Raw genomic sequence first — 113060 nt, 5'->3', positions numbered from 1 at the left:
GGCGGCTTCCCGACTCATGGTGGTGGCGGTGCAGCTGCTTCGAAGAGCAACGACCCATTTGCCAATTCACCTGATTTCGGTGATGTGCCAATCGACGATGATATACCATTTTAATTTGGAACTCTTAGCTTTTGTAAGCTAATACTCAACCTGGATAGAACTTATGCCCCTGTTATTCAGGGGCTTTTTTTATATATACTGAATTTTTACTCTATTTATGTGTAAAGGTGTGAGAAGCTTTTTTAGATTCTAAATATTTTTAATTTTGCTGAGTAAGAAAGAAAACCGCCTTGATGAGTGCATTCAGAATGGCATAAAACCTGCTTGTTTTTTGCAATGCAGGATACGAACCAAACAGCTTTGGATAAACAGCATCGAACGGATAATTCGCATGGGACTTTCCGCTATTTCCTCATGACCTTTCTGCCGCTTGCCGTTTTGATTGTAACGATTTCCTATACCATCTATGCCATAGAATATAAGAATAGGATTAAACTTAAGCTCGAGCAGAATCAGAGTATGATCAACTTGCAAGGAGAGGTGATCATGCAGGATTTTACCTCAATTATCTCCGATGTTCTGTTTCTGGCGTCTGACAGTGACTTGAAAGAGGCCTTTGAAGATAAAAATAGTGAACATCTAGTTCAGGCTGCTAACGAGATGAGGAATTTCTCCAACGCAAAAAAAACATATGATCAGATGCGCTTTATCGACAAAACTGGCATGGAACGCATCCGCATCAATTTTGATGGATCACAAGCTGACATCGTACCAAAGAATCAACTGCAATCGAAACGTGATCGTTACTATTTTACGGAATCTAAGAGACTCAAGTTAGGACAAGTTTACATCTCGCCGATGGATCTAAATCTTGAACATGGTGAAGTTGAGTTGCCATACAAGCCGACAATCCGAATTGCCACCCCAGTGGAGAGCAGCAGGGGTGAATTCATGGGCATTCTAATAGTTAACTATTTAGGGCAATTGATGCTGGATCATTTTATCTCGATCCATGCAGAAAATCCTACCCTTTCCCATCTAGTTAACAGTGATGGATTCTGGTTGCACAGCTACCCTCACGGGCAAGAATGGGGTTTTATGCTGGATGATCGAAAAGAACAACGTTTCCAGCGTTATCATGCCCAGCTTGGCAAATTATTAGCAGTAAAGAAAAGGGGTGCATCGAACTGGATCAGGGGATTTATTGCTTTATCTCAGTAGATTTATCGGAGAGAACTTTGCCTGAATACCAATCCTCTGTGCAGCGCTCTAATGTCTGGAAAATTATTTCCTTCGATTCTCGAGCTGAGCTCGATGCTATGCTGGCCAACACTAGAGGTATTATTATCCTCTGGAGTCTTATTTCACTACTTCTCGCGATGATTATAGGCTGGCTTCTTGTAAGAGCTGTCAGCAATAAAAGGAGAGCTGAAGCAGATGCTCAAAGAGCTGAAGCTCGAATGAAGGAATCAGTTAGCATGGCTCTGGACAGTATCATCACCATTGATCATGAAGAACATATTGTTTCATTTAATATCGCTGCTGAAAATACTTTCGGGTTCAATGCCCAAGAAGTCATTGGTAAAAGACTCTCTGAAACTATTATACCTGAAAGGTTTCGTGAGAAGCACTGCAAAGGTATAGTGCATTACCTTCAAAGCGGCAAAGCTCCCTTGCTGGGAAAGAGAATTGAAACAACCGCATTGCACAAGGATGGCCGTGAATTTCCTATTGAGCTATCCCTTATTGTAATCGAAACGGATGAGTATCCGCAGTTTACTGCTTTTATTCGTGATTTGAGTGAACAGAAAAAAGCCAATGAGAAGATTCGTAAACTATCCCAGGCTATTGAGCAGGCAGGCGAATCGATCATTATCACTGACTGTGAAGGCATTATCGAATATGTGAACCCAGCCTTTTGTACTATCACCGGCTATACAGTAGATGAGGTGATTGGCGTCAATCCGAGAATACTTAACAGCGGTGAACAGAATCGCCGCTTCTATCGTGAGATGTGGACAACCATCAAAAAGGGTGAAACCTGGCAAGGAAGGATTGTGGACAAACGCAAAGATGGCTCTGTATTTCCCGCTATCCTAAATATCTCACCGATCTTCGATGAGGATGGAAGAATCAGTCACTTTATAGGCTTGCAACAGAACCTTCAGGAATATGAAGAGTTAGAGGAACGGTTACAGCAATCACAAAAAATGGAGGCAATCGGTACTCTGGTTGGTGGTATCGCACATGATTTTAATAACACACTGGCAGGTATTATCGGCAACCTTTACCTGATTAAAAAAAGAGCCTCAGATCAACCCAACATCTTTGCTAAGGCTGAGGTCATTGAAACCCTTGCTACAAGGGCATCCGAGATGATTAAGCAGTTGATGGCTTTTTCACGGAAAAATATTACCACTAAACAGCAGCTGTATTTACCTTCATTTATCAAGGAAACAGTGAAATTACATGAAGTATCCATTCCTGAAAACATCACACTAAACTATTCAGTCAGCGAAGAAGCAATGTATGTGTATGCAGATGCCAATCAATTGCAACAGATGTTATTCAATCTGGTTAATAACGCACGTGATGCACTTGTAGGCAAAGAAAAGCCGATCATTTCAATAACGTTAAAGAAATATGTCGCTGACAAACTATTTCAAGATAGAAACCCGGAAGCTGAACACACTGAATTTGCATTGATTACCATTGCTGATAATGGCCCTGGTATTGATGCCGATAACCTAGAACGCGTCTTCGAACCATTCTTTACCACCAAAGAAGTGGGAAAAGGAACCGGACTTGGTCTCTCAATGGTATATGGGACTGTTCAATCTCATAAGGGGATTATTGAGCTGCAGTCCAGTCGAAGTGATGGGACCAGCTTTGAGATCTATCTTCCGCTGATTACTGAGGGCACAGATGAAACCGTAACTCCAATTCACATCACAGAGGATATCCATGAGGGTAAAGGAGAAACTATTTTGCTGGTTGATGATGATAATGATCTCATCAATACCGTACGCGAGATACTGGAAAGTCTGAAATACAATATCATTGTTGCAAGCAATGGACGCGAGGCAATCACAGCCTTTTTAACCCATCAGTATAAAATCAAACTTTTGATTCTCGATGTAGTGATGCCTGAACTGGGCGGGGTTGAAACGTTATTGGAGATTCGGAAGATTAGCCCGGAAATAAAATGTATTTTCACCACAGGGTATGACAAATCCAAAGTGCTAGAGTCACATGGCATGGCTGATATCGAAACGGTATTAACCAAACCATATGAGGTTTATGACCTGGCAAGATTGATTAGTGATAAATTGGACTGAAATTAAGCTAATTTGGTTAGCCACGAAGTGTACTGTTAACCCAAGCAAACTATCCTGCCTCTCTAAAGAGATATCTTGAATTTTCTAAATAATCCTGTTGCTCGGTCTCTCTCTATTCAAAGGCATATTGAATAAATACAGCATAGCTAATGGCGAAGTACATACTACGCGATTCAGGTTTGACTATATAATCCTCAAAGCAAATAAAATGGGCTTTCAGTAGGGGATAATGAGGCAAAAAACCGGAGGTGCACAAGGCTTCAGTGGCCTAGGATACTTTGTGGAGACTATACAATGATACTAGCGAAACTGAATGAATCCGTAGTCAGGGTGGGCGGCAATGTTGCCACCTTGCTGATGATTGGTCTGATTGTTTAAGTGGAAATCTCTGTAAGCCAGTTGCTGACCATCTGCCTGCAGAATTGCTGCATGGTTTCCAGATATAGTGCCGTATCCTTGTGCAGCAGTTGGATACCTCCGATACCAAGATGATTGCGCTCGCTCTCACCATGTGCAATCCATGTTTCTATAATGGCTTCAGTCACCTCGACATGGAATTGAAGCCCGTATTGGGCTTTGTTCAGACGAAATGCCTGAGCTGGCACTTCGGGATGGGTAACTACAGGTGTCATCTCATCGGTAAATGAGAAGGTTTCACCATGCCACTGGAATACAGCCATGCCATCCGGCATCTCTTTGAACAGAGGGTCATTTTCTCCTTCGTTCGTGTGATAGACCGGAAACCAGCCCAGTTCACGAACCGGTGAATCGACCACTTCTGCACCGGCAGCTTTGGCGATGATCTGGGCACCGAGGCAAATGCCTAACAGCGGGGTGCCCTTGCTGATCGCCGTGTTGATCCAGTTCAGTTCCGCACGGATATAGTCGGAATTGTCATTGGCCGATTGTGGACCGCCCATAATAATCAAACCGTCATAATCACTATCAGATGCTGGCAAAGCATCACCCTGATCCAGATTGAGTGTAGTCAGATGGTGGCCAACTGCTTCGATGGACTCGCCGATCAGGGCGGGCGGTTCGATGTCCAGGTGTTGAAGGATCAGGAAGTTCATGTGACTAGCATAGCGGACATACAATGTGGTACAAGTCGGCCATGGATATTTCACCCCTGATTAAACGCGTTGCGCGCGGCAAACACGGTTCAGAAAACCTGAGCCGGGATGAAGCCAGGCTGGTGTTTGAACAGCTTCTTTCTCCTGATGCCGATGAGCTGCAGTTGGGTGCATTTCTGATTGCCCAGCGCATGAAGGGTGAAACCAGCGGTGAATTGGCCGGTTTTGTCGAAGCGGCTCGTGCGACGATTGCCGGATACGGTAAAGTAGATGTGCTGAAAGGTGCAGTTGATCTGCCCTGTTATGCAGGCAAACGCAGGGCTGGACATGCTTATTTGGCAGCAGCACTGAAAGCACGTGATGCGGGTATTCCGGTGTTTGTTCACGGGGTAGATCAGATTGAAGGGCGGGTAACTGCCTGGCAGGTGCTGCAGCGGGCAGGGATAAACAGGGCGGGCAACCTTGTTGAAGCTGCTCAGCTGATACAGCGCGATGGTATTGTTTATGCCGACCTGTCCGATCTTAGTCCTGATCTGTTTCGTATTTACAGCTTAAGGTCCAGACTGGGAGTACGCTCTTTCGTGAACACCGTGACTCGCCTGCTCAATCCGATGGGCTGTGAAGGGCAGCTCAATGGTTTTTTTCATACCCCCTATGCCGATTATATGGCTGAGGCTAACGGACTTCTGGGGCAGCTTCGTGCGTTGATATTCATGGGGGCAGAAGGTGAGCCGGAACTGTATGCAGATCGTCAGAAAGTGATAGTGAAACAACAGGGTAAATTGGTGACCCGGCTGACATTTCCTGCATCAGGTTTAGATTACTATCCGCGATTGCCCATGGATGTTCAGACACTTACTGAACAGTCCGTGAGCATGTTGAATGACGTACTCAGCGACAGGGAGTGTGCCGTAGTGCAGCGTATGGATGAAGCATTCTCCTGGGCTGCAACGGGTGTTATGCCAGCCGACTGGAGAGAAGAGGAGATGAAACATGAGTAGAGTTCTGGTTCCATTTACCACCGGAGTAGAAGAGATCGAATTTGTTGCTGTGGTAGATCTGCTCAGACGTGCCGATATTGAGGTCACCACAGCAAGCCTTGATGGCAGCACGGTCACCGGGCGATCGAATATTGTCATCGCCGCCGATGCTATACTGGCTGATGTGATGCATCAGGAGTGGGATATGGTGGTATTACCGGGAGGTTTACCGAACGCGCACCTGCTGCGTGATGATGCCAATGTGCAGGCAGTGGTAGAACGCTTGAGAGCTGAATCCAGATCGATTGCAGCCATATGCGCTGCACCCACAGCGCTGGCGGCTTACGGTATTACCGAGGGAAAACGGGTGACCTCATATCCGGCATGCAGAGGCGAGATGGAACAGTTGCAGCCCTCTTCGGTTTATGTCGATGATGCAGTGGTGGAGGATGATTTCCTGATCACCAGCCGGGGGGCTGGTACCGCAGTGGAATTTGGCCTGCGGCTGATTGCCCGGTTATGTGGTGAGGGTAAGACATTCGAAATCCGCGACTCCATCGTCGCCTGAGTTAAGAGGGGATGCTTCCCCTCCTAGCCTAGGGTTACTGCGGTGCCGCTGACACTGACCATCATCATACTGCCGTCTTTACCGATCACTTCGTAATCAATATCAATGCCGACGATGGCATTGGCTCCCAGTTCGCTTGCACTCTCCTGCATTTCACCAAAAGCGATTTCACGGGCTTTAGCGAGTTCCTTTTCGTATGCGCCCGAGCGGCCACCAACGATATCGCGAATACCTGCAAACATATCGCGAAAAATATTGGCACCGAGAATCGCTTCACCGACAACTACACCTTTGTAATTGCTGATAGTATTGCCTTCAATAGTAGGGGTTGTACTTAATAACATCTGATTCCTCCTGTTTTACTACTTAACGTCCATTCTGCATCCCGGATTTCCACATGTCACAAGCCTGTCACTCTGTTGTATTAGATTAGCCGTAGCTAATAATAACCGAGGTGAATCATGCAGAGAACATGGTTTGAACGTATGCAGATTATCATAGGGTTACTGATCATGGTTGCTCTGATGTTTTTGATGGAACTGGTGTCCCATTAAGAAGCTGTTAGTGATCAGAACAGGCTTTTGCTCTTTTGATTGATTGCAGCTTTTACACCTTCCCTTGTGCAAGAGAGTGTCACAGTGGTGAAGTCCAGCGGCAGCGAAAGTGTTTTGCTCAGGTTCAGGGAGCCACTGAGTGATTTAACGCCATCGGCAATCACCTCATAAGGGATGGCAGCGCAGTTGCCTGAGCCAACCAGAACAAGACGCGCCATTTTACTTTCACTGGCAATCACACCCGGAGTGCCGTGGTCAATTGTGTAAACATATTCACCTGCCATGGCCTGCCCGGTCAGTGGCAGTAGTGCCAGCAGTGATGCGAAAATGGTTTTACGTAACATATAATCTCCTGAATACAGCTGTTTCTGATGGTTGATGAGAGCATGTTAACCAGCTCTCGACAAAGTAACAGTGACAGTTTTCTGTTGGCTATCGACTTTTATCTCGTAGCATTGCCATATGCGATTATCCAAAGAGTTCCGTGATCAGTTTATTCAACATGAGATGCGCACGCACGGGCGCAAAAATGGTTTTGTGACCGACGGTCAGGAGGCGCGCCTGCTCAAGTGGCTGCCTTTGATCGGATTGCCTAAAGATAAAACACTGGCTGAAGCAGATCTGAAGGAAGGCGCTCCGGTTGTAATGGAGATCGGTTTTGGCAATGGTGATTTTCTCGTACACCTGGCTAAAAACCATCCGGACTGGATGCTCATCGGTGTGGAAATTTATCTGCCGGGTGTTGCCAAGGCCGTGGCCCGACTCGAAGATGCAGGTGAGATAGAGCGTTGCCGTATTACCCAGTTGCCGGCCCAGTTTGTACTCACCAATCAGGTGGCTGGAGAACAGCTCGATGGTATTTTTATCAATCATCCTGATCCGTGGCCGAAAGCACGCCATCACAAGCGTCGCATCATTCAGAAGGATTTTGCCGAGCTGATGGTAACACGCCTGAAACCGGGCGGGTTTATCAAACTTGCTTCTGACAAGGCCGATCTGGCTGAGTGGATGCGCGATATTCTCGATGCCACTCCGGGGCTGACCAATGTCGCTGGTGTGGGTGGCTATATCGAGCGCGATGCCGATCGTCCTGAAACCAAGTTTGAACAGCGCGGCATCAAAGCCGGACGCATCAGCCAGTTCTTACACTATGTTAAGGATTGAACTGTATAGCTTTTGAATGGCAGACAACCGCGATCAAAATCCGCGAAACAGTTTCTGAGCCAATTTCTGCTTTGGGAACTAACGCCTTAATAACCGGCGCAGCTTTGCCGCGTCCGGCGTCGTAGGCGCAAAGTTAATTAACTTGGTAGCACTTGGAATCCTGCGCCAATTCATGACCGCAAAATCTTTTCCATAGCTTTTCCCTTGGCAAGCTCATCAATCAACTTGTCGAGGTATCGAATTTTGCGCATCAGAGGGTCTTCGACCTCTTCAACACGAACTCCACAAACAACGCCCTTAATAAGAGATGCGTTGGGATTCATTGCCGGCGCCTCGGCAAAGAATGTGGCTAAGTCATTCTCGCTGCCAACCTGATTCGCCAGGCCATCAGAGTTATAACCAGTGAGCCAACAAATGATTTGGATGACTTCCTCTTCTGTTCTGCTCTTCTTCTCAGCTTTTTGAACATAGAGAGAATATATTTTTGAAAATGCCATAGAGAAAATTTTGTGATCGGACATCTCTTCAGCTCCTGAGTGTGCTAACGCTTGTGCTCACTTGCCGCAAAGGAGCGCAGCGTCAGAGTGGTCAAATGGAACACTTTGTTAGACGACATGGACGGGTTTCTCCGATACTGTGTAACGAATCGGGAATCCCAACTTGACAGCAGGTATATCTTTCAGGATTTGCATGCCGCCTTGAATGAGATGTGGCACAATTGTAACTGGATGGCAGCCATGACTCAGAAAGCGAAACCGAGCAAAAGTCCATTCCCAACCGCGCTCCCGGTATCCGGACGGAGGAGCCATGTACACTGCAAATAGAACCCCGCCAGGCTCAAGTACGCGCCAAATCTCCTGGATAATCGAATTGAAATCCACATCAACACAAAAGTCGAAGAAACAATTCGCGTACACGACGGACACAGTATTATCGGCAGCCGGAATCTTAAAGAATGGCTTCACTTGCGTAGTAAGCGCATCCATTCTCTTTTTCTTGCTATAGTTTCTTGCTTTTCGTTCGTTCCTGTCTGAGAAGCATAGAAGCTCCGTCGTGCCTTGGGCATTCGCCTGCACGAGCAGCGGTATGCCGGCATCGGTGGGCGGGGAGATAATAAGTCTTCTCGGTCCGAGGCGCGCAGAATCCAAGACCTCCTTCTTTCTGGTGTGGTACTCCATCAACCTTACCCAAGCTGAAAAGAACCACGAAATGGAGAAGAAGGATTCCTCAATATTCATAGTGCTTGCGCCCATCGTATTGCGACTCGCCTAACGCTCAAGCTGTGGGGCGCGAGCCGCATCGCGGTGAAGCGTTCCACACGAGCGATTTGTTATGCGTTTTTCTCATTTTTGAGTCGGAAATGGGTGGTATTTAATCAACCCCCATTTGCCGTCTGCTTTTTCAGAACCTCGAGCATCTATTCCAACCAAAAGCCGCTTTGTTTCTTCTTTGCTTGCCCCGATTACTGCAGAAAGTGTATTGATATTTCTCCATTTTTCGGGGAACCGATCATCTTCTAGCATCATCTTCAAAGTGATTTTTCTTTTTTCATCCAGTTCTTTTTGGGGTTTCTCTTTTAATTTGTGAAGAAAGATATTCCCTAACAAAGTGAGTAATGAACCAACAATACCACCGACAATACCGATGATGGCTATCCAGAATTTTGTATCGGATACCACCTGCGATGCTATTTTTGTAGCTAGGGATGATTCATCCATGTTTTTTCCTCACATAACTTATTAATATACGCACGTATCTTTTTGTCGGGTTATTTGCATGATTCCCCTCCATTTCGCGGCAATTCCGGACGGATGTTAATTCAGACTTTCGTAACAGGCTGAATTTAATGGTCTTCTCAAGTGGTATATTGGTCCACCCTTGTTAAGGATCGGTATATTTAATTCGGGAAATCAATATACCTTCAGTCATCCCGCCATCCCAAGGGTAGTGTAGACGAAGATTGCATTTTTTGCGAAAGAGGTTCTGCCTGCCTGATGTTCGACCAGCGAACTGGAAGCTGGTATCTCGTTCAGTCGGAATTATGGTTTCGCGATCTGTTTTGAACTTGCCGGAGATTTCGGGCTACGGAGCCAGTTCCTGCGTTACGTGAAGGCGTAACCATTGCACCAGCGGTGGGATTTGAGGTGTTGCCGTATTCAAATATATGATGAGTATCACGGCTATCAAAGATGGAATTGCCACGATGGCTGCTGTTTTTAATTGAACACGAAGGAGGAGATACAATGAAACTATTTTCAATAGCCTTGGCTATGTTTTTTGCACTGTCGTTGAATGCGGCACCGGCCATGGCTGATTCAAAGAGTAATGACAGCAAGAGCAGCGACAGTCGCAGTAAAGATGACAAAAGCAGTGATGATCGTAGTGATGCCCGCAGTGAATACAAGGGTGACAGGGGTGCCTATGAGCGTAATGGAGTAGATACCAGAGATGTGCGTCGTCCTGAAAACAGGAACCATCCCCCGGTAGATAATAACCAGCCCAGATGGTGGCCATTTTATTAAAATTTGTGAGAGGCTCTGCATTGCAAGGCCTCTTTTTTTGATGATGTAAAACTGACACTGGCATCCTCTATCTTCGGGGTTACAATTGCCTGATGCGTTTTGAACTTAGCGGAGACTTCGAACCACGTGGTGATCAGCCGCAGGCAATTACTGAATTGGTACAGGGTGTGCAGCAGGGAATGCGTCATCAGACGCTGTTGGGTGTTACCGGTTCAGGTAAGACGTATTCCATGGCCTGTGTGATTCAACGCACCCAGAAACCCACACTGATAATGGCACCGAATAAAACACTGGCAGCGCAGTTGTACGGTGAGTTCAAGCAGTTTTTTCCAGACAATGCAGTGGAATATTTCGTATCGTATTACGACTATTATCAGCCTGAAGCCTATGTACCTTCGAGTGATACATTTATCGAGAAGGATTCATCGATCAATGAGCATATCGACCGTATGCGGCATTCGGCAACACGTGCCATGCTGGAGCGCGAAGATGTCATCATTGTTGCCTCTGTTTCATGTATTTACGGCCTTGGAAGTCCTGAAGCCTATGCAGGTATGCTGCTCTATTTCGAAGTGGGCAGGGAGGTGGATCAGCGCGCTGCGGTAAATAAACTCGTTGAGCTGCAATATCAACGCAATGAGATGGACTTTCATCGCGGCACATTCCGTCTGCGCGGTGATGTGCTGGAAGTGTATCCGGCCCATGCTGAAGATTTTGCCATTCGTATAGAGTTTTTTGGCGATGAAATTGATGCGATTTCCCGCTTTGATCCCTTAACCGGAAAGTCCATTGAAAGTCTGCATAAGTATACGGTGTTCCCGAAAAGCCATTTTGTGATGTCACGTGATTCAATGGTGTCCGCCATGGATACAATCAAGGCTGAATTGGCAGAGAGACTGGCCGAGCTGCATGTGCAGAATAAACTGGTGGAAGCGCAAAGACTGGAACAACGTACGATCTATGATCTGGAAATGATTCAGGAAGTAGGATACTGCACTGGTGTGGAGAACTATTCCCGGCATCTTACCGGCAGAGAAGCGGGAGAAGCACCACCGACGCTGCTGGATTACCTGCCCAATAACGCGCTGGTGATGATGGACGAGTCGCATGTCACGGTTCCCCAGATCGGGGGCATGTTCAAAGGTGACCGCTCACGCAAACAGACGCTGGTTGATTTCGGGTTTCGCCTGCCATCGGCGCTGGATAACAGGCCACTGCAATTCCACGAGTTTGAAGCGGTAGTGCCGCAGGCGATTTATGTTTCGGCGACACCGGGCAGTTATGAGATGGAGAAATGCGAAGGGTTGTTTGTTGAACAGATTATTCGCCCGACAGGTCTGGTAGATCCGCTGGTTGAGGTGCGTCCTGCAACCACGCAGGTGGATGATTTTGTTTCGGAAGCCAATGCGGTTATCGGGCGCGGCTTCAGAGTGCTGGCGACCTGCCTGACCAAACGTATGGCAGAAGATTTGAGCGAATACCTGAACAATCTCGATATGAAGGTGCGTTATCTGCATTCGGATATCGATACGGTTGAGCGCATGGAGATTCTGCGTGATCTGCGACTCGGGGTGTTTGATGTACTCATTGGCATTAATCTGCTGCGAGAGGGTCTTGATCTGCCGGAAGTTGCACTGGTGGCTATTTTTGATGCAGATAAAGAGGGCTTTTTACGTTCAGAGCGTTCACTCACCCAGACCATAGGCCGGGCAGCACGCAATGCTGAGGGTTATGTCATTCTGTATGCCGATAAGATGACCAGGTCGATGCAGCTTGCCATGGGTGAGACTGAACGCAGACGTGTTAAACAATTGGCGTATAATGCCGAGCACGGTATTACGCCGGAAACTGTGAAGTCCGAAATCAAGGATATTCTTGGTTCGGTCTATGAGATGGATTACGGACATATTCCTGAGGTTGCAGAGCCTGAGCCGGTTAGTTGGGCTGAGCGAGCACGCAGGCTGTCCGAGCTTGAACGCTTGATGGTGGAAGCAGCGGCCGATCTGCGTTTTGAAGATGCTGCGCAACATCGTGATGAAATATTGAAATTAAAGGAGCAGTCGATTGATGACTGAAATACCCGAGTTAAGCGATAGCCAGATTGAAGCATGGCTTGATGGGCCTGTGGCGGATAAAGGACATGAACTGTTTGAGCAGGGTAGAGTCAATGATCTCGATTTTGATCAATCTCAGGGTTTGTTGTCTGCCAGTGTTCGCGGTGAAGATCGGGTTCCACTGCAGGTGGAGGTTAAATTCGAAGCGGAAGAGTATGCTTCCGGTTCCTGCACCTGCCCGATGGCCTCGGATTGCAAACATGTTGCGGCCACGCTTTATGCCTGGATGGAAGAGCAGGATGAAGATGAAGAGGAAGCAGCAGCAGTTGCCCCGGCTGCGGGCATGTTTGCATTTGGTCAATGGCTGGGCGCGCTGGAAAATGTCAAAGATGGCTCTACCCCGGTTAATGAATACCCGGACAGTGTGAAACAACGTTTACTGTTTATGCTTGAGCCAGATGGCGACCAGGATGTGCGCCTGAATTTGCTCTCTGCCCGCATCCTGAAATCAGGCGGTTATGGTAAGGCTGTTTCCTATGATCCTTCCAATATCCTCAATTATCCGGTGCCACAATATGTTCTGTCTGCCGACGAAAAAATCCTCAGGGATGTGGCGACTGATCGTTCCCTTTCCTCACTGCACGGCTATCGCATCAAGGGGCCGGAAGGTTTAAGTGTTCTCAAACGCATCGTAGCCAGCGGCCGCTGCCACTGGCAAAGCAAGGATAATCCACCGCTTAAGCGCAGTGATAAACGCAGCGGCAACTGGCAGTGGCAGTTGAACAGTCGCGGTGATCAGCATTTAAGCCTGCTCATGCAGCAGGATGAGAAAATCGTACCCACGTCGCCACCATGGTATATCGATACCGCTCAGGCGATGGCTGGCGTGGTTGAGACGGGTCAGCCATCCGATGTTGCGGAAATCCTGCTCAATATTCCTGCTGTTGAACTGGATTGCTCCGATGCGGTAGTAGAAGCTGTCAATAAACAGCTTCCTGATGATGTGCCGGGGCCAGTGCGGCTGAAACATGATTATCGTGATGTGAAACCGATCGTACTGATCAAGCTGAGTTCCAAGAAACTGTCACATCGATGGGGTTATCGTACACCTGATCAGTGTCATCTGGTCGAGTTATGGTTCGATTATGATGGCAGACAGGTGCCGTACAGGCCGGATGCCACATCAACGCGGGTGATTCGTGGTGACAAGGTAATTGATTATAAACGTGACCATGTCACTGAATCAGCAGCTATTGAAGCACTGGGGCGTGCCGGTCTCTATCCGATGCTGGAAGATAAACTGGCTGAACTGTTCGATTTCGAGCAACAGATGTTTACCCTTGAAGATGAAAGCTATTGGCCGGACTGGGTATTGTATGAGGTGCCGCTGTTAAAAGAGGCCGGTTTTATTGTCGATATAAACGATAACTTCTCTTTCAAAGTGGCACAGGCGGCAGCCTGGCAATTGGATCTGGATGAAAGTCCTTCGTCCGGAGGTTCTGGCTTGATGGGGCAGGCCAGTTTCATGGTGACTCTGGAAGACGGGGAAGAGGTGGACCTCATTGCAGCACTTGCCGGTTGGGTTGGCTCTCATCCTGATCTGCTCAAGAAAGAGTCACTGGCGGCTATCAAGGAGAAGCAGAATATTCCTCTACCGCTGGCGGATGGACGTTTGCTTTCAGCGCCGGGCGAAATGATTGCCAGTATTCTGCATTTTATGCTTGATGTATTTGCCGGTGGTGCTGCGGAAACCCCTGTGCTCAGTGCTCCGCAGATGCTGGCGCTGGAAGAGAGCATCAGCCAGTCTGATACACATGTTCAGATCAGCAGTAGCGCCTGGTTGCAACATATGCGCGCTCTGGCCGACATCACTTCAGTGCCGGAATCCGAGCCTCCAAAAGGACTGAAGGCTGAACTGCGCGATTATCAGCGTGAAGGTTTGAGTTGGATGCAGTTTCTGTTGCAGATGAAACTTGCAGGTATCCTGGCTGATGACATGGGACTCGGTAAAACGGTGCAGGCGCTGGCCCATGTTCTGACTGAGAAAGAGCAGGGCAGGCTGGTTCATCCGGCTCTGGTGATTGCACCGACAAGTCTGATGCATAACTGGCGTCGCGAGGCTGAAAAGTTTACACCGGATCTGAAAGTGCTGGTGGTACACGGTCCGACACGTGCTCAGCATTTCAAGAAGCTGGCAGATTTTGATCTGGTATTGACCACCTATCCATTGCTGGCACGCGATTTCGAGGTTTTGGTTGAACAGCCGTGGTATATGTTGATTCTCGATGAAGCGCAGTATATCAAGAATCCGCGCGCCAAAGCTTCGCAACTGGTGAGGAAACTGCAGGCTGAGCACAAGCTTTGTATGACCGGTACACCGATGGAAAATCATCTGGGAGAATTGTGGGCTCAGTTTGATTTTCTTATGCCGGGTTATCTGTTTGATCAACGCGGCTTCACTCGCATGTTCCGCAAACCCATTGAGATTGAAGCGGATGTGGCACGTCAGGAGACACTCAATACACGCATCAGGCCATTCCTGCTCAGGCGCTCCAAAGAACAGGTGGCACTCGAATTGCCAGCCAAGACAGAGATTATCCGTAGTACTGAGCTTGAGGATAAGCAGCGGGAATTGTATGAAAGTGTTCGTCTTGCCATGCAGAAACGGGTGCGCGATGCTGTGACCTCAATGGGGCTGGCACAGAGCCAGATCGTTGTGCTTGATGCGCTGTTGAAGATGCGTCAGGTCTGTTGTGATCCAAGATTGGTGAATGGCTTGCAAGGGGAGCCACCGGCATCAGCCAAGCTGGAGATGCTGCTCGATATGTTGCCGGAAATGATTGAGGAGGGGCGTCGTGTTCTGCTGTTCTCTCAGTTTACCTCCATGCTGGCGCTGATCGAGGCTGAGATGCAGCAACGAAATATCGATTATGTGAAGCTGACGGGTCAAACCAAGGATCGTGAAACACCGATAGAGCGCTTCCAGAATGAAGAAGTGCCGCTATTTCTCATCAGCCTGAAAGCCGGCGGTGTAGGATTGAATCTGACAGCTGCCGATACCGTCATTCATTTTGATCCATGGTGGAATCCGGCTGCTGAAGCACAGGCGACAGACCGTGCGCATCGTATCGGGCAGGATAAGGCTGTGTTTGTGTATAAGCTGATCACGGAAGGTACGGTTGAAGAGAAGATACTTGAACTTCAGGATCGCAAACGGGATCTGGCCAATGGTATTCAAAATAGCGGTGCTACGAGAGCACCGTTATGGACCGCAGAGGATATTGATGGACTATTCAAGCCACTGGCGTGATGAAACAGCCTCGACTTTGTACAAGCAATTACGTACCCTGCGGCGCGTTATAACTGTGAGGTGGTCGTAGTATGGCGAAAGCGATTTTGGCACTGGCGGATGGCCGTATTTTCAGAGGCGAGGCATTGGGCGCCATCGGCAATACCGTCGGTGAAGTTTGCTTTAATACTTCGCTGACCGGTTATCAGGAAATTCTTACTGATCCATCCTATACAGATCAGATTATCACTTTCACTTATCCGCATATTGGCAATGTTGGCGTCAATGAGACCGATATGGAATCTGATGCGATTTCAGTGCGCGGTTGTATTGTGCGCGCTCCAGCCCGCATCACATCGAATTATCGCGCTGAAAAAGATCTGGCAGCGTGGTTGAGCGATAACAGTGTGGTTGGTATCGCAGATATTGATACACGCGCGCTGGTTCGTCATCTGCGTGATCATGGCGCTCAGAATGGTGTCATTGCATCCGATGGTATGAGCGAAGCAGATGCTGTGGCCATGGCGAAAGCCTGGGATGGCCTGGAAGGGCGCGATCTGGTTGGTCAGGTAAGCTGCAAGCAGAAAGGTGAATGGCAGCAGGGCACATATAATCTTGATGCCGCATCTTTCAACTCACCTGCATCCGACAAACATGTCGTTGCCTTCGATTTCGGCTGTAAACGCAACATCTTCCGTAAACTTGCTGATCGTGGTTTGAATGTGACGGTTGTTCCTGCACAAACACCGGCCACTGCCGTGCTGGCTTTGAATCCCGATGGTATCTTCCTGTCCAATGGACCGGGTGATCCGGCTGCTGTTGCTTATGCCGTGGAGACCATTCGTGAACTGCTCGATTCCAACGTGCCGATCTTCGGTATTTGCATGGGGCATCAGCTGCTTTCACAGGCACTGGGTTTGTCCACCTTTAAACTGAAATTCGGTCATCGCGGTGGGAACCATCCGGTGAAAGATCTGACCACAGGCAAGATTGAAATCACCAGTCAGAACCACGGCTTTGCCGTTGCCGATGATAACATTCCTGAAAATGTTGAGATTACACATCGATCCCTGTTTGACGAGACAGTTGAAGGTTTATGCGTGAAGGAAAAAGCGATCTTTTCTGTTCAGTATCATCCGGAAGCCAGTCCGGGCCCACAGGATGCAGACTATCTGTTTGATCGATTTGCCGAGATCATCAAGAGCTGACTATCGAGACTGAAGCCATGCATGCTTCAGTTACTACCGTATAACTTTTGAAACTGGGGTTCCGGCATCAGCACCGGCATAATGACGCCTGTGGCGTGCAGTTTTTCCCATAAAATATCAGCCTTTTCTTTGCTGCCCGGTGCAAAAGTGAAGCGCCAGCTTGGGATTGGTACGATACGTTTCTGATAACGGTATTTTCGCCCCGTATGCTCAAGCCTTTGCTGCATCGCTTCAGCATATTTAGCTTGAAAGAAACGGCCAAGGCCGACCAGAAATACACCCGCTTCATCTGCTTTGATGACAGTAGACTCAATATCGTGTGACTTCCAGATGCGGCTGGCTTCCCATGCCTGTGCTCTGGTTTTGAACAGGATGGCATCGTCAAAGGCGTGCATGGTAACATCTTCCTCTTTTTCAATGCTGATTGGCTCCAGCTTCATGCCTTGCAGGCGGCGGCTAAGCGAATAGACGGCGGCTTTGGATACAACTCTGCGCGTTACAACACGCCACAGGTCTGTCTTAATTTCCGAACCTTGTGAGCCAACGGGTCTGTCAGGAATGGCTGCGCGGATCATGCGGGGATCAGGCGCACTGGCAGGTGCCTGCCAGGCTAGCCAGGCCAGTGCAGTCAACAGGGTAAAGGTAATGATACGTGCCAGTGATTTCATGATTATCCGTTGCAGAAAAGCCTGATCAACTCTGTGGCAGTAGTAAAGTCAAACGGGGTGCATGGAGTGATGTTTTTTTAATCATCTTGTGATAACAGTCTGCTGACCTGCTGACTGAGTTCCGGCACATCCAGCGGTTTGGTCAGAATCAGAGCATTTTCCATAACCTGATCGGGTAATACCTGCTCTTTATCGTAACCGGTTGTATATATAATGGGTGTGTTTGCCTTGATCTGGAGAATTTCTTCCGCCATGGCTACGCCGCCCATGCCGGGCATCACGACATCCGTAAGAACGAGTTGAATCTCATGCTTATGCTGTTTAAACAGGTGGATGGCATCTCTGCCATTACTGGCAGTAAGAACCTTGTAACCCAGGGTTTCAAGAACCTCTTTGTTGGTTTCCAGGACCTGCGCTTCATCATCAGCCAGAAGCAGTAACTCACCATGTCCGGCTGTTTCTATTGCCTGTTCATGTTCAGTGGTGATTTCTGTCATATCCCGGGCCGGAAAATAGAGATGAAAGGTGGTGCCGGTGCCCGGTGTGCTTTCCACTTCGATCGTGCCGCCATGAGTATGCATGGCACCGAACACCATCGACAGGCCAAGCCCACTACCTTTGCCAATATCTTTGGTCGTGAAAAAGGGTTCAAAAATATTATTCAGATTATCTTCCGAGATTCCCATGCCGTTATCGCTAATGCTGATTCGGGCATACGTCTCGGCGCTGAGTTCATGATGCTGCTGCAGAAACTGTTGTGTTGCATGGAATGGTTGCACGGACACAGTAATTGCAGGGTTTTCAGTATTTTCAACCGCATCACGGGCATTGTTCAGTAGATTCATCAGAATCTGTTGTAACTGCGTTGCATCACCGAGAATAGCCAGAGGTTCTTCCGTAATCCGGGTTGTGAGTGAAATGTTTTCGGAGATGCTTGAGCTTGAAAGGCTTAGTGAGTCCCTGATGAAAGAGGTCAGTGAAATGGTATCCATCTGTACAGATGCCTGGCGGGAAAATGCGAGCAGCTGTGAAATCATATTGGCCGCTGAGAAGGCCAGTGACTCCAGCTTCTCCACTTTATCAGTAATCATCTCATTATCAGCAGCCCGTTTTTTGATCAGGTACATATTCCCGGTCATAGCCCCGAGGATATTATTGAAATCATGGGCTATGCCGCCAACGAGAGTGCCGAGTGACTCCATTTTCTGGGATTGGCGCAACTGCTCTTCCAGTTGATTCTGTTCACTCATATCCTGTTGAATAGCGACAAAGTGGGTGATTTCATCACCAGCATAAATGGCTGCAATATTCATCATGACTGGATAGAGAGAGCCATCTTTTTTGCGATCTGTGAGCATACCTTCCCAGCTTTCCCCTGAGAGAATGGATTCCCACATCTGCGTATAGAATGCTTTGTTCTGTCTGCCACTACTCAGGATGCCGGGCGATTTGCCTATGATTTCATCACGACTGAATCCAGTCATATGTGAGAAAGCCGGATTTACATATTCGATAATGCCATCGCGGTTGGTAATGATGATGGATTCACCAGCCTGTTCAATGGCCTGGGAGAGCTTCCTGAGCGAATTTTCCCGATTCTCAATCTCGTGAATCATGGTATTAAACGAAGTACTCAGGTCATCAATTTCACGATAAGCGGAAGTATGGACTTCGTGTCTGTAGTCCCCCTGCGTGGCGCGTTTAACTACTTGGGCCAGATCTGAGATCGGACTGAGCAAACGTTTGGTAAACAGCAGGCTGATCAGGCCAAATATTACGTGCAATAGTACAACGATAAGGGTTAGTGCTGTGAGTGAAGATATGATTGGTGAGATGATGGTGCTGGATGGAATCTCGGAAATAAGCCCCCAATGCAGTCCCCGCACCAGGGTTGCAATGCCAAACACATTATTACCTTCAAATCCCTCGTAAACCTCAGGTTTATGCCAGTCTTTGCCTGCCAGAAGAGAGCGCACTATTGCTTTATCTGAGAGCAGGTCACCTTGCTGATGCCGGGTTTCAGATAGATGTGTGAGCAGGGAGCCGCGGCCATCAACAAGGTAAACCATGGAATTATGATCAGCTACTTTGGAACGAATGTGATGCCAGAAGTCATTAATATTGATGGTGCTGATCATTACCCCGCTAACATCGCTGCCGGTGACAATCGGCACAGCAATCATGAACTCATAATGGTTGTCTGATAAAAGTCCAGGTGAACCGATATAAGTCCGGTTAAACATTGGAATGGCAAACGCAGGCGAGTCCTTGTCAATATGTGCCGGAGTGTGTTTACCCCGATGGCTGGAAATGATGATGTTGGCATGCCGGTCATAGAGTGTGGTTGTATTTATCATCGATTCACGCCGGATGATTTTTTGAATCAGTTTCCGGGTGAGATCAAGCTTGTCGCCATCACGCATGAAGTAGGAGATTGGATCGGACTTATTGAGCAGTACGGAGACAAGACGTTCCGTTTCAAGACGAAGGTGTATTTCCATCTCTTTGTGGAACAACTCCTCTTCCAACATCGCACGATCAAGCAGCAGGCTATGGGCCTGCTGGGATAACCATGGCGAAAGCGCCAGGGCAGGCAGCAGGGAGGCCAGGAAAATAAGGCCGTACCAGGCTGCCTTTAGCGGTAATTTTTTGGCAGAAAACAAGTCAGCTCACTTCGTCGCAGAAAAAGGTTTTACGCATGCCCATCCAGCTATTGCCCTGAAGCCTTCAGAATGAATCGCTGCTCGGTGTAATCAGAAAGGTTTTCCGGGATATCCGGCCACAGGCCCATTTCAACCATTACATCGGCCATGGCTCGAACGCGCTCATCGCTTGGGATCATATCGGTATAATCGATCCAGTCGGGTGGATCGGTTAAAACCTGTTCAAACACTGCAGCACTGGAGCCAGTATAATCTTCGCCCATGACTGCCGCTTCGTGCGGATTGTTTTCAATATACATGCCGCCTTTCTTCAATGCATGAATCAGCTCCTGTGCCTGATCCGGGTGGTCGTGGATGAAGGTGTCGGATGCGAGGAATACATGGTCCAGATGGTCTTTCCATATCTTTGGTGAGATAGAAGCCATCCAGCCCACACCGAGCGAAATCGATTTGTTACCTTCCGGTTCACCGACGACAAACCCGTCAATTTCTCCGCGCTGGAGTGAGGTGATCATGTCACGTGGTGGCATACCAACCACTTTTATCTTTTTACAATCAACACCGTGCTGCTTGAGTGCAAGATAGAGCAGCACATGGTGCTGAGAGTAAAGATGGGGAACAGCCAGTATCGCTTGCTGGTTTTTCAATTCAGCAATGCTTTTATACTTATTGGCAAGTACAAAGCCATTGCCATTACGATCTGCCATCAGAACAATTTTTGCAGGCAGGCCTTCACGGATCATGTTCATGGCCAGAGGAGATAAAATGAATGTGCCGGCTAACTTGCCGCTTTTCATATCATTAATGACATCGTTCCAGTCATGGTTTTGAATGGTTTTTAAACGAAATGATTTCAAATCATCCTGATACAGGTTTTCAACAACTGCCAGGGAGAGGTGTCCACCGCAGATCAGCCGCCCGATTTTCACTTCGGGTTTGCCGGTATCGGTTTCTTCCGGCTCATTGCTGCAGCCTGTAAGAAACAGACCAATCAAAATGAGAAGCAGCGATGGGACTGATTTTTTCATGGTTCCTCCATGCAGAGTGATGAATGTTATCCATGCCTAGTGCACGGGTCTCGAACTGCCATTGATGCGACAGAAAGGGATTGAAATATTAAGCATAATCCATGCCGTATTTGGAAATAGCTTGTTTGCTATGTGTCAGAGTATCGTTATTGGCTGTTCTAACGCATTTACCGATAGACTAAGCTGTAATAGTCGGCATGATTCCATTCCGCACTAGTGTTACAGTGTTGCTTTATTTGCAGACTGATTGAAGGGGTTGCCAAGTGGATATTGCTGATATCATGCAGAAGATAAGCATCTGGGCGCTGCCGGTATTGCTTGCCATTGTCCTGCATGAGGTTGCCCATGGTTGGGTTGCCGACAAACTGGGTGATAATACCGCCCGCTTTATGGGGCGTTTGACCCTCAATCCGATCAAACATATTGATCCAATTGGTACTATTGCGATTCCTCTGGTGCTGGTTGTGCTGGGCTCACCATTTCTGTTCGGTTACGCTAAACCGGTCCCCGTTGATTTCAGGAAATTGGGTAACCCCAAAAGGGATATGATCTGGGTGGCTCTGGCTGGACCTGCTACCAATCTGGTTCTGGCCGTAGTATCTGCTCTGGTATTGATGGTGGTAGTCAATATGCCGGCATCCATGATGTGGGCTGCTGAGCCATTGGCACTGATGTGTCAGGCATCCATTATTTTCAATATGGTTCTGTGCATCTTTAATCTTCTTCCTCTGCCGCCTCTGGATGGTGGACGTATTGCCGTGGGCGTATTGCCTGGTCCAATGGCCTGGCAGTTATCGCGTCTTGAGCCTTACGGCATGATCATCGTCATTGCACTGTTGATGCTTGGTTTTTTTCAGGCCGTGATTGGCCCGATGGTTTCAGCCAGTGCGGGGTTCCTGATTAATATGGCTCTGCCTTACTAGCATCCTGAGAAAGCCGCTTCACTGACCCGATACAGAACGCAGGCTGTATGCCTCAAAAGCAACTGCTGACTGAGGTATATGATACAGGCTGCCTACAGTGCCGTCATCACAGGTGCATGCTGGAAGGCCCTGAGCAACTTCATGTTCACTTTCCACTTCGGCTTCATCTCCCGGACATGGTCCGAGCATATCGCCATGATTCAAATGCGCATGAATGGCGGGGTCTCCGACGCGAATAGTATGCATGTTCTGATGGTTACCCGGCGGGATATGACAAATCACATTATTTGATGCTTCTCCAGCAGTACTGCAGTCACAGAAACCTGAAGCTTCATCAGCATAAACAGCATTGCTGATCAGCACAGTGACAGCAAACCAGATAAGCGTAACAGCCAGACTCAGTATCAAATTGTGTTTGCGAATAAACGCTTTCATCACAACCTCCATGGTTCATCGGTTTTATGCGCTTCATAATGATAAGGCTTTATGCCAAAAGGGTCTGTGGCATATATCACTTATTCTTTCGTGCCTGTTCATTCGTGTTAACCAGGCATCGAAGAAACAGAGATGTGACAGATTTTCAGGTGAAAGACGACCAAACCAGACTTGCGTATGAGTTCAGTGTAAGCTACATATTGGTATAGGTAGCAAAGGAGTGCGTATGGTCAGAAAAAGCACGAAACAGCATGAACCCATCGAGGTTGTCATTGTTGCCGGGATTCGTTCACCATTGGGTAAAGCCAGCGGAGCATTTGATCAGTTGTCAGCTGTTGACCTTGGAGCGCTGACTGTGCGCGAAGTGCTGGCCCGTTCTCCTGTTTCCAGTACCGAGATCAATCAGGTCATTATCGGTAATGTGATTCAACCTATTGATGCAGTCAATATCTCACGCGTGATTGCACTGAATGCCGGTATTCCCCGCAATGTGCCTGCGCATACGGTACATCGAAACTGTGCATCGGGCATGCAGGCCATTACAGATGCCGCTGAAAAGATCCAGGCCGGGCGCGCGGATGTGGTGCTGGCCGGAGGCGTGGAATCGATGACACATGCGCCATTGCTGTTTCATGATCGATTTCGTGAGGCGATGGCCAAGCTACCCAGAGCCCGAACACTGCAGCAGAAGTTGCCTGTGTTGCTTGAAATTGCCAAAGCACCATGGAAACCACGCATTGCCTTGATGGAGGGGCTGACCGACCCGACAGTAGCCATGAATATGGGCCAGACCGCTGAGGTGCTGGCACGCGATTTCTCCATTTCACGTCAGGAACAGGATGAATTCGCTCTGCAGAGTCATCAGCGGGCAGCAGCCTCCTGGAATGAGGGCTGGTTTGATGATGAGGTGATGCATGTGTTTGCGCAACCGTCTTTTGCAGCCATTCATCGTGATGAGGGGATTCGGGAAAGTCAGACCATGCAGGCACTGGCAAAGCTTAAACCTGTATTTGAAAAACCGCTGGGTACAGTTACGGCGGGTAATAGCTCCCAGATTACCGACGGAGCAGCCATGCTGATTCTAAGCAGTCGTGCCAAGGCTGAAGCTGAGGGCTGGCCGATTATGGGTTACCTGCACGACTGGACTTATGCCGGATGCGATCCGGCCCGCATGGGACTTGGTCCGGTCTATGCCACACATCAGTTATTATCTCGCTACGGGATGACTATTCGCGATCTGGTACGTATGGAGATTAACGAAGCATTTTCTGTGCAGGTGCTGGCTTGCCTGAAAGCAATGGAATCCAACTCGTTTGCCGAGAAAAAACTGGGCTTGTCCAAAGCAATGGGAGCCCCGGATATGGACAGGCTAAATGTGCATGGCGGTGCAGTGGCTATGGGCCATCCAGTGGGAATGAGCGGGGCTCGTCTGGTTCTGACTACACTTGGCCAGCTTGAGAAAGACACCAGTGGCGGTCTGGCTGTGGCTTCAATATGCATAGGAGGAGGACAGGGTGGATCAGTCCTGATCGGGAGTGAATCATGGAAGTAGTCCAGCTGATTCGTGACGGTGATGTGGCACGTTTACACTTTGAACGTAGCGACAAATCAGTAAATGTACTTGATGAGCTCTGCATTACCCAGCTTGAGGCACACCTTCTGGCACTGGAGGCCGAGCCACCGAAAACGCTGGTGTTAGAGAGCGGTATGGCAGGTTGTTTCATTGCCGGAGCCGACCTTGAAATTATTGCTTCAGTGACCGATGTGAACAAGGCAACAAAACTTGCTGAACGGGGGCAGTCGATTTGTCGGAGGATTGAGGTGCTGCCCGCAGCTTCTGTCGCACTGGTTAACGGTGCATGCATGGGCGGAGGTCTGGAAGTTGCACTGGGCTGTGATTATATCGTAGCGGTTGAACACAAACGAACCCGACTGGCATTGCCAGAGATTAAAATCGGTATTCATCCGGGTTTTGGTGGATGCATACGTTTGCCACAACGCGTGGGCTGGATGAAAGCTGTGGAGATGATTTTAAGCGGTTCTGCAGTGGATGCACGGCGTGCCAAACGCATCGGGCTTGCGGCACTTGTTTGTAAGCCTGAGCAACAGGAAGAAAGCATCCATTACCTTGCAGCCAGAGGGAAAGTGAAGCAGCGCAAATTTAATCCATGGTGGTTAAAGCTTTGGCCAGCAAAAGTACTGTTTTTTCAACAAGTTGAAAAACGAACATACGCCCGCCTCAAACACCTGGATGTGGAACAGGCTTATCCGGCAATTCCGGCAGTTTTAAATCTGCTGAAAGAGATTGTCGATATGCCTGATGGCCAGGCACTGGCACGTGAGGCGGAATCTCTGGGTAAACTGGCTGTGACTCCTACGTGTAAAAATCTGATTCGCGTATTCTATCTGGGTGAAGCCCTGAAAAAACAGGAGGCTGCAAAACGGGGGCGAGAGGCCGTCGCAGGTTTCAGGAAAACAGCGGTTTATGGTGCAGGTGTGATGGGTGGAGGCATTGCCTGGGTGGCTGCTAAAACAATGGATGTGGATCTGCATGAGGTGGCTGCCGAACCATTGTCGCGAGGCATGAAAGGCATAGGCCGACTGGCCAACCGGCGCGGGCGTACTGATCATAAACGCTTATCTCGTATTCGTCCCGTATTGGATGGGAGCGGTTTAAGTGATGCGGATGTGGTTATTGAAGCCGTACTCGAAGATATCAAGATTAAACGGCAACTATGGGCCGATGTTGGTAAGCAGGTGCCTAAAGATGCGCTACTGCTTTCCAATACCTCATCATTGTCAGTTTCGGATATGCAGAACAGACGTGCCAATGCCGGCCGTATTGCCGGACTGCACTTTTTCAATCCTGCACCAAAGATGCCGCTGGTCGAAGTGATTGCTGGCGAAAAAACAAGTGAAGAAACAATCGATAAAACCTGTGCACTGGCCGCATCGTGGGGTAAATACCCGGTCATTGTTGCTGATCGACCCGGTTTTCTGGTTAATCGCTGTCTGATGCCATTTATGGTCGCAGCATTGAAACTGCTTGAGAACGGGCAAAAACCCGAGCATGTGGATGGCGCATTGAAGAATTTCGGCATGCCGATGGGGGCGATTGAGCTGGCGGATCGAGTCGGCCTGGATATCTGTCTGCACGTGGGAAACCATCTTGGCAATACACTGGGTGAATCCAGACATCATCAATTTGCCATGCCGGACTGGTTTCAACAGATGGTTGCCGATGGTCTGTTGGGAGAAAAATCCGGACAAGGTTTTTTTGTTTACGAGAAGGGTAAGCAGGGCGCGCTTAATGGCAAGCTATCGACCTACCTTTCGGGCATTAAAACGGTCGAGCACGAGGCCAATGCGGATCTGAGTGATTCAAGTCGGGTGATGAACAACCGGAGTATCATAGAAGTATGCCTGATACCGATGCTTGTTGAAGCACTTGCATGTCTGTCCGAACAGGTGGTTGAGGATGCAGGACATCTTGATGCCGCCTTTATTTACGGCATCGGATTTCCCCCTTTCAGAGGTGGCCTGTTGCGCTATTTTTCAGGTTACGACAGGACTGAACTGTGGAGCAGGATTGAGAATATGGGGTTTGATGTGCCGGGGAATCTGGAGGTTTTAGATGACTTCCGATAAACAGTTCTGTAGCGGTTTCCAGCAAGCCCGGCAGGCAGGTTGTTTGTCTGATCTGTTGCTGGCATCTCCTGCCGAATGGCTGGATAAACCACTGCTTCGTTACCGTAGCAGTGATGGTGAATGGAACAGCTGGTCTCGCATCAAGGTGCAGCAAGCTGTTTTGCGTTTGGCAGCCTGGCTGGAATTCAAGGGTGTCAGGCCGGGAGATCGGGTCGGTATTCTGGGGCATAACTGTCCGGAATGGTTCATAGCCGACTTTGCGATTTTGAGGCTGGGTGCAGTGACCGTACCAGCCTATTTCACCGACCCACCTGAAGCCGTGCAATATGTACTCGATGATGCCGGTGTTTCATTGGTTTTTGTCGAGGAAGGAGATCAGCTGCATAAGCTTGACGGCGTGGATGTTGAACGGCTGCCATTTCACGGTGATGCGGAGAGTATCAGCACGATCACCTGTGATGAACAATGGGATAATGCATTAAAGGCCTCATGTCCTGATCGAAGCCAGCTGGCCACTCTGATTTATACTTCCGGAACTACCGGTTTCCCCAAGGGTGTGATGCTCACGCATGACAATATTTTGTCCGATGTCGCAGCAGGTATAGGTGGCGTACCTGTCTTTGAAGATGACCTGTTTCTATCTTTTCTGCCTGCTTCACATGCCTTTGAACGTACAGTGGGGCACTTTCTTCCTGCTGCGTGTGGTTCTCAAATTGCTTATGCGGAAGCGATCACAACATTGTTGCGGGATATGCCTGAAGTCTCTCCGACCATCATGATTTCAGTGCCAAGGTTATATGAAAAGATCTATGCCGGCGTGCAGGCAAAGCTTGCAGCCGGTCCCGGTTTGAAACGTAAGCTGTTCAATCTGGCTCAAAAGCTGGGCATGGAACGTTTTGAACTCAGGCAACAGGGCAGTGATTTGGCTGGTGGAAAGGCTCTGTTATGGAAGATTCTGGATGGCGTGGTCAATGCCAAATTACGCGAGAAGATGGGTGGAAATATCCGGGGTTTTATCTCAGGGGGAGCAGCACTGCACCCGGATATTGCCAGATTTCTATTGGCTGCTGATATCATGGTTTTACCCGGTTACGGACTCACTGAAACCTCGCCTGTGCTGTCGGTGAATCGTATGGAGAACATTAAACCTGCTACGGTGGGGGCAGCATTACCGGGTGTGGAATTCAAGCTGGCCAGAGACGGTGAGTTGCTGGTTAAAGGTCCGATGGTGATGCAGGGCTACTGGAAGAGGCCTGAAGAAACTGCAGAGGTATTCGATGCCGACGGCTGGCTCTGCACAGGCGATATTGTGGAAATGGATGATGACGGTTTCATTACCATTGTAGATCGCAAGAAGGAGATCATGGTGCTCTCCAATGGTGAGAATGTGCCGCCCGCAACAGTTGAGCAACATCTGAATCAGGATCCATGTTTTCTGCAGAGCATGGTGATTGCCGATAACCGTCCGTATGTGTCAGCACTGATTGTCCCGGATGGGGCTGGTTTGGCAGCAGTCTGGCAGCAGGAGAAGTTTGCCGTACTGCCTGATGACTGGCGGCAAAATAGTGAAGTCACTGCCTGGGTTCTGCAGCGCATGCGCCACGATGAACATGATCTTTCAAGCTTTATGCAGGTTAAACGATTTGCTTTTGTCGATGAGGAATGGACGCAGGACAGTGGTCTGTTGACGCCGACACTGAAATTAAAGCGGCGCAAGATATGTGAAGTTCACCATGCCTTGATTGAATCACTCTATCCGGAGGCTGTTGAGGAATAAAAAAACGGAGGGCCTGGCCCTCCGTTATTATTTAATAAGCAACACCTGAGTGGACTTGATTTGTTATTTATTCTCTGTTTTATACATTGATTTAAAAAGTATAGCTGCCAGGAACAGTATGCCAATACTACCTATTTCCATTAACGGTAAACCTTCCATGATTTCACCTTCCCACAAGTTTATTAATTGATCTGAAAATTCCGTTTTCAACTGCTGCCATTGCTAACAGGCTTTAAGTCTCTGTGTCTATCCCCCAAATGGGGGACATGTGACAAAATCGAGCACTGCCGGAATGATTCTGTTGGTAAGGCGAGATATCATAAAATGCATATACAGCTGCTCATGTCTTTGTAATATGCATCAATGAATTCTATGGAATATCAGTGGCTGGCTGTGCAGCCGTATGAGCCGGTATGGCAAATGTTGCATGCCAGAGCCGATGCTGTGGCGGCTGCATTGCAAAATGAGATCATTTACTGTTGTGAGCATGAACCAGTGTATACGACCGGCCGTCGCGGTGTTGATAACCGGCTTGGTGCAGTGCTTCATGCCCCCGTTGTACACTCTGATCGCGGCGGAGAGATGACCTTTCACGGTACGGGTCAGATCATGCTCTATCCCGTCATTCATTTGCGAAATCGGGAAATCGGAGTCAAACGTTATGTGCACTTGCTGGAGCAATCCTGTATCGAATTACTCAAAGAGTCGGGCATTGATGCAAAGCGTAACTGCGGTTTTCCCGGTGTATGGACAGAAAAAGGAAAAATTGCCGCTCTGGGCGTGCGCATCACCAAAGGCGTGGCGTATCACGGCATGGCACTGAATGTGGACGTGGATCCGAAATGGTTTGCCGCTATCAACCCCTGCGGCCTCTGCTCAGCTGCGGTCAGTATTTCTGATTTCACCGAGCCGCAAGCACTATCCGATTTGGCAAATCGCTGGCAGAACAGTTTTCAGACGCTGTTATAGCTGTTCATTTTTACCGACGTCTTGAATTAGTCCGCTCTGCGAACATCATTTATTTTGTGTAGCGATTAATCCAGGCATCTTTATAGGCACTCTTTTCCTTGAACGCGGCAGCAGCCTGTTTGCTGGCAAGATTGGGAACACGGATGCGGTAGTATTTGCGCCCTTTCACCTGTATCTCAACAACCTCGGTTTCTGTTCCATCCGCTTTCAGTTTCTCGCTGATTTTCAGGGCGGCAGGCTGAGAAGTGACCGAGACGAGGTTCACCGCCCAGGCAAAGGCCGGTTTGAGAACTTTTGCTGAGTTCGCTACAGCAGCGACAGGTTCAGAGGCAACAGGTTCAGAGGCAACAGGTTCAGCAGCAACGGGCTCAGCAGCAACGGGCTCAGCAGCAACGGGCTCAGCAGCAACGGGCTCAGCAGCAACGGGCTCAGCAGCAACGGGCTCAGCAGCAACGGGCTCAGCAGCAACGGGCTCAGCAGCAACAGGCTCAGCAGCAACAGGCTCAGCAGCAACAGGCTCAGCAGCAACAGGCTCAGCAGCAACAGGCTCAGAAGCAACAGGTTCAGAAGCAACAGGTTCAGAAGCAACAGGCTCAGCAGCGAATTGAGCCGGGTTTACGGGAACCAGTTCGACCGGTGCAACGGTAGCTGGTGTGGTGATTGTCGGAGTTTTCTTGACGGCGACACCTTTCTTCAACGTGGATTCCGCAGGATTCAATACCAGATATCCGGCAACTCCGGCCAAAAGAACCAGGATGCCAACAAGCAGGATGAAGTCTCCTTTGCGGTCCTCTTCCGGGTCTGTTTGATCAAGACCGGTATCTGTTCTCCTTATGTCAGAAAAAAGCTCACTCATCGTATTTACTCCTTCATCGAGAGTTGTCAGACCGGGAGGCGTTTTCTCAAACGGAGCTTCTGAAATCCAATGCCACCAGGCGGGCAGATTTCATTGGTACAAGCTCAAGCTTCAGTTAAGCGGGAGAGTAAGGGTCATAAAGATTTGCCTATCCATAGCAAACAGGCAGGTGCTGTTCATACGCTGCCTGCATTTTTCAATCTCCCCCCCCAGACACTAATCCCCCCGTCTGAATTATTGTTATAGATCATAAGATCAAATTTCACAACTTAAGGGGTGAAAGCATTTCTAAAAACAGTCAGCCGGTCACAGACGTAATTTCAATCCATTCCGGGGAGCTGCTGCCACTATGTTCAGGTTTGTGTATACAAATGTTGAATGAAGTTTCAGGCAGACTTTTTGCCCAGAGTTTTACGGCTTCAGTCTCTTCGCGACCACCGGGATGGCCGGGGTAGGCGAGAATGGAGATGTAGCCAGCATCGGAAAGCAGCCTTAGTGCGCAATTCAGTGCTTGCAGTGTTGTGGATGTATGGGTGATCACACTCTTGTCAGCTTTGGGCAGGTAACCAAGATTGAACAGGACCATATCCACATTACCATGCAGTGGGGCAGGAATGTGCTCAGCCATGTTTTCATGTCCGTCACAAATCAGCATGGTGCGGTCCAGTAAACCGGCTTCATCCAGGCGTTTGCGGGTGGTCTCAATGGCCTGCTGTTGAATATCAAAGGCAAATACCGAACCGCTCTCACTGGTGCGCGAAGCAAGAAACAGCGTGTCAAAACCGTTGCCTGCAGTGGCATCAATGGCAATGGATCCGGACCTGAAACGGGGCAGAAGGCTTTGATGAACTTTTTCAGTGAGTGAAATTCTGCTCATTGAATCCTCGCAATATCGACCCGGGCAGGTATTTCTGCTGAGTCTGTCAGATGCTGTGCAAACAGATCTGCATAGTATGGGATAAGCATGGAACCCTTGGAGCCGAAGCCGTTGAAAATGCCTAGCTGATGATGCTCTGGGTGGAAGCCGATAAAGGGATTCTTATCCAGAGTGTTGGGCCGCACACCGCATTGCTGCGCTATGATTTCATAGTCAGGCATATCAATCAGCAACTGCTGCATCGCTCCAAGTAATCCATGTTCAGCCTTCTCAGTGGGGCGTGTGGTAGACAGGTCATGGTCATAGGTAGCACCGACTTTATGGTTGCCATCATGCACCGGAAGCAACCAGCGTCCGCCATTGATAATTTGATCGGGTAGTTCTGCCGTTGATTTCAGGGTCAGTATTTCACCTTTGGCTGGCTGGAAGGGCAACCAGCTAAACCAGGGATTGTTTCTGCCCATATATCCTTCGCAGAAGATGATCTGATTGGCCTTGATGCCATTCCAGCAGATACCAGCAGCCGTGGTTTCGAGATCATCATGGATAAACTGATTTGAGATAAAACTGTGATTTTCGATGAAATAGCTCTTCAGGCAATCAAGCAGGGCATTGGTATCGAGGTAACCTGTCTGGAATTGTTCAACGACGCCAAGTGGTGCATTGAGCGACGGATGTGTGGTAATTTCACCAAGATAAGCAGAGTAGACAGGGTCAGTTTTGCGTTTATAAAGCGTGCTCAGTTCCTTCTCATTTTTGATAATGCGCAGCATTGGCATCTCATAAAAGAATGGTTGCTCGAACTGTTGCTCCATGTGTGTGTAAAGCTCTCGTGCCGCCGGAATCAAAACCTCTGCATCAGATTGCAGAACAAAGCGCTGGCCAGTAACCGGATTAAACAGACCTGCAGCCACACGCGAAGCTGATGAAGCATGCTCATCATGGGTGACTAGCACCGACTTGCCGCATTGTATTAATTGCCAGGCGAGAATGGAGCCAGCCAGACCCTGTCCTACAATCAGCATGTCGATTTCTCTGTTTACACTGTTCATGTGCGTATAATAAGCTGAAATGGGTCGCATGTCTGGTAAAGCTAAGGGTACTCTGAATAAGTCAGAGTATCCGCACAGGCCATGGACGGCCTTATTCAGAGCAAGCCTGACAAGCAGATGTTCTTGTCGTTTTCAGAGTATTGTTATGTTATAATCCATTAGGAAATGGGCTTTATTTACACCCTTCGCAAGAATCGCTAAGGTTCGCGCCCTTTTTACAGATTCATTTTGAATTTGTCCCTTTGTTGGAGGATAATTATGGCACTGACCAAGAAACAACTCGAAGAGTTTGATACGCAATTGACCGACTGGAAAGCTGAGCTGGAAGTTGGCCAGAGCGAGAACGTTCAGGCCATGACTGAGCAGGAACAGACCTCTTTTCCTGACCCTACCGATCAGGCCAGTATGGAAACCGACCGCAACTTTGATCTGCGCATCAAAGATCGTGAGCGTCGTTTGATCAAAAAGATTGATCAGGCACTGCAACGCATTAAAGACGGTGAGTTCGGTGAGTGTGATTCATGTGGCGGTGATATCAGCGTGAAACGTCTTCAGGCTCGCCCTGTAACAACACTTTGCATCGAATGCAAAACCGCACAGGAGCAGGAAGAGCGTACACGTTCCGACGACTGATAATAAATCGAAACCCGATGATTGAAAAAGCCTGCGTATAACGCGGGCTTTTTTGTGCCCGTGATCCTGCGTGAAGGGCATTGCACCGAATGAGTCAAACCGTAGAGTGGTCGGCATGTCATATCTGGTATTGGCGCGCCGCTGGCGTCCGCAGAAGTTTTCCGATCTCGTCGGCCAGGATGTGGTTGTGCGAACGCTCAAAAATGCACTATCCGGCGGTAATCTGGCACATGCCTATCTGCTTTGTGGTATTCGCGGCGTAGGTAAGACCACGATTGCCCGCCTGATGGCCATGGCGGTGAATTGCCAGCAAGCTGTTGATGGCGAACCCTGTGGTGCTTGTTCTGCATGTCAGGGCATTGCTTCAGGTTCCAACCTTGATGTGCAGGAGATGGATGCTGCCAGTCATACCGGTGTAGATGATGTGCGTGAAATTCTCGATGGCGTGCGTTATCTGCCAAGTACTCTGAAAACCAAGGTTTATATTATTGATGAAGCGCACATGCTCTCCAAGAGTGCTTTTAATGCCTTATTGAAAACACTGGAAGAACCGCCTGAGCGGGTGCTGTTTATTCTGGCAACGACTGAATCGGATAAATTGCCGATTACCGTGCGGTCACGTTGCCAACGTTTTGATCTGAGAAGCTTAAGCCAGCAAGAGATCAGTGATTATCTGGCGCATGTGTTCAGCTCTGAATCTATTGTTGCCGATAGCGATGCCGTTGCAGCCATTGCCCGGGCAGCAGACGGCAGTGTGCGCGATGCATTGTCACTGGCTGAACGCGTACTGGCATTTTCTGATAAACATTTAACACTGATGAATGTGCATGCTGCTCTTGGCATGGTGGGTTCAGAATTGACCTGTTCACTCTCCAGTGCCCTGTTTTCTTCGGATGCAGCCCGTGCGGTAGAATTGCTCAGGGGTGCAACCGGCCGTGGTTTTGTGCCACGTACTCTGTTGATGGAACTATCCAGGCTCTGGCATCAGCTGGCCTGTCTGCAGGTGGATGAAACGCTGTTAGGTGATGATGTTGAGGCTGACCATAAACAATGGCTTGAAATCCATGCTTCAGCCCTGTCATCACAGGCGCTTGATTTGCGCTATCAGGTGTTGATCAGCGGTATTCGTGATCTGGCTGTGGTGGATGAGCGCATGGGTGCTGAAATGTTGCTCATGCGTTTGTGTGGATTGAACGCGATTTCAACAGTGAAATCAGATGCTATTGCAGCGCCGGAAAAAAAACCGCTTGAACAGGTCACGCCCGTAACATCGATGGCTGAGGAAAAAACTACGCCCTCCGCCCCGTCTTCCATTGATTCAATGCCTGTAGATAATGAAGTGAGACAGGAAGAACCGGATCTGCCACTGCATGATCAGGGCGGTGCTGCGGGTAAGCACTATTCAAACTGGCAGGATGCAGTTGAAGCTTTTGGAACAATTAAACCCGGTGTTTCCGCCATGCTTGAACATGTCATCTGTGTCGAGTTCGGCGGCAGAGTGCGTCTGGCACTGGATAAACATCAGGAACGTGCGATTGCAGCCAATGATCGTCTGGCTTTTGCCGAATGGCTGGGCAGGGAAGTATTCTGGGAGTCTCAGAAGGATCATGAGGGGGAATCCCTTTCTCAGGAGCGTGCCCGTCAATCCAGAGCCGAGATTTTGCGATTGCGTCAAGGTGCAGAAAATGATCCACATGTCAGTGCGCTGATGCAGGAGATGGATGCACAGCTGGTGAAAGTATTACCTGCAGGCGTGGAATCAGAAGATTGAATCAATAGATTAAACCGTAGTTTGGAGAATAAGGTATGAATATCGCAAAAATGATGCAGCAGGCCAAAAAAATGCAGGAAAATATGGCCAAAATGCAGGAAGAGCTGGCTGCCATGGAGATTCATGGTGAGGCAGGCGGTGGTATGGTGAAAGTGACCATGTGTGGTGACCGCTCGGTGCGCCGTATCGCTATCGATGACTCGCTTTGGCAGGAACAGGATAAAGGTCTGGTCGAGGATCTGGTTACTGCTGCGATCAATCATGCTTCCCAGAAAGTGGAAGAGGTAGCCAAACAGAAACAGCAGGGCATGATGGCCGGTATGCCATTGCCACCCGGTTTTTCTCTTTGATTTACGATTTCGGTATGCCTGCACCTCTGGCCCGTGTGGTGGAGATGCTGGCCAGCCTGCCGGGAGTAGGCCCGAAAACGGCTCTGCGCCTGGGTTTAAATCTGCTTTCACGTCCTGCTGCTGATACAGTCGCATTAGCTGAAGCGCTGGCGAGATTGCATGAACAGGTAGGTTTTTGTGAAAACTGCGGCTGTTTTGCCGAGCAGACGGTGTGCCATTTCTGCAATGATGTCAGGCGTGATGCACAGACTGTGTGTCTGGTTGAGCAACCTGTAGATGTGCTGATGATGGAGCGCGGACACGGGTTTAGAGGCCATTACCATGTGTTGCACGGACGTTTGAGTCCCGTAGATGGTCTTGGTCCTGAACAGTTGAATCTGGCTGCGCTCGACAAACGTGTGGCCAGTGGTTTGAAAGAACTGATTCTGGCGACCAGTGCGACGGTTGATGGTGAAGCAACAGCCCATTATCTGGCCCGGCGGTTTACCTCCTCAGGTGTTAAAATAACCCGTATTGCCCGTGGTGTGCCGGAAGGCGGCGAGCTGGAATATCTGGATGAGCATACCTTGAGTCGCGCTCTGGATCAGCGCGTTTCCTGGGATGCCACATCCATCTGAACTGATGTCAGACAAACTACAATTGATACAGCGCTGGCAAACTATTGCCGGAGAATTGCAGGCTTCTGATGTGAAGCTGTTGGTGGTCAGCAAATATGCACCGGATGAGGCAGTAGAGACGCTGATGCAGGCGGGTCAAATCCACTTTGCAGAATCCCGCCCGCAGAACTTGCGTGATCGGGCCACGCGCTGGCCCGAGTGCCAGTGGCATATGATCGGTCCTTTGCAGAAGAATAAAGCCAAGTACATCGGTCGCTTCGCGGCTATGTGGCACAGTTGTGACGATATTGATACTGCCAGAGCAGTAGCCGCTCATGTGTCAGACCGGACGCTGCCGGTTCTTATTCAGGTGAATATTGCCGACAATCCTGAGCAGCGGGGTATCAACCCGGAGATTCTGACCACGTTTGCAGAAGAGCTGTCACAGGTTGATGGTTTACAGTTGGCGGGTTTGATGGCTATGGCACCGAAAGATGGCGATGTACGGGCTGCATTCAGACATTTACGAAACTTGCGGGATCAGTTGTTCGATGGGAGATTTGCCATTCTGTGTATGGGGATGAGCAATGATTATCGGATTGCCGTGCAAGAGGGCTCAACAATGGTGCGTCTGGGGTCAACAGTGTTTGGCACAGGGCGCAGCGTTTAAATGATAAATAAGGACGGACCATGCAACAATTAACCATTTCATTTATCGGCGGCGGCAATATGGCTGAGGCGTTAATCGCAGGGCTACGGAATGCCGGGCATGAGGGTGCAAAAATTTGGGTGTCCGAGCCACAGCAGGCACGCCGTGATTTTTTGATGCAAACCTATGCTGTGAAAGTAAGCGCGGATAATGCCGAGGTGGCAAAAGCGGCTGATGTTCTGGTGCTGGCCGTAAAACCACAACAGATGAAACCGGCCCTGAACGGCCTGTCAGCTGAGCTGAAAGCGGATGTCACGGTTGTCAGCATTGCTGCGGGTATCAGCAGTTCGGTGTTGCATGAATGGTTGGGAGATCGGGTCAGTATTGTGCGTGTGATGCCCAATACCCCGGCACTGGTAGGTGCTGGCATGTCAGCGCTGTATAGTGATGCCGACGAGCTGCATAAACAACGCGCTGAGTACGTATTGAAAGCCTGTGGAGAATCAGTTCGCGTGGAGCGAGAAAGTCAGATGCATGCTGTTACGGCACTTTCAGGCTCAGGCCCGGCCTACTTTTTTCTCATGGCAGAAATCATGAAAGCCACGGGAGTGAAGCTGGGATTATCCGAAGAACTGGCCAGCCAGTTGGCAGCACAGACAGCACTCGGTGCTGGCAAGATGCTGACCGAGAGTGACCGTACCGCTGAGCAATTGCGTCATCAGGTGACCAGTCCGGGTGGCACCACACAGGCTGCACTCGATGAGATGTACGAGATGGGATTGCCGGCGGCAGTGCGCAAGGGTGTCATAGCAGCCAGTAAGCGAAGCGAGGAGTTGGCGGGATAATGTATATACTGGGTTATTTTTTGCAGGCGCTTTCAGGCGTGATTCATGTGGTGTTGATGACAGCCATGATCGTGGTGATTGCCCGTGCGGTACTCTCCTGGGTGTCACCTGATCCGTACAACCCAATCGTGCGCATCATCAATCAGTTTTCCGAACCGCTGCTGTTTCCTGTGCGTAAACGCGTGCCGTATATGGGCGGCATCGATTTTTCTCCATTGATTGTATTGCTTGTCATCATGTTTCTGGACAACTTCCTTGTGCCGACACTGCAGACGATGGCATACAGCCTGATTCAGGGCGCCTGATCGTTTTGATCGATCAGCCCTTTTTTGATGCCTGACCTTAATACATTGCTGAAATACCCGGCCACCTGGCTGCTGCTGATCTGTGCGGTCAATTTCTTTGCGGCGCTTGGCGGGCACACCTTGTGGGATGTCGATGAACCCAATAATGCTGTCTGTGCAAAAGAGATGCTGCTGGCAGGCAACTGGTGGGTACCGATGTTCAACGGTGACTACCGCTTTGATAAACCTATCCTGATTTACTGGTTAATGATGCCGATTGATGCCATGTTCGGTTTCAATGAATGGTCAGCTCGTCTGCCATCGGCACTGGCCATGACGGCTCTCGTACTGGTGGTGTGGGGCATGATGCGGCGCCTGCTGGTCGGCGAAGTAAAGGAGCAGCGGGACAGGGCTGCATTGTTGGCGGCAACCCTGTTTGCCACGGCCCTGCATATGGCCGTCATCGCACGCGCTGCGGTTCCCGACCCCCTATTGATGCTCGCATTGGGCATCGCACTGCCTGCATTGTTGATTGTCTATCTGGAAGGCAAGGATTCTCCGCCACGGAAAATGCCGACTATGCTGGTTGTGGCTTATGTAGCCATTGGTTTTGGCACGCTGGCCAAGGGGCCCATTGCGGGTCTGATGCCGCTGTTGATTGTTTCAGCCTTTCTGACAGTCAATCGCGACTGGAAAAACTGGCGCCTGTTCATGCCGTTCAAGGGTGCGGTGATAGCACTGGGGGTGGCTTTGCCATGGTATATCGCCGTGGGTGTACTCACCGATGGCGTCTGGCTGGAAGGTTTTCTGTTTCGCCATAATCTGGAGCGTTTTACCGACCCGCTGCAGGGCCATCGCGGATTTCCCGGACTCTATCTGGTCAGTATCTTTGCCGGCTGGTTTCCGTGGTCGGGACTACTGGCTGCGATGCTGGTATTCGGAGCCTGGCGTCTGAAAGCTTTGAGGGAGCAGCCGATTCGTCTGTTTATGCTCTGCTGGCTTGGTGTTTATATTCTCTTTTTCAGTATTGCCAGTACCAAGTTGCCGAATTATGTACTGCCGGTATTTCCGGCTGTGGCCATGCTTATGGCTACCGGCTGGATACAGGCAAGCGAGTCTGAGAAAAACCGCGCCATGAACTGGTTGGCCTGGACTGCATTGATCCTGTCCATCGGTTTGATTATCGGAGGCGGCATTGCACTGCATAAAATGTGGCCGGGTGAAGGGTATTATTCGCTGGCGATGTTGCCGGTGACGCTGATTTCACTCTGGTGGTTGAAGAGGCGCGGGGAGAAGAATGAGGCGTTATGGGTACCATTATCGCTGGCCATGATGACCTCTATTCTGTTGCTTACAGCATGGTCGGTGCCCGGCATTGACCATCATAAGGTGAGTAAACCCCTGGCAGAAAAAGCTACAGCAGCCGGTTTTGATGGTAGTGAACTTGCGACATTCCAATATTTCCAGCCCTCACTACTATTTTACCATGGCGGGCGTTTGCCAACACTTGCCGACGTGGAAGAGGTAGGACAGTGGCTGGTCGATGGCAAGGCCGTTGTACTCAGCCAGCAGTCGCTGGAACTGTTGCCAAAAGAGATTATTCCCTATCTTATTGTGCATGAGCGTGTTTTCGGTATGTATGCGCGCAGATGGTTGATGCTGATAAGTCTGCAACCACTGGATGAGGAAACGGGAGAGGAGACAACATGGCCGAAGCATTGATTTCTATCGTCGTTCCGCTGTATGAAGAAGAGGAAAATGTTCCACTGCTGGTAGCTGAAATGGCCGATAAGCTTGCGGATATTGCCTATGAATTGATTCTGGTGGATGACGGTTCTGATGACGGCACAGTTGAAGCTGTGAAAAAAGCACGTGAAAGCGATGATCGTGTGGTGCTGATCCAGCTGCGTCGCAACTTTGGTCAAACCGCTGCGATGAGTGCCGGTTTTGATCGTGCACAGGGCAAGTATGTCGTTTATATGGATGGTGATCTGCAGACTGATCCTGCCGATATTCCCAAACTTCTTGAACGCCTTAAGAAGGACAATCTCGATATGGTCAACGGTTGGCGCAAGGACAGGCAGGATGCCAGTGTATCACGCAATTTGCCGTCCAAGATTGCCAATGCCCTGATCCGCAGTTCGACCAATGTACGTATGCACGATTACGGCTGTCCCATGAAACTGATGCGCGCGGACGTGGCGAAAAACCTGCGTATTTATGGTGAACAGCATCGTTTTCTGCCTGCACTGGCCAGTCTGTACGGGGCCAAACTGGGTGAAGAGGTCGTCACCCACAGAGCACGCCAGTTCGGCGAGAGTAAATATGGTATCGGGCGCACAGTACGCGTCGTGGTGGATCTGCTGCTGGTATTATTCTTCCAGCGTTTTACAGATCGACCATTGCAGTTGTTCGGACCTGCGGGTTTGATCGCACTGGCCTCAGGCCTGTTCATTGATCTCTGGCTGACTATGGACAAGCTGATCTTCGGTGCCGACCTGGCAGCAAGGCCGATGCTGCAATTGGGTTCGCTGCTGATTGTGACCGGTATTTTGCTGTTCGGTATCGGTCTGATGCTGGAGATGCAGGCTCGCACCTATTACGAAGCTACAGGCCGCCGCCACTATAGTGTCAGGGACGAAGACGAATAACTGCTTCAGCATAGAGGAAACAGAAAGCGCGGAGGGAGATAACTGTGAAGGTCAGAGAGTCGTTCTGCAGCTACCCCTTTATGCAAGCAGGCCTGTGGTGAGAGTCGCTATTCGATGATGATGTGGATTAAGCTGCTGCTCTCAGCCCTGATTCTGGGCTATCTTGTTTGGGCGCTCGACCTGAGTGCTATTTTCGATCTATTAAAAGAAGCCGACTGGCTGCTGGTTATTGCAGCCTGCCTTTGCCTGATCATCGGACAGGTTTTCTCCGCTATCCGTTGGGCATGGCTGGCACGAGGTCTCGGGCTTGCTGTGAAAACAGGCAGGAAGATCCAACTCTACTTTCTGGGTATGTTCTTAAGCCTGTTTCTGCCATCCATTATCGGCGGTGATCTAGCACGTGGTTACCTGCTGGCCAAAGGTCGCGAGCACGCAGGCTGGCCTGCAGCTGCGAGTGTAATTCTTGAGCGCCTGAACGGTGTTGTTGGGCTGGCGATGGTGATTTCATTCTGCATGTTCTTTCTTGATGTGCCTTCGATGTGGGTCTGGCTTTGGAACACAGGCCTGGTTGTCGGTTTTATCGTGTTATTCACAGCCGGATGGTGGTGGCCCAAGCTTCAGGACTCGGCCTGGCAGGGAAAGCTGTCCGGCTGGAAAATATTACCGCTAACTTCTCCTGAGTTCGCCGCTGCATGGTGGAAGAGCCTTCCGGTTTCACTGCTGTTTCAGGCTCTGGTGGTGCAGTCACACGTTTTTCTGGGTATGGCCGTAGGTATGGAGCTTTCCTGGTTTGTTTACGGTTTCATGGTTTGCCTGATTGCACTGGCTTCTGCACTTCCATTGTCATTTAACGGTTTTGGTATTCGAGAGGCTGGATATGTAGGTATTGCTGTCTGGTTCGGTGCATCGAGCGAAGCAGCAGGTGCTATGGCAGCGCTCTGGGTATTTGTTCTTCTGATCGCTGCCATCCCCGGCGGCATTGTGCTCTGGCGCATGGGCGGTACAAAAATCCTGCAAAAGCAAAAATCATCTAACGCTGACTGACTCAACCCGGCCAACTTCAGTCATTCAGCATAAAATAGATGTGAATGATTTATCAATTGTATATATTTCTGCTATGCCAATGTCTTCTCATTATGACGATGATTTGAATATCATTTTTGCCTCATCAATAGGTGAGGTAAGCCTAGATGATCTCATGTCTTATTATTCAATGATTTCATCCTATGATTTAAAAGAAGGTTATCGGGTTTTTGTCGATTACTCTGATATTAGCCTTAAGCTAGCTGAGCGTGATATTCCTAAAATGGCTGAAGCAAGAAACGAATTAGTTTTGAGCCCTGATAGAACTAAGATTGCAGTATATTGCAATAAAGACCTTGTTTTTGGATTAGCTAGAATGTATCAAATGCTTCTAGACCAAGAACACTACGACCTGAGGGTTTTTCGTGATAAGGATGAGGCTAGAAAGTGGCTTGGAATTTAAGAGCCCAATAACCTTAATGGCCAACACGGTCATTCATTCAAGTCCCCTTTGGCTTTCGACTAACTTTGGTCATTCAGGGTTCAACCTTAATAAATAATATTCTTGACCCTTGACCATACTTCATGGTTTAGAGTTGCACCATGAAGATTGGTGAACTATCAAAACTAACGAAGGTAAATATTGATACCATTCGTTATTATGAGCGCAGACAACTGTTGCCCTTGCCTAAACGCACTATGTCGGGGTATCGCGACTACTCTGAGAGTGATGTTAAACGACTTCTATTTGTTATCCATGCGAAAGAACTTGGTTTTACCCTTGAGGAAATTCGAGAGTTACTTTCATTGCGTGCAGGCCAAGCAGACTGTTCACAGGTAAAAATGATTGCAGAAATAAAGGCAAGTAAAATTGCTTCTCGAATAGAAAGTCTCACCCGAATCCAAAGCGTATTAGTTGAACTGGCTGAAAAATGTGAACAGGAAGGTACGAGTGAAGAGTGTCCTATTTTGAAGTCACTGGAAGAAGCTGATGACTGACTCATTTTCAAAAAAGGTCACCCCTTCGTTGTTGGGTGCGATGATGGCTGGGTTCTTAGCTTCTGCGTGTTGCCTTGGCCCCCTTGTGCTTCTTTTACTTGGCTTTGGTTCCGCAAGTGCCTTTATTGCGCTTGAGCCATACCGCCCTTTATTTGCAGTAATAACCTTTGGATTGCTTGGGTGGGCAGTATGGCAATACCGGAGAAATAGCAGAAAGTGTTTAGAAAAAAACTGTAACTCAGTAATCAGACCGATGGGTATGTGGTTATTCGGTGTTCTTGCGTTATTGATGCTATTTTCGCCCTCGATTATACCGCTGTTCACTCAATAGGGAGAGCTAACATGAAATCATCCACATTATTGAAAACAGGAATTACAGGAGCAGTCCTTTCTGCGCTATGCTGTTTCACACCTGTTTTGGTAATGCTTTTAGGAATAGTTGGGGTGTCTGCATGGGTCGGTTATCTCGACTATGTGCTTATGCCAGCACTACTATTCTTTTTAGCCCTTACTGTTTTTGCCTTAAAGAAAAAAGACAGTGAGAGTAAAACCAATGACTGATAATATTATTGCCGAATCCACGATTACCTGCCCTGAATGTGAACACAGTAAAAAAGAGACTATGCCGACTGATGCATGTCAGTGGTTTTATGAATGTGAGTCATGTCATGCTCTTCTTAAACCTAAATCCGGTGACTGTTGTGTATACTGCTCATACGGTGACGTTCCATGTCCACCAATTCAGCAAAATAAGTCTTGTTGTGGATAATATTAACACACCCTGAATGACCGGTTGTGGCCGGTTTAAGCCGTTGGATAAATATGTTTGGTTCGTGTTCAGCTATATTTAATCAATCTCAAGTTTGCGTTTGTGTCTGGTGAGGTTGTCGCAACCGTGATCGCGGACGACGACCATATCTTCGATGCGAACACCGCCCAGACCCGGATAGTAGAGGCCCGGCTCAACAGTAACGACCTGTCCGGTCTTTAATGTACCGGGGCGAGGGGAGATGCCGGGCGCTTCGTGAATCTGCAGGCCTACACCATGGCCGGTGCCGTGGAAGAAACCGGTCTGTTTGCCACGCACCATTCTGGTCGGGAAACCGCGGTTATCAAAGTGGGCCGTGATGGCCTGATGAATCGATGGTCCATCGACACCATCTTTGACCATCGAAAGGCCAATGTCCTGGCCTTCGCGAACAGTATTATAGATTTTTTTGATTTCAGGCGTGGCTTTGCCTTTCACATAGGTGCGTGTCATATCACCCCAGTAGCCGGTTGCCAGAATACGTGGAAAAATATCGATAATGATCGGTTGGTGGGCGCGAATATAACCGCTGCCGATATTATGCGGATCAGCACCTTCACGCCCGCAGGCTACAATCGTGTGAGCAGGCATGGCACCGTTTCCGATCAGGAATGTTTCAATGGCACGTCGTACATCAGCAGCTTTTACTTTTTTGCCGGATTGGCTATCACGAAGGATATTGTCATCGCCGATACTGCATGCAGCCAGATAGGTTTCTGCCTGCTGCATGGATTGTCGGGTTAGTTTCTCCGCATGGGCGAGATAACGGATCTCCTGCTCGCTTTTAATTGCACGCGAAGGGAAGAACGCACCTTCGCTGGCTTTAACTTTAAAACCCCATGATTTTAGTGCATCTGCATAGGCGAGAGGAAAATGTCCGGGAACTTCCACACGGGTAATGGCGTGCTCACTCAGGAATGCGGCAGCAACAGATGCCAGTCCGCTGCGGTTTAAATTCTCGGCAACTGTTCTTAATGGAGTATCGAGATGCACATGCGAAAATCTGGAGTTTTTACGGGCCCGATCCACTTCAAGTGGTGAAAACAGACCATGCCATTCTGCATCGATTTCAATTGCGATAAAGGCATCGGGAACAAAAATGCCGCTGGCATAGAGCATATCCGCATCGTGTTCTGAGTCTGAAATAATGAGTCGGGCTGAGTCTGTTGATTTAGTCATGCAGCGTATTGTTTAGAACTTCCTCACGTGCGTCATCCTTTTCGTGCTCGCGTTCCATGATGTCATGAATATTCATGCTTTTCAGAATGCCTGATCGTTCACGCCCCAAACGGAAGTAGAGTCCTGCCAGTTGTCTGCCTACTGAGCTCTCCTGCCACTCATCAGGTACTTCCATCGGCGTTTCATTCAGACGATGGAAAATCTCATGCAGGCTCATCTGTTCCGAATCAAAGCCCGGTAGCCAGCCCGGTGTTTCATCGCTGGGCTCGGTATAGCGTAAAAGTTTGATAGTGCAGAGTTTATCAAGCCACTCCTGCAAAATATTGCTCGGCAGGTCAGTCTCTTCGATCAGATCATCCATATTCAGGGTTTTGCCTTCGCGATGAGCTTGTGAAGCGCGCAGCAGAATCAGGTGTGAGTAAAATTGACGGATGCCCGGTTGCTGGAAGCTGCTGGTTTGACGGTGAGACTGCTCCGGATGTTGCAGACAGAAGGCTATCTCAGAGCCGAGCAGCACCACCACCCAGATCAGATAAATCCAGATCAGAAAGATGGGCAGGGTGGAGAGGGCACCGTACAGTCGTTCATAGTTGGCGACTTCGGTGACATAAAAGGCAAAGCCGCTCTTGGTCCATTCAAACAAGGCACCGGCAACGAGACCACCGACAGCCGCATAACGGAACGGAACGGATGTGTTGGGCAACACAGAGTACATTACGGCCATGGCCAGCGAAGACATCAGCCAGGGCACGATAAACGGAGCTTTGCTGATATAGGATGCACCTTCGGCAACATCAGAGACGACCGGCAGGGCGACGATATACGAGGTGATGGAGATAGAGGCACCGATCAGGATCGGGGCAAGTGTCAGGGTTGCCCAGAAGGTGATGAATTTGGATAACCAGGCGCGTGCACGGGTAATGCGCCAGATATCATTAAAGGCTTCTTCAATGGTGTTCAGCAGTGCCGTAGCCGTAAACAGCAGGCCGATCACACCGAATACAGAGATCGCTGTGGTTTTGTCGGCAACTGTACCCAGATAGTCCTGTACAGCTTTCTGGCTGGTCGGCAGCAGATAATTAAGCAGGGAATCACTAACGCTGCCTGCCATAGCATCAAAGGCCTGAAAACTGGTGAATACCGAGAAGCCGAGGGCGACCATCGGCACGATGGCTAACAGTGATGCGTAGGCGAGAGCTGAAGCACGCTGAATACATTTATCTGTAATGAAACGTTCAAGTACGCGGTAGGCAAAGCGCAGCAGATGTGTGGTATGACGATAAAGTGCCGGCAGGCTGGCCACATCGGCCACATCCATATCCAGCATTCTGGATACCTGATGGGTTACTGAGGCTTTGGAGGGTTTCGTCATCGTATCTCCTTATTGCCTATCTTAGAACGAATCGGGGAGAAGGAAAAGCGAATGACTACACAGGTGTGCTGTTAGTCGCTGGTTTCAGGCTGTGGCATCCAGTTATAACGGATATCCGTCAGTTCTATATCAGGGCGGATACATTGCAGCCCCAGCCGTGCTTCCAGGTTCAAGGCAATCGGGGCCTTCAGATTGGCCGTGACCCACTGTTTATCAACAAATGGATTGAGGACCAGCATCCACATGAGATCTTTCTCATCTTTAATCTGCATGCATTCATGCTGGTCTTTTGGTAATGATGGTGCCGGACCGAGTCGTTTTTCATCCCAGGGAGTCAGTAAAAATGAAGCCTCGGGCTGATCAATAGACTGAATACAGACAATGTCACCATGTCCCTGATAGATAAAACCAAACTCTTTGGCATCCGTAAAGCCGGCAATGCCCTGCGGGAAGTGAAAGGATTCATCGCTTTGTGTTTCAGGTTTCATCACTGTTTCCGTCGCTGTCGCTGCCATTTGACGCTCCTTTTAACCAGTCTAGTGCTCCTGCGCCACCGGCAGACTTGTTTTCTTCCTGAATCAAGTTGTAAATTTCCAGTCTATGCACCGGAATTTCAGCAGGTGCTTCAATACCAATGCGTACTATATGTTCATTCTGTACGTCCTGAATAACGATACGTATATCATCATTGATCTGGATGGCTTGCCCGATTTTCCTTCGTAAGACCAGCATACAAAGCTATCCGAGGAAGTTGATCAAAGAGAGATTCTGTAGCTTGGAGATCTGGCTGTATGAAGCTTGCAGTGCAATTTCAGATAGTTTCATTTCTGTGACCACAGAAGCGATATCCACACCCTCATGGGTACTCAGCCTGATTGCAAAGTGGGACTTCATATCCTCATAAGAAGTTTTTGTAATCTGCAGGGCATCGATGCGTGCACCGACGTCGGCAGTAATATCAATCAATGCTTCACCGGCTGCAGTTAAGGCGCCAATTGATGCTGTCACGCCTTGTATATTATTGGTCTGCAGCGCTGTTTTGAAGTCCTGCAGTGCCTGGAATGCCGCGGTAAATGCCGGGTCATCACCTCTGATGTTGCTTGTGATCTGCAGGGAAGGGTTGACGGTAACTACACGGTCCTGATCACTGCCAGCGTAAGATACACTGCCCGCCGCTGTTGCTCCGGATACGGTCAGCGAACCACCAGCCTGATTCACAGTGTCAGGCGTGCCGTTGTAAGTGATGCTCAGTTCCGCACTATTGCTGAGTGTGACTGCGTTGGCACCGGCAACAAGAGGCACGGGAGCAGCCAGCAGGTTGGTTCCCAAGCTGTTGGTGATACTGGCGATGCTGGTACCAGCTGCATCGAGTGTGACGGCATATGTATCATTAACTGCAGAAGGGTTTGCGGTTTGCGAAATATTGGTGATGGAAGTGTTAGCGCCGGCTGCAAAAACTGCCGTGCCAGCATTAAATGCATTGGTGACAAAAGGTACTTTATCGACGGCTGTGCCGGAGAAGAGTGCCTGTCCCTGCCATTTCTGATTGGCGTTATTGAGCATGGTTGTCGTTAAATGCGTGATTTCTGAAATGGCGGCCTGTCTGTCTATGGAAGAAATCTGTCCGGAGGCCTGCTGAACCGCCAGGGTCTGTGCGCGCGAAAAAATATTACCCATGTTATTCAGATGATTCTGGCTGACAGCCAGCCTTGATTCTGCAATGGCAATGGCTTCAATGCCGCCATCCACAGATTTTTGTGCATGCCGGATGTCGAGAGAGGTGCGGTAGTCGAGCGCTGCTTCTGCAGGCGTCTGGAAGCGGGTGCCTGAAGTAATCTGGGCATTTCCCTTGTTCTGGATATTCAGTTGCTGCTGAACACCCTGCAACAGGTTGTCATATAACTGTGAAGTAGTAATTCTCATCGGATCAGCCCCAGCAGTGAATCAAGCATCTGATTGGAAGTGGTAATGATCTTGGCCGACGCTTCATATGCGCGCTGGAATTTGATCATGGTGACCAGTTCATCGTCAATATTCACACCGGAAATGGACTCTCTCTGACTATTCAGGGAGACAGCTTCTGAGGTCCGGTACTGCAACTGCTGGCTGGAGATATTCACATCCGTGCCATATGTCGATGAAATCAGTGTTGTACGGTCATGCAGGCTTGAAGATACGGTGCCATCAAAGGTAATGGCCTGATCCTGCAGTGCCAGAATAGAAACCGCTGTTGTACTGTCGCCAACCAGAATGGCCGAAGTGGCAGAGACCACCTGACCTGTATTGATGTTGTTGGCACTTGCCTGAATATTTGCCGAGATTTCCATCGTTCCTGCAGTCGAGCCATGGAAGAAATTATTAATCTCATAAGCTGCAAGCACGTTACTGGTGTCGTCAGACAGGGCAAAGCTGGATCCGGCTGCCGCTGCAATGGTGAGCTGTCCATTACCACCTATGCTGGCCGTGACACCGGGAATAGCTGAAATGCTGGTAGCAACATCATTCATGGTGGTTACACCAGCGGTGATATTAATCAGCGTACCTCCGGCGGGTGTTGGGAGGCCTGCAGCATCGTAAGTGTGGACCTTAAAGCTGCCGGTCTGAATCTGGGATGCAAAGGGAGCTACTTGCAGCGGATCATTCAAAGCGAGGCCCGCATTGACGATCTCCTGAGAAGTAATCGAGGTCATGGCTGCACCATTGCTGCCATTGGCATGGATTTGATTCACGGCAAAAATCATATTACTGGCAATGCTGTTAATCTGATTCAGGTAACTACCCAGTTTATTGTCTCTGAGTTCAACCAGACCACCAATACTACCGCTATTCAAGGTTCCGCTGAGGGGTGCTCCAGTTTCCTGAATCACAATCGGTGCGTAGGCATTGGCACCAACAGTACCACGTGCCAGATGACGCGCTGTATTATCCTGAACCAGCAAATCACCGTTAGTCGACTGTACAAGCGTACCATTCTCATGGCTGTTCACTACCTGAATGGGGATAATCTGGGCCAGATCCCTGAGGGCAGTGTCCCGCTGATCACGCAGATCATTGGCTGCTCCGACAACACCCTGCTGAATGTTCTCCTGGCGGGTGATCTGGGCATTGAGTGAAGCCACTTTATCCAGCAACAGATTAGCTTGTGTAAGCGAATCGGAGATCTGGTTATCAGCACTGTTCTGGGCATTGCTCAGCTGTGTACTCATGGTGGAAATATTATTGATGACGGTATTTGTCTTGGCCGCCACATTAAATTTCTGGCCACCATCCTGAGGGTTATTGGACATCTGCTGCCATGCCAGGAAAAATTCATCCAGTGATGCTGCAAGCCCGGTGCTGGAGAGGCTGCCGAATACATTTTCCACGGCATTCAGGCCCTTATTCAGGGAGTCCCAGTAGCTCTGCTGCGAGCTGTTATTGGTCAGGGCATCGTTAATGATCGGGTCGATAATGCGCTGAACATTCTGAATCTGAACACCACGACCAAAGGACATTCCGCCGATTTTTTCAGGTGAAAGCGTACCGATATCGGCAACCTGCCGCGAATAACCGGGCGTATTTGCATTGGCGATATTATGCGCTACCACATCAATGGCCGACTGCTGAGCCTGCAGGGCCGAGGCCGCGATATTCAGGCTGGGGAAGATCATTTTACTGTGCTCCTGCTGTAAGTGCTCTCATTTTGAGAGAGTCCCAACTGTTGAAGTATTGTTGATGTCACATTGTACGCTGCAAGCAGGTGTAAGCGGTTATCCTGGGTACATTTATCCACATGTATGATGCGCTCATACAGCTTGCGCCTGAGGGCTTGAAAATCAGCAGCGTTGCTGCCGCAATACATATCAATCACTACTGCCAATGTCATATCATCTGCAATGCCCTGACTTCTGAGCAGGCCATGGCATTCAGCTTCCAGTGCTGCAAGCTGCTGGTGCAGGGCAACGCGCCTGTCACTCAACTGCATGATGCGATCGGAATCGAGAACATGGATTGCGTCCTGCTCCTGTTTGCTGACCTCTTCCAGTGCCACAGCATAGTTGTTCATCTGCTCGAGAATGTTGCGTAGCTGCTGCATGGTTTCGGCGGATAATTGATTTATGACCATGGGTGCTCCGCCAGCGCATTGCACACGATCTGGGTGGCAACTTTGCGGCTGTCTGATTTGAATGTTCCTTTCTCCAGCGCATCACGGATCTCTTCGATGCGTTCCATACGTACAGCGTCCATGTCGGCCAGCATCACTTGAGCCTTTTCACGCAGAGATGCGGAGTCAGTGACATGCACCGAATCGCTTGAACCACTGGATGGGGCACGCTTGCCTTTGGCTTTACCAGCACTTGTGCCACCCTGAACCCCGCCGGGACCACTATTACGTTCAATGCGCATGTTTACGTGCCTCCAGGCTTAAATCATTTGCCATCTTCAATTTATCGGCAGTTTGTGAAATTTCTTGAGTAGAAATTTCGCCGTTCACCTGTCCTTGAGATGATTCCAGCTGTTTGTAAATCGATTCGGCAAGACCGAATTTACTCTGTCTGCTACTGACCTGAGCAATGGCCTGATCCATCATGGAGCCATGTACATCTTCTGCAAAACCGCTGGGCAGAAATTCGGACTTGTTCACCGTTTTACGCATCTCGGTCATCATCTGCTGTACAAAGATTGCCTCAAGCTCCAGGCTGGTTTTCCACAATGCCGGATCTTTGGTTTTGTTATCAGTCGGTAATTGTGAGCCTGGCACTCGATGCATGGCTGCATGATCCGGCAGTTTTGCCATAACCTGTTTGAATTTCTTGCCCGATTCATCACGCTGCTGAGCCGTTGCCGGCTTCTGCATACGCTCCTGCTGTAGCAGTTTGTCGATGGTGAATTCGACGAGATCTTTCATTACATGGTCCTTAAGTCAGCGTGCAGCGCACCTGCAGCTTTAATAGCCTGCAGCACTGCGATCAGATCACTCGGAGTGGCACCGACAGCGTTAAGTGCACTCACCAGCTCTGAGAGTGAAACCTGTTTGGGTAGCACTACCAGCTTGGCTTCATCTTCACTGACATCGACATTGGTACGATCAACCGTTGCGGTCTGTCCGCCAGCGAAAGCATTCGGCTGAGAAACTTCCGGATTTTCCGAGACACTGACTGTAATGTTACCGTGAGCCACAGCCACTTTATCAATGCGCACTTCCTGACCCATCACAATTGTGCCGGTACGTTCATCCACGACAACAACAGCCCTGTGGTCAATGTCCAAATCGATCTGTTCCAGATCAGCAATCAGATCAATGGCATTTCCCTTGGGGTTCCATACCTTGATGGTGCCGGAGTCTGTAGCACGTGCCATGCCTTCACCGAGTTTGGCATTAATTGCATTCTGCATGGTGCGGGCAGTTGTGAAGTCGGGACGGCGCAGACTCAGGACAACCTGCTCCTGATCGGCATACAGCCCGTGAGGCGCAGCTCTTTCGACGCGGGCTCCATTGGGTATACGGCCTGCAGTAGGGTGGTTCTTGGTGGTGTTGCCACCTTTGCCTGCAGCAGCAAAACCACCGATAGAGAGCCCGCCCTGTGCAACAGCGTAAGGTTTGCCATCACCGCCAAGCAAGGGTGTCACCAGCAGGGTGCCGCCTCTCAGGCTCTTGGAATCGCCGATGCTTGATACAGTGATATCCAGTTGCTGACCCGGACGGGCAAAAGCAGGCAGTTCAGTTGTGACCATGACTGCAGCAATGTTTTTAGGTTTCATTTTACTGATATCAGCTCGAACATTCACACCCAGCCTTTCCAGCAGCGCGGTGATACTGTTAACAGTAAAAGGCGAAGAGGTGCCGGAATCACCTGTGCCGTTCAGGCCGACAACCAGACCGTAACCAATCAGGGCATTGCCGCGTACACCTTCGATATCGGCAAGGTCTTTGATACGTTCAGCCTGCAACTGGGCCGGCATGAGCAGCATGCAGGCTGCCAGCAGTGCGAAGAGTGAACGGGGTAGGTTAAGTTTCATTAGAATGGCCATATCTGATCCAGAGTCTGTGATGCCCATCCTTCATGCGCAGTGTTGGCGATGGCACCTGTGCCGCCGTAGCTGATATTGGCCTGTGCCACTTTTGCTGAAGGGATGGAGTTATCCGATGCAATATCGATCGGGCGGATTACACCTGTGAAGGTGATCTCCTGAGGTTCGTGGTTGATTGTCAGTTGACGTTTACCAACGATGTACATGTTTCCGTTGGGGTATACTTTCGTAACTACCGATGTGACACTGGCAGTCAGTGTGTCGGAGTTATTGGTGGAGCCGGAGCCATCAAAGGTTTTGCCGTTGCTCATACCGATACTGCCGGATGGGCTGACATTGGCATTCTGTAATGCATTTCCATAAGCAATATTGGCATTCATACTTGTAGAGCGATCTGAAGACTTGCTCTGTTTGGAGCCCAGTGATCGTGTCGCTTTGGCATTTTCGGAAACCAGTACTGTCACCAGGTCGCCCACGCGGGTCGCTTTAGGATCGGTCAGGAAACCGGCACCGCCATTAGCCCATAGTGAGCCTGTGGCACTGTTGTCGGTTTCAGGGGTGCTCAGTGCTGTATTGACGTCTTTTTCGATCTCTGCATCGAGTGCTTTGTTGGCGCGTGGCATGCAGCCTGCCAGTAGCAGTGATGCGGCGCTGATCAGTATCAAGAGTGTCGAGGTTTTCATCCTTGTCTCCCATTATTAAAACGGACTCGAACTGTATCCCTGTTCTCAATGGTGGCCTGAAGTACCTCTTTACTGCGCAGGTTTTGCACCAGCAGGCGGTCACCTTTGCCGCCTGAGCGCAAAGCTTTCCCTTCTGCACGCACATGCAGGTGACCAAGGTCGAGGATGATCTGTACGATGTCACCGCGTTTGATCATAGGCTGAACATTGACGTAACTGCTTAATACTACTGCATCTTTATTGAGTGGACGATTCAGGCGCATGCCCTCAAGGGCAGATTTTTCTTCCCACCAGTGGCCACTGTGGCCTGCAATATCGGTACGTTTTACGATCATCATATCTCTAGAGAGCAAGCTGCGTGCCGGAACGGGCTGTTTCATCACAATGGCCCTGGTCCACCAGTGAACACGAACAGGAACATACCAGCGTTTTTTACCCTGCTGGGCGATCATTGAGAAGCGTTTGGGATGGCCATGCAGGCGATTGGGCAAGGACCAGGAGACAGCACCGGTGGTCTGAGGCCAGCTCTCTACCCGAATCAACTCTGCGGTTGCGCCACGCAGCGCCACGCCATTGTCGAAGAACTTTTTGAGCGATTGCTGCATGGTTGCATCCGGCGCTGCCAAAGTAATCGTAGGCAGGATTAAGGCAGGTAGCAGCACGGCCAGCAACAAAGCAACAGGGCTCAAGGTTCGGGACAATGGGTGGCGAAGCATGGAATTATCTCCTCACGTTATTCGCAGTCTGCAGCATTTCATCAGCAGCCTGGATCGCTTTGGAGTTCATTTCATAGGCCCTTTGACCGGCAATCAGATTTACCATCTCTTCAACCATGCTGACATTGGACATCTCCAGCATGCCCTGGCCGATTGAGCCAAGACCATTTTCGGTGGGATTACCGATCACAGCTTCGCCGGAGGCGTTGCTGGTTTGAAAGAGGTTGGAGCCCAGATGAGTCAGACCTGCCGGATTAATGAAATCGGCAATCTGAAACTGACCAATAATACTCTGAACTGCGCCGGGTTGAACCACGGAGACCGTACCATCCTGAGAGATCTGAATGGACTGAGCATCGGCCGGAACTGTGATACCCGGTAATACAATATCACCATTCTGGGTAACAATTTGTCCGGTTGAATCAACACTGAATTTACCGTCGCGGGTATAGGTGTATCACCATTCGGTGTCTGGATCTGGAAGAAACCCCGACCCTGAATGGTCAGATCCAGCGGATTATCTGTCTGCTGGAAACTGCCTTCAGAGAAGATGCTGTCGACACTGGCGGCGCGTACACCGAGGCCGACCTGAATGCCTGTTGGCAGCTGTGTGCCGGCAGAACTTGCTTCTGAACCCGGCGCTTTCACCTGTTGGTACATCAGATCCTGAAAGTTTGCACGACCGCGTTTAAAACCTGTCGTATTCACATTGGAAATATTATTGGATATCACATCCACGTTGAGACTTTGTGCTGCCATGCCTGTAGCGGCAGTCCATAATGAGCGCATCATAATACTACTCCCTTATCCCTGAACCAGACCGACTCTGTCATTGAGCAGAGAGGCCTGTTGATTATAGTTTTCTAAAGTTTTCATCATTGATTCGTATTCGCGCGTGGTGGCGATCATCTCTGTCATGGTCAGAACTGAATTCACGTTCGACTCTTCAAGTGAATGGTGATGCACAGAAACGGAATTGTCCGCCGGAGCGACATTCTCTTTCGGCGTATGAATCAGCACACCTTCGCTCTTCTGGATTTTACGCGGATCAACAAGCATGGAGAGCCCCAGTTCAGTGACCGGGTCTCCGTTGACAAAGATTGTACCATTTTTCGTTGCGCTGACTTCGCCGCGTGGTAGTTGAATGGCTGAACCATTATTGTCCAGAACCGGATGACCATTCTGAGTCTTCAGGTTGCCTTCAGCATCAATCTGAAAGTTACCGGCACGAGTCAGTGCTTCAGTACCATTCTGCATCTGTACGCGGAAAAATGCTTTGCCGTGAATAGCGAAATCAAACTCGCCACCGGTGCTACGGATCGAGCCCGGTTCGATGCTGGTATATTGTGTGTTCATGGATAGGTGAGCTGCGGAAGTGTTGTCCGGGATGCCTTCACGGCCCATCTTGCTGGAAAACATGGATGAGAACGCTGTGCGATCCTCCATGTAACCTACGGTGCTCGCATTCGCCAGGTTGTTACTGATGCTATCAAGACGATTTTGCATCATCTGGCCTGCGCCACCCGAAATAAAGAAACCAAGTTGCATTGTTATCTCCTGCCTTATTAATCTTGCCTGCCTATCTATTGCAAGATTGCGGCCAGCCAAAGGATTTAAAAAAGTTATTTAATTACAGCTATTTATGGTGTTATGAAAATGCTTCCGGTTTCTATGTGGGAACTTTTTTCCGCTTTTCAGGGAACTTTTTTTCCTCTATGCAAATAACTCATGTGCAAATAAATAATAGCAGTGAATGCTTACTTCGATGTTACGAAGGACTTAAGCAGATCAATCTCGAATGGTTGCCAGCATCTACCTGTCCGAGCCCAGTTTGGGGTGGCTGGAAGGTCTCTAACGAGGGTCGCCTATCAGCCAGTTTGAGTCAGTTAGGAGTTGAGATGTAGCTCTTCATGTCAATGGTGCCCAGATTTGTCATTCAGGTTATCCATGACCTTCATCCCTTTGGGCGTAATACGTGCAAATCATCTGTCCTGATGATTTGTCTGGGAGGGAGAATTAGGTCGGATACGATTAAGCTGCGGACTTGCTGGATGGGGCGTACATCTTCAGTACCAGTTTGACCTGGGCCAGCGGGAGGTCCAGACGATCGGCAATCGCTTCAGGGGTTTCACCTTCACGTTTCATGCGCAGGATCATTGTGGCCTGAGAACTGTTTTCGGGCGGTGCATTTTTTGTCGCTTCAGCCTGTTTTTTGACAGGTGGCTCAGGCCGGGTCGTTTCGACTGCACGCGGTTTTGCTTGCACAGGTTCAGCCTTGGACTCCAGCCGTTGCTCCTCTTTCTGCTGCACCTGGGAGATCAGTTGCGTGGCCTGATTCAAATGCTGAGTGGCTTCGTCGAGCTGTTGCGCAGTACTGGCAAGCAGTTGTTCAAGATATTGCTGGCGGCGGCCATTGCGATACCAGGTCAGCCAGAGAAAAAAGACACCGATAATCAGCACAACATCGATGACCAGACTCAGCCACTGGTCGAGGAACAGAGTTAAGGCTTCCATGTTTAAGCCAGCCCCATGAGTGAGCGCATGCGCAGTACCATCTGCGAATGCAATTGGGATACACGTGATTCAGTCAGTCCCAGAATCAGGGCAATCTCTTTCATGGTCAGTTCTTCATAATAATAGAGGGTAATCAATACATTTTCGCGCGCAGGCAGCTTGCTGATCGCATCGGCCAGCTGTGTGACAAACTGAGCCATTGTATTCTGATGTTCAGGGCCCAGTTCCGGATCGCCTTCCAGTGTTTCAAGAATGCTCAGATCTTCATCCTGATTGCCTGCAATGGGCAGATCATCAAAATGCACGACAGACATGGTACGTACCTGATTCAGCCGTTGGCGATATTCATCGATGTTTATCTCCAGATGTTTGGCTATCTCTTCCTCACTGGCAGGGCGGCCATAGCGCTGTTCGAGTTCGGCAAATGCACCCTGCATCTCCTTGGCATGATCGCGTAAGCCGCGTGGCATCCAGTCGAATGCACGCAGATAATCAATCATGGCACCACGCACTCGGTAGGATACAAAGGTTTTAAACTGTACTTCGCGGGTTTGATCAAATCGCTGGGAGCCATCCAGCAGGCCGATGACACCGGCATTGATCAGATCATCGAGTTCAATCGAGTCCGGTGTGCGTCGCATTAACTGATCTGCGTGGTAGCGAACCAATGGCAGGTACTCCTCCAGCAGTTCATCCGGAGTAGGGGCCGGAGTGGAGCTATATTGTGGCATTGCAGTCACAGCCTTGTATCCAGATGATGACCGTCTTGCTGATCATGCTGATTCTTTTTGTCCGGTAAAATCTGATTCAGCCAGGCGAGCAGTATGCCCATCCAGGCTCCGGCAAAGGCCAGAATAGAAATGCGGAACAGCGATTCCACAACAGGGATATTCTGGATCAGACAGATCGCACTGCCCAGTAACAACCCTGTCAGAGCGCCAGCCGTGGCTGCATGTGCCGGTGTCATGAAGAAACTCCTTGCGTCTGCATGGCATCCGCTGCGAGTTCATCGGGGCTGGCATCCAGCGTGGAGGCCAGTGAATGCTCCCAGAAAAATTGCAGGCCGCCAGCACGTGAGTGATCACGGGGACGGGCAAGCAGGGTTTCGAACAACTTGTTCAGATGCGGGCCGACAGCACTGTCGGACTCGGTGATCAGGCGCTGTTGCTGGATGGCTTGACGCACGGACGGGTGTTGCGGAATATGACCGATATAATCGAGATAGACATCCAGATAGCGGTCGGCCACGGATAGCAGTCGCTTGAATGTGATCTGGCCATCGATTTCGTCAGTCTGATTAATAATCACCATAAACCGATGCACATCACGCTGCTGTGACATCACCTTGATCAATGCATAAGCATCGGTGAGTGAAGTCGGATCGGGAGTTAAAACGATCACTGCAGTCTCGGCTGCCGAGGCAAAATAGAGCACGTTGTCACCAATGCCTGCAGCGGTATCAATCAGAATAAGATCATAATCGCGGCCGGCTTCACGCAGTGAATCGAGAATGGTTTGCTGTTCGCCCACATTGAGATTGGTCAGTTCATAGATGCCGCTTCCACCGGGCAGAACGTCAAAGCCACGGTCACAATGAATAATCAGATCCTCAAGCGCAGCGTCATCGGCCAGCAGATTACGAATAGAGCCGCCTGTGTGCAGACCCAGCATGACATCAACATTGGCCAGTCCCAGGTCGGCATCAATGAGCAGCACTTTTTTTCCGGATCGCGCAGCCTGTGCCGCCAGATGTACCGATACAAAAGTTTTACCGACACCACCCTTGCCGCTGCTGATGGATATTACGCGTGGCGAAGTGTCACTCATGCTGTTGCAGCCCCGCTGTGTTTGCTCAGTAGTGTGGTGAGTGTCTGTGCCGTCAACCAGCCCATTTGCTCCGGCACTTCCGGTCCAAAACTGCAGTAACTCATTGGCAGCTTGGCAGAAATTGACCAGTTGACAATTTTTCCGGGTTTCTGTGTTTCATCCAGTTTGGAAAATGCGATATCGGTCATGTCAGATGCCGTATGGTGGCTTAACTGTTGCATTGCATCCTCCTCATCCATATTGGCTGGAATCACCATGATTTTGCGTGTGCAGTCCATCGCATCCCATAAACCTGTCTGACGTTTCAGACAGGTATCGCGGCGAGGACTCCAGCCTTCAGTGTCTATTAGCAGGAGTTGTGCCGAATGTGTGTCGCTGTGGATTTTTTTTGCCTCAGCCGTTTTTTTCAGTGGATAAAACGGAATTCCCAGTGTGCTACAGTATGCTTTCAAGGCATCCAGGCCACCCATACGTTCGGTGTCTGTGGAGATCACTGCTACACGTATGCCTTTCAGGCTGTAGTGGGCTGCCAGTTTGGCGATCAGAGTGGTTTTTCCACTGCCGGACGGGCCGGAAAACAGGATGGTGTTGCGCCCGTTATCAGGATTGATGCGACGGCTCCATTGCAGTGTTTTACTGCCCATCGGTTTGCGTACAGCATAATCGCCGGCCATATCAAAGGCATAGGTCGCGGCAACACCAAGCCGCATCAGATGGTCAAATGATTCCTGTTCACGACCCGAAGCCAGAGCATTGCGCAGGCTGGCAGACTCTTTATTGCTCAAGCCAACGACAAGCCGCTCTAGACGATCGATCGTGGCATCGCTTGTAGCTTCAGGGGCGGGTTCATTTTTTGTGTTCAGAACAGGTTTAGCCAGTTGTGTGGTGGCCCTCTCATCACTCTTCTCAGGCGAGGCAGAGTGATTGTCCAGTGCTGCATGCACATGCCACATGCCACCATTGGCATCTTTGACCTGCTGACGATCAAGAATTAATGCTTCGGGCCCCATATCCTGACGTACCTTGGCCAGAGCTTCATGCAGGTGAGGCGCGGTATAGACTTTAATTCGCATCGTACAGACTCACACGTGCCAGAGATTGCACATTGGTTTGTGGCGGCATTTCGTTGATCGATAAGACAACAATTCGATTCATGATTTTACGCAGAGCTTGAGACAGCGGTCCGCGCAGTTGCGGTGTGGTCAACAGTACAGGCATGTCGACATCATATTGTGATGCAACCTCATTGAGCCTTGCCATGAAACGCTGCCATTCTGCCATCTCCAGAGGCAGTCCCCAGCCGGCTTGTTGAACCATGCGTTCTGTCATGCGTTGTTCGAGTTCACCATCCAGCATGAATACGGCTAACTCACCCTGTTGATTCAGATAACGCTGGGTAATGGTGCGTCCCAGACGGGATCGGACATGCTCCACCAGATCATCGATGCTGAGATTCTCTCCGGCATGGTCGGAGAGTGCTTCGAGAATCAGCATCAGATCACGGATCGGTACCCATTCGGAGAGCAGGCGCTGCAATACATTCTGCAGGGTGCCAACGGAAACCTGAGCAGGGACAATTTCATCAACAACTTTCGGATGGCGCTGTGAGAATTTATCCAGTAATTCGTGCACCTGAGTGCGATCCAGCATTTCGGATGCCTGTGCACGCAATACTTCGGTCAGATGGGTGATAATAACAGTCGTGGGTTCAACCACAGTGTAACCGGAGAGCTCCGCCTGCTGGCGTTTATCTTCAGAAATCCACAAGGCAGGCAGTCCAAATGCCGGTTCCTGGGTAGGGATGCCTTCAATGGCAGGCCCGGTCATCTGACTCTCCAGAGCCAACAGGTTGCGCGGACGAATTTCACCGCTGCCGACCACGGCACCGCGAATGAGAATCTGATAATCGGAGACGCCAAGCTGCAGGTTATCCTTGATATGCACCGGCGGCAGCACAAAACCGATCTCCTGGGTGATCTGTCGACGTACTTTTTTCATCCGATCCAGCAGGTTTCCTTCACGGCTGTTCTCAACCATATCGATCAGGCCGTAACCGATCTCCAGACGTATCGGATCTTCAACCAGCAGATCATCCAGTGCTGCTTCCGGAGATACTTCAGGCTGTGGTGTTACATCTTCCGCATCCGAGACCAGTGCGGTTTCTTGTTGTCCAAGTTGCAGGTAGTAACCACTTGCGGCCAGACCGAGAGAGAGGATCAGGAAGGGAACGAAAGGCAGACCCGGTACCAGACTCATCAGAATCAAGGCACCTGATGCGACAAAATGAACCTTGGGATGTTTGGTGAACTGTTCTTTTAATTCGAGTGGCAGGGCAGTATTGCTGCTGGCACGGGTAATAATGATACCTGCCGCGATAGAGATGACCAGGGCAGGGATTTGTGACACCAGACCATCACCTACCGTCAAAAGACTGAATACCGCCATGGCATCTGAAGCCGGCATGCCGTGCTGCATCACACCGATGATGAGACCTGCGATCAGGTTGATCACCGTGATAATCAGGCCGGCAACCGCGTCTCCGCGTACGAATTTTGATGCACCGTCCATGGCTCCGTAAAACTCGGCTTCACGAGCTACATTCTCACGCCGTTTGCGTGCTTCAGCTTCATCAATCAGGCCTGCATTCATATCGGCATCAATAGCCATCTGTTTGCCCGGCATGGCATCCAGGGTAAAACGCGCTGCTACTTCGGCGATTCGGGTAGAACCCTTGGTGATTACAACAAAGTTGATCAGCACGAGAATGATGAAAATAATCAGTCCGACGACTGTATTACCGCCGACAACAAATTCACCAAAGCCTTCAATGACATGGCCTGCTGCTGCAGGACCTTCCTGTCCGTGTAACAGGATCAGGCGTGTTGTAGCAACGTTTAGCGATAACCTGAATAGCGTGGTGAGTAGCAATAGGGAAGGGAATACTGAAAACTCAAGCGGTTTAAGTACATAGATTGAGGTCAGCAGAATCAGTATGCCAATGGTGATGTTCGCAGCCAGCAGTACATCCATCAGCCATGGTGGCAATGGCACGATCATGACCATCAGAATGCCGAGCACACCGACTGCAAGCATGACGTCAGGTTGTCTGCCTATGCGCTGCAATGTCATCGCTGCTGATTGCATGCTTTACTGCTCCTTCATATTCGCAAAAGGCGTTTGATAGCGGTTTTGCGTTACTATCAGGCCATTTTTTTGACGCATGGTCTGCTTACTCTTTCTGTACTCAGTCGTTGTTGTTCGGGCCACTATCGCGCCTTTAATCTGAATATTTCAGCCAAAATAATGGCAACGGCTTCAAACAGTTCTTCCGGTATTTCATCGCCGACCTTGACCTGCTTAAACAAGGATCTTGCCAAAGGTTTGTTTTCGCGCATCGGGATGTTGTTTTCTTTGGCGATTTCACGAATTTTGGCGGCAATATGGCCTTTGCCCATGGCCAGCACGCGCGGCGCACTCAAGGATCCCGGCTTATAGGCCAGAGCAACCGAGATATGGGTTGGGTTGGTGATGACCACATCGGCATCGGGTACATCGGACATCATGCGATTGTGCGCCTGCTGCATCTGAATCTGACGAATTTTTGCTTTCAGTTGAGGGTCACCCTCAGACTCTTTGTGTTCATCGCGCTGCTCTTTTTTCGACATGCGCATTGATTTCATATGTTCCCAGCGTTGGTAGATCACATCAGCCAGTGCAATGAAGGCAAAAATAATTGTCGCCAGTGTGACAATCTTGACGCCGCCATTGACGGCCAGAGCGGCGATGTCATTCGGGTCACGCAGGGCTGAGTACATGATCTCTTCAAAAAGGCTCATTACAACTGTTGAACAGGCAAAGCCGATCACCAGCATCTTCAGAACGGATTTAATGAATTCCGCCAGAGATTTGGTGGAGAAAAGTCGTTTGAAACCTTTCATGGGGCTGATCTTTTCCAGCTTGGGTTTCAGTGTTTCGAAGGTGAAGACCGGGCCGCTGACCATAAATGTGACAAACACGCCGAGCAATACAATGGGAATGGCTATAGGAAGAAGTACCATGGCAATATCAGCGCCAGTGCTGATCAGCAGCGACTGTATACCCTCACCTGTGGCTTCCAGTTTCGATTTTCCCGAGAGGTGGAATTCCATCATGCCCATCAGCACTTCACCGATCCAGGCACCGAGGCCGGTAATTACAATAAGGCTGAGTACCATGAATGTAATGGCTGTCGAAGGCTCTTTGCTGCTTGGCACCTGCCCCTTTTTGCGTCCATCCTCAAGACGCTTGTCAGATGCATCTTCGGTTTGTTGGCTTTTGTCCTGTTCTTCAGACATCAATCATACTCCGCTCAAGTGCCTCAGGAACAACGGCACCTGGCCTGAAAGCGCGGTGAATGCATCACTCATCAAGTAAATGAATGCAGGCATGCCGAGCCCGAAGGTGAGCAGACCGAGACCGACCGTGAGAGGGAAGCTGACAAAGAAGACCTGAATTTGCGGTACTGCGCGTGAGACAAGGCCAAGGGCGATATACACGAAGAACAGCAATAACATGATAGGTGCTGCAATTTTCAGTGACAGGACAAACATATTGGCTGCAGCATCGGTTAAAGCCATCAAACCCGGGAAGTGCCAGGGCTGGTCAATCGGGAACAGCGTGAATGAGTCAATCATGGCATAAAGAAAAATATGGTGAGCACCGGCAGAAACCCAGAGCAGCATGGCTAGTGTAATCGATAGCTGGGAGATAACGGATTGCTGACTGCGTGTTACAGGATCGAAAACATTGGCGACGGTCATACCCATCTGAAAGCTCATGATCTGGCCGGCAAACTGAGCGGCTGTAAAGGTGAGTTGGGCAAACATCGCCAGCGCTCCGGCAATGAGGATTTCCTGTAAAGCGATGGCGGCAAATGCAATCGGTTCCAGCGGAATGAGCGTGACTTTGTCCTGAACAAGAGGATAAATAAGCAGTGTCAGTAACACGATCAGACCGACTTTCACTTGTGCAGGGACAAGTTGATGTCCCAACACAGGTAGTAAAAACAACATGGCACTGATGCGCAAGAAAACAAGCAAAGCGACAGTAATCTGTTGAATATCCGGCCATGGGAATTCCATATCTGTCAGCTACTGTGTCAGGGTGGGAATCATCGAGAACAGATTCTTGGTAAAGGAGACCATGCGCTCGGTCATCCACGGAGCTGCTACTATCATCGCTACGAATACGGCAATGATTTTCGGTACAAAGGTCAGGGTCATCTCCTGAATCTGGGTAACGGCCTGAAACAGTGAGATGGCGATACCGACAACCAGCGCCACGAGCAGCATTGGCAATGAAATCATCAGCACCATTTTAATGGCTTCAGTGCCGATTTGAATAACTGAGTCAGGTCCCATGATGCTTACTGAGCAAGCCGGATGCCAATTGTTTTTTTGGGGATATATATGGATTTTGACAGTTGTTAATTTCCGGTTGTTCATCTATTCTCAGTTATAAACGAGATATTTCCTTATGGGCGCAAACGGGAGGGGGAGATGCAGGTTTACGATGGTTATTCGAAACATGCCGATGCAGTTGAGGCTATTTCCGAAGCAACATCCAACTGGCCTGATGTTGTCATGTTCAAGCCCGATGTTATTTTTGTATTTCACTCAACAGCACAGGATCCCCATACAGTTGCTGCAGAATTATCAAAGCGTTTCCCGAAAGCTTTGATCGCGGGAAGTACCAGTGCCGGAGAATGGACTTCCGGTAGCTATCAAAATGGTACACTGGTATTACTGGCTATTACATCGGATAAAATTCGCTGGACATATAGCGTAGTTGAATCTTTATCTGACTTTTCTGAAGAAGGCGCTCAAGAAGTTTATAATCAGCTGTTAGAAGGAATGCAGATTGATCGTAGTGATTTGCGTTCAGACCAACACTTCTGCATCGGTTTTGTTGATGGCATGGCCGGAGTAGATGGCAGGGCGGTAGCCGCCATTTCCAGCCAGCTTGGGAATATTCCTTTTTTAGGTGGGTGTGCCGGAGATGATCTGAAATTTGAGAAGACGCACGTCATTGCAAATGGAAAGGCCTATTCCGGTGGCGCAGTTTTTTTACTGGCGGAGTCAGAATTGCCTTTCAGGCGTATCAAACATCAGCACTTTGTACCCGGAACGAAAGATGTGGTTATTACAAAAGCGAATGAATCAGAGCGTAAGGTCTTGCGCCTGGATGGCATGCCTGCTGCTGATTATTATGCAGAACTTTTAGGCAAACAGGTGGGGGAGCTCGACTTCCAGGTTTTCTCAGATCATCCGGTGATGTATCGCTACGCTGGTGAAAACTATGTTCGCTCGATTACGAGCGCCAACGATGATGGTTCACTGACGTTTTATTGTGCGATTGAGGAGGGCATGGTGCTTAACCTGTGTCAGCATCAGGATATGGTAGAAGAGTTAGATTCTTCTATGAATGAACTTGTTGATGAGATTGGTCAGGCTGAAGTCCTTTTTATGTGTAATTGTGTTTTCAGAAGTCTTGAGGCTGAGGGAAAAAAACAGAGTCAGGCGTTGGCAGAACATGCCAGCATTGCAGCGAAGCACGTTATCGGTTTTGATACATATGGGGAGTTATGGGACGGACTGCATATTAACCAGACACTGGTTGGTTTGGCATTGGGTCATGAATGAATGATGATTTAGAGCAGAAGCTGCTGGCGGCAAATGAGACGATTGGTGCTTTGCGTAAACGTCTGATGTCGCTGGAAGGAGGAGGTGATCGCACTCCTTTTCAACAGCAACTTAAAGCTTATCAGGATCGTATCGAAGAAGAGCAGCATAAACTCAGGTTAAGTCAGGCATGGGCTCACTTGTTGGTTGAAAACTCAATGGATGCCATTGTTGGAATGAATGATCAGGGGATAATTACGCACTGGAATCCACGTGCAGCATCCATGTTTGGTTGGTTAGCAGATGAAGCTACAGGGCGGCCTTTTTCCGAAGTAGTGATTCATAAAATGCCTCAGGGTGGAGCTTTACCGGACTCGACTCATTATTCTGGCGATGAATCTTCAGATGGGAATCTTGTGGGGCAACTTGTTGAAGTGAACGGATCACACCGGGATGGCTCACCCATTCCGCTGGAATTACTTCTATCGGTCATGAAAAGTCAGGGTCAGAAGCAGTTTGTGGCTATCTTGCGTGATATCAGCGAACGAAAGAAAACTGAGGCTGCACTTCAGGTCTCACATGAAAATCTGGAGCGGCAGGTTCAGGAGCGAACTCAGGAGCTGTTGGACAGTAACGCCCTGCTTACTGACGCACAGAAAGCGGGTAAAATCGGTACCTTTACCTTTGACCTCAAAAGAGCCTGTTGGACAAGCAGTGAGATGCTTGATGCTATTCTCGGTATCGAAACAGGCTACAACAGAGATATCAAGGGCTGGCTGGATATCGTACACCCCGGATTTCGGCATAAAATATGGAAATACCTCAAGCGGGAAGCGCTCAAGGGTAGTCAGACATTAAAAATCGAAGTGAAGATTCGAAGGCGGAATGACGGCCAACAGCGCTGGATTCAGGGGTATGGCCGGGTGATGAAGGATGCAGCGGGCAGGCCTGAACGTTTGATTGGCACTGTGCAGGACATTACAGAGAGCAAACAGTTCGAAGAACATTTTTTACAGACGCAGAAAATGGAAGCGGTCGGCACACTGGTTGGCGGTGTTGCGCACGAGTTCAACAATATGCTGGCCGGTATGACCGGACGGTTGTATCTGGCGAAGCTGGCAGTGCAGAATAATAACGAGGCACTGGATCATCTGGGTAAAATAGAGGGGCTCAGTTTCAAGGCGGCGGAGATGATTCAGCAGTTGCTGACCTTTTCCAGAAAAGGTCAGGTGACCAAGAAAACCTTCGATCTGGTGATGTTTATCAAGGAGGCTTTTAAACTGCATCGTTTCAGTATTCCTGAAAACATTCGTATGAACACTTCATTTAGCCAATATGCGCTGCCAGTTGATGGTGATGAAGTGCAGATGCAGCAGATTCTGGTGAACCTTCTCAATAATGCGCGTGATGCGCTTGAAAAGGTCAATAAGCCTGTGATTGATATCAGGCTGGAGTTATACGAACAGCCTTTGGATGCTACAGACCTGTCACAAGAAAATCAGCATGATCGCTTTGCCCATCTGTCTGTTTCCGATAATGGCTGCGGCATGTCGGCTGAGACCCGACGCCATATTTTCGAGCCATTTTTTACCACCAAAGATGTGGGCAAAGGGACCGGGCTGGGGCTGGCGATGCTCTATGGTGCAGTAGAAACCCATCAGGGGCGCATTGAAGTTGAATCGGAACCGGGGCGCGGTTCGATATTCAATATCTATTTCCCTTTATCAGAAGCTGCAACCCAGAAACTGACCGAGCAGCCAGGCTTGCCGCTTGCCGGACGCGGTGAAACCATTCTTCTTGTTGATGATGAAGCCAATCTGCGTATGACCGGAGCAGAAGTGTTGACCAGGATGGGTTATCACGTGCTTCAGGCTGCCGATGGGCTTGAGGCTGTGGAAGAATTCATTGCCAACGAAGATGATGTTGCGGTGATTCTCATGGATATTGTGATGCCGAATTTAGGCGGGGTTGCAGCAGCGCAAGAGATCTGGAAACGAAACAGCAATGTTAAAGTTATTTTCTGTACAGGATATGACAAAGAAGAAGTGACGGATGAGAAAGATCTTCGAGGTTCAGCGTTTATTTCGAAACCGTATCGTGTGGATGAACTGGGGCAGCTCATCAGAAATATGATTTGAGTGGCTCAATATCGGCCCGGGGCCGTTGAATCGATTAAAACTTGAAGCTGGCGAGCAGGTTAGCTGTGATCAGATGCCAGCCATCAACCAGCACAAACAGAATGATTTTCAATGGCAGGGATATCATTACCGGCGGTAACATCATCATACCCATGGACATCAATACGCTGGCTACAACAAGATCGAGAATGACAAACGGGATATAGATCAGAAAACCGATTTCAAATGCAGTACGCAATTCCGATATCACAAACGATGGAATCAGCACATGCAGCGGCATCTCCTCGGCTTTGGCCGGTTTTTCCATTTTGGCAGCACCCAAAAAAAGAATCAGATCATCTTCACGCGTCTGTTTAAGCATAAAATCACGCAAAGGAGCAACACCACGTTCAAAAGCAACGGATTGGTTGAGATCCTCATTGAGATAGGGCGTCAGGGCATTGGTGTCAATTTTTTGCCATACAGGCATCATAATGAACATGGTGAGGAACAGTGCCAGGCCAACCAGAATCTGATTGGGTGGTGATTGCTGAGTACCCATGGCCTGACGCAGAAATGCGAAGACAATCAGCACGCGCGTAAACGATGTCATCATGACCAGAATGGATGGCGCCAGCGTCAGCACAGTCATCATGGCGATGATCTTCAGACCGGTGAACCATGCATCCGGATCATCACTGTCACCAAGGCTCATGGACAGGGTCGGAATATCAGCTGCCTGAGCCAGATGAGGCAGCAGCAGGCCGATGAGCAACAGTAGCAATAAACGTTTTGTCATGTTGTCTCGTCCGGCAGTTCAGCAGCAGTGGCTTCTGATAGAGGCAGCGTCTGATCCGGCCTGAGTTGGGTTAACCCTCCGGGAGATAAACCCAGCAGATAGTGGGCGCCGCGATGACGGATTTCGACGATGCTGTTCTTGTTGTCGATGTGAATCCTTTGCACCACCTTGAAATCGCGGGGCATATTGTTGCCTGTATGCTGTTGAAAGCGGCGCATAGCCCAAACCATCAGAGCAAAGAGTCCCAGCACTGCTGATAAAGCCAGCAGCGACTGAAGAACCATGGAGAACAGGCTGGTTTCCATCAATCGGTTTCAGGAGAGACTGCTGATGCGTGCTGCAGCAGGTATGATTTCCGTGATGCGAACACCAAGGTGATCGTCTGTTGAGACCACTTCACCTTTCGCGAAAACCGTACCATTGGCGAGAATTTGAACCTCGGCATTGGCCTCTTTATTCATTTCAATCACCATGCCTTTGTTCATTCTGGCGATGGTATGCAGGGGTAATTTTACACGTCCAAGTTCCACGCTGATTTCAAGCGGAACATGCATGATTGCTTCAAGATTGGCGCGGTGAGAGCGATCACCTTCATTTGTAGTCGCTTCATCAGTCATGATTAACCTCCGGGTTTTGTGGGTGCAACAATTTCGGCAGCCAGCATACCATTCTGGTCTCCTGGCTTGGCTTCAAACATACAAATGTCTTCGATCCAGATTGTGCACAGTTCATTTTGCCTGATTTTCATGGGCAGAAAATCTCCCGGTTTCAAATTCAGGAAAGTGCCGATATCCACCTGACAACTATCGAGTTGAAAACGGATATTGGTTGGTGTGTGTGAGATGCTATCCATAAGTGCATCAGCCCATTCTGTGTCGGTTTCAGTTGGTTCATCACTAACCGTGACACGCAGGGTCTCTAGCATGGGTTCAAGAAATGGCTGCGGGTAATGGATGCCGAATTTGCTGGTTAAATTATCACTGATTTTCACTTCAAAATAGGCGCTGAAACATGTTTCATATGCGCTGGTGACGGCAAGGAATTGCGGGTCGTCATCAAGTTTGATCACCTGAAAATCCAGTTCATGTACAGGAGCCCATACGGTGCTCAGTGAGTTTGCCAGCTTTACAGCAATGCGATGGCTCAAGCGCATTTCAACAGGAGACAGTGATTGTGGCGTATCACTGGATTCACCTTCACCACCGAGCATTGCATCAACAAAGGCAACAATCATGGCCGTATCGCAGGTTATCATCATTTTACCGTTATCTTCGACTTCAAAGACAAAATAGACCTGAGGACTTTCAACTGTAATCAGGTCCTTGTATACCGTGTTCTCCAGACGGTCTACGTGCACATTGATATCTCTTCTGAATAGTTCATCCCACTGCTCATCCAGGATCTCTACCAGCCTTTCCTGCAGGTTAACGAACATGGGATAGCGCTCAGGGCCGTCATCATCGGCACTGCTGAAGTGATATTCATCTACATTCTCAGGCTGTTTGATGGGCGGCAAAGCGGCAAACAGCGCTTCTGTTTCTTCCGAAGGTGCGACTTCAGCCATCAGGGCTTCAATCTCCTCTGGTGCAAGAATCGGTTCGCTCATGTTACACTCCGCTGATCCTGAACTTCATTACTGGGAAACGAAGTCTGTGAAGTAGAGGTTTTTGATCGGTTTGCCTCCGACAATGCGGTTCATGCGATAGATCAGGTCTTCTTTCAAGGCATATTTGCCCTGCGGTGTCCTGATCTCAGAGAACTTTTTGCTGGCCAGAATGGTGATGATCAGATCATTGATCTTAACCATATTGGCAGTCACCTTGGTCTGTGCTTCTTCATTACGCACCTCCAGCTTGATCTGGGTACGTAAAAAACGACTCTGGTCTGTATCGGCAAGATTGACGGTGATGTTTTCAATGTCCATCAGGATAGGGGCCGCATCGCTTTCATCCTCTGCTTCAGGGATAGCCGTATCACTATTCTGTTCTACAGCCGGTTTGTCCGTATCCACTGCAGGTTGTTCCATGCTCATCATTTTCCATGCGATGAAACCACCCACAGCCAGTACCAGCACAAGCAGTACCAGATTGATAATCGGCAACAGGCCGCCGCCGGATGATTTGCCACCTTCTTCTTTTTCTTCTTTGTCTGCCATGCTATTCCTCCACGTTCATCGTGCGGTTTTCTTTCATCAGGTTTCAGCGCTGTTACTTGAACACAACAATTTCAACCCGTCTGTTTTTACTGCGACCAAATGGTGTCGCTTCAGTTGATACCGGCCTTGATGGGCCATAACCAACCATAGATAATCTTGCCGGATTCACGCCTTCATCTTCAAGTATATGCAAGACTGATGCCGCTCTTGCCAGAGAGAGCTGCCAGGGGTCGGCATACTGGCTGTCGGCCAGGTCGATTTTGTCATTGGTGTGGCCCTGCACCCGGATTTTTCCCGGTGAAATGGCTAGCATCTGTGCCAGTTTCTGGATCGCCTTTACATGTTCTTCTTTTAATTCTGCCGAGCCTTTCTCAAACAGTGTTGTAGATGGGATTCTGAGGTAGAGGCGGTCTTTAATGATCACACCTTTCACCTTGTGTTCCAGTGTACTGTTTTTCATCATGGCGTGGCTGTTCTGGCGCATGGCGAGCATCAACTCTCGGGGGCTGACCAGTTTTTGCATCTCAAAAGGCGGGATAATTTGTAACTCTGTTTTATCACCTGCATTGAGTACGGAAACGGCCTTTGTGAATGATGATTCAATATCGGAGAGGCCGGTTTTGTCCATGGTAGACATGGAGATGAGCAGGATGAAGAAGGTAAGCATCAGGCTGACCAGATCTGCAAACGTGGTCATCCAGGCCTCGGTGTTGGGCAGGTATTCGACCGGCCATTTTTTCTTTCTGGCCATTAGAATGAACTCTTGGGGGCAGAAATCACTGATCGCTGAAGCTCATGAATCTGTCCTTTTTCCACATTTTGATCTGTTACAGGGCGGAATTTCAGTGTGATATCCACTCTGCGGGCCAGATCAGGTCGATCTGCAATGGGGTGTTTGTCGCTCATGCCTGCTGCAATCATGCGTGAAGTGGCAACACCACGTTGCTCCAGAGCATGGAATACACTCATCGCTCGTGCGGCAGATAGTTCCCAATTGGAGCTATAACCGGAGCCGCGTGTTGGCAGATCATCGGTATGCCCTTCAATCTGAATTTCAACGACCTCTGGCCGCTTGAAGCTTTCAGCCAGTTGATCCACCAGCGCCAGAGAGGTGTCTGAGAGGGTGGTTTTACCGGTAGCAAAAGCGATATGTTCACTGAAACGAATGCGAACAGTATCCTGATCCAGCGGTAGCACCTGCATGGAATCTTCCATGCCGAGTTCCTTGGATATGTCTGTCAATTCTTTGGCGGTTCGTTTGGGGGCTGATGCTCCATCGACAATATCACGTGTGGGGAGTGCAGGGCCCTGACCTTTTGTCAGGTTTGCACCACGTGGCATGGGGTTGAATGTGCCTGCCAGTGAGCCGATAGCGGCAAGCCTCTTATCCTCGACAATGACAGCATAAGATGTGAGCAGGATAAAGAAGGCCAGCATCTGCATCATCAGTTCGAGAAACAGTGCGGCCCCCGGATCTGCCGGAAACGGTAATGGAGGCGGTTTTTTGTCGCGTTTTGCCATGTTGTTTCTGCCTGATTATCCTTATTCGAAAGAGGAAGCGCGTTCTTTTGGCGGCAGATAACCGAGCAGTTTCTGTTCCATGATGCGCGGATTTTCACCTGCAACCAAAGACTGTATGCCCACCAGAATGATTTCCTGTATCAGTAACTCTTCTTTGCTACGCGTTTTCAGCTTTCCTGCCATGGGCAGAAACAGAATATTGGCCATCAGGGCGCCGTAAAATGTGGTCAGCAGTGCAATCGACATGGATGGGCCGATCGAAGATGGATCAGACATATTCTGCAGCATCAGTACAAGGCCGACGAGTGTGCCGATCATGCCCATCGATGGTGCATAGGTGCCGAGAGCGGTGAACATGTCCGCGCCTCTGGAGTGACGATCTGCCACCTTATCCATCTCCATATACAGGATATCTTCGATAGCTTGCGGTTCCTGCCCGTCAATGGCCATCTGCAAACCTTTGGCCATGAACTCGTTTTCTATATTGCCGACTTCACTTTCAAGCGCCAAAATTCCGTCTTTACGGACCACCTGTGCCAGCTCTACCAGTTTACCAACCACATCTGAGCCGGGGTCGACTTTGTACATGAATGTTTTAAGTGCCACACCAATGACACCAATACAGTTGGCCAGCGGATAACCTACCAGCAGCACACCTACCGTACCGCCAATTACAATCATCATCGATGGCGGGTCGATAAAGCTGGCGATACCGCCACCAATCGCAAATGCCACCAGGCCAAATGCAAGGACTATGCCTATGAGAGTTGCAATATCCACTGAGACCTCCCGGTTTCAACTTGAGTTAAATTGCCGTGTTGAAACGGCGACTTTTTCATCAGTTAGCAAGAAGCGTGCTAATTCTCGGAAAGAACAGCAATGAAGCTGTGAATAATGGCCATCTGCGGTTTATCAGTTGGCTGAGTTAAACAGTCTGCATGCAGGGTGTTTGCTTCAAGTCGCTTGAAATCAAATGAGCTAAAGGTAATGATGCCGGTGGGACTGGAGGGATTCTGACTATGCAGGAAAGCATGCGCGCTCGGCGAGACATAGGCATGACTGTTAACGGTTGGTTTGTTGCAGCTCTGTTTCTGCTGCTGGCATCCCTGCTGTCATGGTTTAGTTTGAATGCAATCCGGAGCAATACGCTCGAGGCAGTACAGGCTGAAATGCAGGCGCTGAACCACTGGGTAGATAGTGATCTTGCCAGTCAGGGTGCAGAGATGACCGGCGAAATCGCCTCGCTTATTTCTGAAAACATGTTTCTGAATAAGCTGGCTGTTGAGATTAACGGTGCTGGCACTGCTGATAGCCGTTTTAATCTTCGTCGTGATCTGGCCGCATGGATGGTTTCCCATGAGTATCGCGACTTTTTCGTTTTTGATGCTTCAGGTATATTAGTAGCCGGTATGCGTGATGCTGAATTAGGTAATGCCATGCCCGAGGCAGTATCCCATCATCTGCATGCAGTCATGAGTGGCAGCCATAAGGTGACACATCCGTTTGCCACACCGGATGGGCCACGTATGTGGGTGATGTTGCCGGTGACAGATAATAAAGGTGCCCATATTGGTGTGTTTGCCCTTGAATTGGCTGAGAGTCGCCATTTTAGTGTAACAACCGTAAAGGGACGCAGTGGCAAAAGCAGTGAAACCTATCTGGTCAGCAGAGAGGGCTTGCTGCTGAGTAGCAGCCGCTTTGAAAGCGATTTGCGGGACGTCGGACTATTGAAGCCAGCCCAGAGTAGTGTGCTGGCCATTCGTGCCGCAGATCCCGGAGCTTTGCTGACAAAAGCTCAGCCGTTACCCGCAAATATGGAGCAATGGCCGCTCACCCATGCTGTAGACGGGCTGCTCAAACATCCGGATGGTGCGGATATGCAGGGCTACCGTGATTACCGTGGTGTCCGGGTGTTCGGTGTATGGCAATGGGACCGTATGCTGGATCTGGGTATTATCACTGAGGTGGATGCAGATGAAGCCTTGTCGGAATATTACCATATTCGCAATCTTCTACTCACCTTGCTGGCAGGTTTGATCATCATTGCCGTGATACTTCTGCGTGGGTATTCGCATTACCGTAGCCGTCTTGAGTACGAAGCCGCGTATCACAAGGATTTGTTGCTGGAGTCCACAGCAGAAGCGATTTATGGCATAGACCCTCAGGGTTGCTGCACCTTTGCCAATAAATCCTGCGTGCGGCTGCTGGGTTTTGACAATGCAGAGCAGTTGCTGGGTAAAAATATGCATGCGCTGGTTCATCATACGCATCCGGACGGTACACCGTATGAGCCCCAGAGCTGTCATATTATGCGCTCCTTTCATCAGAAAACGCGTGTTTATAAACGTGATGAAGTGTTCTGGCGCCGCGATGGCAGTTCGTTTCCAGTTGAATACTGGTCGCATCCGGTTTTTGATGGAGATGAAACAATCGGCTGCGTGGTGACCTTTCTGGATATTTCGGAACTGCGCGATGCCGAGAGGCAGCGCAGTCGTATCGAGAAACAGGTACAGCATGCCCAGCGGCTGGAGAGCCTCGGGATACTTGCCGGTGGCATTGCACATGATTTTAATAACATCTTGTCCGCTATTCTCGGTAATGCTGCGCTGGCGCAGCGCAGGGTGGTCAATGATCCGGTTGATGCCAAAGAGAAGCTGGAGAAGATTGTACAATCCTGTGATCGGGCTTCGGTATTGTGTCGGCAGATGCTGGCTTATTCCGGCAAGGGCAAGTTTGTCGTACGTCCGTTGAATTTATCTGATTCGGTTGAAGAGATTACCCACCTGCTCGAAGTGTCTCTGGAGAAGGGGGTGGTGCTGAAATATTCGCTGGCGGAAAGCCTGCCTGCAGTTGAAGCTGATGAGGCGCAAATTCAGCAGTTGATTATGAACCTGGTAACCAATGCCAACGAGGCCATCGGTAAGAAGAGTGGCGTGATTTCTATTTCGACCGGTGTGATGCAGGCCGATAGTTCGTATCTGCTGGACTGCTTCGGTGATAATCCTGTGCAGGGCCGTTATGCCTATGTTGAGGTGAATGATACAGGTTGTGGTATGGATGCGGAGACGAGAGATAAGATATTTGATCCGTTTTTCACAACCAAATTTACCGGGCGAGGACTTGGTATGAGTGCGGTGCTTGGTATTGTGCGTGGCCATAAGGGGGCGCTGAAGCTGTATAGCGAATTGGGCAGAGGTACCAGTTTCAAATTTCTGTTGCCGGTGAGCGGTTCGGGTGTCTTGGATCAGACCGTGGAGCTATCCAGACATGATTTGTGGCACGGCCATGGTCTGATCATGGTGGTGGATGATGAAGAGACAGTGCGTGAAACAGCAATCATGATGCTGGAGGATATGGGTTTTACTACAATTGGTGTAGAAAACGGCGTGCAGGCACTGGATGTGTATCGTCAACGAGGTTCAGGAATTGCCGGAGTTTTGATGGATCTGACCATGCCGAAAATGGGTGGAGAAGAGTGTTTCAGTGAACTCAGACGCATCAATCCGGACATCAAGGTGGTGCTCACCAGTGGTTATAATGAGCAGGATGCGATTCAGCATTTTACGGGCAAGAGACTGGCTGCATTTATTCAGAAACCGGTGTCTCCGGATCGCTTGCGTGAAGTCATGCATAAGGTGATGGAGGATGAGGCATGAAAATCAGATCGTTCATCCTGCTGCTGGCTATATTAATGGCTCCGTTGTCCGTTTCAGCGCAGATTATCAAGGTTGCCGGATCTTCAACCGTAAAGGTGTTTATGGACCATGCTGTCGAGGCCTACCACAAACTTCATCCCGATGTGCAGATTGATGCGCAGGCTGGAGGTTCCGGTGTGGGTGTCGCCAGTGTCATGGATAGAAGTGTGCACCTGGGCATGATTTCACGTGAATTAGATGCAGTGGAAAAGGCAGCTTTGACAGGTGTCGAGCAGATCGCTGTCGGCATTGATGCGGTTGCCGTGGCGATTTCAGATGAGCTGTATCATGGGCAACATCTGCATAGTCTGAGCAGGCAAGCTGTTGCCGCAATCTATCTAGGTGAAATTGATAACTGGTCTGAAGTGGGCGGGCCGGACCGGCATATTATGGTGATTGAGAAAGAGATGCACCGTGGAACAAGGCAGGTTTTCGCCAGTCATATTCTCGGTGACAGTAAGGCGCCCACGTTACCGCAGGCAGTTGTTATCGGCCCGAACAGGCATATGCAGACGCTGTTAAAAACCAGCGACCAGGCGATAGGTTATCTGACGATCGGAGATTTGGATAAGCATGTGCATGGTGTTGAAATTATTGTCGATGGTAAAGCTTATGCGCCAACCATGGCTGAGGTTCGTTCGGGTGCTTACCCCTTAAGCCGGATGCTTTATCTGTTGATGCCGGAAAATGTGCCGGACTATGTGCGTCAGTTTGTCGAGTTCCTGACTTCACCCGAGGCACTGCCTGCGCTTAACAAGGCAGGTTACCTGTCATTGCAATAGCCCTATCCTGAGTAGGATTGCGCAATTAATTCAGGTCTCTTAAACTTGAATTGCGCAAGTGATTAGGAGTTAACTTCAATCAGCAGCGCCTGAAGGAGATAATTATGGCTATCGAGTTACCTGCATTACCTTACGCAAAAAATGCGCTTGCACCGGTGATTTCCGCGGAAACACTGGAATATCACCACGATAAACATCATGCGGCATATGTGACCAATCTGAATAAGTTTATCGAAGATACTGAATTTGCCGATATGTCATTGGAAGAGATTATATGTTCTGCACCCTCTGGCCCCATATTTAACAATGCAGCTCAGGTTTGGAATCACACGTTTTATTTCAATGGTTTGAGTTCCACGGGTGGCGGAGAACCGGGTGGAGGGCTTGCCGACGCCATATCCGCCAGTTTCGGTTCTTTTGCCGCGTTCAAGGAGCAGATGACAGCTTCAGCCACAGGCAACTTCGGTTCAGGCTGGACCTGGCTGGTGAGAAAGGGTGATGGCGGGCTTGAAGTTGTGAATACCGCCAATGCCGGATGCCCGCTGACTGACGGAAAAACGCCGCTTCTGGCAATTGATGTATGGGAGCACGCTTATTATATCGATTACCGCAATGCGCGCCCGCAATATTTGCAGGCGATCTGGGATATCATCGACTGGGATGTGGTGGCCTCTAAATAATCAGCACTCTGGAACGTAATTCTGGAATAAAAAAGCCGCCCGGATGGGCGGCTTTTACGATGTTTCTTAGATAAGTCTGGGAGACTTTAGCCTTCAGTTGAGCAAACCAGTTCTTCTTCGATTTTTGTACCGGCTTCAACTTCATCAATGATTTTCTGGTAATGTTCATTAGCAGGGCAGCCACAAGCGTGCTGGCTTGTTGCATGCAGGCGAGCCTGTTCAATGTGCCACTGTGCTACTTTCAAATGCTGATCTACGTTCATATCGGTTATCCTCTTGCAAACTTGTTCAGTGCTTAAAGCTTTCACTGTGGGCGGCACACTAGCATCGGCGTGAATAAATAAAAAGTTGATGGCGGGCTGTTGTAACCCCTTTCTATTTTATGGGCTTGCACGAATTCAGCCCCGGAATTCGATATAGTTGTGGAATCGGACCTGTTTATGCATAAGTATTGCTGTTGAATTGCGTGGAGAGACTGAATGACTGAAGAGCAGAAGCAGCCTTGGAAACCGGGAAAACGGGACCTGTTATTTTTGGGTATTATCGCAGCCGTTGTGATTGCACTGGTTTTGGGCACAAGTGAGCGAAAAACCATTCCGGCACCAAACGATGAAGTTCACCGTACGACCACATCCAGAGCTGCATGTATGAGTTGCCATGGCGCTGATGGTGTTAGCCCCCGTCGGGCTACGCATACTCAAGTGGATAAATGCTTTTTATGCCATGCGCAACCGGAAGGTTGGGTGGGGGATAGTAAGTGAATCGGATTGGCATAAGCGTTAAGCCTAATGACGCTCGTGCCTGTGCGCTGTTGTGTGAGCTGCATCGCTGGCTGATTGAGAAAGGGCGCACGGTGTTTGTTGATCATGCCCTGCAGAGTTGTCTGGGTTGCAGCACAGGTTGTGAACAGCTGGATGTGTCTGAAATGCCGGATCAGGTTGAGTTAATGATTGTGATTGGTGGTGATGGAACATTGCTGCATGCAGCAAAGCATTTTATCGGTTCAAATACCCCGATACTCGGCATTAATCTGGGCAGGCTGGGTTTTCTGACAGATACGCCTGTCGGTAGTATGTTTGATGTGGTTGAAGAGATTCTTGCAGGAAATCTGGAAACCACACGTCACTTTTCATTGGCTGCCGAGGTGTGGCGGGATGGAGAGAGAATAGCTCAGGGCAGTGCAATGAATGATGTTGTGCTGGAACGTGGTTCTCATCCTCGCATGGTAGGTTTTGAGATGCTGGTGGAGGGGCAGTATGTGTTCCGTATGCGCGGCGATGGTCTGATTCTGGCCACACCGGCTGGTTCTACTGCCTATGCGCTCTCTGCAGGTGGTCCGATTGTGCATCCGTCTGTCAATGCGATCACAGTCGTGCCGGTTTGCCCGCATACGCTGTCAAATCGTCCGATTGCAGTGTCTGCCGATCATGCGATTGAACTGAAGCTGGTGGAGTCGCCATTCGATGCGGCGCTGAATCTGGATGGGATCGAACTGATCCAGCTGCAAAAAGGTGACTGCGTCCGCGTCCGGAAAGGCGGTTTGATCTCACTGGTTTATCTGCCGGGAAGGCATTACTACGAAGTGCTGAGAAGCAAATTGAACTGGGCCGGACAACCGGAATCCAACTGATTTATATGCTCGCATCCCTGACTGTAAAACAATTTGCTTTGATCGAACATGTGCATCTTGAATTGAATGCCGGCACCACTGTATTTACCGGTGAAACAGGGGCTGGTAAATCAATGCTGGTGGATGCACTTGGTGCTGTGTTTGGCACCCGTGCCAGTTCTGACTGGGTGCGCCACGGCGCAGACAAGGCTGAAGTCACGGCTGTTTGGCAGGGTGGAGATGAGCGAGTCCATGCTCTGCTGGAAGCAAACGATATTGATATCGAAGATGATTTGATTTTAAGACGTATTATTACAAGTGACGGGCGTTCACGGGCATATCTGAATGGTGTGCCTGTTGCTGTGAAAACCATGCAGAAGCTGGGAGCTATCTGTCTTGATCTGCATGGTCAGCACGAACATCAATCATTGATGTCTGAGTCGGTGCAGCAGTCTGTGATTGACGTCAGATTGTCTGCTGCAGGCTTGCAGAGTACGAAAGAAGCATTTGTGGCCTGGAAGCAACTGAAAGGGCGTTTGCATGCTCTGCACTCAGAGCGTGGAGAAACTGAACAGCAGGCAAGCTGGATGCGCGAAGAGTTGCTCAGGCTCGATGTTCTGGAAATAGAAGAGGGGCTTGCTGATGCTCTGCAGCTTGAAGTTGATAGCGGGCGACACCATGCCCAGATTCTGCAGGCAGCAACCGAAGCTCTGATGTTACTCGATGAAGCAGAGCCGAATGTTCGTGATCTGCTTGCCAGAACTGGCCATGCGGTGGCTGCAGTCGAAGATTACCATGATGGTTTGCGCAGATGTCGCGAACTCATTGATCAAATGGATGCGCTGCTTGGTGAGGCTACACCCGAGCTGTCTCATGTGAAGGATCAGGCATTTGATGAGCAGGGTTTAAGGCGCGCTGAAGAGCGTTTGATGGCACTGCATGAGTCCATGCGCAGGCATGACTGTGATGAAGCAGGTTTACTGGCTCACATGGAAACGTGGCAGCAGCGTCTGGCTGCACTCGATACGGCGGGTTGGGACGAAGCATCCCTGACGCAGGCATTGCAAAGCGCTGCAGACACTTATACCCGGCATGCCGATGCTTTGCATGTGGAGCGTAAGGCTTGTGGTGACGCGCTGTCTGGTCTGTTGCGCCCGTTTCTGGATAAGCTGGCACTTGCCGGTATGCAGGTGCGATTTGAGGTCAGGGCAGAACAGGACGAGTCAGGCTGGAGTGAATCGGGTTGGGATAAAGTGAGTATTCAGGTGATGTCTAATCCCGGTGAGCCGTGGCGTGAACTGAGTAGTGTGGTGTCAGGCGGGGAGTTGTCGCGGCTGGTGCTGGCACTGAAAGGTTGCGGGGCTTTATCGAATATGCCCCATGTTGCCGTGTTTGATGAAGTGGATACCGGTATTGGTGGTGAAACGGCGTGGTGTGTTGGTGAGCTGTTGTCTGCCATGGGTAGAGAGAGGCAGGTGCTGGTGATTTCTCATCTGCCACAGGTTGCATCGTGCGCTGATCATCAGGTGGTGATTTCCAAGGCAGATAAGGATGGCCGCACAGTTACCGGACTTGTCTGTGTGCAGGCGGATGCTCGCCAGGCTGAGATTGCCCGTATGCTGGGCGGGGCGGGGGAGCAGTCCCTTGAACATGCCGGTGACATGTTGAAGCGTGGTCAGGCTGCGGTGTTATCTTGAGTCATCAGATTCGTGTGCGCAGCGCCAGTGTTGACGATGTTGAAGGTATCTATGATTTGTTAAAACCATTTGCTGAGCGGAATATTATTCTGTCCCGGGACAGGGATAATATCTTTCAGCATCTGCAGGAATTTCTTGTGGCTGAATATGATAATGATCTTGCGGGTGTGGTGTGTGCCCATATTTACGGAAAAAACATAGCCGAGGTTCGCTCGCTGGTTGTGAGTCCTGCATATCAGAAACATGGTATAGGAAAGCTTCTGGTTGAAGCTTGTGAGCATTGGCTGGCGGGTCTGGGTGTGGCCAAGGTGTTTGCGCTGACCTATGTGGAGAAGTTCTTTGCTCAGTTGGGATACCGCATTGTGTCAAAAGAGAGTCTGCCGCATAAGGTGTGGACAGTTTGCGTGCACTGTTCCCGTTTTGCAGATTGTGATGAAGTGGCTGTTGAAAAGATACTTTCAGATGTGCCGATTGAGCCGATGCTCCTGATCCCGATAGTAGAAGTTGAGGGCTCCTGACTTATCCATGGTGAAATGAGTCCATCCATTGGCAGGGGGAGTTCTACTCAGGTGTGTCAGTTCGTTACAGGGGTCTGATATATGAAAAGATGCTGCCTTGAGCAGCGCGTAGTTGGCTAAAATACCTGAAAAACCATGCAAATCAGAGCAAGACAGGCATGTGACCATAAGCAATCGTTATATTATAGATCATATTTTTTCATTCACAATGTTTTACCCTGTTATATAAGAACCGTTGTCCGTAATCATCTGTGGCAGATGGCTTAAGTGCATAATATCACACATATTTATTGGGCGATAATTCGCATGGGCAGAATAAGCCGTGTGTTTTCTTACATGAACTCAACATGAAGTAACATTAAATTTTATTTAAAATTGTGCTTGATATGGCTATTTCACCGCGGCAGAATGCCGCAACCAATGTTATGACCACACCTATGTGTGTGGCGAAAAAGGCTTTGGCTGTAAAATACGAGGAGGGTATTAAATGAGTGAAGAAATTAAACACTACACGGCCCACTGGCATACTAGTCCAAATCCGTTGCTTGTAGGCTTCGGTGCTGGTCTGTTCCTGCTATTGGCGTTCATGGCGCAGTTCAACTACCAGATGGATGTTGCGGCGCTGGTTCTGTTGGCGGTTGGCGCTGGCATGACCATTATGGGTGGCCTGGGTTGGGCTGCTGAAACAATCGGTGTTATCGACGACGAAAACTGGTCTCCATCGGCCATGTTCATGTTCATCGGTACTGAAATCATGACAATCGGCGGCGTACTGGCTGGTTACTGGGTTGCTCGTCTGGGCGCACCAGTTTGGCCACCTGAAGGTACACCTGCCAACGTTGGTGCAACTGAAGCGCTTTATGCAACACTGCTTCTGTTTGTTTCCAGTTTCACTATCGGTATTGCCCGTAAGAAAGAACTAAACGGCGATGCTTCCGGTTTTGCTACATTCACACTGATCTCAGTAGCTATCTGGGCTGTGTTCATGTACATGACTATCTCTGGCTGGAGCCACCTGTCTGAGCAGGGCTTCACCATCGGTATTAACGCTTATGCAACATCACTGTACGGTTTCACCGGCATTCACTTTGCGCATCTGGTGATGGGCATTCTGGTAATGCTGACATGCGTACCATCTGCGTTTAAAGGCAAATTGAGCTTTTCTTACACCCGTGCAATGACCATGTATGTCCACTTCGTGAACGTACTGGGCTTCTGGGTACTGCTTCAGGTTTATTACTGGTAAGCAGAGTAAGCTGTGATGATTAAAACCTCCTTGTATCATGTGACAGCGTTATGGCACGGAAATTTCCGTGCCATGGCGCTGATGCTTGTTGCGATGTTTGGTTTCTCTGGTGTTGCTGTTGCCGCTTATGGCAATGTGACTAAAGATTCAGTTGTTGATCCGGGCATTCTCAAGATTGAAGAGAAAGCCTTTCTGGGTGAGAAGATAAATTACGATTTTGTCCTGCAGGATGAAAACGGAGCAGACTTTGAACTCGGTTCCTTGTTGGGTAAGCCGCTTATTCTGGCATTTAGCTATTATACTTGCGACGGTGCCTGCTCGGTGATTAACAAAAATCTGAATGAAACACTCAAAGGCGTGGAACGCTGGGAGATGGGGCAGGATTATAATGTTCTGACTGTATCCTTCGATCAGCACGATACACCTGCGACACTGGTAGATTTCTTACAGAAGGCGGGTTTTAAGGATGGGGTTCCATCCGGTTGGACAATGACCACGATGCGGGAAAAAGAAAATATCGTGAAACTCACCGGCTCCATGGGTTTTAAATTTTTCTGGTCACCGCGTGATGCGCTATTCCTGCATCCGAATGTCTATATCATGTTGTCCCCGAAAGGACGTGTAACGCGTTACCTTTACGGTGGTACAATTTCACCTGTTGATATGGAACTGGCCATTACCAAGGCGATGGGCGAAAAAATCGCCGCAGCCAATGTCATCGACTTTGTTGTTGGTGCCTGTTACAGCTACAACTACGAAGATGGTAAATACACAGTCAATATTCCACTGTTTATCGCCGCTGGAGCACTGATATTCGGTCTATTGCTGATTGCTGGAAGTTTTTCTTATATGAAATTTTGGAGGGTAAAAACATGAAATTTAAATCACTAATGCATAAAGTGATTGGTTCCCTGGCGCTGCTGCCACTGATCCCGTCACTTGCACATGCGTTCCAGGCTGCACCTGCTGCACGTGCAGACTACAATGGCTGGACTCCACACGAGCACTACGATGAAGTGTGGCATGAAACCATGCTAGATATCACTGTACTTGGTGTGGTTTTCGCACTGGTAACATTTGCATTCATGGTAATGTATCGCCGTAAAGGCCATGGTGAGCGCGGCAAACTGCCTAAGCTTTCTAACCAGGCTAAAATCGGTTGGGTTGTAATCCCATGTATGTTGTTCCTGGGCGATGACCTTTTCCTTTATGTGAAAGGTTTCGACCTGCATAACCACCTACGCAACGTTCCAACTGACGCTGCTGAAGTGAAACTGACTGGTTCTATGTGGAACTGGAACTATGTTGATGCTAACGGCATCGATACAGATAACGAACTGGTTGTACCTGTAGGTAAACCTGTTGTTCTGCGTATGCAGTCTGATGACGTTCTGCATTCTCACTACATGAATCGTTACCGTCTGACTGAAGATCTGATGCCAGGTCGTGTAACCTGGGAATGGTTCATGCCTGATCAGCTTGGTGAGTCTGTTGTAACCTGTCGTGAATACTGCGGCACCATGCACTCTGGCATGTACGGCACAATTAATGTCGTATCTCAGGCTGAGTATGATGCATACGTAGCTGAACAGACTGCTTCTATCCCTACTGAAGCAACTGTCGCTTCTAACTAATTAATTAAATAATAGAGGAGGAAAACTTATGAGTGGTTTTATGGGACATGAGCCGGATGGTAAACCGGGTCAGCCAAAAACAGTAAAAGAATGGGTATTCACCCTTGACCATAAGGTCATCGGTGTTTGGTACCTGATTGGTGCAATTGCATCATTTGTTGTAGCAGGTCTTGCTGCATCCGCAATGCGTCTTGAGTTGGGCTCTGTTGGTCCGGACATCACCGACAATGGTGATATCTACAACCTGTGGCTGACTATGCACGGCGCTGTAATGATTCTGGGCTTCCAGATTCCTGCCCTTCTGGGCTTCGTAGCTAACTGGGCTGTGCCTATCATGGTTGGCGGTAAAGATATGGCTTTCCCACGTGTGAACGCAATGTCTGTATGGCTGCTGTGGTCTGGTATTATCCTGGCCCTGATGAACCTGGTTATTCCGGATTCATATAACGGCATGTGGACTGGTTATCCACCTTACTCACTGACTGATGCTGTTGGTAACACTGCGATGTATTCATCTATCGTAATCATCCTCGGTATGTCTTCAGTATTCGGTGCGGTTAACCTGGCTTGTACTGTTGCATTCATGCGTTGTAAAGGCATGGGCTGGTTCCAGATGCCTTTGACTGTATGGTGTGTATTCACTGCAAACGTTATTCAGCTGATTTTCGTGCCAGTACTGGCTGCATCTGTATTGCTGCTATCTCTGGATAAATATCTGGGCTTCGGCTTCTACAACCCTGAAGTGGGTGGCGACGTTCTGCTGTACCAGAACCTGTTCTGGTTCTACTCACATCCTGCCGTTTACGTAATCCTGCTGCCGTTCATGGGCATCATGTTCGAAATCTTTGCAGTATCCGCACGTAATGACGTGTTCAACTACAAAGCAACAGTATGGTCTGTGATCGCGTTCATCCCGGTATCATCTGACGTTTGGGTGCATCATGCATACGTTGCAGGTCTGCCTGACTGGCTGCGTCTGTTGCAGACATTCACCACACTGCTGATCTCACTACCATTCGGTCTGTTGATGCTGTCTCTGACTGGTACTCTGTTCCGCGGTACTATCCGTTACACAGGTCCTATGTACTGGGCAGTTGGCGCATTCCTGATGCTGATCATCGGCGCACTGACTGGTATTCCAAACGCACTGTCAGCAGTTGACTACGGTATCTCTGATTCCTACGTGATCATGTCTCACTTCCACTATGTGATGGCAGTATCCGGCGGTATGGCGATCTTCGCTGGTGTATTCTACTGGTTCCCTAAACTGACGGGTCGTATGTGTAACACTGCGATGACCAAGCTGACTGCTGTTGGTTTCTTCATCGGTATGAACATTGTAATGGGTCCACTGTACTTCGCTGGTATCGAAGGTATGCCACGTCGTTACATGGATTACGCTATGTTCGAAAACAATGCGACTATCGTTGACGCACAGCACTGGTCTACCATCGGTCTGTACATCACGTTCGTATCTGCATTGCTGATGATCGTTACTTGGCTGCAAGGCGCGATTGCTGGTGAGAAAGCTACCTCTGCAAACCCATGGGGCGCAGAATCTCTGGAATTCACTGCTACTGCAATTATTCCGGGTCAGGGTAACTTCCCAACACCTGTAATTTGTCCTGAAGGTTGGCATCCATACAACTTCATCGACAATCCTAAGCCTGAGTTTGAGCCACACCCTGGCACTTCTGGGCATCACTAAGTAAAACCGGATCTGGTGGCCTCCTTCGGGGGGCCACCTTTTCTTTTTTATACTTTATCCGGAAAGCAGTCATTCACTGTTTTCCAGATCAAGCGTAATAGCAAAGGAGGGAGTTTCGACATGAATCAGTCGATTGCGGAACAACAAGTTTCAACAAAATCTGTCATCTCGGATTACATCTCTCTGAGCAAACCGGGTATTGTCGGCCTGACACTGGTCGCAGCCCTTACCGGCATCTATTTCGGTAATCATGGCGTCATGCCGAACTGGGATCTGATTGTCTGGACTTTTCTGACCCTGGGTCTGGCCACCGCCGGCTCTTGCATGCTTAATAATCATTATGATCGTGATATCGATAAGCTGATGAATCGTACGATGAATCGTGCTCTGGCTGCCGGAGCAGTTTCTGAAAAGCGAGTTCTGATTGTTGCACTACTTCTTACAATTCCGTCACTGATCCTGATGGCAGTCATGGTAAATCCATTAACAGCCATAGTGACTACAGTAGGTGTGGTGGGTTACGTGGGTGTTTACACCATGTGGATGAAACGCAGAACGCCGTGGGCCAATCAGTTCGGAGGCATTGCCGGTGCTGTTCCACCTATGGTTGGTTATGCAGCAGTGACCAATGAACTGGGCGCTGCCGGATGGGTACTCTTTGCCATTATGGTGGTATGGCAGCAGCCGCATGCATTGGCTCTGGCACTGAAATATCGTGAAGATTATGCAAAAGCCAACGTGCCAGTCATTCCTGTTGCCTGTGGTGTTTATGCAACCAAACTGCGCATTCTTCTCTACACGCTTGCGCTGATTCCTGTAGCCATTACACCATGGTATTTTGATATCGCCGGTTCCATCTATCTTGCTGCATCAATTATCCTTAGTTCAATGTTCCTGTTTACAGCTGTACGTTTCTATCGTTCTGAGCGTGATAGCGATATGCGTGTATTTGCATTTTCGATTGTTTACCTGATTCTTCTTTTCGGTGTGATGATTATCGATTCGATCTAAACGGGATATTCATTCCCGTTTAATCAATTACCATGTTATAATATGCGCATGAATTTTTCTGCCCGTAGATATATTGTAGTCATGCTTATCGGTTTAACAACATTACTGCTCTCTTCCTGCTCTTCCGAGCAGGTGACACGTGACGATTTCACGCTGCAATCGGTTGATGGCCCTGTTTCATTATCAGAATATCGTAACAATATTGTACTGCTGTTCTTCGGCTATACCCATTGCCCGGATGTATGTCCTGCCACGATGAACAATGTGGCATCTGCCCTGAGAACGCTTGATCCCGTTGATACAGCACGCGTGAAGGTGCTGTTTGTTACGGTTGATCCCGAACGTGACAGTGCTGAATACCTGGATAGATATCTGGCTTATTTCAATCCGGAATTTATAGGTCTGAGCGGTAGTGCTGAAGAGATCAAGAAAGCAGCTCGTGTTTTTGAAGTCGAATTTTTCAAAGAAGGCGAGAGGGCGGATAATAAATATGAAGTGACTCACAGCAGCTTTCTGTTCCTGCTTGATGGTGATGGAAAGACTGTGGACATCATGAGTCATCGTACAAAGCCTGACGATATTGCAATTGCACTTCGTAAATGGCTGAATGCCCTGCCTTCGGATGCTGTCAGGTGAACAAATGACTAACAGGAGTTTTTACATGTTCAAAAGAGTTGCACTTGTACTGATCACTTTCACATTGCTGGCCTGTAGTTCTGAACAGCCTGCTGCTCCAGCAGTTCCGCCAACAACGCATGTAAATGATCCAGCCAAAGATATTGCAGATCAGGCCATGGCACTCGCTTTTGCCAAAGAGTTTGATAAAGCTGCGCCACTGTTCAGAGAGGCTGCTGAACAAGGCAATCGACCTGCTCAATACTATCTTGGTCTGCTCTACGGGCGCGGGGACGGGGTTGAACAGAGCTACGATGAAGCGTTTAAATGGTTATATAAGGCCGGCATGGGTGGTCATCCTAAAGCCGCATACCACCTCGGTGAGATGCATGTGAAAGGTGAGGGTGTTGAAGTCAGCCATATCAAGGCGCTGGCCTGGTTTTGGGTAGGTACTACGCTGGGCGACCGATACTCGGAGACACGCTTGAGGGCAGTTGCTCCGCGCCTGACACCTGATGAAATGGGCAAGGCTAAAGCCATGTCCAGTGAACTGATGGCCAGTATACCGCATGATATGAAAGTGAAGCGTAAATCACTGCACTGATACTGACTGAGCTTGCTATCGTAGATATATTTATAAATGAACAGGAGTAGAACATGAGTGATTTGAGTAAGGAAGAAAAAGCAAAAGAGAAGAAAAAGATTTTAACCGGGCTTGGACTTACTGCCGTAATATTTGCCTGGTTCCTTTACTACCTGCTCTCGCATATCCCGGGTTAAAGTTCAGTCTCATTGCGAAAGTCTTAAGGGGGCTCTCTGAATGATCAGAGTGCCCCCTTAAGATGCTGTTTAGGAATGTATTTGCTCGAGCAGGTAAAAGCGGATTGGAGGCTTTTGATCTCTTCAGACGGATGGGATGATGGTGCGATCCCAATGGCCCCAGAGTCGGATTAGTATTGTTTATGAATAGGCAGCTGATATTCAACTACGCCATTTTTGTGGTAAATCTCAAGCGCAGGCAGAGAAAGCTGATAACCATTTGCTCTGGACCAGTCCCGCATCGCTTTATAAGCCTTGTGTGATCCCAGCAGAGTACCACCTTCGAAGGTGGCGATAGCTACTTCGCGAGACGGGATAACCAGTTCTTCAAGAGGTGAGGGGATATAATCGGTACGCCCTACGATGTAACCGATTCTGCTGATGCGATCTTCTTCTGCTACTTCAGAGACACTGTTCAGGTACAAGGCACATGCAGTGCCAGGTTCGATCTCAGCTTTTTTCAGATGTTCTGCAACCTGATTAAATACAGGCTCGATGTTGGAATATGAGCCTTTATTTTCGATATAAGCGATACGATAGCTTTCGGTTGTCTGGCGAGTCACTTGAGGATCATCAAATGCACCAAGATAGAGCATGACGACGGCGCCACCGCCTAGTGCTGTAAGCAAGCCAAATAATGCCAAAATGAGCATTTTGGAGGAGATTGGAGTCGTCGGGTTCGCCATGAATTCATACCTTCCTGTTATGGTTTAGTGCAAGGGCTGCACATGTTAGCGTGGGGCATCTTATTTTGTATGGGCTTGTCGGTAAAGGTAAGATGCGGCAATTAAATGATATGAAAGGAATTCAACATGAGTAAAGCTCCAAAGAAAGGGTTAAACTATAGACTTATTCTGCTAACAGTGGTGTTTGGAGCCATTGTTCTGATACCTATTTTCATGAAGGTGAAATCAAGTAACCCTGATTTTGTTGTAACCAAGGTCAAAATCGCCGAGTCGGAACTGGTGGGTTTCAAAGAAAAAGTCGATGCCATGGTGGCCAAATATACCGTGCGTCATGATGGAGATATGCCCATCGTACACCCGCCAGCTGGTTCTGATGTTTACCTGCTGGCCAAGAACTACGATTGGGGAAAATTCACACTGGAGCTTGAGCAGGGTGAAAAATATCGCCTGCATCTTGCTACACTGGATATGAAGCATGCCATTGTTGTACGTGAATTGAGGCTGATGAACCGAATCAAAGTCGGTGAATTCAAAACGATAGAGTTTTCTCCCTCTGCAGCAGGCACATTTGATTTGATTTGTGGGCAATTTTGCGGTTCAGGCCATGCCGGTATGGTGGGGAAAATCATCATTACGGAAAATGCTGCTGTCCATAAGCCTTCTGACGGGTCATAATCAATCCTATGTTGAGACATAAGGAATGTAACAGTATATGGATCTGCTAGCCAAGGAGCATATATCCGGTGCTAACAAGCATGACTGGAAGCTTTTTATCAAGCTTGCCTTGAGCGGTATTTTTACCGCGTTGGGTATTTATGATCTTGGTTACAACCTTGAACTGGCTTTTGCCACTCTGATATTTATTCCGGCAGGTGGCATGTTTTTCACTTATCTGAAACATGAAGCGGACTCGAATATTTTGCGCTGGGTCAGCATTCTTGTTTTTGCCGCCATATTCGGGCTGTTAATCGATTCTCTGTATATGGCCTTTGCCATGTTCCTGATTATGGAGGGGGCTACTCACAGTGCCTCTCTGGTGCGCTATGATGATAGCAAATGGATGAAGGTGGTACGCGCTGAAGGTTCAGCAGATGATCTGAACAAACTCGTTGCCGGTCATACACTTTTCCATTCATTGCCTGAAGATGCCCGCATGCATATGGCAGAAAAATCAACGGTGATGGAAGTTGAGCCCGGTGTAGCTCTGATTAAGCAGGGGGAATTCAATTATTACCTGTTCCTGCTGGCTAAAGGTGAGGCTGATGTTGTCCGGGATGGTGAATTTGTCGCCACAATTCAGGCCGGGCATATTTTTGGTGAGGTGTCTGCAGCCGGATTAAGTCTACCGGTCGCCGACGTGGTTGCTAAAGACAATGTGCTGGCATTTGCTTTTCCGATCGACCTGATTTCTGAAATGGCAGAGAGCAATGATGCCTTCGCAGAACAGCTGCGTGAAATGGGTATGGAGCTTGTAACCAAACATGATAAAAAGGAAAAGCCAGAAGGTTAAGGCTTCAGGCTAATCGCAAATAAGCATTAACCCGCAGAGAAAACTCTAATAGTTATGTGTTGGATTATACTTGTATAAATCGCGCTATTGCGATCAGGTTTATATCTCTACTTTTTTTGCATACATGATTTTGGCAGGCCATCATCTGTGGCCTGCATGGATTCTGAATATCTCAGAGAATTCTTAAAGGATTGTCTGCCTGATTTCACAAAAAGCAACATTGTCGGCTCTATCCCTGATTGGATGAATCGTTGTGTGAGAACGGTAATTGCCACCATTCTTGCCTTTGCAGCTGACTTCCAGTTGCCATTTCATCCCCTCCAGTACAAAGGGCAGTGCATCATTGGCGATGGAGTGTTCGCCAGTGTCGAGAATGGAGAGTTCCTGCGCGATGACATCTTCACTCTCGTAACCGGTTACTTCACAGAAGCGGCTGTTTACAAGGTCAATAATGCCATTGCGGTCAGCAATAATAATGGCTTCATCTGATTGATCGATTGCCTGAACTGAGAGATAGAGGTCTGCCAGATCATTATGATGCCTGTCCTTTAGTTGCTTCCACTTCAGAACAAAATAGCCGCTTAACAGTGTAAAGAAAATGACAAACAGCAGGAAAACCCTGCGTTGCAGAGACAGTTTTTCCTTGATGATTTCATGCACTCGATCATCAGCCGACTGAGCAATTTCCTGTGCATCATCAAACATCATGTCATTTTCAGAATCATAGATGAAAGACTGGTAGGCATCGCCTTGCAGGTTGGCAGTCAGATACTCTTTGAGGGTGGTAATGGCAGCCTTCAGTTTTTCAAGATCTTCATTCAGCTCGGCATCGGTACTCTTTTTCGCCTCTACATGGCTGAGTGTGACATTTCCCATGATGGTGGTGCCGGTTAGTAACTGGGCGATATAGGTATCGAGGTTGGCAAGAGATTCAAACGTTTGGTCGATATTATAAATGATATGATCATGCTGTTCCTGCAAAACCTTCTGCTCAGTGATGGCGGGTAAAATAATCATGCCCCGTTCGACTTCGTGCAGACGCATATGGGTGCGTTCCAGTTCCACCTTGATTTCCATCACCACATCAAGCAGAGGAGCCTCTTCGATCATCTGTTTATTCCAGGAAAAATGGCTGTAGGCCAGAACACCAATGGCGAGCACGGCTGGCGCCATCAACATCGCACCTGCATGACTGCTTAGATTTGCCCAATTGGTAAAAACCTTCCTCATCAATGCTCCTTTTAAGGCGCTGCTGCTTTATTCAGCCTGTTATGCCGCTGAAGGGAATCTGCCAGTATGATTCCATCATAGCTTTGATTGCTCAGAATGTTAACCCTGATCTGTTACTTTTCGCCACTGAACATAGCCTGTAGTACACGATGACCTTTGATCTGATGCATCGTAGCCATGAATAAATGTCCGCAGACAAAGATCCACATCGTTGTTCCAAGCAGCTCATGGAACTCTCTGATACTTTTGATTGCAGGAGGCATGCTGCCATCATGTTTCATGCCGAGGTAGATGATGCAGCCAGTCGCACCAAGCAGGAATGCCAGTATAATACCCAGCCCATGTACGCTGCCGGCAATCAGATGCGCATCTTCCGGTTTTGAAAGTATGCCCTTAAACCAGCCGGGCACATCGCGTTTGAGTTCACAAATCAGACCCGATCTGCCATCAGCTGTTAACCAGGGGAACAGTCTGCTGCGGTGTTCTTCTTTATCGCCAACGATCATCAGGTAGACGATGACTATGGTTAATACGACCATGCCCATAATTTCATGCGCAGAGAAGATCAGCCCCATAAGTGGATCAATTTTTTCTCCGGGTTTGGGAACCTGCATGAACAACTCGGTCAGCAGTTGAGTGAAAACAGTGATGATGATGAATATATGTAAGATACGTATGGTGCGATCATGTTTCATGGCTTAATCATTGCAATAAAACAGACAATAATGAAGTCATGAATTTTGCGGGTTAATGATACACTGAAAAATCAGAGTATCCGCGCTTCTGTGGATAGTGTGCCAATCCCGGCGGTTGAAGTGGCTGAGATTGTGATCATCAGATAAAACCTGCTGCGCTGCTATTGTGCTGGTGGTAAAGTGCGCAGCGAAAATGGCATCACAGGACTATCCATGACAATAAAATATTCTCTTCCTATTGAAAAATCTCCACAAACTACGCTTGCTGTTGGCTGGCTCTATGTGGCTGTAGGTTTTTTGCTGGCCTCGGGTATCTACCCGTTATTACTGGCTATGGCACGCACCACTTATGAAATGCCATGGAAAGACTTTTTCTATACCGCACTGGTTTTGCATGTGGATTTCACCGTGCTCTGGTGGCTGGTGGCTATTGCCGGTGTGTTCTGGACGCTGAACTCAAGCAGCAGGCAGGTCATGACAGGCTGGCTGTCACTCATTCTGGTTGTGGCCGGTGGTATTATTATCGGTATTTCTCCTCTGACAGGTGATGCCAATCCTTTGACCAATAATTATATTCCTATGTTGGAAAACCGCATATTTATTAAAGGACTGCTTGTATTCGGAGGCGGTGTTCTGCTGCTGGTGTTGAGAAGTCTCTGGTCACTGCAGTGTAGTAAGAGCCGTGAAGCCACAGGTGAAGGTGCCTTGCGTTTCGGCACATTAACAGGAGCGATTGCAGTGCTGGTCGCATTGATCGCCCTGATCTGGACTTTTATGGATTCACCGATTTCCAGTGGACGCTCTTATTATGAAGCGCTGTATTGGGCAGGCGGTCATGTCTTGCAGTTTGCCCACACTGCGCTGTTGTGTGTGAGCTGGCTGTGGCTGGCACAGGCATGTTCGATTCATGTCGCTGCCAAACCAAAGTATATCATGGCTGCCTTTATTCTCGGGATGGCGCCTGTGCTGATGATGCCATGGCCATTCCTGGCCTATGATATTGGTGGGCCTGAATTTATTACCTGGTTTGTCCGCTTGATGCGTGAAGGTAATGGTATTGCACCCTTGTTGATCGGCCTGCCGCTGGTCTGGACGTTGATGAGCCAATCACCTGCAGATAAAAACCATCGTCATCTTTATGTGGCTCTGATCTTTTCGATTGTTCTGTTCGGTCTTGGTGGTGTGCTTGGGCTGTTTATCGGTGAAAGCAGTACCCTGATCACAGCTCATTATCATGGTTCTATTGTTGCAGTGACCATGGCCTTCATGGCTATGACTTACTACTGGCTGCCGGCCTTCGGTTTTGCCACACCAAATCTGAAATGGGCGCGTATTCAGGTTTATGCTTATGCTGTCGGCCAGATCATGCATATTGTCGGCCTTGCCTGGGGCGGCGGTCATGGCATGAAACGTAAAGTTGTCGGCACGACACAGGATATCGGTATTCAGGGTATGATTACGCCGCAGGACCTGGTGGGAGTAGGTGGAGTAGTTGCTGTTCTCAGTGGTATTCTGTTTGCCTTTGTTGTGCTGCCTGTGATGATTAAAGGACGAAAAAATGCAAATGACGAGGTTGCAGCATCATGAATGATTCCACTCAACAGAATTATGACAGGCAGATCGCCTACTGGCTGCTGTTTGTCTGTGCAGCAATTTTTATCATGCTGGTGATTGGTGGCGCGACGAGACTGACCCATTCGGGTCTTTCGATGATGACCTGGGATCCATTAATGGGTTGGATTCCACCATTGAACGAAGCCGCATGGCTGGAGTCATTCAAGCATTATCAACAGATTCCCGAATTTCATGAATTGAACCCGGACATGGATGTGGAAGGCTATAAGGGCATCTTCATGCTCGAGTATATCCACCGTGTATGGGGTCGTCTGATCGGTATGTTCTTCCTTTTACCCTTCCTCTATTTCCTGATCGCCGGTAAAATCAGTAAACCTATGCGCCCTCAGTTGGTGATCATGTTCCTGCTTGGTGGCATGCAGGGTTTGTTGGGCTGGTATATGGTGAGCAGTGGTTTTGATCAGACCCATGTCAGTCAATATCGTCTGACTGCTCATCTGATGGCTGCCTTCGCGATTTTTGCGTATATCCTGTGGGTAGCTACCGGGTTGCTTTACCCCAGGCGTGAACCCTCGCTGTATAGCGTTAAACCGCTGTTCTGGGCTGTTGCAGGCCTTACTCTGTTGATTGCTATTACCGTGGCAGCAGGTGGCTTTGTGGCTGGTTTGAAGGCTGGTTTTGCCTATAACACTTTTCCGCTCATGGATGGACATTTCATTCCTGAAGGTTACGGCATGTTGCAGCCCTATTATCTGAACTGGTTTGAAAATATTGCAGCGGTTCAGTTTAATCATCGTCTGTTGGCTGAAACAACACTGGTACTGGTGACAGTTACGTTTATCTACTCCAGAAAGTTTGAACTGGTGGGGCCTGCCAGGCTTGGCTTGCATTTGATGATGGGCATGGTGTTGATCCAGTTTGCACTTGGTTTAGCTACACTGCTGTCTGTTGTTCAGTTGCATCTTGGCGTGGCACATCAGGGTGGCGCAATGCTGCTGTTTTCTTTTGCCCTGTTTACCCTGCGCATGCTTCAATCGACTGAAAAATAGGCTTTAACCCTTGAATAGCTTCGAGCGTCGCAGCGTTTTTTCGCTGGCAGGCATTTATGGCCTGCGCATGCTGGGACTGTTCATGATTTTGCCGGTATTCTCACTCTATGCCGAAGGTCTGCATGGGGTGACACCGATGCTGGTAGGTCTTGCTCTGGGAATTTACGGGCTGACCATGGCGCTGTTCCAAATCCCTTTCGGTATGTTATCGGATCGATTCGGTCGCAAGCCGATCATCACCGTTGGTCTCCTGTTGTTTGCCATCGGCAGTATCATTGCAGCGATGTCCGATTCGATTTGGGGCGTAATTCTTGGTCGTGCCATTCAGGGCTCCGGCGCGATTGCTGCTGCCATGATGGCGTTAATGGCCGATTTGACCAGAGAAGAGGAGCGCACCAAATCGATGGCGATTATGGGTGTCTCGATCGGTATGTCGTTTACACTGGCCTTGATGATCGGGCCACTTCTCAATGCAGGTATTGGTGTGGCAGGTATTTTCTGGATGACAGCTATTCTGGCATCTGTGGGTATCGCTATGTTATATCTCTTCGTGCCTGATCCGGAACATCTGAACTTCCACCGGGAAGTGGAGACTGTACCTGCACAACTCAAGCATATCCTGTTTGATCGACAACTATTCCGTCTCGATATCGGTATTCTGATTCAACACGCTATTATGATGGCGATGTTCACTGTGCTGCCCTTTGTACTCAGGGATAAGTTGGGACTGCCCACAGATGAGCATGCATGGTTTTATCTGCCTGTGTTGATGATCTCGGTATTGGGCATGGCACCTCTGGTGATGTTTGCCGAGAAAAAACAGAAGATGAAACAGGTATTCCTCGGCTGTATTACCCTGATGGCGGTTTCAGAACTACTTCTGGGAACCGATCAGCGATCCCTGTTTGCTATTGGTATTGGACTGCTGCTGTTTTTTGTCGCTTTTAATGTGCTGGAAGCATGTCTGCCTTCACTCATTTCGCGCATGGCCCCGGTGGAGAGCAAGGGAACCGCCATGGGTGTATATTCGACCTCCCAGTTTCTCGGTGCCTTTGTTGGGGGAGCTGGAGGGGGCTGGCTATCGGGAGCCTTTGGTATTCAGGCGGTGTTTTATGCCTGTGCCATTACAGCGTTGGTCTGGGTTCTGATCGCATTGGGTATGCATGTGCCTGCCTATCTCTCCTCATTCATGGCTCAGGTGCAGGTAGCTAACGAAAATGATGCAGAACAGCTTGCAGAGCAAATGCTTCAACTTGATGGTGTGCACGAAGCAAAAGTCATCTTAGAAGATGGTGTTGCATATCTGAAAGTGGATAAGAAACAGTTTGATCAGAAGCAGCTAAAGGCGTTGCTTACTGTTTAATGTAAGTAAGTTTGAAGCATCTGTATCTGAGCAGGGCAGGTGCTTTCAATGTGCCGCTCATGAGAACTCAACGTTCTATTCAGCCCATTTGATCCACTTGCGAAGTGATGCAACGATCTTTTCAGCAGAGTCCTTATGACTGGCGAGTTCGCCCAGCTTCCCATCTGGTCGGATAATGTAGAGGTAGGTGCCGTGGTTCATGGTGTAGTTGCCTTTGGCATTGGGTTTGTTCTTTTCGTTCGGGACCATGAATGATTTTGCTGCGGCAGCAACTTCTTTGTCATCACCGGTCAGACCAATGATATCCGGGTGAAAAAAGTTGGTGTATTTTTGCACTGTTTCCGGGGTATCGCGGTCATGATCGAGTGAGATGAAAACTGCACGAACCAGATTGCGTTCATCCTCATCAAGCATTTTCAAGGCTTTGCCGAAATTAACCAGAGTAGCAGGGCAGACGTCCGGGCAATGGGTATAACCGAAGAATACCACACTCACTTTGCCGGAGAGATCACTGAATGAAACCGATTTATCACCACTGTGCAGGGAAAAGTCAGCATTGAAGTTCGGATATTTTGAGTCCGGCATTTTGTTTAAATTATAGGCACCGAAACCAATCATAATGAAGGCAAGAATCAGAATGACATATGGGAATTTGCTGGATTTACTGCTCATAAACGGGGTATCTCCATGATATGTTGTAAGAACTGCTTATTAATCTCGACGAAGCATAACATCAGCTAAGACGGCAATACAGGAGGGGAGTGATGTCTTTGTGAACGACTATCTGATCTCTTTTCTGTTTTACCTGGTTCCGGCCAACATCATCGCAGTGATGATTATCTTTCTTGGACGACGAAAAAGTGTGCATTTTCATTTTATAGAATATCTGTTTATTTACCTGCCATGGATAGGTTTCATTGCGCTGACAGTGGTGATCTTCGGAAGTCTGGATGCGGCACCATCCATGCCTGTGATTAAAATATTTCTGATTGTTCTGCAGTCCATCGGTGCCGGGGTTATGGGTGGTGCAATTCTGATGCCACGGCTGGTAATGCGGGATTCAGAGTTGCATCCGCTCACAATTACGTCGATCAGTGCCACGCTGATCACTGTGCTCTACGTGAAATTCAGAATGATGCTGTTTATCATGGTTGAAGGCCTTTCAACGGCAGTCGATTCTTAAATATTTGCTTACAAAATCAGGCACTTACAAAGTATGATTCTAAAGTTGTTTCAGATATTCGATAATAGCAGCACGCTTTTCAGCATCTTTAATGCCGGGGATTTTCATGCGGGTTTCTGGATATACGCCGGTAGGATTCTCAATCCAGGCATCGAGTGTTGTTTCATTCCAGAGTTCAACCGGGATCCCCCTGGTGCGGGGCGCCTTTCCATAAACACCCTGAAGTGATGGCCCGACCTTACGGACAGTTTTATCGAGGTAGTGACATGAACCGCACTGCACACGTGTTATTTCGGCACCGAGTAATGCTTCATTGGCAATGTTCTGCATGGTTGAGCCAACAAGACCACCACTTTGCGTATCAGCATCACAGCCACTCAAGCCAAAAGCTGCCAACAAAATCAGGATTGAAACCGTAGAGCGTGACATATCGAACCTCGCAATCGTGTAATGAACGGCATGATAACACATCACTGCTACTGATTATAAGCATTGCATTTGCGCCATGAACTTTGCGAACTCCCATAAAGTAGTCTATACATAAAGGACAGTACTTCTGTGGGGGAGGTGACGCTGATGGAGCAGCAATCAGTTCGTTTCAATAAACTTCAACAGGTAAAGAGCCAACTGGGCGTGTATCAGTTACTGCTGCAGTCCAGCTTGAATGAACCTGCATCTCAAACGCCGTCTGAATTATTAACTGTATATAAAACACTACTCTCCATGAAAGAGGCGATAGCTTCACATATCGTTGCAGTGGAATCGCATCTGACTAAACCCGTACAGGCATCAACCAGTGAGCTATGGCATCGAAGCCGTACCATAGAAAAACTCTCCTGCCGGGAAATGGATGTATTACATATGTTCGCCAAAGGTTACAGCTACAATGAAACAGCCAGTGCTTTGAATTGTCAGCTGACCACAATTCAGACGCACACCAAACGCATCTACAAAAAACTCAATGTCCACTCCCGATCAGAAGCTGTCTTTGAAGCCAGTCAGCTTGGGCTGCTTATCATTTAGCTATTTGTCCCATATTTATGGGATAGTGAAACTCATGGAATGTGCTTAACTCTCTTATATCATTAATTTGTATGTTAATGAATGGGGGAGCCTATATGCACAAGATTTCGAAAATATTATCATTATTCTTAGTCATTGGATTTATTCTGGCTGGATGTGTATCAGTTCCTGCTCAATCTCCTGAGTTATCTGCAGAAATAGGTAAGCAGATTGTTGAGTCGAAATCGGCTCATGTGGCGCTATTGGGCCAATACATGAATGAGAAACGAGATCGTATTGATGAGTTTATTGCTCGTGAATGGATCCCTGCATTTGCCACAAATGTATTTAAGCAACCCGCCGTAGAAAAAGAGTGGGGAAGAATAGTTCACAGCAATAACAAGCCGGAGCGGCTTGAATTTATTACAGGTCTTGGTTCTATGCTGCAAAACAAGATCAATGCCAAACGTCTGGAATTGATGGCTCCGATTGATGAACTGGAACAGTTATTACGGGTCAGTTTGAACGAACACTATGATCAGATGATTGCAGCAAATGCCACATTAACGACATATCTTGATTCTGCTGTAACTGTGAAAGAGCGCCAACATCGCGTTTTGAAATTCATGAAAGTGGATGGGAAGTTGACGCAATATATGAGCAAGGCAGATGAAATTGTCGGTAAAATAGTGTCTGGTAGAGATGCTTTTGAGAAGAACAGAGGGAAAATTCAAGGAATTATTGATCAGGTCAGAAATGCAGTAGGGGGTGTGTAATGCCTATAGACTGGGATGCAATGGGAGATGCTGTAGATACAGCAGCAATAGAAACCGATGAGCAACTGGCATCAAAGATCTCATCTTTAACGCGTATGAATGACGAAGAAATTCAGGACCTTTTTCCAGAAAAAGCTGATAAACAAAAATTGATAGAATTAATGCAGCTCGTCAATGCATCTACTGATGAAAACACTAGAACAGTACGCCTGGTGGATAATATTCAGGATCTGGCCGGTACTGCCGTCAAGTTATTGGCAAGGTTTGTGTGACCTGTCATGCCTGATTATATCCGGGAAGTATACGCAGCTAAAAGCGAAACCCGTATTTATAAAAGTGCCACGGGAAGAAAGAGCAGGATCAATACCATTCTGCTTGGCACATGGATGGGTGTGACTGAGGAGAGGCCCGATGGTTGGCTCAAAGTAAAAACGATAGGCCCTGATGGATGGGTTCGTGCTGAAGATGTGAGTGATCATATGGGGATGAAGGCGTTTTTCATTGATGTAGGTCAGGGTGATGCATGTCTGGTCGAGGTGCCGGGGGCTCGATTTCTTGTCGATGGCGGCCCTGGTCGCAATACACGCGCATATCTTGCAGGCTGGAAGTATCGCTGGTTGTTAAAAGCCAGAGTGCCATTGAAGTTTGATGCTGTATTTGTGACGCACTTTGATTTCGACCATTTCGAAGGACTTACCAGTTTGATTGCAGATAAACGATTCAGTTTTGATGCTGTATATCACAATGGCATTGCCCGCTTTAGTACTCGCAAAGATAAACGCTCTGCTGAATACAATACTGACCTGGGTAAAACTGGTTTTGATGGTGGAGATCCTGATCGGCCTAAAGTGCTGCATACTGGTTTTGATGATATTGAGTCAGCCAGACGATTGTTGTCAGAGGGCGGCTTGATGCGTGCCTTTCAGAAGTTTTTGCAGGCTGTTGTAGATGCTTATGATGAAGGGCGACTGTCCAAACTCAAACGGTTGACCTCCAGAGACAAACATGTGCCCGGTTTTGCATCGCTTGGCCAGTTGAGTATTGATGTGCTCGGGCCAGTCCCAAGCAGTAATTTAGGGCGATATAAATTCAACTGGTTTGGTAGTTCATCCCATACGAGGAATGGTCATAGTCTTGTGCTTAAATTCAATTATGGCAGTCGCAGTGTACTGCTTGGAGGTGACCTGAACAGCGAAGCCGAGACACACCTGATTGAGCACTATCATCCGGATAATCCGTTTACAGTAGATGTGGCTAAATCCTGTCATCATGGCTCTTCTGATTTTGAAATCGAATTTCTTAAATCAATACAACCATATGCGACGGTTATTTCATCAGGAGATAATGAAAATTACTCTCATCCAAGGGCGGATGCACTGGGTTGTGCTGGACGCTATTCACGCGGTGAACGACCTATGGTTCTTTCCACTGAGTTGGCCAGGTCATTTAATTCATCAGAAGATATTCACTATGGATTGATCAATCTGCGTACAGATGGAGAACAAATGATTTTGGCTCAGATGACAGAGAAAAAGAAGGCTTCAGACTTATGGGATGCTTATACTCTTCCCTGATTATGTAATATTGTAATGAATGGAATTAAGCTGAAATTACATCTCTGAGCAAACGGAAGAGGGTGCGGGATGATTTGGGTGGTTTGTTTGCCAGCAATTCTTTGTTGGCATTGCGAACCAGTTGTCGAATCTGGCCGGCGTCAGCCTGCGGGTAACGATCCATAAATTCGGTGATAGCATCATGACCATCAGCAATCAGGCGGTCGCGCCAGCGTTCGGTGCGGTGGAAGTGTTTATCCTGCTCTTCCTTTTTTGCCCCCAGTTCAGCAACGGTTTCAAGGAATGATTCAGTATCAATCTGGCGTAACAGTTTGACGATGAATTTGTACTGTCGTTTTTCAGCACCGTGTTTCATGCTCTGGACATCTATCAGGGCATGGAACAGCTCATTGGGAAGCTCCATCTTTTCAAGGGCGACTGCATCCAGCTTGGAGAGATTTCTGGCCAGATCATGCAGATCGGAAATCTCCCGTTTCTGCTGGCTTTTATTCAGCCGCTCGGCAAGTTCAAAGTCTTCATAATCATCGGCATGCGTATCGTACATGAGGCAAGTGTAGCGAGCCTGCAGATGAAATACAGGCCATGTTTAGGGTGGCCCAATTAATCAGTTACAATTTCTCAGAACAGAGTAATTAGCCGAACTTTAGTTCGCCCACAGGGTGAGGGGCAGGAAGCTCGGATCACAAATCTACAGGAGAGTAGATTTGGACGTGCCACAGGCACGCCCGAAGGCGTGAGGGGCAGGAAGCCCCGAATCAAATATGTTCTCTGGTCTTGTGGAAAGTGATATCAGGCCACTGCTCTTCGGTATAACTCAGTTTCCAGGCACTTGGAGCGAGGTAAGCCAGGCAACCATCGGCATCTTCAGCCAGAGCAGAGTCAAACAGTTTGCGGAATTCAGCGAACTTCTTTTCATCGTCACAGGTGACCCAGCGGGCAATCTGAAAATCGGTAGCCACGTAATCTGCATCCACTTTATATTCAGCTTTCAAACGGGCCACGGTCACATCAAACTGCAGGACGCCGACAGCACCGAGAATATAGTCGCCACCAAGGTTGGTTTTAAACACCTGTACTGCACCCTCTTCGGAGAGCTGTACGAGCCCTTTATGTAACTGCTTACGTTTCATCGGGTCAATCAGGCGAACGCGGCGGAACAGTTCAGGTGCAAAGTTCGGAATGCCTGTGAATTTCAGCACTTCCTTTGTGGTGAATGTATCGCCGATTTTGATCGTGCCATGATTGTGGATACCGATTATATCTCCGGCATAAGCCTGTTCAACATGGGCACGGTCCTGCGCCATGAATATCGTGGCATTGGGAACCTTTACATCTTTATTGATACGGTGATGACGCACGGTCATACCTTTCTCAAATTTACCCGAGCAGATACGGAAAAATGCAATCCGGTCACGATGGGCGGGATCCATATTGGCCTGAATTTTGAAACAGAAACCTGAAAAGCTTTTCTCATCCGGATTGACGGTGCGTTGCATCGCATCGCGCGGACCCGGGTGGGGAGCCAGTTCGCAGAAAGCGTTGAGCAGTTCTTTAACACCAAAGTTGTTGATGGCGGATCCAAAGAATACAGGTGTCTGGGAGCCGATAAGAAATTGTTCCAGATCAAACGGATCAGCTGCACCTTCAAGCAGTTCAATCTCTTCCCTTAATTCATCGGCCTGATTGCCCAGTAACTCATCCAGTTTCGGGTCAGACAGATCATCAATGCGAATAGAATCAAAGTCAGTAGTTTTCATGCCCGCGCTGAACAGGTTTAACTCTTTTTTGTGCAGGTTATAAACGCCTTTGAAAGATTTCCCCATGCCAATCGGCCAGGACATTGGTGTACATTCAATCTGCAGCTTTTCCTCGATATCGGCAAGGATGTCGAGAGGGTCCATGCCTTCGCGGTCCATTTTGTTGATAAAGGTGACGATAGGGGTGTTACGCATGCGGCACACCTCCATCAGCTTCTGGGTTTGTGCTTCCACACCCTTGGCTGAATCAATCACCATCATGGCTGAATCCACTGCCGTGAGAACCCTGTATGTGTCTTCCGAGAAGTCCTGATGACCCGGAGTATCAAGCAGGTTTACTTCAAAATCGCTGCCACCAGTCTGATAATTGAATTTCATAACTGAGGAAGCAACAGAAATACCACGTTCCTGCTCAATCTTCATCCAGTCGGAAGTAGCATGACGGCTGGCCTTGCGCGCTTTAACCGCACCGGCCATCTGAATTGCACCACCGAACATCAACAGCTTTTCTGTTAAGGTGGTTTTACCGGCATCAGGATGGGAAATAATGCCAAAGGTGCGACGCTTTTCGATTTCAGACTGCAAACTCATTGCTAACCTCACTGTTCAGGGCGGCGCAGTGTACAGAAGCAACGGCCGCTTGTGGACTGTGTATTCCTGCCTGGTTCTTCAATGGGGGGCTTTGCTTATTGGAGAGCTGGCTGCTCAGGCGTTTTGTAATGCCAGAAGGTGACTGTGAAGCTGATGGTACGAGAGTGGTTTATTCATGAAATAAGTGTTCTCATGCTTGATTTCATCGAGCGTATCATCCTCACCGAATGCAGTGACAATTGTGATGGGAAGATCAGAATTGAATTCGCGGACGGCTTTGGTCAGTGCAATACCATCCATTTCCGGCATCATATAATCGGTGAGAATCATATCAAATGCATCACCGCTTTTTTTGATGATATCAAATGCTAATTTTCCATTTACTGCTGTTTGAACGCTATGTCCCATTTTGGTCAGAAATGTGTTGTGAATGTACATAACATCAACTTGGTCCTCAACAAGCAATAGATTCCATGGACGAATAACTGATTCTGTTGCTGCTTGAGTGACTTCCAGCGTTAAATTCGAATCACTGTTTTCCAGTTGATCCTGTTCCAGATGTTCGGGTAGAAAAATATTAAACAGACTTCCTTCACCGGGGATAGATTCCACGTTAATACTGCCCTTATGCCAGCGAATAATGCGCTGCACCATGGCAAGCCCGAGCCCTGTTCCGCCCGTATCTTTGCGAGTACTCCAGAATGGCTTGAATATGCTCTGAAGTTGATCAGCATCTATACCACGACCATTATCACGGATACTGAGTAGTATACCGTGTGTGTCGGTATCCAGATTGTGGCGGGAGATAGACACTTTGATCAGGCCATGTTTATCTGGCATGGATTGCGCCGAATTGGAGATCAGGTTTAATAGTACCTGTTCAATCTGGGCGATATTGACGCAAACCAAGGGAAGGTTTTCATCAGCTTTGACTGTCAGAGCAATGTCAGGCGGTAGCTGAACACGGGCAAGCTGAATCATCCTGTTGATTGAATCAGCGATATCCTGAACTTTTGCATCGGCCTGGTTGCTACGACCCATCTGCAGTAGCTGTTCCACCATTTCACAGCCATGGTTACCTGCTACGATAATTTCATTGATGTCCTTGTGCAGGGATGCATCATCATGGTCAAGGGTGATCAGTTCGGCATGGCCAATAATGCCTGAAAGAAGGTTTCTGAAATCGTGTGCAATGCCGGAAGCCAAAGCTGCAGTAAATGCCTGATTCTGAGCTTTGACCAAAGCGCCCTGAAGACGTTCGCTTTCACTGATGTTGGTCAGGTATGCCAGACCAATTTCTTTACCAGACTGTTTTGTTCTGCGTATTTCGCACATCAGCTGAATATTTTCGCCATTCTTGTCCTGCATGCGGACATAACAGGGTTGGCTGTTCTGACCTGTTTGATCACTCAATGCATTAGCAATCAACGCTTCCCGATCCTCTTTAATTACAAGTCTGTGAATTGGCATGCCAATAAGCGCTTCAGGTTGATCTGGCGTGAGTTGAGCCATTGCCGGGTTTGCATAGAGAATAGGTGTATCCGGCGCATTACTATCAAAGGTGAAGGCAGGGTGTGGTGTTTCGGCAATCAGTCTGGAGGCAGAGTCTTCTGCTTCCACTCTGGCCTGAGTTGTGGACTCATTCTTTTTAACTAGGCTGTCCCCATAGCTTGAGAGATAGAGTATTCCAATAATCTCAGCAGCCAGTCCCAGCCAGTCAATGGCAAGATTCAGTTGAAAGGTTGTAATCAGGCAGATGGATATCATGGTAATTAATGCCACTATCTGACAATAGCGTAGCATATAACTGCCATAGCGAAATCCATTGCCGAAAATAGGGCTGAGCAACAATACGTAGGCCACGCTCATGTGTCCGCCATCGGCCCACATTGCGATGAAAATTATAAAACAGTCTATTACAGGCATAAGCAATAAGCGTGAGATTGAATAGGGTTTACGTTTGATCCAGTACAGCGTGATCAGATTAACGCTTTGGTAAAACAGTATTGAAACAACAAATACAGGGAAAATAGCATCGAAATATGGACCATGGGCATAAATGTAGAGAGAAAAAATAATGCCGAGCACCATACGTAACCAGGCCTGTGTGGACTGGGATGTGATAAATTTTTGTCTGTTGGGTAATAATCTGACATCAATAAACTGTTCGAATACACCCATACGGTTCCTTCCTCCCCATACCCATCCTTTATTCCACTGACTATTAGGGTAGAGCAAAAAAACATTAGTGCCAAATGCAGTCCAAACGGACTGTAAGAATGAGATACCACTTAGCGACAACTTCAGCATGGATAGATATATCATTTCGACATTAGTGTTTGTTGTGTTGCCATTTGCTACAACGGCGGAAAGTGCAGAGCTTATTCATATGACGCAGACGGCATGCCAGATTATTGAAGCAGAACCTGAGCCGGTACAGTATTCAGCACATTCTGCAGATGCCTGTGTTCAAGTGAATGAGAGAACCGGCACTCAACGACTGGCGAGTGCAAAACCCTTACGGCTGCAAAGCGGAGAGTATATTTTTCGTGTGAGTAATAGAGATGTACCTTATGAACTTGGCTTTTGGCTACGCGGATCGGGTCTGTCGCGTTTGAAGCTGCCTTCTGTCTCAGGCGGTGGATTGCAAACGGGTGAGTCTAAAGACTATATCGTTAGCCTGGAACCCGGAGAGTATCGTTATTCCTGTCCGTTGAACCCTACGCCTGATTATGTACTGCTTGTGGAGTGATGTTTCTCATATTAAAACATGACTGTGCTTCTTGGTTTGGTTTTGTGACTGTGAGAAGAAATTATTTGATTATGGACATTGTAAAATAACATAAACTGGTCTACGCTATTTTCCTAGGTACACAGGGAGATTAGAGGAGGCTAGTTCATGAAAAAAATTCTGGTTTTATTTTCAGCACTGTTTGTCTGGGGGCAAACAGCCCAAGCTGGTGGTTTTATGGTAGGGGAGATGGCAACCCGCTCAGCCGGCATGGGTAGTGCATTCACTGCTGTTGCGGATGATGCATCGGCTGCATGGCATAACCCTGCAGGCGTGGCTTTTACCACCGGTAAGCAACTGATGGTTGGTGGAGATGTGATTCTTACAAGTAACAAACATCTCTCAAATAGTGGTGTAATTACCAATGGTAAAGATGGAACATTTGTCGTTCCACATGCATATTTCACATACTGGGATGAAAATTCAAGCCTAGGGGCATCTCTTAGTATTAACTCACCTTTTGGTTTGGAGACCAGCTGGCCAGATACGGTTACATTTTCCAATAAAAATACATTTTCACGCATTAATATGGTGATGGTGAACCCAAGTGTGATTTTCAAGATTAGTGATAATTTTTCTATCGCAGCTGGTCTGGATTATGCGTATCTCAATAAGGTTGATTTGAATAACACTGTCCAGCTTTTAAGTGGTAAGGGCGATGGCTGGGGTGGAAATGCTTCCATCTTCTATAAAGGTGAAGCGTTTAATTTTGGTGTGACCTATCGCTCAAAAATCAAGGTGAATATTGATGGTACAGCGACGGCCGTAGCAGGCGGACCGTTGGCAGCCTTTCCATTTGGTGCTACCTCGACCGCAGCAACTACCGCGGTAACTCTACCTGATCAGGTCAATGTTGGTCTTGCCTTTATGCCGAATGATCAGTTGACGCTAAGTGTTGATGTGGATTGGGTGAATTGGAAAACATACAAATCGATTGATATCGCTTACGGTAGTGCCGCTTATCGGGGAGCCGTTGGAGGACTGACTGCTGCTGCTGGAGGGGGTGGCTTAGGAGCCATTTTTGCTGCTATAGGTGCTCAGTCTGGTTCAACCAGCCTTCCACAGAACTGGAAGGCGACAGTTGCAGTTCGAGTTGGTGCGGAATGGGCATACAATTCCCAGATGCGCGCACGTGTTGGCTATATATATGACCCATCACCAATTAATGATGTCGATTTCTCCCCGGCTGTGCCCGGCAATGACAGGCATATTGCCTCAATAGGCTATGGTTATGATGTGACTCCCGATGCCACCGTTGATTTGGGTTATGCTTATGTTTATATCAAAGCTAGAAACCAGAAATTATCACCAGCAACGCCTGTTGGAGCACCAAACAGTGTGAAAAATGGGATCTATAAAGGAGATGCTCATATTCTCATGGCATCTCTCAACTATCATTTCTAAATTGTTTGATGATTTGTTGAAGGGGGCCGCTTGGCCCCCTTTTTCGTTGGTGGATGAAAGAAAGCAATCTATACTAGAGACAAACAGACTGCCGAGGAGGTAGCTATGTTGTGGATTTTTCTTCTATTGATGTTTGTCGGAACACTTTATTTGCTGGCGAACACCCGACTCTCCCTGCAGATCTGGCTGGGTCTACTGGCCCTGTTCGATATTGTACTGATGACGTCAGGCATGAGTGGAACCTTGGGTTTTATTCTTTTATTAGTAATCGCACTGTTTTTTGTTCTGCTTGGCATTGATGAGATTCGCAAAAAGACGGTCAGTGCAGTTATTTTGAAGTATATTCGTAAAGCACTGCCACCAATGTCCCAGACTGAACGCGATGCGGTTGAAGCAGGCTCTGTGTGGTGGGATGCTGAGCTATTTCAGGGCAAACCTGAGTGGAATAAATTATTGTCTGCTCCCAAACCGCAGCTTTCTGAAGATGAGCAGGCTTTTCTGGATGGCCCGGTAGAAGTGCTGTGTGGCATGTTGGATGACTGGCAGATTAATCACGAACTGCGTGATCTGAATCCTGAGACCTGGGACTATATCAAAAAGAATGGTTTTTTCGCTATGATTATCCCCAAGGCTTACGGGGGACTGGAGTTCTCGGCGTATGCTCACTCCTGCGTGATTCAGAAGATTGCCAGCAGAAGTGGTGCAGCAGCCGTGACCGTGATGGTACCCAATTCACTGGGGCCTGCCGAACTGCTATTATCATACGGAACGGATGAACAGAAAGAGTATTATTTGCCTCGCCTGGCTCGCGGTGAAGAGGTGCCCTGTTTTGCTTTGACAGGTCCCGATGCTGGTTCGGATGCAGGTGCCATTCCTGATACGGGAATCGTGTGTAAGCAGGACTTTAACGGGCAGGAGACAGTTGGTCTGCTTTTGAACTGGGAGAAGCGTTATATCACGCTGGGTCCAATTGCTACGGTACTGGGACTGGCATTTCATGTTTATGATCCCGATCATCTGCTGGGCGAAGATGAGGATCTTGGTATCACCTGTGCATTGGTGCCTGCTGATACTCCCGGTGTCGAGGTTGGACGGCGCCATGATCCACTCAATATTGCTTTTCTGAATGGGCCGAACCAGGGCAGGGATGTGTTTATTCCTCTAGACTGGATTATTGGTGGTCAGGAACAGATCGGCAAAGGCTGGCGTATGCTGGTTGAACGTCTTTCTATTGGTCGCGGGATTTCGCTTCCTGCATTGAGTACCGCTGCCGGCAAGTTCTGTTCTGATACAACCGGCACCTATGCTCGCGTGCGCAAGCAGTTCAGGACATCCATCGGTCGTTTTGAAGGCGTGGAAGAGGCTCTGGCACGTATAGGCGGGTTGACCTATATCATGGATAGTACAGTGAAACTGACAACTACAGCCCTGGATCAGGGCGAGAAACCGGCAGTATTAACTGCTATCGCCAAACGTTATATGACTGAGTCTATGCGACAGGTTGTAAATGACGCGATGGATGTGCATGGGGGAAGAGGAATATGCCTGGGACCTTCGAATTATCTCGGGCGCACTTATCAGTCAATTCCGGTGGCGATCACTGTGGAAGGCGCCAATATCCTGACACGCAGCATGATGATCTTCGGTCAGGGGGCGATGCGCTGCCACCCCTATCTGCAGGATGAAATAGCCGCAGCATCTATGGATGATAGCAAACAGGCGATAGAAGCCTTTGATACGGCACTGATGTCACATCTGGCTTATACCTATGCCAACGCTTCGCGTGCCATGTTGTACGGATTGACAGGTGGACTATTGGCCGATTCCCCGATTGAAGGCCCTACAGAGAGATACTTCAAACAAGCTTCTCGTTTCAGCGCTGCATTTTCCGCCATGGCAGATTTATCACTGTTAATACTGGGTGGTGCACTCAAACGTAAAGAGTCTATATCCGGCCGTTTTGCTGATGCTCTGGCATATCTCTACCTGACTTCAGCTGTGCTAAAACGTTTTGAAGATGATAAACGCCCGGCAGGGGAGTTAGCCCTGGTACATTGGTCCTGCCAGTACTGCCTGTATCAGGTACAGCAGGCATTGGATGGTATTATCAGGAATTTCCCTGTTCGACCGGTGGCTTGGAAAATGAGGGCATTGGTGTTCCCGCTGGGAAGGCATATGAAACTGCCGGATGATCGGCTTACTCATCAGGTGGCTAAGCTGTTGATTGAAACCTCTGAAAGTAGGGACCATCTGGTTGAGGGCATCTATCAGCCGACTGGAGAAACTGAAATTACCGGCCGCCTGCATCATGCGATGGCCCTTTCCGTGCAAGTGGAGCCAATTGAACGGAAACTGAAAGAGCTGGGTGAAGTGTACACGCCTGCCATGTCTTATGAGGAGTGGGCAGCATCCCTTGTTGCGAAGGGTTTATTGAGTGAGCAAGAGAGGGATCTCCTGCAGCAGGCGAGACAGGCGGTCAGATCTGCTGTGATGGTGGATGACTTCCCCGGGAGTGAATGGCAGTAAAAGTTTCAGAAAATAAGCTGCCCTTTTACAAACCACCACTGATCTTCCAGCCGGTGTCGGTTTTTGTCAGTAGTATGCGTTCGCGTTGAAAGATTTGACGCCATTGGCCATTGGCTTGAACGCGAAGCAGGTAGTTCTGCTCACACTCGGCATGTTCATCATCTACAAAACGGATCACCCGATCACTTGATTGCATGCTGGTGTTATCAAATTGTTCGAATAACTTGTTCATTCGGTTGATAACGTCGAATTCACTTTGTCCCTGATAAGCATATCCGGGCATCAGTAACAGGCTGTAGTTGCCAATATGATGATTGCTTACAGCTATATCACGCGCATCAAGCAGTACATGGATATTCTGTTTGTCATTATTGCCACAGCCTGAAAGCACTAGTCCGATCAGCAGCGCAAGGAAACAGTGGCGTACCAAACCAGTCTGAAATAAAACCATAGGGAATTACTGTATTTTAACGGAAAGAGCTGGCTTTGTCGCTCCAGGAGCTGTTCGGGTAGTTATGGCGGAGTAAACGTGCCGTCTGGCTTGCATCTTTTGAAAGCCCCATTTCTGCATAGCTGGCAGCAAGCAGGTAGAGAGCCTCTTCAATCGCAGATGTTGTTTGATACTTTTCAACGACTGTCTGGAATCGGTTTGCCGCTGCAACATAAAGGTCTTCGTCAAAATAGTACTTCCCGACTTCCAGTTCATGTTTGGCTAAAGTGGTATACAGCTTTTGAAGGTGTTTTTTACCTCTGCTTGCGTAATCACTGTTCGGATGTTCATTCAGTAATTGGTTAAATATTTTAATGGCATTTTTTGTCTGAGTTGTATCAGTACTCGGAGAACCAGTTTGCCTTAAATGAGTCATCGCCAGCATATATTTTGCATAATCGACATTTCTGTGTTTTGGGTGACGAGCGATAAATGTAGTCGCCAGTGTTTCAGATAAAATGTATTCCTTGTTTTTATATGCGGCAAAAACGCGTAATAACTCTGCCTTGGTCGTATATTTGCTGTAAGGGTATTTTGAACTGAACTTGTCAAGCCTCATAGCGACGGTGCCGTACTCACCCTTGCCAAGCAGTCTCTTGGCATCTGCATACTCATCTTTGGCACCAGCACCCGGAGCCAGTTCATCTTTTGCACAGGCGCTGACCATAAGCAGTAGTAGCAACAGGGAAGTAAAACGGAGAGAAATACGATTCATGGGCCGGGAGTTTACGGTTTGCAGCTCAGCTCGACAACGCCCAGATGTCGTCCGCTTGAAAGTGAGTCACGTCGATACGAAAAATAACGGTCCGGGTGGCAGCAGGTGCATTCATTGATAATTTCAATATGCTCTTTTTTCAGGCCGCTTTGCAATAGCTGTAATTGGTTGATTTGCCATAAATCTGCATGTTGCTGTTCACTACCTGTAACAAACTGTGTAGCTCCCTGACAACAGCTGGCCAGTGCTATTGCAGTCTCTTCTCCAATGGTAAAACAGCATGGGCCGATGCATGGTCCGAGAGATGCGATGATGCGTTCAACTTTGGCACCCCGGTCGACCATTTGAGAGACTGCTTCTTTTGCAACACCTGCAACAGTGCCTCGCCAGCCAGCATGAGCAGCTACAGTGATACCAGCTTGTCGGTCAGCCAGTAACAGAGGCAGGCAGTCAGCTGTTCTGATGGCCAGAGGCGTATTCAGTTGGTCAGTAATTAAAATATCTGACTGTTGTTTATGAAAGATGCCATCACCGGAACAGTACAGTGTCTCTGATTGATGGACCTGAACTGCCTGATGGGGGCATCTGCTTAGTCCGGCTTTTTCCACCAGTCGGTCGAGGTTATCATCTACATTATGATCCGAATCTCCAAGAGCATAACCAAAGTTCTGGCTGTCAAAAGGGGGGAGGCTGATACCACCAGTTCTCAGTGAAAACAGTCCAATTACACCATGTCTGTTCAGTAATGATGAACGAATAAAGCTGTTTTCAGCCATAATTCCTGATCAGTGCATTGGAGAGGCGGCGTAACTCTTCGGGAAGGGGGGCAACAATACGCAATTCTTCGCCGCTAATCGGATGTTTAAAACCGAGAATTTCAGCATGCAGGGCTTGCCTTCCCAGGGCGATAATTAACGACCTGCTTGGTTCCGGTATCTCTGATCCGGGGTTATAACTGCGAGCATAAACTGGATCGCCAAGAACAGGCAGTTGTTCATGAGCCAGATGCACTCGTATCTGATGGGTGCGGCCTGTGTGCAGACACAGTCGCAGTTTACTGAAGCCTCCATAGGTATGCTCCACGGTTGCATCGGTGATAGCCATTTTTCCCTGCTCGTTGACAGCCATTTTCTGACGGTGCACAGGATGTCGTCCGATAGGCTGCTCAATGCGTTTGACACGCCATCGCGGTACACCTCTGCACCATGCAACGTATTGTCTGTCCAGGTCATGACTTGCGAACATCTCGGTCAGTCTGCGATGCGCGGTTTCAGTCTTGGCCACAACCAGACTGCCTGATGTGTCTTTATCAAGTCTGTGAACGATGCCGGGGCGTTCCATGCCATTGATACCGGGCAAATGATCACAGTGGTGAAGTAGTGCATGTACCAGCGTGCCAGTGTCATGCCCGTGAGAGGGGTGCACAACCATGCCTGCCGGTTTGTTGATGACGATCAGGTGTTCATCTTCAAATAATATATCGAGGGGGATATTCTCCGGCTCGAGGTTCAGTTCTTGTGTGGGCGGGATATGGATGCTGTACTGATTGTCTTCACGAACTTTGAGTGATGGTTGGGAAATAACTGAGCCACTTTTATCGCTGACATGCCCCTGTTTTAATAGAAGCTGGATATGGTTTCTACTCATGCCGCTGCTTTGAGCCAAGACAGTATCCAGCCGCTTTCCATCCTGCTCATCAGTTATGCTGATGAGCAGGTGGTCAGTCAGTGTGTTCTGGTTCACTCGCTTGCAGGAGCAGCGACTACTGAAGCTTGCTCACTTTTTGGTGTGGCTTTCGCTTTTGCTGGTTTGTTCTCTGCATTCGATTTGTTTTCTACAGCCGGTTTGTTCTCGCTGTTCGGCTTACTCTCCTTGTTCTCTACCGGTTTGCGTGCTCTGCGTGGCCTGCGAGAAGCAGGTTTCTTAGCTGCAGTCTCAGGTTGGTCAGTTTTTCTGTCGGGTTCCTTGTTTTGTGTCGCAGTCTGTTTCTGGTCATGCTTATCCACGGGTTTGTTTTCAGAGGGCTGGGATTGTTGCTCTGTAGCTTTTCCCTGAACCTGTTCGGAAGTCGTTGCTGTTTCCCTGTTGCCAGAAGGACGACGTCTGCGTCTGCGTCTGCGTTTTTTAGCTTCACCACCCGGGGCTTCACCATTATTGGCATTGTTTTCAGCCACAGCTTCCTGCTTCTGGCGCTGCGGTTTTGCTTTTGTATCTTTTTTCTGAGTAGTTGCTGCTGTCTGATTACTATTGCTTTCAGAATTCGCAGTCCGCCCGGATGAGCGGCGACGGTTTCTGCCACCACGGCGCCTTGGTTTCTTCGCTGCTTCCAGTTTTTGACGCTGCTCTTCTTCAGCAGCCTGCTGTTGCAGTTTTTCTTTGCGTGTTTTGCCGGTGATGATGTTAATCAGTGTTTTTAATGGCCCGTCTTTCTTCTCTTCCACTGGTTCCGGAGGAGGAGTAGGGATGCCAACTACCGGTTTTACCGGTTTCAATTTACGATTGGCACGCGGAGGTTTCACTCGTTTGCTGGTGTCTTCGAGCACTTCAACACGCTGCTGATTATTCTCACTCCATTGGCGCTCAATACGATAGTGTGGAATATCAAGGTCAGGTCGAATCTGAAGTGTGATCTGAACTTCGTAGTTCTCTTCCATGCGCGCAATATTGTCACGCTTGTTATTCATCAGGTATTCACCTGTGTCTGAGGGAACCTGCACCACCAGTGTTGGTTGTTTGCCGGCTTCAGCCCAGTCTTCCATGCGTGTGAGCATCTGCAGCGCCATGGATTCAACTGTGCGGATAGAACCACGCCCCTGACAGCGAGGACAGCCTTCTGTAGTGGATTCGCGTACCGACGGATGCAGACGCTGGCGTGACATTTCCAGTAGCCCGAAACGGGAGATGCGAGCGAATTGAATGCGTGCCTTATCGCCTTTACATGCTTTGCGCAGTACTTCTTCAACCTGCTGGCCATGTTTGCGGTTAGCCATATCGATAAAGTCGATAACGATCAAACCACCGATATCACGAATACGCAGCTGACGGGCAATCTCTTCAGCAGCTTCAAGGTTAATCGCCAGAGCTGTGTCATCAATATGTTTACCCTTGGTCGCACGTGATGAGTTGATGTCGATAGCGGTTAGTGCTTCGGTAGGGTCGAGCACAATAGAGCCACCTGATGGCAGGCGGATTTCGCGATCATGGATCTCCTCACACTGCTGTTCAATGCCATGGTTGCGAAACAGTGGTTTCTTGCCACGATACAGCTTTACCAGCTTTTCCTTGCCCGGAAGTACGGCATGAACGAATGCCTTGGTGCGGGTGTAAACTTCATGATTGTCTACCCATATTTCCTGTACATCTTCAGAAAAATGGTCGCGGATTGCGCGTGTAGCCAGATCACCTTCAAGATAGATCAGGGCAGGGGATGGTGTGGTTTCGCTCTTGATGCGAATTTCATCCCACAGGCGGCGCAGGTACTGATAATCGCGTTGCAGCGCTTCAAGGTTTTGATCCTTACCTGCTGTACGAATAATCAGTCCCATATTATCAGGAACTTCCAGTTGCGTGAGAATCTCTTTCATCGAGCGACGTTCTTCGTCCGATAGTTTGCGGGATACACCGCCACGCGTGGTGTTCGGGCTGAGGACCAGATAACGGCCCGCCAGAGAGATCTGTGTGGTCAGTGCGGCACCTTTGTTACCACGTTCTTCTTTGACCACCTGCACCAGGATTTCCTGTTTGGGTTGGAGGATATCCTGAATGGAAAGGTTGCGGGTATTGGCTGTTTTATCGACCCCGTCTTTCCAGTAGTCAGGATGGATTTCGCTCAGTGAGAGGAACCCTTGACGGGCTGCACCGTATTCAACAAAGGCAGCTTGAAGGCTTGCCTCTACTTTGGTGATTTTGCCTCTGTAGATATTACTTTTGGTCAGAGCTTTGCTGGATGATTCAATATCCAGTTCGTGCAGATAACCGTCCTCAACAATGGCAACACGGCTTTCTTCGTCGTGGTTTGCATTGATGAGCATGAGTTTTTTTGGTGTATTCACGCCATCTTCCTTTTGGCGTTTGAGAGACCTGTCTTGCAGATATCAGCGGATAAGCCGGTTCAAAATGAACAGCATATACCTGACGGCGGAATAGCCCGCTGTGCGGGATTTATCCCATACAGCTATTTACGAATGGACTATTCAGTCACATCTATGTTTGCTTCCAACCTCGCGTATCGGGCAGGTAAGCTTCAAGTCTTTCAAACACTTTCTTTTATTTATGCAGGCTCAACGTTGGCAAACGATCACAAGACATCTTCACGCTTCA

117 protein-coding genes and 1 pseudogene (1 of these 118 only partly in view) are annotated in these 113060 nt (G+C 48.7%); 60 read left to right on the top strand and 58 right to left on the bottom strand.

Annotated elements, in window-relative coordinates; all coding sequences use genetic code 11:
* The 3 genes from MMIC_RS02100 to MMIC_RS02090 all read left to right on the top strand — a co-directional run.
* Positions 1-114, top strand: partial view of a single-stranded DNA-binding protein gene (locus MMIC_RS02100; RefSeq protein WP_072658659.1) — the 3' end only. 378 nt of this gene lie to the left of the window's left edge; 114 of the gene's 492 nt are visible here — the last part of the coding sequence; its start codon lies off the left edge, out of view; the stop codon is at positions 112-114.
* Positions 115-324: 210 nt separating this feature from the next.
* Complete coding sequence (locus tag MMIC_RS02095) at positions 325-1221, top strand: PDC sensor domain-containing protein (RefSeq protein WP_143144843.1); 897 nt, start codon at positions 325-327, stop codon at positions 1219-1221.
* Positions 1222-1238: 17 nt separating this feature from the next.
* The gene (locus MMIC_RS02090; RefSeq protein ID WP_072658657.1) at positions 1239-3338 is read left to right on the top strand and encodes a hybrid sensor histidine kinase/response regulator; all 2100 of its coding nucleotides are present in this window, start codon (positions 1239-1241) and stop codon (positions 3336-3338) included.
* Positions 3339-3712: 374 nt separating this feature from the next.
* Here MMIC_RS02090 and MMIC_RS02085 read toward each other — a convergent pair whose 3' ends face one another.
* Positions 3713-4411, bottom strand: a complete 699-nt coding sequence (locus tag MMIC_RS02085; protein ID WP_072658717.1) for a type 1 glutamine amidotransferase — start codon at positions 4409-4411, stop codon at positions 3713-3715.
* Positions 4412-4452: 41 nt separating this feature from the next.
* On the opposite strand from MMIC_RS02085, the gene MMIC_RS02080 reads away from it, so the two are divergent.
* Complete coding sequence (locus tag MMIC_RS02080; protein WP_072658716.1) at positions 4453-5412, top strand: anthranilate phosphoribosyltransferase; 960 nt, start codon at positions 4453-4455, stop codon at positions 5410-5412.
* Positions 5405-5959, top strand: a complete 555-nt coding sequence (locus MMIC_RS02075) for a DJ-1 family glyoxalase III (RefSeq protein WP_072658656.1) — start codon at positions 5405-5407, stop codon at positions 5957-5959. Before MMIC_RS02080 ends, MMIC_RS02075 begins: the two co-directional genes overlap by 8 nt.
* A 23-nt stretch (positions 5960-5982) precedes the next feature.
* Here the strand turns inward: MMIC_RS02075 and MMIC_RS02070 are convergent, their stop codons facing one another.
* The gene (locus MMIC_RS02070) at positions 5983-6303 is read right to left on the bottom strand and encodes a heavy metal-binding domain-containing protein (protein ID WP_072658655.1); all 321 of its coding nucleotides are present in this window, start codon (positions 6301-6303) and stop codon (positions 5983-5985) included.
* 224 nt (positions 6304-6527) lie between these two features.
* Positions 6528-6857: a hypothetical protein gene (locus tag MMIC_RS02065; RefSeq protein WP_072658654.1), complete on the bottom strand. Its 330-nt coding sequence runs from the start codon at positions 6855-6857 to the stop codon at positions 6528-6530.
* Between the two features lie 118 nt (positions 6858-6975).
* Between MMIC_RS02065 and trmB the strand changes: the two genes are divergently transcribed.
* Positions 6976-7677 carry a tRNA (guanosine(46)-N7)-methyltransferase TrmB gene (gene trmB / locus MMIC_RS02060; protein WP_072658653.1) on the top strand — a complete coding sequence of 234 codons (702 nt, stop codon included), beginning with the start codon at positions 6976-6978 and terminating at the stop codon, positions 7675-7677.
* A 170-nt stretch (positions 7678-7847) separates the two neighbouring features.
* Here trmB and MMIC_RS02055 read toward each other — a convergent pair whose 3' ends face one another.
* The 3 genes from MMIC_RS02055 to MMIC_RS02045 form a co-directional block, all read right to left on the bottom strand.
* Positions 7848-8198 carry a DUF2200 domain-containing protein gene (locus tag MMIC_RS02055; RefSeq protein ID WP_072658652.1) on the bottom strand — a complete coding sequence of 117 codons (351 nt, stop codon included), beginning with the start codon at positions 8196-8198 and terminating at the stop codon, positions 7848-7850.
* Between the two features lie 84 nt (positions 8199-8282).
* On the bottom strand, positions 8283-8915 hold the full coding sequence (locus MMIC_RS02050; RefSeq protein WP_171966433.1) for a methyltransferase domain-containing protein: 633 nt from the start codon (positions 8913-8915) through the stop codon (positions 8283-8285).
* 105 nt (positions 8916-9020) lie between these two features.
* Positions 9021-9395, bottom strand: coding sequence for a hypothetical protein (locus tag MMIC_RS02045; protein ID WP_072658650.1), 375 nt, complete (start codon positions 9393-9395; stop codon positions 9021-9023).
* A 525-nt stretch (positions 9396-9920) separates the two neighbouring features.
* Here MMIC_RS02045 and MMIC_RS02040 point away from each other — a divergent pair.
* The 4 genes from MMIC_RS02040 to carA all read left to right on the top strand — a co-directional run bounded on the left by MMIC_RS02040 (position 9921) and on the right by carA (position 16750).
* Entirely contained in the window at positions 9921-10199 is a 279-nt protein-coding gene (locus tag MMIC_RS02040; RefSeq protein ID WP_072658649.1) for a hypothetical protein, read from the top strand.
* A 92-nt stretch (positions 10200-10291) separates the two neighbouring features.
* A complete protein-coding gene (gene uvrB / locus MMIC_RS02035) occupies positions 10292-12274 on the top strand; it encodes an excinuclease ABC subunit UvrB (RefSeq protein ID WP_072658648.1) in 1983 nt (660 codons plus the stop codon).
* Entirely contained in the window at positions 12267-15563 is a 3297-nt protein-coding gene (locus MMIC_RS02030) for a DEAD/DEAH box helicase (protein WP_072658647.1), read from the top strand. The genes uvrB and MMIC_RS02030 overlap by 8 nt, the downstream gene beginning before the upstream one ends.
* 71 nt (positions 15564-15634) lie before the next feature.
* Positions 15635-16750 (top strand): glutamine-hydrolyzing carbamoyl-phosphate synthase small subunit, encoded by a 1116-nt coding sequence (gene carA, locus MMIC_RS02025; RefSeq protein ID WP_072658646.1) that lies wholly within the window; start codon positions 15635-15637, stop codon positions 16748-16750.
* Between the two features lie 26 nt (positions 16751-16776).
* Here carA and MMIC_RS02020 read toward each other — a convergent pair whose 3' ends face one another.
* From MMIC_RS02020 to MMIC_RS02010, 3 genes are all read right to left on the bottom strand, one after another.
* Positions 16777-17418 carry a hypothetical protein gene (locus tag MMIC_RS02020; protein ID WP_072658645.1) on the bottom strand — a complete coding sequence of 214 codons (642 nt, stop codon included), beginning with the start codon at positions 17416-17418 and terminating at the stop codon, positions 16777-16779.
* 77 nt (positions 17419-17495) lie between these two features.
* Positions 17496-20081 (bottom strand): hybrid sensor histidine kinase/response regulator, encoded by a 2586-nt coding sequence (locus tag MMIC_RS02015; protein ID WP_072658644.1) that lies wholly within the window; start codon positions 20079-20081, stop codon positions 17496-17498.
* 47 nt (positions 20082-20128) lie between these two features.
* Positions 20129-21109 carry an ABC transporter substrate-binding protein gene (locus MMIC_RS02010; protein ID WP_072658643.1) on the bottom strand — a complete coding sequence of 327 codons (981 nt, stop codon included), beginning with the start codon at positions 21107-21109 and terminating at the stop codon, positions 20129-20131.
* A 263-nt stretch (positions 21110-21372) separates the two neighbouring features.
* Between MMIC_RS02010 and MMIC_RS02005 the strand changes: the two genes are divergently transcribed.
* Complete coding sequence (locus MMIC_RS02005) at positions 21373-22032, top strand: site-2 protease family protein (RefSeq protein WP_083530392.1); 660 nt, start codon at positions 21373-21375, stop codon at positions 22030-22032.
* A gap of 18 nt (positions 22033-22050) precedes the next feature.
* Here the strand turns inward: MMIC_RS02005 and MMIC_RS02000 are convergent, their stop codons facing one another.
* On the bottom strand, positions 22051-22467 hold the full coding sequence (locus tag MMIC_RS02000; protein WP_072658642.1) for a hypothetical protein: 417 nt from the start codon (positions 22465-22467) through the stop codon (positions 22051-22053).
* A 226-nt stretch (positions 22468-22693) separates the two neighbouring features.
* Here MMIC_RS02000 and MMIC_RS01995 point away from each other — a divergent pair, with 226 nt between their 5' ends.
* From MMIC_RS01995 to lipB, 4 genes are all read left to right on the top strand, one after another.
* On the top strand, positions 22694-24019 hold the full coding sequence (locus tag MMIC_RS01995; RefSeq protein ID WP_072658641.1) for a thiolase family protein: 1326 nt from the start codon (positions 22694-22696) through the stop codon (positions 24017-24019).
* On the top strand, positions 24010-26115 hold the full coding sequence (locus tag MMIC_RS01990; RefSeq protein ID WP_072658640.1) for a 3-hydroxyacyl-CoA dehydrogenase NAD-binding domain-containing protein: 2106 nt from the start codon (positions 24010-24012) through the stop codon (positions 26113-26115). The genes MMIC_RS01995 and MMIC_RS01990 overlap by 10 nt, the downstream gene beginning before the upstream one ends.
* Positions 26102-27892 (top strand): AMP-dependent synthetase/ligase, encoded by a 1791-nt coding sequence (locus tag MMIC_RS01985; protein WP_072658639.1) that lies wholly within the window; start codon positions 26102-26104, stop codon positions 27890-27892. The genes MMIC_RS01990 and MMIC_RS01985 overlap by 14 nt, the downstream gene beginning before the upstream one ends.
* A gap of 363 nt (positions 27893-28255) precedes the next feature.
* Positions 28256-28861 carry a lipoyl(octanoyl) transferase LipB gene (gene lipB / locus MMIC_RS01980; RefSeq protein WP_072658638.1) on the top strand — a complete coding sequence of 202 codons (606 nt, stop codon included), beginning with the start codon at positions 28256-28258 and terminating at the stop codon, positions 28859-28861.
* Between the two features lie 49 nt (positions 28862-28910).
* On the opposite strand, the gene MMIC_RS12530 is transcribed toward lipB, so the two are convergent.
* The 3 genes from MMIC_RS12530 to MMIC_RS01960 form a co-directional block, all read right to left on the bottom strand.
* Positions 28911-29717: an SPOR domain-containing protein gene (locus MMIC_RS12530; RefSeq protein ID WP_143144842.1), complete on the bottom strand. Its 807-nt coding sequence runs from the start codon at positions 29715-29717 to the stop codon at positions 28911-28913.
* 298 nt (positions 29718-30015) lie between these two features.
* The gene (gene mnmM / locus MMIC_RS01965) at positions 30016-30594 is read right to left on the bottom strand and encodes a tRNA 5-(aminomethyl)-2-thiouridylate-methyltransferase MnmM (RefSeq protein ID WP_072658637.1); all 579 of its coding nucleotides are present in this window, start codon (positions 30592-30594) and stop codon (positions 30016-30018) included.
* Positions 30591-31646, bottom strand: coding sequence for an NAD(P)/FAD-dependent oxidoreductase (locus MMIC_RS01960; RefSeq protein ID WP_072658714.1), 1056 nt, complete (start codon positions 31644-31646; stop codon positions 30591-30593). The genes mnmM and MMIC_RS01960 overlap by 4 nt, the downstream gene beginning before the upstream one ends.
* A gap of 258 nt (positions 31647-31904) precedes the next feature.
* Here MMIC_RS01960 and dksA point away from each other — a divergent pair, with 258 nt between their 5' ends.
* The 15 genes from dksA to MMIC_RS12925 all read left to right on the top strand — a co-directional run bounded on the left by dksA (position 31905) and on the right by MMIC_RS12925 (position 42216).
* Positions 31905-32279: an RNA polymerase-binding protein DksA gene (gene dksA, locus MMIC_RS01955; RefSeq protein WP_083530389.1), complete on the top strand. Its 375-nt coding sequence runs from the start codon at positions 31905-31907 to the stop codon at positions 32277-32279.
* A gap of 115 nt (positions 32280-32394) precedes the next feature.
* Positions 32395-34050, top strand: coding sequence for a DNA polymerase III subunit gamma/tau (dnaX, locus tag MMIC_RS01950; RefSeq protein ID WP_072658636.1), 1656 nt, complete (start codon positions 32395-32397; stop codon positions 34048-34050).
* A gap of 35 nt (positions 34051-34085) precedes the next feature.
* Positions 34086-34400 carry a YbaB/EbfC family nucleoid-associated protein gene (locus MMIC_RS01945; RefSeq protein ID WP_072658635.1) on the top strand — a complete coding sequence of 105 codons (315 nt, stop codon included), beginning with the start codon at positions 34086-34088 and terminating at the stop codon, positions 34398-34400.
* 14 nt (positions 34401-34414) lie between these two features.
* Positions 34415-35017: a recombination mediator RecR gene (gene recR, locus MMIC_RS01940; protein WP_072658712.1), complete on the top strand. Its 603-nt coding sequence runs from the start codon at positions 34415-34417 to the stop codon at positions 35015-35017.
* Between the two features lie 4 nt (positions 35018-35021).
* Positions 35022-35666 carry a YggS family pyridoxal phosphate-dependent enzyme gene (locus tag MMIC_RS01935; RefSeq protein ID WP_227819303.1) on the top strand — a complete coding sequence of 215 codons (645 nt, stop codon included), beginning with the start codon at positions 35022-35024 and terminating at the stop codon, positions 35664-35666.
* 20 nt (positions 35667-35686) lie between these two features.
* Complete coding sequence (gene proC, locus MMIC_RS01930) at positions 35687-36490, top strand: pyrroline-5-carboxylate reductase (protein ID WP_072658633.1); 804 nt, start codon at positions 35687-35689, stop codon at positions 36488-36490.
* Positions 36490-36795, top strand: a complete 306-nt coding sequence (locus tag MMIC_RS01925) for a YggT family protein (RefSeq protein WP_072658632.1) — start codon at positions 36490-36492, stop codon at positions 36793-36795. Before proC ends, MMIC_RS01925 begins: the two co-directional genes overlap by 1 nt.
* Before the next feature lie 27 nt (positions 36796-36822).
* A complete protein-coding gene (locus tag MMIC_RS01920) occupies positions 36823-38496 on the top strand; it encodes an ArnT family glycosyltransferase (RefSeq protein ID WP_083530388.1) in 1674 nt (557 codons plus the stop codon).
* On the top strand, positions 38481-39425 hold the full coding sequence (locus tag MMIC_RS01915; RefSeq protein WP_072658631.1) for a glycosyltransferase family 2 protein: 945 nt from the start codon (positions 38481-38483) through the stop codon (positions 39423-39425). Before MMIC_RS01920 ends, MMIC_RS01915 begins: the two co-directional genes overlap by 16 nt.
* Before the next feature lie 114 nt (positions 39426-39539).
* Positions 39540-40469, top strand: coding sequence for a lysylphosphatidylglycerol synthase transmembrane domain-containing protein (locus MMIC_RS01910; RefSeq protein ID WP_227819302.1), 930 nt, complete (start codon positions 39540-39542; stop codon positions 40467-40469).
* A 40-nt stretch (positions 40470-40509) separates the two neighbouring features.
* Complete coding sequence (locus MMIC_RS01905) at positions 40510-40911, top strand: STAS/SEC14 domain-containing protein (protein ID WP_072658630.1); 402 nt, start codon at positions 40510-40512, stop codon at positions 40909-40911.
* A 140-nt stretch (positions 40912-41051) separates the two neighbouring features.
* Entirely contained in the window at positions 41052-41447 is a 396-nt protein-coding gene (locus MMIC_RS01900; RefSeq protein ID WP_072658629.1) for a heavy metal-responsive transcriptional regulator, read from the top strand.
* Positions 41440-41778 carry a mercuric transporter MerT family protein gene (locus MMIC_RS01895; protein ID WP_072658628.1) on the top strand — a complete coding sequence of 113 codons (339 nt, stop codon included), beginning with the start codon at positions 41440-41442 and terminating at the stop codon, positions 41776-41778. Before MMIC_RS01900 ends, MMIC_RS01895 begins: the two co-directional genes overlap by 8 nt.
* Positions 41779-41789: 11 nt before the next feature.
* On the top strand, positions 41790-42008 hold the full coding sequence (gene merF / locus MMIC_RS01890; protein ID WP_072658627.1) for a mercury resistance system transport protein MerF: 219 nt from the start codon (positions 41790-41792) through the stop codon (positions 42006-42008).
* Positions 42001-42216, top strand: coding sequence for a GDCCVxC domain-containing (seleno)protein (locus MMIC_RS12925; protein ID WP_072658626.1), 216 nt, complete (start codon positions 42001-42003; stop codon positions 42214-42216). Before merF ends, MMIC_RS12925 begins: the two co-directional genes overlap by 8 nt.
* Before the next feature lie 78 nt (positions 42217-42294).
* On the opposite strand, the gene MMIC_RS01880 is transcribed toward MMIC_RS12925, so the two are convergent.
* From MMIC_RS01880 to fliQ, 23 genes and pseudogenes are all read right to left on the bottom strand, one after another.
* Entirely contained in the window at positions 42295-43434 is a 1140-nt protein-coding gene (locus MMIC_RS01880) for a M24 family metallopeptidase (RefSeq protein WP_072658625.1), read from the bottom strand.
* Positions 43427-44806 (bottom strand): YihY family inner membrane protein, encoded by a 1380-nt coding sequence (locus tag MMIC_RS01875; RefSeq protein WP_072658624.1) that lies wholly within the window; start codon positions 44804-44806, stop codon positions 43427-43429. The genes MMIC_RS01880 and MMIC_RS01875 overlap by 8 nt, the downstream gene beginning before the upstream one ends.
* 71 nt (positions 44807-44877) lie before the next feature.
* The gene (fliW, locus tag MMIC_RS01870; RefSeq protein WP_227819301.1) at positions 44878-45321 is read right to left on the bottom strand and encodes a flagellar assembly protein FliW; all 444 of its coding nucleotides are present in this window, start codon (positions 45319-45321) and stop codon (positions 44878-44880) included.
* Positions 45284-45538, bottom strand: coding sequence for a carbon storage regulator CsrA (csrA, locus tag MMIC_RS01865; protein ID WP_072658622.1), 255 nt, complete (start codon positions 45536-45538; stop codon positions 45284-45286). The genes fliW and csrA overlap by 38 nt, the downstream gene beginning before the upstream one ends.
* Before the next feature lie 6 nt (positions 45539-45544).
* The gene (gene flgL, locus MMIC_RS01860) at positions 45545-46729 is read right to left on the bottom strand and encodes a flagellar hook-associated protein FlgL (RefSeq protein ID WP_072658621.1); all 1185 of its coding nucleotides are present in this window, start codon (positions 46727-46729) and stop codon (positions 45545-45547) included.
* Complete coding sequence (gene flgK, locus MMIC_RS01855; RefSeq protein ID WP_072658620.1) at positions 46726-48456, bottom strand: flagellar hook-associated protein FlgK; 1731 nt, start codon at positions 48454-48456, stop codon at positions 46726-46728. The genes flgL and flgK overlap by 4 nt, the downstream gene beginning before the upstream one ends.
* A complete protein-coding gene (gene flgN, locus MMIC_RS01850) occupies positions 48453-48911 on the bottom strand; it encodes a flagellar export chaperone FlgN (protein WP_072658619.1) in 459 nt (152 codons plus the stop codon). The genes flgK and flgN overlap by 4 nt, the downstream gene beginning before the upstream one ends.
* Complete coding sequence (gene flgM / locus MMIC_RS01845) at positions 48902-49192, bottom strand: flagellar biosynthesis anti-sigma factor FlgM (protein ID WP_072658618.1); 291 nt, start codon at positions 49190-49192, stop codon at positions 48902-48904. Before flgM ends, flgN begins: the two co-directional genes overlap by 10 nt.
* The gene (locus MMIC_RS01840; protein ID WP_072658617.1) at positions 49182-49694 is read right to left on the bottom strand and encodes a rod-binding protein; all 513 of its coding nucleotides are present in this window, start codon (positions 49692-49694) and stop codon (positions 49182-49184) included. The genes flgM and MMIC_RS01840 overlap by 11 nt, the downstream gene beginning before the upstream one ends.
* Positions 49694-50818 (bottom strand): flagellar basal body P-ring protein FlgI, encoded by a 1125-nt coding sequence (locus tag MMIC_RS01835; protein WP_072658616.1) that lies wholly within the window; start codon positions 50816-50818, stop codon positions 49694-49696. The genes MMIC_RS01840 and MMIC_RS01835 overlap by 1 nt, the downstream gene beginning before the upstream one ends.
* Positions 50806-51501, bottom strand: a complete 696-nt coding sequence (locus MMIC_RS01830) for a flagellar basal body L-ring protein FlgH (protein WP_072658615.1) — start codon at positions 51499-51501, stop codon at positions 50806-50808. The genes MMIC_RS01835 and MMIC_RS01830 overlap by 13 nt, the downstream gene beginning before the upstream one ends.
* Positions 51498-52217 (bottom strand): flagellar basal body P-ring formation chaperone FlgA, encoded by a 720-nt coding sequence (flgA, locus tag MMIC_RS01825; protein ID WP_072658614.1) that lies wholly within the window; start codon positions 52215-52217, stop codon positions 51498-51500. The genes MMIC_RS01830 and flgA overlap by 4 nt, the downstream gene beginning before the upstream one ends.
* 4 nt (positions 52218-52221) lie before the next feature.
* Positions 52222-53009, bottom strand: a pseudogene (gene flgG, locus MMIC_RS01820) (flagellar basal-body rod protein FlgG).
* Positions 53010-53021: 12 nt separating this feature from the next.
* The gene (locus MMIC_RS01815) at positions 53022-53765 is read right to left on the bottom strand and encodes a flagellar hook-basal body protein (protein WP_072658613.1); all 744 of its coding nucleotides are present in this window, start codon (positions 53763-53765) and stop codon (positions 53022-53024) included.
* A gap of 483 nt (positions 53766-54248) precedes the next feature.
* Complete coding sequence (locus MMIC_RS01810; RefSeq protein ID WP_072658612.1) at positions 54249-54731, bottom strand: DUF6115 domain-containing protein; 483 nt, start codon at positions 54729-54731, stop codon at positions 54249-54251.
* Positions 54732-54733: 2 nt separating this feature from the next.
* On the bottom strand, positions 54734-55462 hold the full coding sequence (locus MMIC_RS01805) for a FliA/WhiG family RNA polymerase sigma factor (RefSeq protein ID WP_072658709.1): 729 nt from the start codon (positions 55460-55462) through the stop codon (positions 54734-54736).
* Positions 55463-55467: 5 nt separating this feature from the next.
* Complete coding sequence (locus tag MMIC_RS01800) at positions 55468-55698, bottom strand: hypothetical protein (RefSeq protein ID WP_072658611.1); 231 nt, start codon at positions 55696-55698, stop codon at positions 55468-55470.
* Positions 55695-56558, bottom strand: coding sequence for a MinD/ParA family protein (locus tag MMIC_RS01795; RefSeq protein WP_072658610.1), 864 nt, complete (start codon positions 56556-56558; stop codon positions 55695-55697). Before MMIC_RS01795 ends, MMIC_RS01800 begins: the two co-directional genes overlap by 4 nt.
* Positions 56555-57631, bottom strand: coding sequence for a flagellar biosynthesis protein FlhF (locus MMIC_RS01790; RefSeq protein WP_072658609.1), 1077 nt, complete (start codon positions 57629-57631; stop codon positions 56555-56557). Before MMIC_RS01790 ends, MMIC_RS01795 begins: the two co-directional genes overlap by 4 nt.
* Entirely contained in the window at positions 57621-59702 is a 2082-nt protein-coding gene (gene flhA, locus MMIC_RS01785; protein WP_072658608.1) for a flagellar biosynthesis protein FlhA, read from the bottom strand. The genes MMIC_RS01790 and flhA overlap by 11 nt, the downstream gene beginning before the upstream one ends.
* A gap of 122 nt (positions 59703-59824) precedes the next feature.
* Positions 59825-60892: a flagellar biosynthesis protein FlhB gene (flhB, locus tag MMIC_RS01780; RefSeq protein WP_072658607.1), complete on the bottom strand. Its 1068-nt coding sequence runs from the start codon at positions 60890-60892 to the stop codon at positions 59825-59827.
* 3 nt (positions 60893-60895) lie between these two features.
* Positions 60896-61678, bottom strand: coding sequence for a flagellar biosynthetic protein FliR (gene fliR / locus MMIC_RS01775; RefSeq protein ID WP_072658606.1), 783 nt, complete (start codon positions 61676-61678; stop codon positions 60896-60898).
* A gap of 9 nt (positions 61679-61687) precedes the next feature.
* Positions 61688-61957, bottom strand: a complete 270-nt coding sequence (fliQ, locus tag MMIC_RS01770; protein ID WP_072658605.1) for a flagellar biosynthesis protein FliQ — start codon at positions 61955-61957, stop codon at positions 61688-61690.
* Positions 61958-62095: 138 nt separating this feature from the next.
* Between fliQ and MMIC_RS01765 the strand changes: the two genes are divergently transcribed.
* Positions 62096-63238 carry an FIST N-terminal domain-containing protein gene (locus tag MMIC_RS01765; RefSeq protein WP_072658604.1) on the top strand — a complete coding sequence of 381 codons (1143 nt, stop codon included), beginning with the start codon at positions 62096-62098 and terminating at the stop codon, positions 63236-63238.
* A complete protein-coding gene (locus MMIC_RS01755) occupies positions 63235-65355 on the top strand; it encodes a hybrid sensor histidine kinase/response regulator (RefSeq protein ID WP_083530387.1) in 2121 nt (706 codons plus the stop codon). The genes MMIC_RS01765 and MMIC_RS01755 overlap by 4 nt, the downstream gene beginning before the upstream one ends.
* A 34-nt stretch (positions 65356-65389) precedes the next feature.
* Here the strand turns inward: MMIC_RS01755 and fliP are convergent, their stop codons facing one another.
* Genes fliP through MMIC_RS01715 form a run of 8 tightly spaced genes read right to left on the bottom strand, consistent with a single transcriptional unit; the run spans position 65390 to position 70589 of the window.
* A complete protein-coding gene (fliP, locus tag MMIC_RS01750) occupies positions 65390-66133 on the bottom strand; it encodes a flagellar type III secretion system pore protein FliP (RefSeq protein WP_072658603.1) in 744 nt (247 codons plus the stop codon).
* Positions 66130-66417, bottom strand: a complete 288-nt coding sequence (locus MMIC_RS01745) for a flagellar biosynthetic protein FliO (RefSeq protein ID WP_227819298.1) — start codon at positions 66415-66417, stop codon at positions 66130-66132. Before MMIC_RS01745 ends, fliP begins: the two co-directional genes overlap by 4 nt.
* Positions 66418-66447: 30 nt before the next feature.
* Entirely contained in the window at positions 66448-66750 is a 303-nt protein-coding gene (locus MMIC_RS01740; RefSeq protein ID WP_072658601.1) for a FliM/FliN family flagellar motor switch protein, read from the bottom strand.
* A 2-nt stretch (positions 66751-66752) separates the two neighbouring features.
* Positions 66753-67739 carry a flagellar motor switch protein FliM gene (locus MMIC_RS01735; protein ID WP_072658600.1) on the bottom strand — a complete coding sequence of 329 codons (987 nt, stop codon included), beginning with the start codon at positions 67737-67739 and terminating at the stop codon, positions 66753-66755.
* 27 nt (positions 67740-67766) lie between these two features.
* Positions 67767-68288, bottom strand: a complete 522-nt coding sequence (locus tag MMIC_RS01730; protein ID WP_072658599.1) for a flagellar basal body-associated FliL family protein — start codon at positions 68286-68288, stop codon at positions 67767-67769.
* Between the two features lie 52 nt (positions 68289-68340).
* Entirely contained in the window at positions 68341-69039 is a 699-nt protein-coding gene (locus MMIC_RS01725; RefSeq protein WP_072658598.1) for an OmpA/MotB family protein, read from the bottom strand.
* Positions 69039-69809, bottom strand: a complete 771-nt coding sequence (locus MMIC_RS01720; protein ID WP_072658597.1) for an OmpA family protein — start codon at positions 69807-69809, stop codon at positions 69039-69041. Before MMIC_RS01720 ends, MMIC_RS01725 begins: the two co-directional genes overlap by 1 nt.
* A 21-nt stretch (positions 69810-69830) precedes the next feature.
* On the bottom strand, positions 69831-70589 hold the full coding sequence (locus MMIC_RS01715; protein ID WP_072658596.1) for a motility protein A: 759 nt from the start codon (positions 70587-70589) through the stop codon (positions 69831-69833).
* A 239-nt stretch (positions 70590-70828) separates the two neighbouring features.
* Here MMIC_RS01715 and MMIC_RS01710 point away from each other — a divergent pair, with 239 nt between their 5' ends.
* The 3 genes from MMIC_RS01710 to MMIC_RS01700 all read left to right on the top strand — a co-directional run bounded on the left by MMIC_RS01710 (position 70829) and on the right by MMIC_RS01700 (position 74966).
* Positions 70829-73465, top strand: coding sequence for a hybrid sensor histidine kinase/response regulator (locus MMIC_RS01710; RefSeq protein WP_227819297.1), 2637 nt, complete (start codon positions 70829-70831; stop codon positions 73463-73465).
* A complete protein-coding gene (locus tag MMIC_RS01705; protein WP_083530386.1) occupies positions 73462-74286 on the top strand; it encodes a substrate-binding domain-containing protein in 825 nt (274 codons plus the stop codon). Before MMIC_RS01710 ends, MMIC_RS01705 begins: the two co-directional genes overlap by 4 nt.
* 104 nt (positions 74287-74390) lie before the next feature.
* Positions 74391-74966: a superoxide dismutase gene (locus MMIC_RS01700; RefSeq protein WP_072658595.1), complete on the top strand. Its 576-nt coding sequence runs from the start codon at positions 74391-74393 to the stop codon at positions 74964-74966.
* An 86-nt stretch (positions 74967-75052) separates the two neighbouring features.
* Here MMIC_RS01700 and MMIC_RS12665 read toward each other — a convergent pair whose 3' ends face one another.
* A complete protein-coding gene (locus tag MMIC_RS12665) occupies positions 75053-75229 on the bottom strand; it encodes a hypothetical protein (protein ID WP_171966432.1) in 177 nt (58 codons plus the stop codon).
* Between the two features lie 216 nt (positions 75230-75445).
* Between MMIC_RS12665 and MMIC_RS01695 the strand changes: the two genes are divergently transcribed.
* From MMIC_RS01695 to MMIC_RS12870, 12 genes are all read left to right on the top strand, one after another.
* A complete protein-coding gene (locus tag MMIC_RS01695; RefSeq protein WP_072658594.1) occupies positions 75446-75727 on the top strand; it encodes a hypothetical protein in 282 nt (93 codons plus the stop codon).
* Positions 75724-76596, top strand: a complete 873-nt coding sequence (locus MMIC_RS01690) for an NAD(+)/NADH kinase (protein WP_072658593.1) — start codon at positions 75724-75726, stop codon at positions 76594-76596. Before MMIC_RS01695 ends, MMIC_RS01690 begins: the two co-directional genes overlap by 4 nt.
* A 5-nt stretch (positions 76597-76601) precedes the next feature.
* Positions 76602-78272, top strand: coding sequence for a DNA repair protein RecN (locus tag MMIC_RS01685; RefSeq protein ID WP_072658592.1), 1671 nt, complete (start codon positions 76602-76604; stop codon positions 78270-78272).
* Positions 78269-78790 carry an N-acetyltransferase gene (locus MMIC_RS01680; RefSeq protein WP_072658591.1) on the top strand — a complete coding sequence of 174 codons (522 nt, stop codon included), beginning with the start codon at positions 78269-78271 and terminating at the stop codon, positions 78788-78790. Before MMIC_RS01685 ends, MMIC_RS01680 begins: the two co-directional genes overlap by 4 nt.
* Before the next feature lie 487 nt (positions 78791-79277).
* Positions 79278-80036, top strand: coding sequence for a cytochrome c oxidase subunit 3 (locus tag MMIC_RS01675; RefSeq protein ID WP_072658590.1), 759 nt, complete (start codon positions 79278-79280; stop codon positions 80034-80036).
* A gap of 15 nt (positions 80037-80051) precedes the next feature.
* Entirely contained in the window at positions 80052-80912 is an 861-nt protein-coding gene (locus MMIC_RS01670) for an SCO family protein (protein ID WP_072658589.1), read from the top strand.
* Positions 80909-81670 carry a cytochrome c oxidase subunit II gene (locus tag MMIC_RS01665; RefSeq protein WP_072658588.1) on the top strand — a complete coding sequence of 254 codons (762 nt, stop codon included), beginning with the start codon at positions 80909-80911 and terminating at the stop codon, positions 81668-81670. Before MMIC_RS01670 ends, MMIC_RS01665 begins: the two co-directional genes overlap by 4 nt.
* Before the next feature lie 28 nt (positions 81671-81698).
* On the top strand, positions 81699-83378 hold the full coding sequence (locus MMIC_RS01660; protein ID WP_083530385.1) for a cytochrome c oxidase subunit I: 1680 nt from the start codon (positions 81699-81701) through the stop codon (positions 83376-83378).
* A 120-nt stretch (positions 83379-83498) separates the two neighbouring features.
* Positions 83499-84389, top strand: coding sequence for a heme o synthase (gene cyoE, locus MMIC_RS01655; protein WP_072658587.1), 891 nt, complete (start codon positions 83499-83501; stop codon positions 84387-84389).
* A gap of 48 nt (positions 84390-84437) precedes the next feature.
* Positions 84438-85025, top strand: coding sequence for an SCO family protein (locus MMIC_RS01650; RefSeq protein ID WP_171966431.1), 588 nt, complete (start codon positions 84438-84440; stop codon positions 85023-85025).
* Between the two features lie 25 nt (positions 85026-85050).
* Positions 85051-85608: a tetratricopeptide repeat protein gene (locus tag MMIC_RS01645; RefSeq protein ID WP_072658585.1), complete on the top strand. Its 558-nt coding sequence runs from the start codon at positions 85051-85053 to the stop codon at positions 85606-85608.
* 53 nt (positions 85609-85661) lie between these two features.
* Positions 85662-85784: a hypothetical protein gene (locus tag MMIC_RS12870; protein ID WP_265331358.1), complete on the top strand. Its 123-nt coding sequence runs from the start codon at positions 85662-85664 to the stop codon at positions 85782-85784.
* Between the two features lie 170 nt (positions 85785-85954).
* Here the strand turns inward: MMIC_RS12870 and MMIC_RS01640 are convergent, their stop codons facing one another.
* Positions 85955-86467: a GyrI-like domain-containing protein gene (locus MMIC_RS01640; RefSeq protein WP_171966430.1), complete on the bottom strand. Its 513-nt coding sequence runs from the start codon at positions 86465-86467 to the stop codon at positions 85955-85957.
* A gap of 168 nt (positions 86468-86635) precedes the next feature.
* Between MMIC_RS01640 and MMIC_RS01635 the strand changes: the two genes are divergently transcribed.
* Together MMIC_RS01635 and MMIC_RS01630 are read left to right on the top strand one after the other, a co-directional pair.
* Entirely contained in the window at positions 86636-87184 is a 549-nt protein-coding gene (locus tag MMIC_RS01635) for a cupredoxin domain-containing protein (protein WP_072658583.1), read from the top strand.
* A gap of 37 nt (positions 87185-87221) precedes the next feature.
* Positions 87222-88019, top strand: coding sequence for a cyclic nucleotide-binding domain-containing protein (locus MMIC_RS01630; RefSeq protein ID WP_072658582.1), 798 nt, complete (start codon positions 87222-87224; stop codon positions 88017-88019).
* A gap of 183 nt (positions 88020-88202) precedes the next feature.
* Here MMIC_RS01630 and MMIC_RS01625 read toward each other — a convergent pair whose 3' ends face one another.
* Positions 88203-89249: a PAS domain-containing protein gene (locus MMIC_RS01625; RefSeq protein ID WP_072658581.1), complete on the bottom strand. Its 1047-nt coding sequence runs from the start codon at positions 89247-89249 to the stop codon at positions 88203-88205.
* Positions 89250-89362: 113 nt separating this feature from the next.
* Positions 89363-89944, bottom strand: coding sequence for a cytochrome b/b6 domain-containing protein (locus tag MMIC_RS01620; RefSeq protein ID WP_072658580.1), 582 nt, complete (start codon positions 89942-89944; stop codon positions 89363-89365).
* Positions 89945-90157: 213 nt separating this feature from the next.
* Between MMIC_RS01620 and MMIC_RS01615 the strand changes: the two genes are divergently transcribed.
* Genes MMIC_RS01615 through MMIC_RS01605 form a run of 3 tightly spaced genes read left to right on the top strand, consistent with a single transcriptional unit; the run spans position 90158 to position 93931 of the window.
* A complete protein-coding gene (locus MMIC_RS01615; protein ID WP_143144839.1) occupies positions 90158-91531 on the top strand; it encodes a cbb3-type cytochrome c oxidase subunit I in 1374 nt (457 codons plus the stop codon).
* The gene (locus MMIC_RS01610) at positions 91528-92568 is read left to right on the top strand and encodes a COX15/CtaA family protein (RefSeq protein WP_072658578.1); all 1041 of its coding nucleotides are present in this window, start codon (positions 91528-91530) and stop codon (positions 92566-92568) included. The genes MMIC_RS01615 and MMIC_RS01610 overlap by 4 nt, the downstream gene beginning before the upstream one ends.
* Positions 92569-92578: 10 nt before the next feature.
* On the top strand, positions 92579-93931 hold the full coding sequence (locus MMIC_RS01605; protein ID WP_072658577.1) for an MFS transporter: 1353 nt from the start codon (positions 92579-92581) through the stop codon (positions 93929-93931).
* A gap of 75 nt (positions 93932-94006) precedes the next feature.
* On the opposite strand, the gene MMIC_RS01600 is transcribed toward MMIC_RS01605, so the two are convergent.
* Entirely contained in the window at positions 94007-94603 is a 597-nt protein-coding gene (locus MMIC_RS01600) for an SCO family protein (RefSeq protein WP_072658576.1), read from the bottom strand.
* A 100-nt stretch (positions 94604-94703) separates the two neighbouring features.
* Between MMIC_RS01600 and MMIC_RS01595 the strand changes: the two genes are divergently transcribed.
* Positions 94704-95114 carry a hypothetical protein gene (locus MMIC_RS01595; RefSeq protein ID WP_072658575.1) on the top strand — a complete coding sequence of 137 codons (411 nt, stop codon included), beginning with the start codon at positions 94704-94706 and terminating at the stop codon, positions 95112-95114.
* Positions 95115-95153: 39 nt separating this feature from the next.
* Here the strand turns inward: MMIC_RS01595 and MMIC_RS01590 are convergent, their stop codons facing one another.
* The gene (locus MMIC_RS01590; RefSeq protein WP_143144838.1) at positions 95154-95543 is read right to left on the bottom strand and encodes a c-type cytochrome; all 390 of its coding nucleotides are present in this window, start codon (positions 95541-95543) and stop codon (positions 95154-95156) included.
* Between the two features lie 147 nt (positions 95544-95690).
* On the opposite strand from MMIC_RS01590, the gene MMIC_RS01585 reads away from it, so the two are divergent.
* The 4 genes from MMIC_RS01585 (at position 95691) to MMIC_RS01570 (ending at position 98466) form a co-directional block, all read left to right on the top strand.
* Positions 95691-96137 (top strand): helix-turn-helix transcriptional regulator, encoded by a 447-nt coding sequence (locus MMIC_RS01585; RefSeq protein ID WP_072658573.1) that lies wholly within the window; start codon positions 95691-95693, stop codon positions 96135-96137.
* 95 nt (positions 96138-96232) lie between these two features.
* Entirely contained in the window at positions 96233-96892 is a 660-nt protein-coding gene (locus tag MMIC_RS01580; protein ID WP_072658572.1) for a hypothetical protein, read from the top strand.
* Complete coding sequence (locus tag MMIC_RS01575) at positions 96892-97164, top strand: hypothetical protein (RefSeq protein WP_072658571.1); 273 nt, start codon at positions 96892-96894, stop codon at positions 97162-97164. The genes MMIC_RS01580 and MMIC_RS01575 overlap by 1 nt, the downstream gene beginning before the upstream one ends.
* 6 nt (positions 97165-97170) lie before the next feature.
* Positions 97171-98466, top strand: coding sequence for an MBL fold metallo-hydrolase (locus MMIC_RS01570; protein ID WP_072658570.1), 1296 nt, complete (start codon positions 97171-97173; stop codon positions 98464-98466).
* A 25-nt stretch (positions 98467-98491) separates the two neighbouring features.
* Here MMIC_RS01570 and yjgA read toward each other — a convergent pair whose 3' ends face one another.
* From yjgA to MMIC_RS01555, 3 genes are all read right to left on the bottom strand, one after another.
* Positions 98492-99010, bottom strand: a complete 519-nt coding sequence (yjgA, locus tag MMIC_RS01565) for a ribosome biogenesis factor YjgA (RefSeq protein ID WP_072658569.1) — start codon at positions 99008-99010, stop codon at positions 98492-98494.
* A 211-nt stretch (positions 99011-99221) separates the two neighbouring features.
* Positions 99222-100814: a peptide chain release factor 3 gene (locus MMIC_RS01560; protein WP_072658568.1), complete on the bottom strand. Its 1593-nt coding sequence runs from the start codon at positions 100812-100814 to the stop codon at positions 99222-99224.
* Between the two features lie 114 nt (positions 100815-100928).
* On the bottom strand, positions 100929-102995 hold the full coding sequence (locus MMIC_RS01555; RefSeq protein ID WP_072658567.1) for a hybrid sensor histidine kinase/response regulator: 2067 nt from the start codon (positions 102993-102995) through the stop codon (positions 100929-100931).
* A gap of 127 nt (positions 102996-103122) precedes the next feature.
* Here MMIC_RS01555 and MMIC_RS01550 point away from each other — a divergent pair, with 127 nt between their 5' ends.
* The 3 genes from MMIC_RS01550 to MMIC_RS01540 all read left to right on the top strand — a co-directional run bounded on the left by MMIC_RS01550 (position 103123) and on the right by MMIC_RS01540 (position 107535).
* A complete protein-coding gene (locus MMIC_RS01550) occupies positions 103123-103566 on the top strand; it encodes a hypothetical protein (protein WP_072658566.1) in 444 nt (147 codons plus the stop codon).
* Positions 103567-103713: 147 nt separating this feature from the next.
* Positions 103714-105009, top strand: a complete 1296-nt coding sequence (locus tag MMIC_RS01545; RefSeq protein ID WP_072658565.1) for an OmpP1/FadL family transporter — start codon at positions 103714-103716, stop codon at positions 105007-105009.
* A gap of 105 nt (positions 105010-105114) precedes the next feature.
* Entirely contained in the window at positions 105115-107535 is a 2421-nt protein-coding gene (locus MMIC_RS01540) for an acyl-CoA dehydrogenase (protein ID WP_072658564.1), read from the top strand.
* Between the two features lie 25 nt (positions 107536-107560).
* Here the strand turns inward: MMIC_RS01540 and MMIC_RS01535 are convergent, their stop codons facing one another.
* The 5 genes from MMIC_RS01535 to MMIC_RS01515 are packed head-to-tail and all read right to left on the bottom strand — an operon-like array spanning position 107561 to position 112792.
* Positions 107561-107986, bottom strand: a complete 426-nt coding sequence (locus tag MMIC_RS01535; RefSeq protein WP_072658563.1) for a hypothetical protein — start codon at positions 107984-107986, stop codon at positions 107561-107563.
* A gap of 16 nt (positions 107987-108002) precedes the next feature.
* Complete coding sequence (locus MMIC_RS01530) at positions 108003-108740, bottom strand: outer membrane protein assembly factor BamD (RefSeq protein WP_072658562.1); 738 nt, start codon at positions 108738-108740, stop codon at positions 108003-108005.
* Positions 108741-108751: 11 nt separating this feature from the next.
* Positions 108752-109516, bottom strand: a complete 765-nt coding sequence (gene pgeF, locus MMIC_RS01525) for a peptidoglycan editing factor PgeF (RefSeq protein ID WP_072658561.1) — start codon at positions 109514-109516, stop codon at positions 108752-108754.
* Positions 109509-110483 carry an RluA family pseudouridine synthase gene (locus MMIC_RS01520; RefSeq protein WP_072658560.1) on the bottom strand — a complete coding sequence of 325 codons (975 nt, stop codon included), beginning with the start codon at positions 110481-110483 and terminating at the stop codon, positions 109509-109511. Before MMIC_RS01520 ends, pgeF begins: the two co-directional genes overlap by 8 nt.
* Positions 110480-112792, bottom strand: a complete 2313-nt coding sequence (locus tag MMIC_RS01515) for an Rne/Rng family ribonuclease (RefSeq protein WP_227819296.1) — start codon at positions 112790-112792, stop codon at positions 110480-110482. The genes MMIC_RS01520 and MMIC_RS01515 overlap by 4 nt, the downstream gene beginning before the upstream one ends.
* Positions 112793-113060 lie beyond the last annotated feature (268 nt).

Source organism: Mariprofundus micogutta, from assembly GCF_001895085.1.
GTDB classification, from domain to species: Bacteria; Pseudomonadota; Zetaproteobacteria; order Mariprofundales; family Mariprofundaceae; genus Mariprofundus; species Mariprofundus micogutta.
The sequence above is the reverse complement of the archived record's forward strand: the minus strand, read 5'-3'. Positions and strand labels throughout refer to the sequence as shown.

What these genes read in the sequence shown, in the direction of transcription:
- MMIC_RS02070 (WP_072658655.1), bottom strand. Translation starts at nt 6,303, where the DNA reads ATGTTATTAAGTACAACCCCTACTATTGAAGGCAATACTATCAGCAAT.
- MMIC_RS02000 (WP_072658642.1), bottom strand. Translation starts at nt 22,467, where the DNA reads ATGAAAGCGTTTATTCGCAAACACAATTTGATACTGAGTCTGGCTGTT.
- MMIC_RS01830 (WP_072658615.1), bottom strand. Translation starts at nt 51,501, where the DNA reads ATGAAAACCTCGACACTCTTGATACTGATCAGCGCCGCATCACTGCTA.
- MMIC_RS01720 (WP_072658597.1), bottom strand. Translation starts at nt 69,809, where the DNA reads ATGGCAAAACGCGACAAAAAACCGCCTCCATTACCGTTTCCGGCAGAT.
- MMIC_RS01530 (WP_072658562.1), bottom strand. Translation starts at nt 108,740, where the DNA reads ATGAATCGTATTTCTCTCCGTTTTACTTCCCTGTTGCTACTACTGCTT.
- MMIC_RS01795 (WP_072658610.1), bottom strand. Translation starts at nt 56,558, where the DNA reads ATGAGTGACACTTCGCCACGCGTAATATCCATCAGCAGCGGCAAGGGT.
- MMIC_RS01920 (WP_083530388.1), top strand. Translation starts at nt 36,823, where the DNA reads ATGCCTGACCTTAATACATTGCTGAAATACCCGGCCACCTGGCTGCTG.
- dnaX (WP_072658636.1), top strand. Translation starts at nt 32,395, where the DNA reads ATGTCATATCTGGTATTGGCGCGCCGCTGGCGTCCGCAGAAGTTTTCC.
- lipB (WP_072658638.1), top strand. Translation starts at nt 28,256, where the DNA reads ATGAATTCTATGGAATATCAGTGGCTGGCTGTGCAGCCGTATGAGCCG.
- MMIC_RS01620 (WP_072658580.1), bottom strand. Translation starts at nt 89,944, where the DNA reads ATGAAACATGATCGCACCATACGTATCTTACATATATTCATCATCATC.
- MMIC_RS01725 (WP_072658598.1), bottom strand. Translation starts at nt 69,039, where the DNA reads ATGGCCAGAAAGAAAAAATGGCCGGTCGAATACCTGCCCAACACCGAG.
- MMIC_RS01995 (WP_072658641.1), top strand. Translation starts at nt 22,694, where the DNA reads ATGGTCAGAAAAAGCACGAAACAGCATGAACCCATCGAGGTTGTCATT.
- MMIC_RS01700 (WP_072658595.1), top strand. Translation starts at nt 74,391, where the DNA reads ATGGCTATCGAGTTACCTGCATTACCTTACGCAAAAAATGCGCTTGCA.
- MMIC_RS01810 (WP_072658612.1), bottom strand. Translation starts at nt 54,731, where the DNA reads ATGGAAGCCTTAACTCTGTTCCTCGACCAGTGGCTGAGTCTGGTCATC.
- flgA (WP_072658614.1), bottom strand. Translation starts at nt 52,217, where the DNA reads ATGCTTCGCCACCCATTGTCCCGAACCTTGAGCCCTGTTGCTTTGTTG.
- MMIC_RS01900 (WP_072658629.1), top strand. Translation starts at nt 41,052, where the DNA reads ATGAAGATTGGTGAACTATCAAAACTAACGAAGGTAAATATTGATACC.
- MMIC_RS02065 (WP_072658654.1), bottom strand. Translation starts at nt 6,857, where the DNA reads ATGTTACGTAAAACCATTTTCGCATCACTGCTGGCACTACTGCCACTG.
- MMIC_RS01600 (WP_072658576.1), bottom strand. Translation starts at nt 94,603, where the DNA reads ATGAGCAGTAAATCCAGCAAATTCCCATATGTCATTCTGATTCTTGCC.
- dksA (WP_083530389.1), top strand. Translation starts at nt 31,905, where the DNA reads ATGGCACTGACCAAGAAACAACTCGAAGAGTTTGATACGCAATTGACC.
- proC (WP_072658633.1), top strand. Translation starts at nt 35,687, where the DNA reads ATGCAACAATTAACCATTTCATTTATCGGCGGCGGCAATATGGCTGAG.
- MMIC_RS02055 (WP_072658652.1), bottom strand. Translation starts at nt 8,198, where the DNA reads ATGTCCGATCACAAAATTTTCTCTATGGCATTTTCAAAAATATATTCT.
- MMIC_RS01740 (WP_072658601.1), bottom strand. Translation starts at nt 66,750, where the DNA reads ATGACTGATGAAGCGACTACAAATGAAGGTGATCGCTCTCACCGCGCC.
- MMIC_RS01575 (WP_072658571.1), top strand. Translation starts at nt 96,892, where the DNA reads ATGCCTATAGACTGGGATGCAATGGGAGATGCTGTAGATACAGCAGCA.
- MMIC_RS01985 (WP_072658639.1), top strand. Translation starts at nt 26,102, where the DNA reads ATGACTTCCGATAAACAGTTCTGTAGCGGTTTCCAGCAAGCCCGGCAG.
- MMIC_RS01635 (WP_072658583.1), top strand. Translation starts at nt 86,636, where the DNA reads ATGAGTAAAGCTCCAAAGAAAGGGTTAAACTATAGACTTATTCTGCTA.
- MMIC_RS01685 (WP_072658592.1), top strand. Translation starts at nt 76,602, where the DNA reads ATGCTCGCATCCCTGACTGTAAAACAATTTGCTTTGATCGAACATGTG.
- fliP (WP_072658603.1), bottom strand. Translation starts at nt 66,133, where the DNA reads ATGACAAAACGTTTATTGCTACTGTTGCTCATCGGCCTGCTGCTGCCT.
- flgL (WP_072658621.1), bottom strand. Translation starts at nt 46,729, where the DNA reads ATGAGAATTACTACTTCACAGTTATATGACAACCTGTTGCAGGGTGTT.
- MMIC_RS01805 (WP_072658709.1), bottom strand. Translation starts at nt 55,462, where the DNA reads ATGCCACAATATAGCTCCACTCCGGCCCCTACTCCGGATGAACTGCTG.
- MMIC_RS01935 (WP_227819303.1), top strand. Translation starts at nt 35,022, where the DNA reads ATGTCAGACAAACTACAATTGATACAGCGCTGGCAAACTATTGCCGGA.
- MMIC_RS02040 (WP_072658649.1), top strand. Translation starts at nt 9,921, where the DNA reads ATGAAACTATTTTCAATAGCCTTGGCTATGTTTTTTGCACTGTCGTTG.
- MMIC_RS02080 (WP_072658716.1), top strand. Translation starts at nt 4,453, where the DNA reads ATGGATATTTCACCCCTGATTAAACGCGTTGCGCGCGGCAAACACGGT.
- MMIC_RS01555 (WP_072658567.1), bottom strand. Translation starts at nt 102,995, where the DNA reads ATGGGTGTATTCGAACAGTTTATTGATGTCAGATTATTACCCAACAGA.
- MMIC_RS01990 (WP_072658640.1), top strand. Translation starts at nt 24,010, where the DNA reads ATGGAAGTAGTCCAGCTGATTCGTGACGGTGATGTGGCACGTTTACAC.
- MMIC_RS01545 (WP_072658565.1), top strand. Translation starts at nt 103,714, where the DNA reads ATGAAAAAAATTCTGGTTTTATTTTCAGCACTGTTTGTCTGGGGGCAA.
- MMIC_RS01705 (WP_083530386.1), top strand. Translation starts at nt 73,462, where the DNA reads ATGAAAATCAGATCGTTCATCCTGCTGCTGGCTATATTAATGGCTCCG.
- MMIC_RS02085 (WP_072658717.1), bottom strand. Translation starts at nt 4,411, where the DNA reads ATGAACTTCCTGATCCTTCAACACCTGGACATCGAACCGCCCGCCCTG.
- MMIC_RS01625 (WP_072658581.1), bottom strand. Translation starts at nt 89,249, where the DNA reads ATGAGGAAGGTTTTTACCAATTGGGCAAATCTAAGCAGTCATGCAGGT.
- MMIC_RS01835 (WP_072658616.1), bottom strand. Translation starts at nt 50,818, where the DNA reads ATGGCCATTCTAATGAAACTTAACCTACCCCGTTCACTCTTCGCACTG.
- MMIC_RS01590 (WP_143144838.1), bottom strand. Translation starts at nt 95,543, where the DNA reads ATGTCACGCTCTACGGTTTCAATCCTGATTTTGTTGGCAGCTTTTGGC.
- MMIC_RS01570 (WP_072658570.1), top strand. Translation starts at nt 97,171, where the DNA reads ATGCCTGATTATATCCGGGAAGTATACGCAGCTAAAAGCGAAACCCGT.
- MMIC_RS01915 (WP_072658631.1), top strand. Translation starts at nt 38,481, where the DNA reads ATGGCCGAAGCATTGATTTCTATCGTCGTTCCGCTGTATGAAGAAGAG.
- MMIC_RS01925 (WP_072658632.1), top strand. Translation starts at nt 36,490, where the DNA reads ATGTATATACTGGGTTATTTTTTGCAGGCGCTTTCAGGCGTGATTCAT.
- trmB (WP_072658653.1), top strand. Translation starts at nt 6,976, where the DNA reads ATGCGATTATCCAAAGAGTTCCGTGATCAGTTTATTCAACATGAGATG.
- MMIC_RS01675 (WP_072658590.1), top strand. Translation starts at nt 79,278, where the DNA reads ATGAGTGAAGAAATTAAACACTACACGGCCCACTGGCATACTAGTCCA.
- MMIC_RS01790 (WP_072658609.1), bottom strand. Translation starts at nt 57,631, where the DNA reads ATGCGAATTAAAGTCTATACCGCGCCTCACCTGCATGAAGCTCTGGCC.
- MMIC_RS01665 (WP_072658588.1), top strand. Translation starts at nt 80,909, where the DNA reads ATGAAATTTAAATCACTAATGCATAAAGTGATTGGTTCCCTGGCGCTG.
- MMIC_RS12925 (WP_072658626.1), top strand. Translation starts at nt 42,001, where the DNA reads ATGACTGATAATATTATTGCCGAATCCACGATTACCTGCCCTGAATGT.
- MMIC_RS01670 (WP_072658589.1), top strand. Translation starts at nt 80,052, where the DNA reads ATGATTAAAACCTCCTTGTATCATGTGACAGCGTTATGGCACGGAAAT.
- pgeF (WP_072658561.1), bottom strand. Translation starts at nt 109,516, where the DNA reads ATGGCTGAAAACAGCTTTATTCGTTCATCATTACTGAACAGACATGGT.
- MMIC_RS01695 (WP_072658594.1), top strand. Translation starts at nt 75,446, where the DNA reads ATGACTGAAGAGCAGAAGCAGCCTTGGAAACCGGGAAAACGGGACCTG.
- MMIC_RS01615 (WP_143144839.1), top strand. Translation starts at nt 90,158, where the DNA reads ATGACAATAAAATATTCTCTTCCTATTGAAAAATCTCCACAAACTACG.
- MMIC_RS02050 (WP_171966433.1), bottom strand. Translation starts at nt 8,915, where the DNA reads ATGAATATTGAGGAATCCTTCTTCTCCATTTCGTGGTTCTTTTCAGCT.
- flhB (WP_072658607.1), bottom strand. Translation starts at nt 60,892, where the DNA reads ATGTCTGAAGAACAGGACAAAAGCCAACAAACCGAAGATGCATCTGAC.
- MMIC_RS01840 (WP_072658617.1), bottom strand. Translation starts at nt 49,694, where the DNA reads ATGAAAGATCTCGTCGAATTCACCATCGACAAACTGCTACAGCAGGAG.
- recR (WP_072658712.1), top strand. Translation starts at nt 34,415, where the DNA reads ATGCCTGCACCTCTGGCCCGTGTGGTGGAGATGCTGGCCAGCCTGCCG.
- yjgA (WP_072658569.1), bottom strand. Translation starts at nt 99,010, where the DNA reads ATGTACGATACGCATGCCGATGATTATGAAGACTTTGAACTTGCCGAG.
- MMIC_RS01610 (WP_072658578.1), top strand. Translation starts at nt 91,528, where the DNA reads ATGAATGATTCCACTCAACAGAATTATGACAGGCAGATCGCCTACTGG.
- MMIC_RS01710 (WP_227819297.1), top strand. Translation starts at nt 70,829, where the DNA reads ATGCAGGAAAGCATGCGCGCTCGGCGAGACATAGGCATGACTGTTAAC.
- uvrB (WP_072658648.1), top strand. Translation starts at nt 10,292, where the DNA reads ATGCGTTTTGAACTTAGCGGAGACTTCGAACCACGTGGTGATCAGCCG.
- MMIC_RS01645 (WP_072658585.1), top strand. Translation starts at nt 85,051, where the DNA reads ATGTTCAAAAGAGTTGCACTTGTACTGATCACTTTCACATTGCTGGCC.
- MMIC_RS01755 (WP_083530387.1), top strand. Translation starts at nt 63,235, where the DNA reads ATGAATGATGATTTAGAGCAGAAGCTGCTGGCGGCAAATGAGACGATT.
- flgM (WP_072658618.1), bottom strand. Translation starts at nt 49,192, where the DNA reads ATGCGCATTGAACGTAATAGTGGTCCCGGCGGGGTTCAGGGTGGCACA.
- MMIC_RS01800 (WP_072658611.1), bottom strand. Translation starts at nt 55,698, where the DNA reads ATGACACCGGCACATGCAGCCACGGCTGGCGCTCTGACAGGGTTGTTA.
- cyoE (WP_072658587.1), top strand. Translation starts at nt 83,499, where the DNA reads ATGAATCAGTCGATTGCGGAACAACAAGTTTCAACAAAATCTGTCATC.
- fliW (WP_227819301.1), bottom strand. Translation starts at nt 45,321, where the DNA reads ATGGCAGCGACAGCGACGGAAACAGTGATGAAACCTGAAACACAAAGC.
- MMIC_RS02075 (WP_072658656.1), top strand. Translation starts at nt 5,405, where the DNA reads ATGAGTAGAGTTCTGGTTCCATTTACCACCGGAGTAGAAGAGATCGAA.
- MMIC_RS12870 (WP_265331358.1), top strand. Translation starts at nt 85,662, where the DNA reads ATGAGTGATTTGAGTAAGGAAGAAAAAGCAAAAGAGAAGAAAAAGATT.
- flhA (WP_072658608.1), bottom strand. Translation starts at nt 59,702, where the DNA reads ATGCAATCAGCAGCGATGACATTGCAGCGCATAGGCAGACAACCTGAC.
- MMIC_RS02045 (WP_072658650.1), bottom strand. Translation starts at nt 9,395, where the DNA reads ATGGATGAATCATCCCTAGCTACAAAAATAGCATCGCAGGTGGTATCC.
- MMIC_RS01745 (WP_227819298.1), bottom strand. Translation starts at nt 66,417, where the DNA reads ATGGTTCTTCAGTCGCTGCTGGCTTTATCAGCAGTGCTGGGACTCTTT.
- MMIC_RS01540 (WP_072658564.1), top strand. Translation starts at nt 105,115, where the DNA reads ATGTTGTGGATTTTTCTTCTATTGATGTTTGTCGGAACACTTTATTTG.
- MMIC_RS02020 (WP_072658645.1), bottom strand. Translation starts at nt 17,418, where the DNA reads ATGAAATCACTGGCACGTATCATTACCTTTACCCTGTTGACTGCACTG.
- MMIC_RS01585 (WP_072658573.1), top strand. Translation starts at nt 95,691, where the DNA reads ATGGAGCAGCAATCAGTTCGTTTCAATAAACTTCAACAGGTAAAGAGC.
- MMIC_RS02010 (WP_072658643.1), bottom strand. Translation starts at nt 21,109, where the DNA reads ATGAAAAAATCAGTCCCATCGCTGCTTCTCATTTTGATTGGTCTGTTT.
- MMIC_RS01895 (WP_072658628.1), top strand. Translation starts at nt 41,440, where the DNA reads ATGACTGACTCATTTTCAAAAAAGGTCACCCCTTCGTTGTTGGGTGCG.
- flgN (WP_072658619.1), bottom strand. Translation starts at nt 48,911, where the DNA reads ATGGTCATAAATCAATTATCCGCCGAAACCATGCAGCAGCTACGCAAC.
- MMIC_RS01960 (WP_072658714.1), bottom strand. Translation starts at nt 31,646, where the DNA reads ATGAACAGTGTAAACAGAGAAATCGACATGCTGATTGTAGGACAGGGT.
- MMIC_RS02030 (WP_072658647.1), top strand. Translation starts at nt 12,267, where the DNA reads ATGACTGAAATACCCGAGTTAAGCGATAGCCAGATTGAAGCATGGCTT.
- MMIC_RS01650 (WP_171966431.1), top strand. Translation starts at nt 84,438, where the DNA reads ATGAATTTTTCTGCCCGTAGATATATTGTAGTCATGCTTATCGGTTTA.
- fliQ (WP_072658605.1), bottom strand. Translation starts at nt 61,957, where the DNA reads ATGGGACCTGACTCAGTTATTCAAATCGGCACTGAAGCCATTAAAATG.
- MMIC_RS01815 (WP_072658613.1), bottom strand. Translation starts at nt 53,765, where the DNA reads ATGCAACTTGGTTTCTTTATTTCGGGTGGCGCAGGCCAGATGATGCAA.
- MMIC_RS01735 (WP_072658600.1), bottom strand. Translation starts at nt 67,739, where the DNA reads ATGAGCGAACCGATTCTTGCACCAGAGGAGATTGAAGCCCTGATGGCT.
- merF (WP_072658627.1), top strand. Translation starts at nt 41,790, where the DNA reads ATGAAATCATCCACATTATTGAAAACAGGAATTACAGGAGCAGTCCTT.
- MMIC_RS01580 (WP_072658572.1), top strand. Translation starts at nt 96,233, where the DNA reads ATGCACAAGATTTCGAAAATATTATCATTATTCTTAGTCATTGGATTT.
- mnmM (WP_072658637.1), bottom strand. Translation starts at nt 30,594, where the DNA reads ATGAGCAGAATTTCACTCACTGAAAAAGTTCATCAAAGCCTTCTGCCC.
- fliR (WP_072658606.1), bottom strand. Translation starts at nt 61,678, where the DNA reads ATGGAATTCCCATGGCCGGATATTCAACAGATTACTGTCGCTTTGCTT.
- MMIC_RS01880 (WP_072658625.1), bottom strand. Translation starts at nt 43,434, where the DNA reads ATGACTAAATCAACAGACTCAGCCCGACTCATTATTTCAGACTCAGAA.
- MMIC_RS01875 (WP_072658624.1), bottom strand. Translation starts at nt 44,806, where the DNA reads ATGACGAAACCCTCCAAAGCCTCAGTAACCCATCAGGTATCCAGAATG.
- MMIC_RS01550 (WP_072658566.1), top strand. Translation starts at nt 103,123, where the DNA reads ATGGATAGATATATCATTTCGACATTAGTGTTTGTTGTGTTGCCATTT.
- MMIC_RS12530 (WP_143144842.1), bottom strand. Translation starts at nt 29,717, where the DNA reads ATGAGTGAGCTTTTTTCTGACATAAGGAGAACAGATACCGGTCTTGAT.
- MMIC_RS01765 (WP_072658604.1), top strand. Translation starts at nt 62,096, where the DNA reads ATGCAGGTTTACGATGGTTATTCGAAACATGCCGATGCAGTTGAGGCT.
- MMIC_RS01630 (WP_072658582.1), top strand. Translation starts at nt 87,222, where the DNA reads ATGGATCTGCTAGCCAAGGAGCATATATCCGGTGCTAACAAGCATGAC.
- MMIC_RS01660 (WP_083530385.1), top strand. Translation starts at nt 81,699, where the DNA reads ATGAGTGGTTTTATGGGACATGAGCCGGATGGTAAACCGGGTCAGCCA.
- MMIC_RS12665 (WP_171966432.1), bottom strand. Translation starts at nt 75,229, where the DNA reads ATGAACGTAGATCAGCATTTGAAAGTAGCACAGTGGCACATTGAACAG.
- csrA (WP_072658622.1), bottom strand. Translation starts at nt 45,538, where the DNA reads ATGCTGGTCTTACGAAGGAAAATCGGGCAAGCCATCCAGATCAATGAT.
- carA (WP_072658646.1), top strand. Translation starts at nt 15,635, where the DNA reads ATGGCGAAAGCGATTTTGGCACTGGCGGATGGCCGTATTTTCAGAGGC.
- MMIC_RS01730 (WP_072658599.1), bottom strand. Translation starts at nt 68,288, where the DNA reads ATGGCAGACAAAGAAGAAAAAGAAGAAGGTGGCAAATCATCCGGCGGC.
- MMIC_RS01910 (WP_227819302.1), top strand. Translation starts at nt 39,540, where the DNA reads ATGATGATGTGGATTAAGCTGCTGCTCTCAGCCCTGATTCTGGGCTAT.
- MMIC_RS01945 (WP_072658635.1), top strand. Translation starts at nt 34,086, where the DNA reads ATGAATATCGCAAAAATGATGCAGCAGGCCAAAAAAATGCAGGAAAAT.
- MMIC_RS01535 (WP_072658563.1), bottom strand. Translation starts at nt 107,986, where the DNA reads ATGGTTTTATTTCAGACTGGTTTGGTACGCCACTGTTTCCTTGCGCTG.
- flgK (WP_072658620.1), bottom strand. Translation starts at nt 48,456, where the DNA reads ATGATCTTCCCCAGCCTGAATATCGCGGCCTCGGCCCTGCAGGCTCAG.
- MMIC_RS01560 (WP_072658568.1), bottom strand. Translation starts at nt 100,814, where the DNA reads ATGAGTTTGCAGTCTGAAATCGAAAAGCGTCGCACCTTTGGCATTATT.